106 protein-coding genes, 2 tRNA genes and 1 riboswitch (1 of these 109 only partly in view) are annotated in these 115,343 nt (G+C 53.7%); of the genes, 51 read left to right on the top strand and 57 right to left on the bottom strand.

The window, feature by feature from the left end; all coding sequences use genetic code 11:
* Both TH19_RS12495 and TH19_RS12490 read left to right on the top strand, forming a co-directional pair.
* Positions 1–130, top strand: the final stretch of a protein-coding gene (locus TH19_RS12495) for an SAM hydrolase/SAM-dependent halogenase family protein (protein WP_114102672.1). Its footprint begins 617 nt before the window's first position; only the last 130 of its 747 coding nucleotides appear in the window; the start codon falls outside the window, past its left edge; its stop codon occupies positions 128–130.
* A gap of 88 nt (positions 131–218) precedes the next feature.
* Positions 219–1,043, top strand: coding sequence for an MBL fold metallo-hydrolase (locus tag TH19_RS12490; RefSeq protein ID WP_114102671.1), 825 nt, complete (start codon positions 219–221; stop codon positions 1,041–1,043).
* 23 nt (positions 1,044–1,066) lie between these two features.
* Here the strand turns inward: TH19_RS12490 and TH19_RS12485 are convergent, their stop codons facing one another.
* The 5 genes from TH19_RS12485 to TH19_RS12465 all read right to left on the bottom strand — a co-directional run bounded on the left by TH19_RS12485 (position 1,067) and on the right by TH19_RS12465 (position 6,256).
* Entirely contained in the window at positions 1,067–1,759 is a 693-nt protein-coding gene (locus TH19_RS12485) for an OmpA/MotB family protein (protein ID WP_114102670.1), read from the bottom strand.
* A gap of 11 nt (positions 1,760–1,770) precedes the next feature.
* A complete protein-coding gene (locus tag TH19_RS12480; RefSeq protein WP_114102669.1) occupies positions 1,771–2,565 on the bottom strand; it encodes a motility protein A in 795 nt (264 codons plus the stop codon).
* Positions 2,566–2,682: 117 nt separating this feature from the next.
* A complete protein-coding gene (locus TH19_RS12475) occupies positions 2,683–3,492 on the bottom strand; it encodes a substrate-binding periplasmic protein (RefSeq protein ID WP_181846402.1) in 810 nt (269 codons plus the stop codon).
* 93 nt (positions 3,493–3,585) lie between these two features.
* Positions 3,586–4,353, bottom strand: a complete 768-nt coding sequence (locus TH19_RS12470) for a substrate-binding periplasmic protein (protein WP_181846401.1) — start codon at positions 4,351–4,353, stop codon at positions 3,586–3,588.
* A 190-nt stretch (positions 4,354–4,543) separates the two neighbouring features.
* On the bottom strand, positions 4,544–6,256 hold the full coding sequence (locus TH19_RS12465) for a methyl-accepting chemotaxis protein (protein ID WP_114102666.1): 1,713 nt from the start codon (positions 6,254–6,256) through the stop codon (positions 4,544–4,546).
* 245 nt (positions 6,257–6,501) lie between these two features.
* Here TH19_RS12465 and TH19_RS12460 point away from each other — a divergent pair, with 245 nt between their 5' ends.
* The 5 genes from TH19_RS12460 to TH19_RS12440 all read left to right on the top strand — a co-directional run bounded on the left by TH19_RS12460 (position 6,502) and on the right by TH19_RS12440 (position 9,221).
* Complete coding sequence (locus tag TH19_RS12460) at positions 6,502–6,783, top strand: hypothetical protein (RefSeq protein ID WP_258547944.1); 282 nt, start codon at positions 6,502–6,504, stop codon at positions 6,781–6,783.
* Between the two features lie 243 nt (positions 6,784–7,026).
* Positions 7,027–7,260, top strand: coding sequence for a hypothetical protein (locus TH19_RS12455; RefSeq protein WP_114102744.1), 234 nt, complete (start codon positions 7,027–7,029; stop codon positions 7,258–7,260).
* 168 nt (positions 7,261–7,428) lie between these two features.
* A complete protein-coding gene (locus tag TH19_RS12450; RefSeq protein ID WP_114102665.1) occupies positions 7,429–7,956 on the top strand; it encodes an adenine phosphoribosyltransferase in 528 nt (175 codons plus the stop codon).
* 140 nt (positions 7,957–8,096) lie between these two features.
* The gene (locus TH19_RS12445) at positions 8,097–8,543 is read left to right on the top strand and encodes a hypothetical protein (protein ID WP_114102664.1); all 447 of its coding nucleotides are present in this window, start codon (positions 8,097–8,099) and stop codon (positions 8,541–8,543) included.
* 135 nt (positions 8,544–8,678) lie between these two features.
* The gene (locus tag TH19_RS12440) at positions 8,679–9,221 is read left to right on the top strand and encodes a Panacea domain-containing protein (RefSeq protein ID WP_114102663.1); all 543 of its coding nucleotides are present in this window, start codon (positions 8,679–8,681) and stop codon (positions 9,219–9,221) included.
* An 11-nt stretch (positions 9,222–9,232) separates the two neighbouring features.
* On the opposite strand, the gene TH19_RS12435 is transcribed toward TH19_RS12440, so the two are convergent.
* The gene (locus TH19_RS12435; protein ID WP_114102662.1) at positions 9,233–10,276 is read right to left on the bottom strand and encodes a ChaN family lipoprotein; all 1,044 of its coding nucleotides are present in this window, start codon (positions 10,274–10,276) and stop codon (positions 9,233–9,235) included.
* A 34-nt stretch (positions 10,277–10,310) separates the two neighbouring features.
* A complete protein-coding gene (locus TH19_RS12430) occupies positions 10,311–11,465 on the bottom strand; it encodes a trans-sulfuration enzyme family protein (RefSeq protein WP_114102743.1) in 1,155 nt (384 codons plus the stop codon).
* A gap of 94 nt (positions 11,466–11,559) precedes the next feature.
* On the opposite strand from TH19_RS12430, the gene TH19_RS12425 reads away from it, so the two are divergent.
* Entirely contained in the window at positions 11,560–12,873 is a 1,314-nt protein-coding gene (locus tag TH19_RS12425; RefSeq protein ID WP_114102661.1) for an NAD(P)/FAD-dependent oxidoreductase, read from the top strand.
* A gap of 217 nt (positions 12,874–13,090) precedes the next feature.
* Here TH19_RS12425 and TH19_RS12420 read toward each other — a convergent pair whose 3' ends face one another.
* The 4 genes from TH19_RS12420 to TH19_RS12405 all read right to left on the bottom strand — a co-directional run bounded on the left by TH19_RS12420 (position 13,091) and on the right by TH19_RS12405 (position 16,957).
* Entirely contained in the window at positions 13,091–14,137 is a 1,047-nt protein-coding gene (locus TH19_RS12420) for an MBL fold metallo-hydrolase (RefSeq protein ID WP_258547943.1), read from the bottom strand.
* A gap of 182 nt (positions 14,138–14,319) precedes the next feature.
* Positions 14,320–15,273 carry an ABC transporter substrate-binding protein gene (locus TH19_RS12415; RefSeq protein WP_114102659.1) on the bottom strand — a complete coding sequence of 318 codons (954 nt, stop codon included), beginning with the start codon at positions 15,271–15,273 and terminating at the stop codon, positions 14,320–14,322.
* A gap of 77 nt (positions 15,274–15,350) precedes the next feature.
* Positions 15,351–16,163, bottom strand: coding sequence for an ABC transporter permease (locus tag TH19_RS12410; protein WP_114102658.1), 813 nt, complete (start codon positions 16,161–16,163; stop codon positions 15,351–15,353).
* Complete coding sequence (locus TH19_RS12405; RefSeq protein WP_114102657.1) at positions 16,160–16,957, bottom strand: ABC transporter ATP-binding protein; 798 nt, start codon at positions 16,955–16,957, stop codon at positions 16,160–16,162. The genes TH19_RS12410 and TH19_RS12405 overlap by 4 nt, the downstream gene beginning before the upstream one ends.
* Positions 16,948–17,059, bottom strand: a riboswitch (TPP riboswitch). (Overlaps the previous gene by 10 nt.)
* A 173-nt stretch (positions 17,060–17,232) precedes the next feature.
* Between TH19_RS12405 and TH19_RS12400 the strand changes: the two genes are divergently transcribed.
* On the top strand, positions 17,233–17,841 hold the full coding sequence (locus tag TH19_RS12400; protein WP_114102742.1) for a GNAT family N-acetyltransferase: 609 nt from the start codon (positions 17,233–17,235) through the stop codon (positions 17,839–17,841).
* Here the strand turns inward: TH19_RS12400 and TH19_RS12395 are convergent.
* The 3 genes from TH19_RS12395 to TH19_RS12385 form a co-directional block, all read right to left on the bottom strand.
* Positions 17,823–20,786, bottom strand: coding sequence for a PAS domain S-box protein (locus TH19_RS12395; protein WP_114102656.1), 2,964 nt, complete (start codon positions 20,784–20,786; stop codon positions 17,823–17,825). The genes TH19_RS12400 and TH19_RS12395 overlap by 19 nt on opposite strands.
* A 65-nt stretch (positions 20,787–20,851) precedes the next feature.
* Positions 20,852–22,021, bottom strand: coding sequence for a GGDEF/EAL domain-containing response regulator (locus TH19_RS12390; RefSeq protein WP_114102655.1), 1,170 nt, complete (start codon positions 22,019–22,021; stop codon positions 20,852–20,854).
* Between the two features lie 198 nt (positions 22,022–22,219).
* Entirely contained in the window at positions 22,220–23,305 is a 1,086-nt protein-coding gene (locus TH19_RS12385) for an alpha/beta hydrolase family protein (RefSeq protein ID WP_258547942.1), read from the bottom strand.
* Between the two features lie 111 nt (positions 23,306–23,416).
* On the opposite strand from TH19_RS12385, the gene TH19_RS12380 reads away from it, so the two are divergent.
* The 5 genes from TH19_RS12380 to TH19_RS12360 all read left to right on the top strand — a co-directional run bounded on the left by TH19_RS12380 (position 23,417) and on the right by TH19_RS12360 (position 25,910).
* Positions 23,417–24,562 carry an acetoin utilization protein AcuC gene (locus TH19_RS12380; RefSeq protein ID WP_114102654.1) on the top strand — a complete coding sequence of 382 codons (1,146 nt, stop codon included), beginning with the start codon at positions 23,417–23,419 and terminating at the stop codon, positions 24,560–24,562.
* Positions 24,559–25,005, top strand: coding sequence for a DUF192 domain-containing protein (locus TH19_RS12375; protein WP_114102653.1), 447 nt, complete (start codon positions 24,559–24,561; stop codon positions 25,003–25,005). Before TH19_RS12380 ends, TH19_RS12375 begins: the two co-directional genes overlap by 4 nt.
* Before the next feature lie 166 nt (positions 25,006–25,171).
* Positions 25,172–25,248: transfer RNA gene (locus TH19_RS12370), tRNA-Pro, on the top strand.
* Between the two features lie 144 nt (positions 25,249–25,392).
* Entirely contained in the window at positions 25,393–25,686 is a 294-nt protein-coding gene (locus TH19_RS12365) for an ETC complex I subunit (RefSeq protein ID WP_114102652.1), read from the top strand.
* A 147-nt stretch (positions 25,687–25,833) separates the two neighbouring features.
* A tRNA-Arg gene (locus TH19_RS12360) sits at positions 25,834–25,910 on the top strand.
* A gap of 34 nt (positions 25,911–25,944) precedes the next feature.
* On the opposite strand, the gene TH19_RS12355 is transcribed toward TH19_RS12360, so the two are convergent.
* The 5 genes from TH19_RS12355 to hisI all read right to left on the bottom strand — a co-directional run bounded on the left by TH19_RS12355 (position 25,945) and on the right by hisI (position 30,308).
* Positions 25,945–26,589 (bottom strand): hypothetical protein, encoded by a 645-nt coding sequence (locus TH19_RS12355; RefSeq protein WP_114102651.1) that lies wholly within the window; start codon positions 26,587–26,589, stop codon positions 25,945–25,947.
* A 98-nt stretch (positions 26,590–26,687) separates the two neighbouring features.
* Positions 26,688–27,368: a YitT family protein gene (locus tag TH19_RS12350; protein WP_258547941.1), complete on the bottom strand. Its 681-nt coding sequence runs from the start codon at positions 27,366–27,368 to the stop codon at positions 26,688–26,690.
* Between the two features lie 214 nt (positions 27,369–27,582).
* On the bottom strand, positions 27,583–28,413 hold the full coding sequence (locus tag TH19_RS12345; RefSeq protein WP_114102650.1) for an aldo/keto reductase: 831 nt from the start codon (positions 28,411–28,413) through the stop codon (positions 27,583–27,585).
* Positions 28,414–28,745: 332 nt separating this feature from the next.
* Positions 28,746–29,897: a CobW family GTP-binding protein gene (locus TH19_RS12340; protein ID WP_114102649.1), complete on the bottom strand. Its 1,152-nt coding sequence runs from the start codon at positions 29,895–29,897 to the stop codon at positions 28,746–28,748.
* 12 nt (positions 29,898–29,909) lie between these two features.
* Positions 29,910–30,308, bottom strand: coding sequence for a phosphoribosyl-AMP cyclohydrolase (hisI, locus tag TH19_RS12335; protein ID WP_114102648.1), 399 nt, complete (start codon positions 30,306–30,308; stop codon positions 29,910–29,912).
* Positions 30,309–30,461: 153 nt separating this feature from the next.
* Here hisI and TH19_RS12330 point away from each other — a divergent pair, with 153 nt between their 5' ends.
* Genes TH19_RS12330 through TH19_RS12320 form a run of 3 tightly spaced genes read left to right on the top strand, consistent with a single transcriptional unit; the run spans position 30,462 to position 32,579 of the window.
* Positions 30,462–30,938, top strand: coding sequence for a Fur family transcriptional regulator (locus TH19_RS12330; protein WP_114102647.1), 477 nt, complete (start codon positions 30,462–30,464; stop codon positions 30,936–30,938).
* Entirely contained in the window at positions 30,919–31,785 is an 867-nt protein-coding gene (gene znuC, locus TH19_RS12325; RefSeq protein WP_114102646.1) for a zinc ABC transporter ATP-binding protein ZnuC, read from the top strand. Before TH19_RS12330 ends, znuC begins: the two co-directional genes overlap by 20 nt.
* Positions 31,782–32,579 (top strand): metal ABC transporter permease, encoded by a 798-nt coding sequence (locus TH19_RS12320; RefSeq protein WP_181846400.1) that lies wholly within the window; start codon positions 31,782–31,784, stop codon positions 32,577–32,579. The genes znuC and TH19_RS12320 overlap by 4 nt, the downstream gene beginning before the upstream one ends.
* Here TH19_RS12320 and TH19_RS12315 read toward each other — a convergent pair whose 3' ends face one another.
* Positions 32,580–33,479: a LysR family transcriptional regulator gene (locus tag TH19_RS12315; RefSeq protein WP_114102645.1), complete on the bottom strand. Its 900-nt coding sequence runs from the start codon at positions 33,477–33,479 to the stop codon at positions 32,580–32,582.
* A 213-nt stretch (positions 33,480–33,692) separates the two neighbouring features.
* Between TH19_RS12315 and TH19_RS12310 the strand changes: the two genes are divergently transcribed.
* Positions 33,693–34,793: an alkene reductase gene (locus TH19_RS12310; protein ID WP_114102644.1), complete on the top strand. Its 1,101-nt coding sequence runs from the start codon at positions 33,693–33,695 to the stop codon at positions 34,791–34,793.
* On the top strand, positions 34,771–35,157 hold the full coding sequence (locus tag TH19_RS12305) for a cupin domain-containing protein (RefSeq protein ID WP_258547940.1): 387 nt from the start codon (positions 34,771–34,773) through the stop codon (positions 35,155–35,157). The genes TH19_RS12310 and TH19_RS12305 overlap by 23 nt, the downstream gene beginning before the upstream one ends.
* A 68-nt stretch (positions 35,158–35,225) precedes the next feature.
* Here TH19_RS12305 and TH19_RS12300 read toward each other — a convergent pair whose 3' ends face one another.
* The gene (locus tag TH19_RS12300) at positions 35,226–37,508 is read right to left on the bottom strand and encodes an SLC26A/SulP transporter family protein (RefSeq protein ID WP_114102643.1); all 2,283 of its coding nucleotides are present in this window, start codon (positions 37,506–37,508) and stop codon (positions 35,226–35,228) included.
* Between the two features lie 295 nt (positions 37,509–37,803).
* A complete protein-coding gene (gene metC / locus TH19_RS12295; RefSeq protein WP_114102642.1) occupies positions 37,804–38,988 on the bottom strand; it encodes a cystathionine beta-lyase in 1,185 nt (394 codons plus the stop codon).
* Positions 38,989–39,193: 205 nt separating this feature from the next.
* On the opposite strand from metC, the gene TH19_RS12290 reads away from it, so the two are divergent.
* Positions 39,194–40,150, top strand: coding sequence for a threonine ammonia-lyase (locus tag TH19_RS12290; protein ID WP_114102641.1), 957 nt, complete (start codon positions 39,194–39,196; stop codon positions 40,148–40,150).
* 197 nt (positions 40,151–40,347) lie between these two features.
* Here TH19_RS12290 and rpmF read toward each other — a convergent pair whose 3' ends face one another.
* From rpmF to TH19_RS12265, 5 genes are all read right to left on the bottom strand, one after another.
* Positions 40,348–40,527: a 50S ribosomal protein L32 gene (gene rpmF / locus TH19_RS12285; protein WP_007090029.1), complete on the bottom strand. Its 180-nt coding sequence runs from the start codon at positions 40,525–40,527 to the stop codon at positions 40,348–40,350.
* A 41-nt stretch (positions 40,528–40,568) separates the two neighbouring features.
* Entirely contained in the window at positions 40,569–41,255 is a 687-nt protein-coding gene (locus TH19_RS12280; RefSeq protein WP_114102640.1) for a GNAT family N-acetyltransferase, read from the bottom strand.
* Positions 41,252–41,782: a GNAT family N-acetyltransferase gene (locus TH19_RS12275; RefSeq protein WP_114102639.1), complete on the bottom strand. Its 531-nt coding sequence runs from the start codon at positions 41,780–41,782 to the stop codon at positions 41,252–41,254. Before TH19_RS12275 ends, TH19_RS12280 begins: the two co-directional genes overlap by 4 nt.
* A 28-nt stretch (positions 41,783–41,810) precedes the next feature.
* Positions 41,811–42,680: a sulfurtransferase gene (locus TH19_RS12270; protein WP_114102638.1), complete on the bottom strand. Its 870-nt coding sequence runs from the start codon at positions 42,678–42,680 to the stop codon at positions 41,811–41,813.
* A 221-nt stretch (positions 42,681–42,901) separates the two neighbouring features.
* The gene (locus tag TH19_RS12265) at positions 42,902–43,609 is read right to left on the bottom strand and encodes an alanyl-tRNA editing protein (protein ID WP_114102637.1); all 708 of its coding nucleotides are present in this window, start codon (positions 43,607–43,609) and stop codon (positions 42,902–42,904) included.
* 281 nt (positions 43,610–43,890) lie between these two features.
* On the opposite strand from TH19_RS12265, the gene TH19_RS12260 reads away from it, so the two are divergent.
* The 3 genes from TH19_RS12260 (at position 43,891) to tyrS (ending at position 47,207) form a co-directional block, all read left to right on the top strand.
* Entirely contained in the window at positions 43,891–44,694 is an 804-nt protein-coding gene (locus TH19_RS12260; RefSeq protein ID WP_147250761.1) for a hypothetical protein, read from the top strand.
* A gap of 141 nt (positions 44,695–44,835) precedes the next feature.
* The gene (locus TH19_RS12255) at positions 44,836–45,318 is read left to right on the top strand and encodes a hypothetical protein (RefSeq protein ID WP_258547939.1); all 483 of its coding nucleotides are present in this window, start codon (positions 44,836–44,838) and stop codon (positions 45,316–45,318) included.
* 569 nt (positions 45,319–45,887) lie between these two features.
* Positions 45,888–47,207: a tyrosine--tRNA ligase gene (gene tyrS, locus TH19_RS12245; RefSeq protein WP_114102633.1), complete on the top strand. Its 1,320-nt coding sequence runs from the start codon at positions 45,888–45,890 to the stop codon at positions 47,205–47,207.
* Positions 47,208–47,246: 39 nt separating this feature from the next.
* Here the strand turns inward: tyrS and TH19_RS12240 are convergent, their stop codons facing one another.
* Entirely contained in the window at positions 47,247–48,407 is a 1,161-nt protein-coding gene (locus tag TH19_RS12240) for a PA0069 family radical SAM protein (RefSeq protein WP_114102632.1), read from the bottom strand.
* Between the two features lie 221 nt (positions 48,408–48,628).
* On the opposite strand from TH19_RS12240, the gene TH19_RS12235 reads away from it, so the two are divergent.
* Positions 48,629–49,261 carry a LysE family translocator gene (locus tag TH19_RS12235; RefSeq protein WP_114102631.1) on the top strand — a complete coding sequence of 211 codons (633 nt, stop codon included), beginning with the start codon at positions 48,629–48,631 and terminating at the stop codon, positions 49,259–49,261.
* Positions 49,262–49,319: 58 nt separating this feature from the next.
* Here TH19_RS12235 and TH19_RS22760 read toward each other — a convergent pair whose 3' ends face one another.
* The 3 genes from TH19_RS22760 to TH19_RS12225 form a co-directional block, all read right to left on the bottom strand.
* On the bottom strand, positions 49,320–49,478 hold the full coding sequence (locus tag TH19_RS22760; RefSeq protein WP_181846399.1) for a hypothetical protein: 159 nt from the start codon (positions 49,476–49,478) through the stop codon (positions 49,320–49,322).
* 1 nt (position 49,479) lies between these two features.
* Positions 49,480–51,054 carry an L-lactate permease gene (locus TH19_RS12230; RefSeq protein ID WP_114102630.1) on the bottom strand — a complete coding sequence of 525 codons (1,575 nt, stop codon included), beginning with the start codon at positions 51,052–51,054 and terminating at the stop codon, positions 49,480–49,482.
* A 189-nt stretch (positions 51,055–51,243) separates the two neighbouring features.
* The gene (locus TH19_RS12225; RefSeq protein ID WP_437128970.1) at positions 51,244–52,326 is read right to left on the bottom strand and encodes an LLM class flavin-dependent oxidoreductase; all 1,083 of its coding nucleotides are present in this window, start codon (positions 52,324–52,326) and stop codon (positions 51,244–51,246) included.
* 87 nt (positions 52,327–52,413) lie between these two features.
* On the opposite strand from TH19_RS12225, the gene TH19_RS12220 reads away from it, so the two are divergent.
* Positions 52,414–52,932, top strand: a complete 519-nt coding sequence (locus TH19_RS12220) for a P-loop nucleotide/nucleoside kinase family protein (RefSeq protein ID WP_114102629.1) — start codon at positions 52,414–52,416, stop codon at positions 52,930–52,932.
* A gap of 20 nt (positions 52,933–52,952) precedes the next feature.
* On the opposite strand, the gene TH19_RS12215 is transcribed toward TH19_RS12220, so the two are convergent.
* Positions 52,953–53,858: a LysR family transcriptional regulator gene (locus TH19_RS12215; RefSeq protein WP_114102628.1), complete on the bottom strand. Its 906-nt coding sequence runs from the start codon at positions 53,856–53,858 to the stop codon at positions 52,953–52,955.
* Between the two features lie 110 nt (positions 53,859–53,968).
* On the opposite strand from TH19_RS12215, the gene TH19_RS12210 reads away from it, so the two are divergent.
* Positions 53,969–55,354 carry an MFS transporter gene (locus TH19_RS12210; RefSeq protein WP_114102627.1) on the top strand — a complete coding sequence of 462 codons (1,386 nt, stop codon included), beginning with the start codon at positions 53,969–53,971 and terminating at the stop codon, positions 55,352–55,354.
* 78 nt (positions 55,355–55,432) lie between these two features.
* Here TH19_RS12210 and TH19_RS12205 read toward each other — a convergent pair whose 3' ends face one another.
* Together TH19_RS12205 and TH19_RS12200 are read right to left on the bottom strand one after the other, a co-directional pair.
* Positions 55,433–56,431 carry a cysteine synthase A gene (locus TH19_RS12205; protein ID WP_114102626.1) on the bottom strand — a complete coding sequence of 333 codons (999 nt, stop codon included), beginning with the start codon at positions 56,429–56,431 and terminating at the stop codon, positions 55,433–55,435.
* 142 nt (positions 56,432–56,573) lie between these two features.
* Positions 56,574–57,194: an NUDIX domain-containing protein gene (locus TH19_RS12200; RefSeq protein WP_114102625.1), complete on the bottom strand. Its 621-nt coding sequence runs from the start codon at positions 57,192–57,194 to the stop codon at positions 56,574–56,576.
* Between the two features lie 285 nt (positions 57,195–57,479).
* Here TH19_RS12200 and TH19_RS12195 point away from each other — a divergent pair, with 285 nt between their 5' ends.
* From TH19_RS12195 to TH19_RS12185, 3 genes are all read left to right on the top strand, one after another.
* Positions 57,480–59,111 carry a sensor domain-containing diguanylate cyclase gene (locus TH19_RS12195; protein ID WP_114102736.1) on the top strand — a complete coding sequence of 544 codons (1,632 nt, stop codon included), beginning with the start codon at positions 57,480–57,482 and terminating at the stop codon, positions 59,109–59,111.
* Positions 59,112–59,187: 76 nt separating this feature from the next.
* A complete protein-coding gene (locus tag TH19_RS12190) occupies positions 59,188–59,697 on the top strand; it encodes a GNAT family N-acetyltransferase (RefSeq protein WP_114102624.1) in 510 nt (169 codons plus the stop codon).
* Between the two features lie 214 nt (positions 59,698–59,911).
* Positions 59,912–61,372, top strand: coding sequence for an aminoacyl-histidine dipeptidase (locus TH19_RS12185; protein ID WP_114102735.1), 1,461 nt, complete (start codon positions 59,912–59,914; stop codon positions 61,370–61,372).
* Positions 61,373–61,440: 68 nt separating this feature from the next.
* On the opposite strand, the gene TH19_RS12180 is transcribed toward TH19_RS12185, so the two are convergent.
* Positions 61,441–62,811 (bottom strand): DnaJ domain-containing protein, encoded by a 1,371-nt coding sequence (locus TH19_RS12180; RefSeq protein ID WP_114102623.1) that lies wholly within the window; start codon positions 62,809–62,811, stop codon positions 61,441–61,443.
* A 184-nt stretch (positions 62,812–62,995) separates the two neighbouring features.
* Here TH19_RS12180 and TH19_RS12175 point away from each other — a divergent pair, with 184 nt between their 5' ends.
* The gene (locus TH19_RS12175) at positions 62,996–64,033 is read left to right on the top strand and encodes a phosphoethanolamine methyltransferase (RefSeq protein ID WP_114102622.1); all 1,038 of its coding nucleotides are present in this window, start codon (positions 62,996–62,998) and stop codon (positions 64,031–64,033) included.
* Positions 64,034–64,181: 148 nt separating this feature from the next.
* Complete coding sequence (gene ykgO / locus TH19_RS12170; protein WP_007090004.1) at positions 64,182–64,307, top strand: type B 50S ribosomal protein L36; 126 nt, start codon at positions 64,182–64,184, stop codon at positions 64,305–64,307.
* A 101-nt stretch (positions 64,308–64,408) separates the two neighbouring features.
* Here ykgO and TH19_RS12165 read toward each other — a convergent pair whose 3' ends face one another.
* From TH19_RS12165 to TH19_RS12155, 3 genes are all read right to left on the bottom strand, one after another.
* Positions 64,409–66,265: an adenylate/guanylate cyclase domain-containing protein gene (locus tag TH19_RS12165; protein ID WP_147250760.1), complete on the bottom strand. Its 1,857-nt coding sequence runs from the start codon at positions 66,263–66,265 to the stop codon at positions 64,409–64,411.
* A gap of 130 nt (positions 66,266–66,395) precedes the next feature.
* Positions 66,396–68,246, bottom strand: a complete 1,851-nt coding sequence (locus TH19_RS12160; RefSeq protein ID WP_114102620.1) for an adenylate/guanylate cyclase domain-containing protein — start codon at positions 68,244–68,246, stop codon at positions 66,396–66,398.
* Positions 68,247–68,291: 45 nt separating this feature from the next.
* Positions 68,292–68,729, bottom strand: a complete 438-nt coding sequence (locus TH19_RS12155) for an Lrp/AsnC family transcriptional regulator (protein WP_114102619.1) — start codon at positions 68,727–68,729, stop codon at positions 68,292–68,294.
* Positions 68,730–68,894: 165 nt separating this feature from the next.
* On the opposite strand from TH19_RS12155, the gene TH19_RS12150 reads away from it, so the two are divergent.
* From TH19_RS12150 to TH19_RS12135, 4 genes are all read left to right on the top strand, one after another.
* The gene (locus TH19_RS12150) at positions 68,895–69,974 is read left to right on the top strand and encodes a saccharopine dehydrogenase family protein (protein ID WP_114102618.1); all 1,080 of its coding nucleotides are present in this window, start codon (positions 68,895–68,897) and stop codon (positions 69,972–69,974) included.
* 261 nt (positions 69,975–70,235) lie between these two features.
* Positions 70,236–72,674 carry a tetratricopeptide repeat protein gene (locus tag TH19_RS12145; protein WP_258547938.1) on the top strand — a complete coding sequence of 813 codons (2,439 nt, stop codon included), beginning with the start codon at positions 70,236–70,238 and terminating at the stop codon, positions 72,672–72,674.
* Between the two features lie 94 nt (positions 72,675–72,768).
* Positions 72,769–73,992 carry an HlyD family secretion protein gene (locus tag TH19_RS12140; protein WP_114102616.1) on the top strand — a complete coding sequence of 408 codons (1,224 nt, stop codon included), beginning with the start codon at positions 72,769–72,771 and terminating at the stop codon, positions 73,990–73,992.
* Positions 73,992–75,923, top strand: a complete 1,932-nt coding sequence (locus TH19_RS12135) for a glycosyltransferase family 2 protein (RefSeq protein ID WP_114102615.1) — start codon at positions 73,992–73,994, stop codon at positions 75,921–75,923. The genes TH19_RS12140 and TH19_RS12135 overlap by 1 nt, the downstream gene beginning before the upstream one ends.
* A 39-nt stretch (positions 75,924–75,962) precedes the next feature.
* On the opposite strand, the gene TH19_RS12130 is transcribed toward TH19_RS12135, so the two are convergent.
* From TH19_RS12130 to TH19_RS12120, 3 genes are all read right to left on the bottom strand, one after another.
* A complete protein-coding gene (locus TH19_RS12130; RefSeq protein ID WP_114102614.1) occupies positions 75,963–76,466 on the bottom strand; it encodes a universal stress protein in 504 nt (167 codons plus the stop codon).
* Positions 76,467–76,708: 242 nt separating this feature from the next.
* On the bottom strand, positions 76,709–77,473 hold the full coding sequence (locus TH19_RS12125; protein WP_114102613.1) for a TIGR02186 family protein: 765 nt from the start codon (positions 77,471–77,473) through the stop codon (positions 76,709–76,711).
* A complete protein-coding gene (locus TH19_RS12120) occupies positions 77,473–78,396 on the bottom strand; it encodes a sulfite exporter TauE/SafE family protein (RefSeq protein ID WP_114102734.1) in 924 nt (307 codons plus the stop codon). The genes TH19_RS12125 and TH19_RS12120 overlap by 1 nt, the downstream gene beginning before the upstream one ends.
* 121 nt (positions 78,397–78,517) lie before the next feature.
* Here TH19_RS12120 and TH19_RS12115 point away from each other — a divergent pair, with 121 nt between their 5' ends.
* Positions 78,518–78,769, top strand: a complete 252-nt coding sequence (locus TH19_RS12115) for a sulfurtransferase TusA family protein (protein ID WP_114102612.1) — start codon at positions 78,518–78,520, stop codon at positions 78,767–78,769.
* A 60-nt stretch (positions 78,770–78,829) separates the two neighbouring features.
* Entirely contained in the window at positions 78,830–79,324 is a 495-nt protein-coding gene (locus tag TH19_RS12110; protein WP_114102611.1) for a GNAT family N-acetyltransferase, read from the top strand.
* 41 nt (positions 79,325–79,365) lie between these two features.
* Here the strand turns inward: TH19_RS12110 and TH19_RS12105 are convergent, their stop codons facing one another.
* The 5 genes from TH19_RS12105 to TH19_RS12080 all read right to left on the bottom strand — a co-directional run bounded on the left by TH19_RS12105 (position 79,366) and on the right by TH19_RS12080 (position 86,262).
* The gene (locus tag TH19_RS12105) at positions 79,366–80,745 is read right to left on the bottom strand and encodes a DUF2336 domain-containing protein (protein WP_114102610.1); all 1,380 of its coding nucleotides are present in this window, start codon (positions 80,743–80,745) and stop codon (positions 79,366–79,368) included.
* 12 nt (positions 80,746–80,757) lie between these two features.
* The gene (locus TH19_RS12100) at positions 80,758–82,455 is read right to left on the bottom strand and encodes a sensor domain-containing diguanylate cyclase (RefSeq protein WP_258547937.1); all 1,698 of its coding nucleotides are present in this window, start codon (positions 82,453–82,455) and stop codon (positions 80,758–80,760) included.
* A 35-nt stretch (positions 82,456–82,490) separates the two neighbouring features.
* A complete protein-coding gene (locus tag TH19_RS12095) occupies positions 82,491–84,374 on the bottom strand; it encodes an EAL domain-containing protein (protein WP_114102608.1) in 1,884 nt (627 codons plus the stop codon).
* 172 nt (positions 84,375–84,546) lie between these two features.
* The gene (locus TH19_RS12090; protein ID WP_147250759.1) at positions 84,547–85,230 is read right to left on the bottom strand and encodes a GGDEF domain-containing protein; all 684 of its coding nucleotides are present in this window, start codon (positions 85,228–85,230) and stop codon (positions 84,547–84,549) included.
* A 336-nt stretch (positions 85,231–85,566) separates the two neighbouring features.
* Positions 85,567–86,262 (bottom strand): GGDEF domain-containing protein, encoded by a 696-nt coding sequence (locus tag TH19_RS12080; protein WP_114102605.1) that lies wholly within the window; start codon positions 86,260–86,262, stop codon positions 85,567–85,569.
* A gap of 144 nt (positions 86,263–86,406) precedes the next feature.
* Here TH19_RS12080 and TH19_RS12075 point away from each other — a divergent pair, with 144 nt between their 5' ends.
* Positions 86,407–86,715, top strand: a complete 309-nt coding sequence (locus tag TH19_RS12075) for a DUF5818 domain-containing protein (protein WP_114102604.1) — start codon at positions 86,407–86,409, stop codon at positions 86,713–86,715.
* Between the two features lie 31 nt (positions 86,716–86,746).
* On the opposite strand, the gene TH19_RS12070 is transcribed toward TH19_RS12075, so the two are convergent.
* From TH19_RS12070 to TH19_RS12060, 3 genes are all read right to left on the bottom strand, one after another.
* Positions 86,747–87,508, bottom strand: a complete 762-nt coding sequence (locus TH19_RS12070; protein ID WP_114102603.1) for an SPOR domain-containing protein — start codon at positions 87,506–87,508, stop codon at positions 86,747–86,749.
* A gap of 2 nt (positions 87,509–87,510) precedes the next feature.
* Positions 87,511–89,895: a Lon protease family protein gene (locus tag TH19_RS12065; RefSeq protein ID WP_114102733.1), complete on the bottom strand. Its 2,385-nt coding sequence runs from the start codon at positions 89,893–89,895 to the stop codon at positions 87,511–87,513.
* A 179-nt stretch (positions 89,896–90,074) separates the two neighbouring features.
* Complete coding sequence (locus TH19_RS12060; RefSeq protein ID WP_114102602.1) at positions 90,075–91,535, bottom strand: aminotransferase-like domain-containing protein; 1,461 nt, start codon at positions 91,533–91,535, stop codon at positions 90,075–90,077.
* Positions 91,536–91,614: 79 nt separating this feature from the next.
* On the opposite strand from TH19_RS12060, the gene TH19_RS12055 reads away from it, so the two are divergent.
* The 10 genes from TH19_RS12055 (at position 91,615) to TH19_RS12005 (ending at position 104,343) form a co-directional block, all read left to right on the top strand.
* Complete coding sequence (locus tag TH19_RS12055; protein ID WP_114102732.1) at positions 91,615–91,899, top strand: DUF1127 domain-containing protein; 285 nt, start codon at positions 91,615–91,617, stop codon at positions 91,897–91,899.
* A gap of 109 nt (positions 91,900–92,008) precedes the next feature.
* Positions 92,009–92,971, top strand: coding sequence for a threonine dehydratase (locus tag TH19_RS12050; protein ID WP_114102601.1), 963 nt, complete (start codon positions 92,009–92,011; stop codon positions 92,969–92,971).
* Positions 92,968–94,398 (top strand): pyridoxal phosphate-dependent decarboxylase family protein, encoded by a 1,431-nt coding sequence (locus tag TH19_RS12045; protein WP_114102600.1) that lies wholly within the window; start codon positions 92,968–92,970, stop codon positions 94,396–94,398. The genes TH19_RS12050 and TH19_RS12045 overlap by 4 nt, the downstream gene beginning before the upstream one ends.
* A gap of 65 nt (positions 94,399–94,463) precedes the next feature.
* Positions 94,464–95,300 (top strand): PhzF family phenazine biosynthesis protein, encoded by an 837-nt coding sequence (locus tag TH19_RS12040; protein ID WP_114102599.1) that lies wholly within the window; start codon positions 94,464–94,466, stop codon positions 95,298–95,300.
* A gap of 272 nt (positions 95,301–95,572) precedes the next feature.
* Positions 95,573–97,444 carry an SLC13 family permease gene (locus tag TH19_RS12035; RefSeq protein WP_114102731.1) on the top strand — a complete coding sequence of 624 codons (1,872 nt, stop codon included), beginning with the start codon at positions 95,573–95,575 and terminating at the stop codon, positions 97,442–97,444.
* 175 nt (positions 97,445–97,619) lie between these two features.
* Positions 97,620–98,810, top strand: a complete 1,191-nt coding sequence (locus tag TH19_RS12030) for a phosphoserine transaminase (RefSeq protein WP_114102730.1) — start codon at positions 97,620–97,622, stop codon at positions 98,808–98,810.
* Between the two features lie 162 nt (positions 98,811–98,972).
* On the top strand, positions 98,973–100,139 hold the full coding sequence (locus TH19_RS12025; protein WP_114102598.1) for an ATP phosphoribosyltransferase regulatory subunit: 1,167 nt from the start codon (positions 98,973–98,975) through the stop codon (positions 100,137–100,139).
* A 35-nt stretch (positions 100,140–100,174) separates the two neighbouring features.
* Positions 100,175–101,470 carry an adenylosuccinate synthase gene (locus TH19_RS12020; protein WP_114102597.1) on the top strand — a complete coding sequence of 432 codons (1,296 nt, stop codon included), beginning with the start codon at positions 100,175–100,177 and terminating at the stop codon, positions 101,468–101,470.
* Between the two features lie 248 nt (positions 101,471–101,718).
* On the top strand, positions 101,719–103,860 hold the full coding sequence (locus tag TH19_RS12010; RefSeq protein ID WP_114102595.1) for a protein kinase family protein: 2,142 nt from the start codon (positions 101,719–101,721) through the stop codon (positions 103,858–103,860).
* Positions 103,861–103,869: 9 nt separating this feature from the next.
* Positions 103,870–104,343 (top strand): hypothetical protein, encoded by a 474-nt coding sequence (locus TH19_RS12005; protein ID WP_114102594.1) that lies wholly within the window; start codon positions 103,870–103,872, stop codon positions 104,341–104,343.
* 124 nt (positions 104,344–104,467) lie between these two features.
* Here TH19_RS12005 and rpoH read toward each other — a convergent pair whose 3' ends face one another.
* Entirely contained in the window at positions 104,468–105,334 is an 867-nt protein-coding gene (rpoH, locus tag TH19_RS12000) for an RNA polymerase sigma factor RpoH (protein ID WP_114102593.1), read from the bottom strand.
* 109 nt (positions 105,335–105,443) lie between these two features.
* Positions 105,444–106,442, bottom strand: a complete 999-nt coding sequence (locus TH19_RS11995; protein WP_258547936.1) for an RluA family pseudouridine synthase — start codon at positions 106,440–106,442, stop codon at positions 105,444–105,446.
* 208 nt (positions 106,443–106,650) lie between these two features.
* Between TH19_RS11995 and TH19_RS22420 the strand changes: the two genes are divergently transcribed.
* Both TH19_RS22420 and TH19_RS11985 read left to right on the top strand, forming a co-directional pair.
* A complete protein-coding gene (locus TH19_RS22420) occupies positions 106,651–107,034 on the top strand; it encodes a hypothetical protein (protein WP_147250758.1) in 384 nt (127 codons plus the stop codon).
* 39 nt (positions 107,035–107,073) lie between these two features.
* A complete protein-coding gene (locus tag TH19_RS11985; RefSeq protein ID WP_114102591.1) occupies positions 107,074–107,592 on the top strand; it encodes a M67 family metallopeptidase in 519 nt (172 codons plus the stop codon).
* Here TH19_RS11985 and TH19_RS11980 read toward each other — a convergent pair.
* From TH19_RS11980 to proV, 5 genes are all read right to left on the bottom strand, one after another.
* Positions 107,576–108,625 (bottom strand): quaternary amine ABC transporter ATP-binding protein, encoded by a 1,050-nt coding sequence (locus TH19_RS11980; protein WP_114102590.1) that lies wholly within the window; start codon positions 108,623–108,625, stop codon positions 107,576–107,578. The two genes, TH19_RS11985 and TH19_RS11980, sit on opposite strands and share 17 nt — an antisense overlap.
* Positions 108,622–109,488: an ABC transporter permease gene (locus tag TH19_RS11975; protein WP_114102589.1), complete on the bottom strand. Its 867-nt coding sequence runs from the start codon at positions 109,486–109,488 to the stop codon at positions 108,622–108,624. The genes TH19_RS11980 and TH19_RS11975 overlap by 4 nt, the downstream gene beginning before the upstream one ends.
* A gap of 206 nt (positions 109,489–109,694) precedes the next feature.
* Entirely contained in the window at positions 109,695–110,711 is a 1,017-nt protein-coding gene (proX, locus tag TH19_RS11970; protein ID WP_114102588.1) for a glycine betaine/L-proline ABC transporter substrate-binding protein ProX, read from the bottom strand.
* Positions 110,712–110,812: 101 nt separating this feature from the next.
* On the bottom strand, positions 110,813–111,931 hold the full coding sequence (gene proW / locus TH19_RS11965; RefSeq protein ID WP_114102587.1) for a glycine betaine/L-proline ABC transporter permease ProW: 1,119 nt from the start codon (positions 111,929–111,931) through the stop codon (positions 110,813–110,815).
* A complete protein-coding gene (proV, locus tag TH19_RS11960) occupies positions 111,924–113,129 on the bottom strand; it encodes a glycine betaine/L-proline ABC transporter ATP-binding protein ProV (RefSeq protein WP_114102586.1) in 1,206 nt (401 codons plus the stop codon). Before proV ends, proW begins: the two co-directional genes overlap by 8 nt.
* Positions 113,130–113,380: 251 nt before the next feature.
* Here proV and TH19_RS11955 point away from each other — a divergent pair, with 251 nt between their 5' ends.
* Positions 113,381–113,929, top strand: coding sequence for a MarR family winged helix-turn-helix transcriptional regulator (locus TH19_RS11955; protein ID WP_114102585.1), 549 nt, complete (start codon positions 113,381–113,383; stop codon positions 113,927–113,929).
* Between the two features lie 79 nt (positions 113,930–114,008).
* On the opposite strand, the gene TH19_RS11950 is transcribed toward TH19_RS11955, so the two are convergent.
* Positions 114,009–115,010, bottom strand: coding sequence for an ABC transporter substrate-binding protein (locus TH19_RS11950; RefSeq protein ID WP_258547935.1), 1,002 nt, complete (start codon positions 115,008–115,010; stop codon positions 114,009–114,011).
* Positions 115,011–115,343: the final 333 nt, after the last annotated feature.

Genomic DNA, 115,343 nt, shown 5'->3' with positions numbered 1-115,343 from the left:
GGCATTTCATTACGGCAATTCGGTTGATCTGTGCGAAATTGCGGTTAATTGTGGACGGGCAGATCAAATGTTTGATGCAAAAATTGGGACGCAGGTTCGAGTGCGGGCGACAAAAATGCACAATCCTTGATTGGTTTGTGTGAATAAAATGCTATCTTTTAATGATGTAGCAGCAATGATCCGTATCGAACTGTCAACGGGTGGACGGGGTCTATTGAATGTCGATTGAGGTTAAGTTCTGGGGGGTGCGCGGCAGCATTGCCTGCCCATCGCCAGATCATGTGGTTTATGGTGGGAATACCAGCTGTCTGGAAATGCGGGTTGCGGACAAGGTTCTGATCTTTGATGCCGGAACAGGTATCCGCAATTTGGGCAAGGATCTGATCCGCCGTCAGGTGACAGAAGCGACGATCTTTTTGACCCATACCCATTGGGACCATATCAACGGGTTCCCGTTCTTTGTGCCTGCCTATAATCCAAAGGCCTCCTTTCATGTGATGGCCGGACATTTGACCGATCAGGGCGGGGTTGAACGCGTATTTTCCGCACAGATGGCAAACCCGACATTTCCGGTGCCGTTATCGGCAATGAAGTCAAAACTGACTTTTGAGGATTTCAATGTTGGTGATGAATTGAAGCCGGGTGAGGGGATTGTGATCAAGACAGCCCCGCTGCGTCATCCCAACGGGGCGACGGCCTTTCGGGTCGAGCATGACGGACTTGCCGTTTGCTTTGTAACCGATACCGAACACCAACCGGGCAAGCCTGATGAAATCATTCTGGATTTCATACAGGATGCCGATCTTGTCATTTATGACAGCACCTACACCGACGAACAGTTTGAGCAGAAGATCGGCTGGGGACATTCGACGTGGCAGGAAGGCATTCGTTTGTGCAAGGCGGCCAATGCCAAGCGTCTGGCGCTGTTCCATCACGACCCGGACCATAATGATGCGGACATGACTGTCATCGAACAACAGGCCAGATCAACCTGGTCCGGGGCCTTTGCCGCGCGCGATGAAATGGTGCTGCGGATCGAATAGATGCGCGCCCTGGACTGATAAGGTCAAAAGACGCGTGAGTATTTCGGAAATACGCGGATTTCAATGCGGCGGTTTGCGTCGCGGTTTTCTTCTATCGGGTTGCCCGAATCATCGCGATTGGGCAATTTCGGTTTGGTGTCGCCATATGAAATGGCGCGCATCCGGTTCTGATTGGGATCAACACCAAGGGCGGCAAAAAAGCGAACGACAGCAATGGACCGACCGGCTGCCAGTTCCCAGTTGGACGGGAAGCGCGGCGAACTGATCGGGCTATCGTCTGTATGGCCCGTGACTTCGATCTGGAAACCAAGATAGCGCGGTTCTTTCAAAAGATCGGCGATGTCTTTGAGAAACAAAACCGCATCCTTGGTCAGATTGGCTGATCCCGGCTGGAAGAATGAACCGCTGCCCATTTCCATCAGGATGCCTTCATCATCGGTCGATACATTGACCGCACTGTCCATCGCCATGTTGAACACGACATCTTTCAGGTCAGTTTCCAGAACCTGGGTCGGGCGAACAACATCACGTTTGCCGATCTGTTCGGCAATACCGGCCTGAACCTTTTCAAAGATCGGGATTTCGATTTTAGAGAAGCTGACCAGCATGACAAAGAACGCCATGAGGAGGGTGATGGCATCGGCATATGTGGCAAGCCAATCCTCGTTGACTTCTTCCTCTGCGACGGGCTGCATTCCTTTTCTGCGACGTGCCATGATGCTGATCCTTACTTCGCAGATTTATCGATATTGAAATGGATGGCCGGATCAAGGAACGAATTCATTCGGTCCTGAATGGCACGCGGGCCTTTGCGGTCGGCCAGCATGATCAGGCCTTCGGCAATCAGGTAATTGCGAAACCGCATGATTTCTTCGCGCTGCTGGATTTTGCTGGCGGCAGGCATAAAGAAGAAGCGGGCGGCAACGATGCCATAAAGTGTTGTGATCAACGCGATTGCAAGTCCGGCGCCAAGCGACGTCGGATCATCGGCCATTTTATCAAGCATAATGACAAGACCGACCAGCGTTCCGATCATGCCAAAGGCCGGGGCCGCAGCCGCCATGCTTTTAAGGATGGCGACAGGGACAAGGTTGCGGCTAAAGGCATTATCAATGGCGTTGTGAAGCATCTCGGCGACTTCATCGCCGTTATAACCGGTAATGACAACTTCCATGGCCCAGCCCAGAAACGGTTCGTCCTTGCCGACCCGTTCGGCTTCCTGTTCCAGGGCATTGATGCCCTTTTTCTGAAGCAGATAGCCCCATTTAACAACACGGCCAACTTCACCGGTCAGCTGCCCGCGACCCATTTGCGGGGCGCGAAAAATCTTGAAAATCAGTTTCAGAGCCAAAAGAACATAACGTGCTTCATAGGCGATAAAGGTCGCGGCAAGAGTACCGCCAACCACCATCAGCGCACTCGAAAGGCTAATGAATACAAGGTAGTTATCGGTCGAGATAAAGATCGATCCGATAAATAGCCCGAGGCCAACCATGATGCCTAGAATTGTCGTAAACGACATTAATCCCCCAATCCCCCTGTGTCGTCTTCAAGCTTCTGGTTTGAAAGCTGTAATTATTTTAGACGAGTTTACGTAAGAATAGGTCCGAAATTCGTTGAGGTCTGGTTAATTTCGCATTTAATAACCTGCTAATGCTGCGTATTTCGCCATCAGGTCGGTAACGGTGCCGTCGGCAATCCTCTTTTCAATTTCGGCATTAATTGCCGGAATCCAACCCGTGCATGGTGATGTTCGCGCAAAGGCAAAACACATCTTGGCCGCATTGATCGGCACATCGGTGATCCAGATTTTCTTGGTGATGCTTGTGTGGCGTTCGGCCTTTTTCAGGGAGTACAAGCCTTGCAAGCCATAATCGGCGCGCCCCTGATCAAGCATATGTATGATTTGTTCGATGCTGTTGACGGTCATGATGTTCAGTGAACTGGCCATAAAGCGATCAAACTCTTCACCGCGACTTTCGCCGCGGGTCGTCAATCCGTCCAGATTGATCAGGTCGGTATGTTCGTGCAGGTCGGGTGCGTCATCGCCAACCGTAAAGACAACAATCGGGTCTTCGATATAGGGGCGGGTATAGGCCAGATCACCAAGCCGTTCCGGCACCAGATACACCGTGGTCAGCATATCAATTCCGCCTTTACGCAACGTGGTCAGTGCACGCATCCAGGGGCCGATATTCTGAATGTCGATATTGACACCGATATCTTTACCAATCACCCGGATCAGATCAATGGCAGCCCCTTTCAAAACCCCGTCTTCCAGAAAGCTGTAAGGGGGATAGTTGCTATGACTGGATACGGTGATGGTTTCGCAGGCAGCTGTCTGGGCCGGTGCAGAATATGCATCTGCGTAGCCGCCAAAAACGGCACCCGCAAGGCCAAGCATCATGGCCATGCAATACCGGCGGCTATGACGTTTAACAAAGATCATTTTTAATTTCATTCATCGAAGTGATTGAATTTTTTACATAATGACATGAATTAGGATTGCCTGAAACAGTTCATGAAACCGTCGGCATTTTGATCAGGAACCATTGGATTTCACGTAGCTTGCAATCAGTTTTGTGATTGTGCCGTCCTGTTCAAATTCCTCGATCGCCAGATTGATCTTGTCGATCAGGTCGCGGCAAGGGGACTGGCGGGACAGTGCCATATACATCTGTTCGGATTTGATCGGCGTGCTGGAAATGGCGATGTCATTTGCCATGTCTATTCGACGTTCCGAACGTTCAAGGGTGTAAAGCCCCTGAATGCCATAATCAGCCCGCTTCTGGGAAAGCATGTCGATCATCTGATCTGTGGTATTGACCCGCATCATTGTCAGATGTTGTTCAATGAACTGATCAAAATCCGCACCCCAGCTATCACCGCGGGTCGTCACGCCAACCTTGCCAGCCAGATCGTACCAGTCCTTGAAGGGGAACGCCGATCTGGCCATGCTGAACATGACAATCGGGTCTTGGGCATAGGGGCGGGTGAACAAATATTGCGATTGCCGTTCCGGCGTAATGTAAAGCGCAACCAAAAGATCGATATCACCATCCGTCAGGTTTTTTACCGCCCGTATCCATGGACCAACATTGCGGATTTCAACACGGATCCCGATCTTGCGGGCGATCAGGCGGATCAGATCAATCGACGCCCCGCGAAAGGTTTCATGATCGGTATAGTTAAACGGGGGATAATCAGTATGACCCGAAACAATCAGTTGATCACAGCTGTTTCGGACCGTTTTGTCATCAGCATGCAGGTCGGACGCCGAAAACAATATGGTCGCCCATATCGCCAGCATGATGCCCCATGACAGGCAAGGCTTTATCCGAAATATGACACTGGAAACCGGAACATTTTGCATAATTCATCATTTTTGCCCGCATGGAGCAAAATACAAGACTGGCGACAAAACAACCTGAAACGGTCATCTTGTCGCCAGTTGAGCGGAGAATTATGCCAATCTCCCGATCCGGGCCAATCCGTTCAGATCAGGTCGCACGAATGTCGGTCAGGAACCGGTCAACTTCAGACCGCAGATCATCGGAAAGCGCACCCAGCTCGCGGGCAACATCAAGAACCTGATGAGCCGCATGGTCGGTGTCGGCAACTGTGTTGCTGACCTGTTCGATATTGCTGCTGACTTCCTGGGTGCCGATTGCGGCCTGTTCGACATTTCGGGCAATTTCGTCGGTGGCGTCGGCCTGTTCGCCGACGGCCGAGGAAATGGTGTGTGCCATTTCGGTGATCCGGGAAATCACATTGGAAATATCGGCCATGGAACTGACTGTCTTGCCGGTTTCTTCCTGAATGGCGGTGATTTGATCCGAAATCTCGCTGGTTGCCCGGGCGGTTTGATTGGCAAGGTTTTTAACCTCGGCGGCTACCACGGCAAAGCCTTTGCCTGCTTCACCGGCACGGGCCGCTTCAATCGTGGCATTAAGGGCCAGCAGGTTGGTTTGACCGGCAATGTCGCTGATCAGGGCAACGATTTCGCCAATGCGGTTGGCAACTTCGGAAAGGCCCTGAACGGTATCGGATGATTGTTCGGCTTCGCGTGATGCTTCGGCGGCGACGCGGGTTGATGCATCGGCCTGTTCGCCAATCTTGGAGATGGACGAAGACAGATGATCGGCGGCGTCGGCAACCGTGCGGACATTGACGGTGGCCTGTTCGGACGCGGCGGCAACCGTTGTTGCGCTTTTGCTGGCGCGATCAGCGGTTTCAACAAGCCCGTTTGCCGTGGTTTGCATCTTGCCAGCCGAGTTTGAAACCGCGCCGACAATCTTGGCAATCACGCCTTCGAAATTGCCGATATGCCGTTCAAGGTTTTTCATCCGTTCTTCGCGGCGCTGTGATGCGGCTTGTTGTTCGGATTCCATCTGTTTCTTGGCAATCGCGTTGGTGCGGAATACCTCGACCGATTGGGCCATGCGACCGATTTCATCGCGCCGGGACAGGGCGTTGATATCAAACTCGGTATTACCCTGGGCCAACTCGGTCATATCCCGACCCAGATCGGATAGTGGGGCGGTCACAATTCGGGTCAACAGCACGCGCATGCCGATGATGGTTGCAATCGCAATTGCCAGACCGCCAATAACAATCCCGATCAGGATGTTATTGGTTTTTGCCTGTTCCGGAGCAACAGACAGGCTTGATGACAGAACCGCAATGATATCGCCTTTTTCCGCTTCCATCGCACCATGGCAGCTAAAACAGACTTCGCGATCAGCACCCTTGGTGACACCAAGAACAATCGGCATCGACATGCGATAGGTGCCATTTTCCGTATAGCGCCCGATCAGTTCGCCGGTTTCGATGGCTTCGATATCGATGTCATCGCGTGGCGTTTTTATCGGTTTGTCGCCGTATTCTTCCATATATGCCTGGGTCGTTGGTCCCCAGACAGACCAGAGTTCGCCGGGATAATCCTGGTTGCGGCTGTCAAACCAGTTGTTGAAAACCTGAATGCCGATGTCATCGCCATCTTCGGGGCGGGCGGCCATGACATTGACGATCAATGCATGCAACGATGTCAGTTCATTTTCGCTAAGCTGGCGCAACTTGCTGTCCATTGCCTTTTCTTCGACCATCGTCATCATCAAAAGCGAGATGATCACAGTCGAAGTCACGCCGAATGCGGATGCCCACATAAAGCGTTTGCGAATGCCCATGGCATTGAAAGCCGACAGAATTTTCATTTTTAATCCCCGGTGCGATGACGTAAACCGGCCCTCGGGGCCCAGTTTTGAATTGTCCTCAATCTTTGAAACAATGCATGATCGTCAAACTTCCGCCTTGATATGACTCAAGTCAGTGATGTTATCGGGGGTGGAAACGTGTCTGTCTGTTTGTGCTTTGGGTGGAAGTTGGAGTGATGACAACCCGCACGGGACTTGTTTCCCGGTGATGGAACGGGCATAACCACGCCAATCGTGAAATTTGAATGAAACAGGATAGTCTGATGACGATTTCCTATAGCGACACCCGCAAGAAGCTTGATCAGATCACCACCGAGATGCTTGAGCTGATCCGTAAATATGATCTGGATGCAGCAAGCCCGTTTGATGTGATCGAAGTGGCACGTACCAAGATCACTGATCAGAACGACTATATCCGCTTTCTGGAGCTGTCGCTGGAAGGCCGGATTTACGGCGAGTATGGCGACGCTCTGCAAAAGCAGATTGACGAAGAAGCCAAATCGCACGCGGCAAAGACGATTAACTGATCAATCATCTGTCCGCCATCTGCGTTGCCAGCATCAAAAAAAGCGGCCTGCTTTCAACAGTGAAAGCGGGCCGTTTTTCAATTGGGGCACCTTGTCACAAAATCTTCCTGATCTTGTCACCGTAGTGCGGTTGAGAGGTCATGAAGTTCGGACTATATCGCTGCTGTAAATGATGCATCGAAAACGGTGCCATTCTTTCGCAGATCAATATGCGAAAGCCCAACGAGCAACAGGATGGCTGACATGAAAAAGAGTTATGTCCAAACTCTGATGGAAGTCGAAAAAGTATTCGGTCAGATCAATGACCATGATTTCCGCCTGTATCGGGCGGTATGGGGCAATCGTCAGGCTGCCCAGACCGGATTGCCGCGCGGAACACGCGCAGAAATCAGCAAGAAGCTGGCAAATGATTTTGTCGCGGTCAGCAATTCCAATCACCGCACACAGCTTCGGGCATCAACCCCGCACGCGGCCTGAACGCAAACGTGCGTTCAGGGGCGGGGTAGTGTCCCCGTATTATCCCCGATGAGACTTGCCAATCCGGTCACTTTCAGGCATCAAGTGTCGCCGCATACGCACGGGCAACTGATATAAGTTTGCTGTGTAAAACCGCGTTATCCACCTGAAAGCTGGCCGGAGTACCCCATGTCGATTAAGTCGTTGATCCGTACCATTCCTGATTACCCGAAAAAGGGGATCATGTTCCGCGACATCACGACCCTGTTCGAAGATGCAGACGGCCTGCGCGAAGTGATCGACAGCTTCGCGGCCGAGTTTCAGGACAAGAAAATCGACATGATCGCCGGGATCGAAGCCCGCGGTTTCGTGATTGGCCCGGCAGTTGCCCTTGCACTGGGTGTTGGTTTCGTCACCATCCGCAAACAGGGCAAATTGCCGGCCGAAACCATCGGCGTTGAATATGAACTGGAATACGGTTCGGACGTGATTGAAATCCATAAGGACGCGATTAAGCCGGGCAGCCGCGTTTTAGTGATGGATGACCTGATTGCAACCGGTGGTACGGCAATGGCCGCTATCGAGCTGATTGAAAAGGTCGGTGCCGAAGTCGCGGCCTGTGCCTTTATCATTGATCTGCCTGATCTTGGCGGGGCGCAGAAAATCCGTGATCGCGGTGTCGAAGAATTCCATCTGGTCGAATTCGAAGGCGATTAACCGGCATCGAATTACACCGCCAATTTGCGGTTTTTCGAAAATCCTGCCTTTTTCCACTGGCTTGATGTATAATGTCTGGGTTGAACCGGGGAGTTGCCCCGGTTTTGATCCGTTGCCGATAATCGGCAGGAACGTGGAAAATGATCACACCGGTCCAAACAGCACAGACAGTCTCGCAGGTCAGCCAGTATGGCCGACTTCCTGCCGCCGGTGCGCGCGGTGTTTCGACCGTGGACCGCAGCACCCAGATCGAAGAATCTTCCCAGCATTACAGCTATAACCCCGACGATGACGGGATTTTGTTCAACGCCTATATCGATGGCAAGAACAAGCGTCAGCCGGGGCAGGGCAATCCGGGGGAGCAAAAAGATCAGCGTGCAGAGCAACGCACACTTTCTGCGGCCCGCCGTTCCAGTGATCGTGAAGGTGCGGTCGAGGCAACATCGGATCTGGATTTTGCCGCCATGCTTGATCCATCCATTCCGTTTGATTTGTCGGCCAATAGTGGCACGTCATTTTATGCGCTGGTCAATGCGGTGGCCCACGGGGTTGGGATGCGCGGTACGCGTCTTGACGCGACGGTCTGATCAGCCCGAAGCTTTCCGGATCATCCCCAACATCGTTCCGTTTCAAAAATTCCTGATTACCCGGTGCAGATGCTTGTTGGCATATGGCATTGGTCTTATGATAGGCGATCTTTACGTCAGATCATCAGGCCGTCCATGAAGAACAAGCCGGTTCTTAATACAGTTTTCGAAGCCGCATTCCGATTTATCGATCTTGCGCTGAACGATAACGAATATTTGCAGCCGCAAAAACTGCATCGGTTGCTGTATCTGGCACAGGCCTATTACGGGGCGAACTATCACGGCAATATGTTGATGCCCGCAATCTTTGTCGCCGAAGAATTCGGGCCAATTGAACCCAATCTTTATGCGGTGATGGAAGAAAGTCGACCTGACGTGCGCCTTAAGGCGATTGATCCGAAGACCACACATTTCCTTGAAAGCATCTGGTCGCAGTTTGGCCATCACACGGTCGAACATCTTAGTATGACCGTGCGCAATCATCCGCCCTTTACCAAGGCGTACAAGGAAGGGGTCGGTACAATCATCCCCTATGCGGAGCTGGTGGAATTTTATGCCTCGGTCCGCAAATCGGCAACCACGCCAGAGGCCAAGGAAGTTGTCCGTCCGCGCGTAATGCGTTCGCATAAAGGAAAACCGGTGGCGACCACCGACTGGCTGCCGCGCCGGATCAAGTAACGCGGCTTGGCTTATTGGCCGATTGTTAAATTGGCGCAGGGATCGGCACGGACGATGTCGTTGGTAAACCACAAGAAATCGATGTCGGCGGCATCGCCAAATCGTTCGGCATAGTCTGGTGCCTTGGGCGGGTTATCACTTGGATCGTCAACTTCGATCAGGCTGACAACCGCGATTTCCTGTTCATCAAGGTCGGGCTCGAACCGGGAAAGATGCCAGGGAACCGCGAGCGTGTGGCGCACATGCATGGCACCCGCAATCAGGAAAGCCCCGTCAACATCATCTGCGGATGCACCATCTCTCATGGCGCGCGCCAGCGACGCATCGCGGGCAAACTGAACCAGTGAAAATCCGCCCAGCATACTTTCCGGCAGGGCATTGCAATGGCTTTGTGCCATTTCGACACGGAACCGGGCCAGAATATCGTCGGGAATTTCGGGCAGTGCCAGTTTCGCCGCAAGATCGGAGGGCAAGGCATCTTTGCCATTGGCAATGATCGGACGCAAAAGGTCATCGGGAAGATTGCCCGCAATCATCGCAAGATTGTTGTCTTTGGCGGTTTGGGCAATCGGGGCATAATCATGCCATGACGGCCAACCACGTTCTTCCCAGCCAAATTCCGGGCCAAGATCGGATATCTCAATTTCCTGCCATTTCTGATCAAGGTCGGTCTGTTGATCACGTGTCAGCATTTCCCAGACAACGGCGCGGTTGCGGCGATCTGATTGGGTCAGGCTGTTGATCAGATGGGCCTGATGATGATGGTGAATGGGATTGTCATGCTTTTCACCGATCAGAACATATTTCCGATCCGAAAGACGGCGTACCAGTTCATCAAACAGGATGTATTCCCCGGCCTGCATATCAAAAATCAATCCCGGTGCCGGGGGCAGGGCATTGACGTCTGTTTCATGTTGATGCGGTTTGCCACCGGCATCATGGGCAATTGATTGGCCGGGAAACAGGAAAGTCAGGACGCCCGATGCCACAACACAGAAACCGGCATTGCGCAGCAATGTGATCGTCTGGGACCTTTGCGGGGTTTGTTGTGTCATCGGGCCGAAATTCCGGATTGAAAAATCTTTATGCTTACTTGCTTAACGCCAAGGCCGTTTCCAGGTCGTTAACAAGGTCGTCGGCATCTTCAATCCCGACCGAAAGGCGCAGCAAATCACCCGGAACCGGGCTGGTCGGGCCTTCGACCGATGAACGATGTTCGATCAGGCTTTCGACGCCACCAAGCGACGTTGCGCGTTTGAAAAGTTTGCACTGATTATGGAAATCAACCGCGCGCTTTTCACCGCCTTTAACCCGGATCGACAGCATACCGCCAAATCCGCCTGTCATCTGCTTGGCGGCGATGTCGTGCCCGGCGTGGCTTGCAAGGCCCGGATATTGGACCTGTTCGACTTCCGGGTGGTTTTCGAAATGCTTGGCAATTGCCATGGCATTGGCCGATGCCCGTTCAACGCGGATCGCAAGGGTGCGCATGCCACGCAGCAAAAGCCATGTTTCAAACACGCCGAGAACTGCACCACCTGACGCATGCTGTTTACAGACACGCTGCCAGTATTCGCTGTTGGATGCGGTGGTCAGGCTGCCTGCCAGAACGTCACTGTGACCGTTCAGGTATTTGGTTGCCGAATGCATGACGATATCCGCACCCAGTTCAATCGGGCGGGTCAAAAGCGGGGTGGCAACCGTGTTGTCGACAACCACCTGTGCGCCGGCCTTGTGCGCCAGTTCGGCAACAGCGGCAATGTCGGTGATCTGCCAATCCGGGTTGGCCGGGGTTTCAAGCCAGACCATCTTGGTCTTGCCCGCAACAATGTGTTTGTTCCATTCCGCAATATCGGCGTTATCGACAAAGTCAAACGACAGACCGGCACGCACACCACTATCAAGCATGAAGCTGCGCAATGCCCAATACATCACCTTGGGGGCAACAACATGATCGCCCGGGCTCAGTGCATGAATACAGGCAACCGCGGCTGCCATACCCGATGCAAACAGGCGGGTTTCAATACCGCCTTCGAGGGTATTTAAAACCTCGCAGGCCTGATCATAGGTCGGGTTATCAGCACGGGTATAACAGCGCCCGTCGTGATAGCTGAGATCAGTGTTGCGCTCGAACGTGGTCGAGGGATAAAGCGGTGGTGTGACTGATTTGGTTGCTTCATCAACCCAGCCCAGTGCCTGGGCGGTGATGGTGGCCGGTTTTTGTTTTTTTGCGTGATCAGACATGGTGGCTACCTGATTTAGTTGTGATTTATTGCCGCGCAACATAACGTGGTTCGCGCCACACACCAAACTGTAATCCTTTTTTGAAGGTCCCCACATGACGAATTATCCCGATATTGAATTGCCAAAGGAATGCGACGTCGTTGTTATCGGCGGTGGAATCCACGGTTCTTCGAGCGCTTATTACCTGACCAAGGCGGGCATGAAGGTCGTTCTTTTGGAAAAGGACACCATTGCATCCCACCAGTCGGGACGGGCATGGGGATTTGTTCGTCAACAGGGGCGCGATCCGGTCGAGCTGCCCTTGATGATCGAATGTAACCGCATCTGGCAGGGACTGGAAAAGGAACTGAATGCCGATCTTGAATGGCGTCAGGGCGGGGTTCTGTTCGTGGCACGCGATGATGCCGAAATGGCGGATTACGAACAATGGATCGAAGACGCCAAGGGCTTTGATATCGAAACCCAAGTGCTGTCACCAAAGGGTGTCGAGAAAATCACACCGGGCATCACAACGCCCGGTGTCGGTGGCATCTATACGCCATCGGATGGACAGGCCGAACCGAAAAAGGCCGCACCAGCCATTGCCAAACGTGCCAGTGAAATGGGCGCGGTGATTGCCGAGGGATGCGGTGCACTTTCCATTGAAACAACCGCGGGTGCCATCAGTTCGGTCATATCGGAAAAGGGCGAGATCAAATGCAAATATGTGATCTGCGCCGCCGGTGCCGCCAGCCATAAATTCGTTGCCAAGTTTGGCCGTCGTCTGCCGCAGCAAACCACGCGTGGCACCGTGATCCGTACAACGCCGGTGCCCGATATCTCGGCCGCCGGGACGCTTGCCGCCGGTCTGGCATTTCGTCAGCGTGCCGACGGTTCAATGAATATTGCCGATGAATTCATGACGGACCTTGATCTGACACTTGGCCGTTTCAAATATGCCAAGGCCTTTGCGCCGGGGCTTTTTGATAACTGGGCGACTTTCAAGTTCCACTTTAACAAGCGGTTCTTTGATGATCTGGTCGACCGTCTGCCGGGATCAGAAGCATCGAAACAACCGATGATCGGACGTCGCACCAATCAGGCGGAACCCTATAAGGTGCGTGTCAGCAACGCGATGGCAAATCTGCAAAAGGTTTTCCCGCAAATCAAACAGGTCGGCATCGTTGATAAATGGGCCGGTGACATTGATGTCACCCCGGATGCCGTGCCGGTCATTGATCAGTTCGATAATCCCAAACACTTCTTTGTTGCTACCGGATTTTCGGGCCACGGGTTTGCCATGGGGCCGGTTGTGGGCAAGGTTCTGGCGGACTGGATCACCACCGGACAGCCATCGATTACCTTGGCGGGGATGGAGCTTTCGCGGTTTGAAGACGGTTCGGTCCGTCGTCCGCGCACGCGGGTCTAAATCGGGAAACTGAAAGTTTTGAAGGGGTGTGGTTGCGACAAGGCAGCATCCCTTCAGAATTTCCTTGCATAGAAAATGTAACGTTATAACATATCTTTTGCGACGTGCAGGAAGGCGTTTCCTTGCGCGTCAGAACCGATACGGATTTCCCGTCTCCCAATGGGGGATCGTAATCGGGCAAAACCGGCAGTGCCTGAGCGCTGCCGGTTTTTGTTTGTCATTGCGCGCAGGCGGGCATGATATCGGGTTGGGATATGGTCTTGGCGTCCTTTCCGGCAAAGAACCGGGTCGCACCAATGGGCGGGGCGATAAAATCATCATCGCCAAGTCCCGCATCCTTGCGCGCCGATGCAAGGCGCACGGGTGGTTCATCAACCGGCTCTGCCGTCAGAACAAAGGTGCCCCAATGGATGGCAAGCGCCTGTTTGACGCCCATGACCTGCATGATCTGAACGGCTTCTTCGGGATTGCAGTGGGAATTGCGCATGAAATCGCGCGGGTCATAGGCCCCGATGGGGATCAGGCCAAAATCAATCCCGCCATGCTTTTCGCCCAGTTCGGTAAACAGGGCCTCGTTCCAGCCGGTATCACCAACAAAATAGAACCGGTAGCCATCCCCGAATTCAAGGATATATCCACCCCACAGCATTTCCTTGCGGTCCTTGGTCGTGCGGCTTGACCAATGGTTGGATGGCACATGGGTGATTTTGACATCCCCGTGATGGTGGCTTTCATCCCAATCAAGTTCAACATAGCGATCAGGAGTGACGCCTGCCTTTTCCAGCAACGGCCCGTTTTTCAGCGGCAAGACATAGCGCGGCGCATTGCCAAGCACGGCAAGGCTGGCCAGATCGAAATGGTCATAGTGATTGTGGGACAGCAAGACCAGATCAAGCTTGGGCAATTGATCTAGGCTAAGGCCCGGCTGGCTATATCGTTTCGGACCCAGTCGCTTGAACGGCGATGCCCGGTCTGAAAATACCGGATCGGTCAGGATATTAAGCCCGCCATATTGCACCAGAACAGTCGCATGACCGACCCAGGTGACCTGTAACCGTGTCGGATCGGGATTCTGGATCGCATCATGATCGGGTGTTTCGGTTGCGATCTTGCCGATCTGATGCTTTGCCTTTGGCCAGTTATCCTGCCCAAAAAACCGCCGGCGCAGGAACCGCCAGAATGACCGTTTGACCGGATCGGGCAGGGGATGGCGGTTTTCAAAGCCGGTTTCGGTATGGTGATCGGGTCTGGATGTGGTCTGCACGTGCGGGTTCCTGACATCATAATGTATTCGCAATTATGTCTGTCACATCCCCCGGTGACCAGAAGGTAAACACCCGGTTTGGCAAGCAGACAAAAAGAAAGGCCGGAACGTGGGGCATGTTCCGGCCTTTCAGCCCTGTTTCGCATTCACCGGGAAAGCGCTGCGAAGGCAGGGGGATTTTGCTATTCGATTACGGTGGCGTAGGTTTCAAGCGCCGGGCTTTCTTTGATCAGGCCCTGTTTGACCATGTAATCGGCAAAGCGGTTATAGCGTGCCTTATCAAGGGCTGCCGGACGCAGGGCAAAGCGCGGCAAGGTATCGGCCCAAGCCTTGATATTGAGTTCATCATCAAGGTTCGGATAGGCAGCAATGAAGGCTTTCCAGCTATCATCGGGATGGTTGATCAGGTATTGCACGCCTTCTTCAAGGGCGGCGAGCATACGGGCGTAACGCGGATCATCGACCTTGTCGTTGCGCACGGTCATGATCAGTTCGTCATAGGGCGGAACGGCTTCTTCCTCGACATAGAATGCCTTGCCCGGTTTGCCTTCGATTTCCATCTGGTTAAGTTCAAAGTTGCGGTAACCGCCAATGATCGCGTCAACCTGACCGGAATAAAGTGATGGCGACAGCGAGAAGTTCACATTGATCAACTCGACATCATCCATCGATACCCCGTGATTGGCCAGCATGGTGCCCAGAATGGCGTCTTCAAATCCGGCAAGCGAATAACCGATTTTCTTGCCCTTAAGGTCGGCGATTTCCTTGATCGGACCGTCTTCAAGAACGATCAGGCTGTTAAGCGGGGTGGCAACCAGCGTCCCGATACGGGTCAACGGCAATCCTTGTGCGGCCTGCACATGAAGCTGGGGCTGATAATTGACGGCAACATCGCCCTGACCGGCGGCAACAAGGCGCGGCGGGGCGGACGGATCAGACGGTTCGATCAGTTCGACATCAAGATCATGCTTGGCAAAGAACCCTTTTTCCTTGGCAACGATCAGCGGTGCGTGATCCGGGTTCACAAACCAGTCCAGAAGAATAACCAGCTTGTCGGCGGCAAAAGCCGTTGAAGACGTTCCAAGAACCATTGCGCCCAGTGCGGTCGCGGTGATCATGGATTTAAGGCGTGACATGGATGAACCTCCGTAAGATGCGCCAAATTATAAGTATGAGGATTTAATCCGCGGCCAATCTGGCGGCGGGAATTGTATTACCGAACCGGTTTCAGGCTGTCGGGTTGCCAGGGCAGGGCAGCGCGCAGGATGCGATCGACAATGAAATATTGCGTGATCGAAAAAGCGCACAGGATCAGAAGACAGGCAAAAACCATATCAATCTGAACCCGGGCATTGGCATGCAACATCAGATAGCCAAGTCCGTGACTGGACCCCACCCATTCACCGATCACCGCGCCAATCGGGGCAACGGCGGTGGCAACCCGGAAGCCCGATGCAAAGGCCGGAAGGGCAGCGGGCAGGCGGATATGGGTCAAAAGCCGCCAGCGACTTGCGCCCATGGTCCGGGCCAGATCAAGCCATCCGGTTTCGGTGCGAGCCAATCCGTCAAAGAAGGCCACAGTCACCGGGAAGAAAATGATCAGGGCGGCCATGGCAATCTTGGATGCCAGGCCAAAGCCCAGCCAAAGGACGAGAAGCGGCGCCAGGGCAAAGAACGGAATGGCCTGCGATACCAGAAGGATCGGCATCAACCAGAACCGGACAGGCGAAAACAGCGCCATCGGAATGGCGGCCAGTGTGCCAAGGGCGGCCCCGGCAAACAGGCCAATCACCGTTTCGGCAATGGTATATTGCGCGTGATCAAACAGCACATCATGGCGGGCAATCAGGGTGGTCCAGACATCTGCCGGGGTTGGCAGCATGTATTTCGGCGCCCCGGTAATCAGAACCAGCGCCTGCCATGTTGCAATCAGTGCAACCACAATGATCAGAGGCCGCGCAAGCATCAGCCAGCGGCGTTCTGTCAGCGGTTTTTTATTGGTATGAGGATTGTTTTGAAGGCTCATGACACAGCCTCCGCACCATAACCCGTGCCGATATCTGCACCGAGTTGACGCAGCAATTCGGCCTGTTGGGCCAGAATGGCCGGATCGGTGATGTTGCGCGGGCTTTGGCCATCTGGCGTGATCGCATCGGCAAGGGTTGCCGGGGCGCCCGACAGGACATGAACATTATCGCCAAGACGCAGCGCCTCGAGCGGGTCGTGGGTTACCAGCAACACTGTCTTGCCGCGCAATACCCGTGCGGCCAGTTCCTGCAAACGTAATCGATTGACCGGATCAAGGGCCGAAAACGGTTCATCCATCAGGACAACCGGGCGGTCCTCCATCAGGGTGCGGGCAAGGGCGGCACGTTGCTTCATCCCGCCCGAAAGTTTGGCCGGGCGCAGATGGGCGGCATCGGTTAAACCGACTTCGGCGATCAGTTGTTCGGCACGCGCATGATCAGGGCGTTCGCCGCGCAGGACCGCACCAAGCTCGACATTTTCGCGCACCGTGCGCCAGGGCAAAAGCAAATCCTGCTGCGCCATATAGGCGATGCGATTTTTAAGGATACCACCGTCCGAACAGGTGATGTTACCGCTAACATCGCCTTCGACCAGACCGGCAAGGAAGCGCAAAAGCGTGCTTTTGCCAACGCCACTGGGGCCCAGCAAACAGGTAAAGCTTCCAGCCCGAAGGGTCAGGTCAAGATCATGGAAAATATCACTTCCGGCAAATGCCACGCTGGCACCGGACAGGTGAATATCAAACTTGGTTGGATTGTGCGCCATCTGGGGCGCAAATTCTGTGTCGCGCATTCGATCCTTCCTACGCCGGTCTTAACCGGTTCAGGTTCAAAGGGTCGTTCGGCAACACCGAACCTCTCAGCCAATTCACGATCGGCCCCCCCGGAGATGACGGGACTATGCGCAGTCAAAACGCGTCCGTCAAGTTTTGTGACAGTTTGTTTCCTGTTTTCAAAACAGTCAGATCCGTTTTTGACCCTGAACAGGTGACTTTGATCACAGGCCAAGCTTGCCGTTCGGGTGCGGTTATCTATTTCTTTGGCAGGGAAACGGACCGGAACAACAACATGACAAATCAGGGATTTACCATTCAGCCCGGCATTCAGGATGCCCATCGTGATGCCGCCTGCACGCTGTTCTGGGAAGCCTTTCGCCAGAAACTATCCAAGGTGATGCATCCTGAATACAAGGCACTGAAATTCATCGGCCAGGCAATGAATGACCGTCATGCGATCAGTGCGATTGCCGATGATGGACGGTTGCTGGGGATTGCCGGATTTAAAACCGCATCGGGCGCCTTTATCGGCGGCGGGCTTTCCGAAATTTCCGCGGTCTATGGCCGTTGGGGTGGTTTGTGGCGGGGAATGCTGTTGGAACTTCTTGAACGCGATCTTGAAGACGATGTTTTGTTGATGGACGGGATATTTGTTGATCCGGTGGCCCGCGGGCGTGGTGTCGGGACTGCGTTGCTTGATGCGGTTGCAATAACGGCACGTGATCGCGGGCTTGGCAAGGTGCGGCTTGACGTCATTGATATCAACCCGCGCGCCCGTGCACTGTATGAGCGGTGCGGTTTTAGCGCGGTTGAAACCAGTGATATCGGGCCGTTGCGCCATTTGTTCGGCTTTCAGGCGGCAACGACAATGCATCTTGATCTTCAGGACAAAACAGCCTGATCAAGTGTATTGCGAATGGCAATGGCCAGTTCCTTGTTGTTGTAGGGTTTGCTGATCAGTGGATAGACCGGTTTGTCAGCAGCACGTTTTTGCAGCACATCGGCGGTAAAGCCCGAGCAGGTTAAAACCGCAAGATCAGGGCGCATTTCGCGTGCCTTGTCGCCCAGTTCCATACCATTCATGCCACCGGGCATAATGACATCCGTGAACAGAATGGTGGTTTCCGGATGGTTTTCAAGCAGTTCAAGGGCCTGCTTGCCGCTGTTGGCAAGCAGGGTGCTATAGCCATATTCGGCAAGAACTTCTGCCGCGATTTCAGCAAGTTCCGGTTCGTCATCGACAATCAGGACGGTTTCTGTCCCGTGGGATGGTTCTGCTTCTATGTTTGCAATCTGTTCGAGGAGGGTTTCATTCTCGTCCTTTGCGACCGGTAAGTAGATGCGGAAAGTCGTGCCGATCCCGATTTCGGAATAGACCGAAATATAGCCGCCCGCACGTTTGACAAATCCATAGACCATGGCAAGTCCAAGGCCGGTTCCCTTGCCACGCTCCTTGGTGGTAAAGAACGGCTGAAAAATCTGATCGCCGATGTCTGATGACATCCCAATGCCATTGTCACTGATCGCAAGTTCGACATAGGTGCCAGGCGGGACGCGTTGCACAACGTTCTGCAATCCGTCGATGACCGTGATCAGTTTGGTCGCGATGGTCAATTGTCCGCCATCAGGCATGGCATCGCGGGCATTGACCGCAAGATTGATCATCGCATCTTCAAAGTCCCCCTGGTTCAGGTGCACCGGCAGGATATCTTCCGCTAATTCAAGATGGACCGCGATGCTTGATGTGATGGATTTGCCAATAAGTTCCTGAAGATCGCACAAAACGTCATTGACGATAATCGCAGCGTTTTCTTCCGGGGCCTGACGTGAAAAATTGAGCAACCGTCGGGTTAGGATGGCCCCGCGGTCAGCGGCCGTCATCGCCTTGCCAATGAACTTTGTAACAGGTGATATATCGTCAATCTGGCGACGGGCCAGATCAAGGTTTCCGATAATAATACCAAGCAAGTTATTGAAATCATGCGCAACGCCGCCGGTCAGTTGACCAATGGCCTCCATCTTTTGCGAACGGCGCAATTGATGTTCAAGGGCGTGTTCAACCGTCAAATCCGTGATGGATGCAATGAAATGACGGCGTCCCTGAACATTCATTTCAGCAATGCCAAGGTTCATCGGAAAGATATTGCCATCCTTGCGCTTGCCTTTGACTTCACGCCCGATGCCGATGATTTGCGGATCTCGCCCACCCAAATAGTTTTTGATATAGCGATCATGATTGGTGTGGTCAGGGTCCGGCATCAGAATTGAGACATTTTGCCCCGAGATTTCGTCGGCTTGGTACCCGAATATCTTCTCGGCTTCGGGGTTGAAGCCTTCAATCATACCGTTTTCATCTGCAAAAATGATGCCGACTGTCACACTTTCAAAGGCAACCCGGAAACGTTCGCGGTTCTCGATGAAATCAGTGATGTCGCGACCAGTGCCGCGATACCCCAGAAAGGTGCCATAATCGTCAAAGATCGGCACTCCGGAAACGGCAAGGGTGCGGATCGCATTATCTTCCATCGCAACCTGATACTGGAAGTTCTTGAACGGCTCATGATCATCAAGTGTTTGATAATGCTTGCGCCATTTGGCTGTGTCGATGTCCTCGGCCGTGAATTCATCGCGCCGTCTGCCAATCAGGGTGCTTAGATCAAGGTTTACTTCTTCGATCTTTTGCATGTTGGTATAGGCAATCCGGTGCTGTGTATCGGTTTCCCAAACCCAGTCCGACGCCGTCACCGTAAAGTCGCGGAATTTCTTTTCGCTGTCGCGCAGTTCGCGTTCCTTGCGTTTAAGCTCGGTGATGTCCGTTCGAACGCCAACAGTTCCGCCATCCTTGGTGCGCTGTTCAGAAATCAGAAGCCAGCGATCACCAACCTGTTGTTCAAGTTTGCTGCGGTCCTGACGATGGGCTTCCATCCGGTCAGCCAGCCAGATTTCTTCAACCCCGATGGCATCGGGAAAGGCCTGGCGGGATAATCCGACTCGAAGAATTTCCTCAAGTGTGGCGCCCGGTACAATGGCATCAGCATGGCTTTTGTATATCTGTCGGTAGACGTCATTACAGATCACAAGTCGGTCTTCGCGATCAAACAGGGCAAAACCCTCGCTTGTTGAATTTAGGGCATGTTCAAGCATGCTTCGGGCTTTGCTGACTTCTTCAAGGGCCTGTTTGAGATTTTGCCGGGAATTGATGGCGTTATTAATGACAAACGCCGTCTGGCTATAGGTAAAGGCTGTTGCGATACCAATGGCAGTCGCGCCGATCACGATCAGCGCAATACTGGTTGAAACAAACGGGGCAAGAAGACTGTTTTTGGGGATTTCGACCAGCACCGCCACCCCAAGGTTCGGGGATGGCGCAAACGCCATCAAGACCTCGTGGCCATGAATATCCTTGACCCAGTTTGTGTCCGAACGTCCGGCCAGTCCTGCCAGCATTGGCTGTGCATAGGGGTGAGTAACCGCAATTCGTTCCGGATGTTCTTCGGATTTCATCTTGGTTTCTTGATGGACCAGAATATTGATGTAATCGCCTTCACGACGAACAATCAAAAGTTCGCCAGCTGCCTCAAGCGTAGAGATATTGTTAAAGGCGGCATGTACTTGCGACAGGGTTGCCTCGAACGCCGTTTCCTTATTGTGTGACGGGTCGTTCTTGAAATTGTATTGGGCAACAGAATCAATTAGCTCGGCATTGGTTGCAGCAAGTCGCAAGATTGACAGACGTTGATCGTCCACGAATTCCTTATAAAGAACTTGAAGGGCCCCAAAGCCGATCACCAGTGCGACCAAAACAAGCGGGCCGAGAATCTTGGCAAGAAGAACGGGCTTTTTCATGTGTGTCACCCTTTGATCTGATCGGCCAGCTGATGTGTTTTCGCTATGAAACGGCGATGGTTGCGTCAGGACAAGTAAAGTTCTTCAATCTCGTGGGCAGGTGCCGGGCGTGCCATGTGGAAACCCTGACCGAATTCACAACCAAGCTCCTTGAGCCAGTCAAAGGTTTCCTGATCCTCGATCCCCTCGGCAACGACCTGCATATTCAGGCCATGGGCCAGGGAAACCGACATCTGCGCGACCGCGCGGCATTCCTCATCTTTTATGAGCTGACGGACAAAGGATTGATCGATTTTAAGCTCGTTAAACGGCACCCGAACCAGTTGCTGCATGGATGAGTAGCCGGTGCCGAAATCATCAATCGACAGATTGAAACGTTTCATCCGAAGGCGGGTCAGTATGTCCATATAAAGGCTGACATTTTCCATCAGGGCGGTTTCGGTCAGTTCAATGACGATTTTCTCCGGGGCGATTTCAAGTGCGGCAGTCATCGCATCGAGCTTTTCAGGCATATCAAGATCAACGACAGTGGTCGGTGATACGTTGATGGACATCGTGATGTCCTTGTCGCGCCACTTGGCCATTTGCCCAAGTGCCTGTTCCAGCACCAACTCGGTCAGTTGATTTATCAAACCGGATTTCTCGGCCAGCGGAATGAAAAGTGACGGGTGGATCAGGCCACGGGTTGGATGCTGCCACCGCAAAAGGGCCTCGACACCAATGACTTTGCCAGTCGCGAGTTCAAATTGCGGCTGGTATACCAGAAAGAATTCATGATTGGCGATGCCGCGCCTCATCCCGCTTTCGGTTGGCGCTATACTTGGTGTTTCAACCGTCTTCTGACGGGGGAGAGCGAATTTATCCAGTAGTTGTTCGAGGCGATCGATCGTGAACGGCTTTTCCAGCACGCCAAGAACCTCGATATTGCGTTCGGTTGCGAGTTCGGAGGCCGCGTGCAGAATTGACTTGTCCTTGCCACTCATCAGGATCAGAGATGCTGGCGACCTGTTTTCATGCAGGAAACGGATGATTTCGATGCCATCAAGTTTGGGCATGAACAGATCAAGAATGATCACGTCAAAGGCGGTGGAATAGGCCCGTACGAAATCGTCGGCATCAGATACCGCAATCGCAATATTGCCAAGGGCATTGGTCGCATCGGCAACGAATTCACCCATATCGGCTTCATCATCGATGATCAGGACATTTAGCGGGCGTGCTCTTGAAATGATCACAGGCTTTTCTCTTCATGTTGGTGGCAGGTCCCGTGGCCGGGTCACTTTTCATGAATAGGATATTAGTTGTTTGTATAGGTTCTGATATCCCCATATGGGGACGCGTCACGCGGTGTCATTTTATTGGAGGCAAAAATTCTTTCATCATCTGCCACATTGTTAAAAGCGATGCGGGAAATTCTTGCTGGTGATGCGGGGCTAGTTGGCTTTGCCGGTAACGTTCCCGATCCATGCCGACAGCTTGTTGATCACACCCGGGGCATAGGCATCCCGACCCATCACGGTAAACAGCAATTGTGTGGTCGCAGGCATGTCAGCGGCGAGTTGATAGTTAAACAGACCACTGCGCAAAAGCCCGTGGGTCGCATCGGCAAACAGGACGATTTCGTTATATGCGTTCCGGCCGGTCAGGATGGACTGATAGGTCGCAAAATCGGTTTTGGCATCAACATTCAGATCATCTGCGCCAAACAGGGCCAATATCGGTGATGTGACACGGGCAAGGTCATTTTTGGCGTCTGCTGTGATGTTGCGTTTGACGAAGTTAAACCGGTCTTCGGTCATCGGGGCAGGGGCGTCTTGCCCAACCGTTTCAAGATATGTGCTGTATGTGGCATCCGGGGCAAAAATCACGGCATCACGGGTTTGTTTTCTGGCGATCTCGTCGCTGATTTCAGGTTCGGTCTTCCCTTCGGCCAAAAGCCGCATGCGGGTATAAAAGGCCCCTTGATCCTGCCAGTTAACAGCCCCGCCGATAACGACGCCAAATGCATTGTCGGGGGTAAGGTTTGCGGCCTTTGGAATGACCCAGCCGGCTTGCGAGAAACCAAGGAAGCCGATTTTTCCAGCACTTTGCGGGCGCTTTGACGCGATCATGTCAAGGGCCGCAACGGCCTCGGTCGCACGGTCTTTCATCGATTGATCAAGCCAGTTGCCCGAACTGTAGCCGATGCCGGCCTTATCCCAGCTATAGATGCCGATATTCTGATCCAGAAGCGCATTGAAGAGTGGCAAATATCCATCACCCGAAAACCGGTCCTGCGGGCCATCACCATGAATGATCAGGGCAATCGGGCCGTCATGATGCTGGTTCGGAAGGATCAGGGATCCCGACAGGTGATCCGGGCCGTGGTCAAAGCCGATCTCGGTCACGGAGCGTTCAGAAAGATCAAAATCCATCATGCCGTTCATGAAATAGATGGCGGGCAAAATGATCAATGCTGCTATCAGAAGGGCAGTCGTGTTGAACTTGCTGGCAGGGCTGCTTTGGCGGGGCGATGGCACGGCGGGACCTTTTGGCTGGGTATTGGGGCGGGGCTGGTGAAACAGAGCTTGCGTGAACAGGGGGGACGCGTCAATTCTTTGCGTTGTGCTGATCCTTCAAACACCAGATGAATGCGTATTGTGACCCCGCCTGATTTCCGACATCCCGATAAAACACCGCGCATGATCGCGGCCGAAATTTACCGTGGTTCAAGCTATGGCCCGAAACATCCGCTGGCGATCCCGCGGGTGTCGCTTGTGGTTGATATGGTCCATGCACTGGGCTGGGTTGACGGGGAAACCTATTTGACCGGGCCGGTGGCAACACCCGATCAATTGGCACGTTTTCACGACCCGGAATATGTATCTGCAGTCATGCAGGCCGAACGCGATCAGGCCCTGCCCGAAGATATGATGGTCCGGTTCGGTCTGGGCAAAAACGGCAATCCGATTTACCCGGAAATTTTCCGGCGTCCGGCCACTGCCGCCGGATCATCGATTATGGCGGCACAGATGATTGCCGATGGCGGGATCATCCATCATCCGGCCGGGGGAACCCACCACGGATTGCGCGACCGGGCATCGGGATTTTGTTACTTCAATGACCCGGTTTTGGGGATTTATGCGCTTCTCGATTCGGGTCTGGACCGGGTGCTTTATGTCGATATTGATGCCCATCACGGGGACGGGGTGCAGTATGCCTTTGCCGATGATGACCGGGTTCTGACCGTATCGATGCATCAGGAAGATTTATGGCCAAAGACCGGGGCAATTGATGATGTGGCCGGGGGCATGGCGCGCAACCTTCCGATGCCCGGTGGCATGCATGATGATGAAATGCGCTTTGTCCTGCATGAATATCTGGTTCCTCTTGCATTAAGTTTTGCGCCGCAAGCTATTGTTTTACAATGCGGTTGTGATACGCTCGCCGAGGATCCGCTTTCAAGGCAGCTTTTGGGGAACCAGTCGATATGGGAAGTTGTGGGGACGATGACCAAATTGGCACCCCGAAGTCTTGTTTTGGGCGGCGGAGGATATAGTCCATATGGGGTTGCTCGCTGTTGGTCCGGGGTTTGGGCGACCATTAACGGGATCGAAATACCCTCTGTGTTACCCATCACAGCGGAAAATATCCTGCGTGTCATAAAATGGTCGCATAGTCGTGGGAGACAGCCGGCCGAGGATTTGTTTACAACCTTGGCGGATCCATGGCGGGGCGGCGCTATCCGGGATGATGTTCGGGAACGCGTCAAAAGACTAAGAGGATATGGGGTATGAAGTCGTTTTTTCAGATGACTTTGGTGGTGTGCTTTATCAGCGCAGCAGTGGTTGCCGGGCTTAATGCCAAGGCAACGGGATTTGAACGATCACGCATTCTGGTGGATGGCGAGGTCTATAATGTCGAAATGGCCGTCACGCCCGAGGAACGATCACGCGGTTTGATGTATCGGACCGAAATGGCAAAAGATGCCGGAATGCTTTTTGATTTCGGATCGGCGCGCAATATTTCGATGTGGATGAAGAACACCTTTATCTCGCTTGATATGCTGTTCATTGATGGCAATGGCACGATTGTCGGCATTGAAAAACGCACGGTGCCGCAATCGGAAACCATCATTCCGTCACCAAAGCCGGTGCGCTTTGTTCTCGAACTGAATGGTGGCTCTGCCGACAAGATGGGATTTGAAGTGGGCGAAAAGGTCGAAGGCCTGCCGCGCTAGGTGTTCGGGCCCGGTTTTCCTGCACATTCAACGTCAAAAGATCAATCAGCAATAGCAAGGCCGCAGACGATATCTGCGGCCTTTGGTTTTTGATCACTTTTTTCCATAAAAATGCATAATGCGGTCTTGCCCACCCGGCAGGATGGTGCTAAATCCACATCCGCGTCGGGGAGTAGCGCAGTCTGGTAGCGTACCTGCTTTGGGAGCAGGGGGTCGCGAGTTCGAATCTCGCCTTCCCGACCATTTCCCCTTTTGTTGTTTGACGGTGATCCAACAGGATTTCCAATTCGCGACAAAAGGTGTAAAAGATGAAGTATTGGCAGGGGTTAGAGAGACCCGTCAAACTGCCATCACCATCTTATCCCGACGGTCAAGACGAGGGTCCCGATGAAGGTCCGTGTTTACAAACCTGCCAAAAACGCCATGCAGTCCGGTCAGGCTGCGACCAAGCACTGGGTCATGGAATTTGAACCGGGTGCGAAAAAAGTCGCTGATCAGCTTGTGGGCTGGATCGGTTCGACAGACACCCGTGGCCAGGTCCGCATGTATTTCGAAACCCTTGAAGAAGCCCAGGCCTTTGCAACCAAGCACAAGCTGATCGCTGATATCGAACAGCCCAAGCCGCGCAAGTTGCAGATCAAGTCCTATGCTGAAAACTTCGCCTTCAAGCGCGTTGTCTGATTGCAGGCTGGCTGATACCGGCTTTTGACCATACCATCGGGGCGGACATCCGCCCCGTTTCGTCTGACAGGGGACGTTAAATCCTGAAATCATATCGGGCAGGCGACCGATGCCATGCCCCGGGGTCAGCAAACCACCCCACCCAGCGGTCCCTTAGCTCAACTGGATAGAGCAACAGACTTCTAATCTGTAGGTTGCAGGTTCGAGTCCTGCAGGGATCGCCATTTTTTCTTCCGAAGTCATAGTGCGTTAGTAGTATCAGCGCCTCATCAGGAAATCTGAGTATTTGCACCGCTCAAACTTCAGTTCATCTAGTGGCTCAAATGCCTTCTGCGCCCACTCATCTAAGCCTTGCTGCGTTGAGGTTACAATTGTGTAGTCCATTTTGCCTTTCGTAACGCCAAAGCGATAACTCGTAACTAGAAGTGTATTCTCGTGAGCATATCGGGCGGCTCGGCGCAGGGAAGCCGGAAATCGATGGTTTTTATCAATCTCGAAAAGTAAACCGGTCTCTATTTTGTTCGCGGCCTCCTTTATATCCATGTTCGCTTTTCCTGCACATTCAGCGTCATCAAACTGAACATTTTCAGATGCTTGTCTAGTGACTTCAATTAATTTCGTCAGCCCTTTGGATAGCTCGCTGATAAACGAGTCTATATCAAGCAATTCAAGATCAACTGCAGCTTTTCGTTGTGAAGCGATTTGTGTTCGCGTTGCCCACAGAACGGCTAAGCCTCCAGCTAAGCCAAAAAAGCCTGCAGTAAGAGTTTCCCACTCAAGTGATCTGATGCTGTTGCACAGAGCACTTGTGCAGGTTGGAACGTATGCTTGACCATTAATACCAATCCAGGCGATTGCTAGGGCGCAGAAAATTGTAAAAAAGAATGGTACTTTGTAAACCACTGCTAACCTCCACGTGAGTAGCGGAACAATAACTAATCGCCTTGTTAAAAGCTACGTGCAGGGGGCTAGCTTACTGACTACGATTCTTCGGCAAGTAATCATCTCGCAGCCAAATACCGCCCCGGACGGTGGTTCAGGGCGATGATCAGGTTGAGTACAACTGCGCCAAGGATTGAGAGCAGGACCTTGTCAAAGGGCAGGGTCAGGAAGGCGATGACGAGGATTACCATGTCGACGGCAAGCTGGAAGTAACCCGCGCGGATGCCGAAATGTTCCTGAAGATAAAGGGCGAGGATATTGATCCCGCCAAGGCCTGCACGGTGGCGAAACAGCATGAGCAAGCCGATGCCCATCAATGCGCCGCCGGAAATTGCGGCATAGACCGGATTGAGCATCTGGAAATCAACCATCATCGGGGTGAGCTTTGAAAAGCCCGATACCAGACCGACTGCGATAAAGGTCTTGATCGTAAACGCCTTGCCCATGCGCTTAAACGCCAGCCAATAGAAGGGCAGGTTGATCACAAAGAAGATCAGGCCAAAGGATAGCCCCGTGGCATGTTCGATCAAAAGGGCCGCGCCGGCCGTGCTGCCGGTGACCAGAACGCTTTCGCTATAAAGCGTCACGCCAAGCGACACCACCATTGTGCCAAGCAGCAAAGCCAGCACGTCTTCGTAAAGGCGATGGGAAATATCGTCCTTTTTTGACGGTGCCTGTGTGGCAGTTGTTGCTGTCGTCGTTGCGGCTGGTTCGGTGATGGTTGCGCTGGTTTGGGCCATTTCGGGCGGTGGTCCTTTGTCGGATCAATGCGATATGCGGTATCCAGATTACGCTTTTCGCATGTGCGAAACAAGTTGGTGAAAAAGGCCGCGGTTAATTCGCCCGTTTTTGATATCGCCGGGTTCGCCAACGCAAAAGACCGGCCCAAAGGAGGCCGGTCTTGGTAAAATCGTGCGCGATGATCAATGTGTCATGTTTGCGCAACTATGTGTATCAGGCGGCTTCGTCCCATTTCGGGGCAAAGGACGGGTCGACCATACGGCCGTCCGGTTTGGACAGGTTGTTGATTGCGGCCATGTCGTCGTCAGACAGCGCGAAATCAAAGATATCGAGATTGGCCGCCGCATTTTTCGGGGAGCCGGATTTCGGGATTGCCATGACGCTGTCTTGTTGCATCAACCAGCGCAGCGTGACCTGAATGCCTGACTTGCCGTATTTGGCGCCAATTTCCTTAAGAACCGGGTCATGCAGAACCGAGCCACGGGCAATCGGGCAATAGGCAGTCAAAAGCATGTCATGCGAACGCAGGCTTTCAAGCACCTTGGACTGATCAAGATAAGGATGATATTCGACCTGGTTGACCGTAAGTGGAATGGCGCTGTTGGCAACCGCCTTGTCAATTAATGCGGTCGGGAAGTTTGAAACCCCGATCATGCGCGTCATGCCAAGGTTTTTGACTTCGTTAAGGGCGGCCAGCGTTTCGGCAAGCGGTACTTCATCGGTCGGCCAGTGCAAAAGCAGAAGGTCGACATGGTCAAGATCAAGCTTGCGCAGGCTTTCGACGACCGAGGTCTGCAAATCACCGCTTTGGAATTTGTCGTACCAAACCTTGGTGGTCAGGAAGTAGTCGTCGCGTGCAAGGCCCGATGCCTTAAGGCCGCGGCCAACGCCTTCTTCGTTAAGATACATCTGGGCGGTGTCAAAATGGCGATAGCCGATTTTGGCAGCCTCGACGACCATATGGGCCGCTTCATCATTATTAAGTTCGTAAGTCCCAAACCCGAGGGCCGGAATTTCAGTACCCTGCCAGTTCCGGTAAATCATGATGTCTTACCCCCTGTGAATTGATTGTTTTGATTTTGGCGGCTGTCACCGTCATGTGCAAATGACGATCAGGTGTCAATTTGCCCGATATGCGCCAGATTTAGTGCAATGCCACATTTGTGCAACCTGTACGGTTGGATGGGGCGGGCTGTTCAATGGGGAAGGGCGTTCGCCCGAAATCCTTGTGGCAAAGGTCTTTGCCAAAGAAAAGGGGCGACCGGGTATGCAGGTCGCCCGAAGTTCAGGACTTAGAGTGAGGCTGTATCAAGCCAAGCCCTAATCTGCGCCAATTCGCGCAAGTGATCCTTGATATGCCTCAAACGGCTGTAAAATTAGGATGGCTGGCCTTGTTCGGCAGTTTCACTGATCGCGGCATTGAGGTGATAAAGGGAATCCCGAATAACCTGCGGCCCCAGATCCTTGGTGATGAAAACGATCCGTGATCGATGATCATCACTTGGCCATGCCGAAAGCGATGCCGGCGGGTGGAAGATGTGCTGAACCGCGTGAATGGCGACCGGGGCATCTTCGCCGACCAGGTTCAGGATGCCTTTGACACGCAAAAGGTTTTCGCCGCGCATCTGGGTAAAAATCTCGGCCCAGGTGACAAAGGCATCCCAATGCAACGGTTCATCAAACGTGATGCAGAAGGATTGAATGTGATCGTCATGGCGGTTTACGTCATGGCTGTGACCGTGATGATCATGGTCGTCATGCCCGTGTTCGTGATCGTGTTCATGATCGTGGCTGTGATCATGGTTATGGCCGTGGTCATGCGGATCATCGCCATGCTGGTCATAGGCCTCGTCACGCAACCATTTTTGCACATCCATGCTTTTGGTTTCGGGATCATAAAGCCCGGCATTAAACAGCCTGGATACCGCGATATCACCATTCACCACCGGATAGATCGGGGCGGCGGGATTAAGCGCACGCAGGCGTGCGGAAAGGGCATCACGGGTTGCGTCATCGGCCAGATCGGATTTGGTCATCAGGATGCGGTCGGCGACCGCGGCCTGTTTGACGCTTTCGGGATGCTGGTCAAGCTGCCCTGAACCGTGAAGGGCATCAACCGTGGTCACGACACTATCAAGGCGGAATTTGGTGGTCAGCAACGGGTCGGTCATAAGCGTGTGAAGGATCGGTGCCGGATCGGCAAGCCCTGTGGTTTCAATGATCACCCGGTCAAAGGCCGGTATTTCGCCACGCGTGCGTTTGACAAACAGATCGCGCAAACCCGAAATCAGATCGCCACGCACCGAACAGCAAATGCACCCGGAATTGAGCAACACCACGTCTTCGGAGACTTCGCGCACCAAAAGGTGATCAAGCCCGATATCGCCAAATTCATTGATCAGAACGGCGGTGTTTTCCATGCCGTCCTGGGTCAGAAGGGCGTTTAAAAGCGTGGTTTTACCACTGCCCAGAAAGCCGGTAATGACGGTGGTTGCGATGCGTTCAAACTGTTCGTCGGAAATGGCCATGGTATTTGCGTCTTATTTCTTGCCGTACAATTCATCGACCGAGACTTCCGGTTCGGAAATCACGACTTCCTGCCCGTCGCGGGCCGCGAAATAGAAACAGTTGCGACGTCCGGTGTGGCAGGCAACGCCAAGCTGATCGACCTGCACCAGAATGGTGTCCTGATCGCAATCATAGCGGAAATCGACAAGTTTCTGTATCTGGCCGGAGCTTTCACCCTTGCGCCAGAGCTTCCCGCGTGAGCGCGAGAAATAACACACCCGGCCGGTTTCAAGCGTTTCAAGCACCGCATCACGGTTCATCCAGGCCATCATCAGGACTTCGCCCGTGTCATGTTGCTGGGCGATTGCCGGGATCAGGCCGTTTTCGTTGAATTTAAGTTTATCGGCAATTTGCTGATTGGCGGCCGTCATGGCAGGGCTCCGGTCGATGATGGTTGACTTTTTACGTTCGGCAGGTCAGAAAATGATATATTATAACATTTCATCAGATGCCACGGCTTTTTGGGGCTTATCGGCAATGATGTTGATCATAAGCAACAAGCCGCCAAGACGAGATATCCAGTTATGAGCGATCTTTTCCCGAAAAAGGGCCACGATCACGACAGATGTGTGCATAGCGCACTTGCGCAGGCAGAGAAAGTCTGTGACGCGGAAAATGCGCGCTTTACCGATATGCGCCGCAAGGTTTTTACGCTGATCTGGCAATCGCACAAGGCGGTTACAGCCTATGAGCTGCTTGATGCCCTGACCGCCGAGGGGCAGCGCGTGCAGCCGCCCACGGTTTATCGGGCGCTGGAATTCCTGACCGAACTTGGTCTGGTGCATCGGATTGAATCGCTTAATGCCTATTTTGGCTGTGACCGGCCAGATTGCGAACATCTGGGGCAGTATTTCATCTGTACCGATTGTGGGCGTGTCGCCGAGGCGGTGAACGAGGAAATGAGCAACGCGGTGCGCAAAGCCGCAATGGGTGTCGGTTTTACCATTCAGGCGACCACGGTCGAGATCAAGGGGCTTTGCCATGACTGCGCCACTCATTGAGGGGCGGGGGCTTACCCTGTCATTCGGGGGCGAGCGTGTTCTTGATCAGGTTTCCCTTTCGATCCGCGCCGGTGAGATCATTACCCTGATCGGTCCGAACGGGGCAGGGAAATCGACACTGGTCAAAACGTTGCTTGGCCTGCAAAAGCCCGATAGCGGCGATGTCATCCGCAAATCCGGCCTTCGTGTTGGCTATGTTCCGCAAAAACTTGCCATCGATCAGGTGTTGCCGCTGACCGTGAAAAGGTTTCTGACCCTGACGCGTTCGGCCAGCAGGGCCGATTGCCAAAAGGTTCTGGCACAGGTTGGCGCGGCCCATGTGATCGACGCACAAATGAGCAGCCTTTCAGGCGGCGAGGCGCAGCGCGTGATGCTTGCCCGGACCCTTTTGCTGCGTCCTGAATTGCTGGTGCTTGATGAACCGACCCAGGGCGTTGATGTCAGCGGACAGGCAGAGCTTTACCGGCTGATTGATGAAATCCGGCGCGAACTTGATTGCGCGGTTCTGATGATTTCCCATGATCTGCATCTTGTGATGGCCAAGACCGATCAGGTGGTGTGCTTTAACCGTCATGTGTGCTGTTCGGGGCAACCTGAAACCGTGCGCCAGCACCCGGAATATCGATCATTATTTGGCGTGCGCGAGGCGGATGCGATTGGCATCTATACCCACGAACATGACCATGAACATGATCTTTCGGGGCATGTTGTTGGCGGATGCGGGCATGACCACTCGCACGATCATTCCCATGATCAGGGACACCACCATCACAACGATCACCATCACGCCCATGATCACCATCATGGCGACGCACATGCGCACAAAGAGGCAGGCACAGCAAAATGATCGATGATTTCCTTTTGCGTGCCATTGTTGGCGGTGTGTTGCTGGCCTGTGTCTGTGGTCCGTTCGGGGCCTTTATCGTTTGGCGGCGCATGGCGTTTTTTGGCGATATGCTGGCCCATTCGGCGTTGCTGGGGGTGGCACTTGGTCTTTTGATCGGGATTGATGTGCGGTTGGGCATGGTTGCCACCTGTCTTGCCAGTGCGTTGCTTCTGGCCTATGGGCAGCGGCAATCAAAGATTGGCAGTGACACGGTGCTTGGGATGCTGGCCCATTCGACACTGGCACTTGGCATGGTCGCCCTTGCATTCGTGCAGGGGGTGGCGGTTGATGTCATGGCCTATCTGTTTGGGGACATCCTTGCCATTACCATGGGCGATATCTGGATTCTTGCCGGTGGCGGGGCCTTTGCCATTGTCGGGCTGGTCTGGATGTGGCGGCCGTTACTGGCATTGACCGTCAGCCCGGAAATTGCCGCGGCCGAAAGTGTTCCGGTCGAACGGTTGCGCCTGATTTTCATGTTGTTGATGGCGCTTGTGATTGGCTTGGCAATCAAGATTGTCGGGGTTCTGTTGATCACGGCGCTTTTGATTGTGCCGGCGGCCAGTGCGCGTTTCTTTGCCAAAACACCCGAACAGATGGCGCTTGGTGCGGCAATCTTTGGCGCGGCATCGGTTCTGGTTGGCATTGCCATGTCATGGCATGTCGATACACCGGCCGGGCCAAGCATTGTGATTTCCGCAGCCGGGCTGTTTATTGTCAGTTCAATCGTGATGATGGGATTGCGCAAACGCTGATCAGGTGGGGCTCGTTCTGGAAAAATGGGGCAACAGGTAATCGATCAGATATCTGACCCGTTTCGACACGGCACGTCCGGCCGGATAAACAAGTTGAAGATCATTTGATGGCGGGGTGAAGGAGCCAAGGATTGGGACCAGCCGCCCGGTATCTATATCATTTCTGACGTCCCAGTTTGCTTTCAGGCAAATACCATATCCGGCCACGGCCCATTGCCTGATCAGGGACCCGTCGTTGGCTGTGCGGTTGCCTTTGACAAGGATCAGTTTGCGTTTTCCGTCAATGGTAAAGGGCCATTCCTGTTCCGGTTGATTGCCAAAACGCATGACAAGGCAATTGTGTTTGGCAAGGTCAGATGGCGTCGTTGGAGTTCCATGCTTGGCCAGATATTCGGGTGAAGCACAGGCCCGGCGATGAACAGGGGCTAGTTTTTTTCGGATAAGGCTGCTGTCTGTAAGGTTGCCATAACGCACAGCAATATCAATGCCCTGACCAACAAGATCAACATATCCATCAGACAATATCAGATCGATAGAGATGTCAGGATGTTGTTCGATGAACTGATCCAGAAGCGGAGAGATGATATTGCGTCCAAGATCAAATGTAACACTGACACGGATCAGGCCGGATAGATGATCGACCCCATGTCGGATTTGCGATCTTAAATCCGATGCTTCACCTACCAGTCTGCGACCACCGTCAAGAAGTGTTCGTCCCTCATCTGTCAGGCTAATCGCACGTGTGGTGCGGTTCAACAGTCGGGCGCCAAAATGATCTTCAAGCGCATTTACCCGTTCCGAAACAGTGGCCGGTGAAAGACCGAAATCGCGCCCGGCCGCAGCAAGACCGCCTTTTTCGACGATACGAATGAACAGGGACAGGTTGGTTAAAAGATCCATTGTTCGGATTTTCCAAAAATATACTGCGATAAATTGCCAATTATTCTAATAAACCGCAAGAAATATGATCCGGGTATTGCAGACGACTACCCCGAATATGGGCTTGAATGTCAGCCAGGACGATGGATCGTTTTGGAAGCTTGGCCCCCAAGCCAGTTGCGTTCACTTGCACATATTCCGGATGTCATAACTCACAGAAACAGGATCGAATTCATGACCAATTCTCTGTTTGCTTCTTATGATCTTAATGGGATCAAGTTACCCAACCGGATGGTGATGGCGCCAATGACACGGTGTCGCACAAATCAACCGGGCAACATTCCAAATGATCTTATGGCGACCTATTACGCGCAGCGTGCGTCATCCGGACTGATCATCAGCGAGGCAACGCAAATTTCGTCAACCGGACAGGGATATTCCTTTACGCCCGGTATTCACAGCGATGAACAGATTGCCGGATGGAGAAAAGTGACCAAGGCGGTTCACGATGCCGGTGGGCGGATTTTTCTTCAACTCTGGCATGTCGGGCGAATGAGTCATGAAAGTTTCCATGCGGATGGCAAACCGATTGCTCCATCTGCACTTTCGCCGGATGCCCAGGTCTGGGTCGTTGATCCACAAACCGGGCAGGGCGGTATGGTGGACTGCACATTGCCGCGTGCTATGACCCTTAGTGATATCGCGCAGGTTATCGGCGAATTTCGTCAAGGGGCTGCCAATGCCATCGCCGCAGGATTTGATGGTGTTGAAATACACGGGGCCAACGGATATTTGGTGGACCAGTTTTTGCGGTCAACATCTAATCACCGCGATGATGCATATGGCGGAAGCCCGGAAAAACGTGTGCGTTTCCTTAAGGAAGTATGCGAAGCCGTTGCCGACGAAATTGGGGCGGAACGCACTGGTATTCGCCTGGCGCCTTTTATTACCCAACGCAATATGAATGACCCGGCAATCATTGACACCATTTTGCTTGCGGCGAGGGAGATTGAGAATATCGGGCTCGCCTATATCCATCTTTCCGAGGCGGATTGGGATGATGCGCCGGTTATTCCCGATCAGTTTCGTAAGGATTTACGTACAGTGTATTCAGGTGCCATTATCGTGGCAGGCAAATACACCAAACAACGTGGTGAGACCATATTGAGTGCCGGTGGGGCAGATTTGGTGGCCTACGGCCGTCCGTTCATTGCAAACCCGGATTTGGTCGATCGTTTCCAGAATGATTTGCCACTTGATGATCTGGATGGTGCGACCCTCTTTGGCGGGGATGGTAAGGGGTATATTGATTATGAACCTGCCCGTACCCTCTGAAACCGGCGCTGTATGCGATAGAATCCCGGAAAGCTTGCAGCGGGAGTTTAATCGCGCCGCGAATAATCACGACATCGGTACGCAAATGGTGTCGAAAACTGATGCCATGACGGTTTGGCACATTCTGCTGGCACCCGGACAAAGAATTGCAGCCCATTGTCACGACAAGCCGTATTTCTGGACAGTTATGACCGATGGGAAAGGGCGATCAAGGTTCGGTGACGGGCGGGTTATCGATATTGAATACCGTGCAGGTGATACCCGGTTTTTCGATCTGAACTCCGATACGGCCTTTATCCATGATTTGGAAAATACAGGTCCGAGCGACCTTATCTTTGTGACAGTCGAATTTCCTTCGACCTGATTGTGTGTTGATCAAACCGGGCGGCAGGTTCTGTCACCCGGTTTGAGTTCTGATCCGGCCAATGAAATTCAACGTTCGAGTTCGGAAATCATCACATTGGCCTGACGCAGGCGGCTTGCGAAAATACGGTTAAGGTTCAGCAGCAATCTGGTGACGATGTCTTGGCGATCCTGTCGGAGGCTTGCGAAGTCATTTGCGTCAATCGACAGACAAAGCGCATCCGACGCGGCAATGATCGTGGCCGAACGCGGTGCGCCATCAAGAAGGGCGACCTCGCCAAACAGGGTGCCTTCGGTGATGGTATTAACGCGTTTGTGCCGACCTGCGCCGGGTACGTCGATGACCACATCCATATGTCCATAGACCAGAAAATAGGCGCGGCTGCATGTGTCGCCCTGATGGAAGGCAATGTCGCCTTTTTTGAAACGCTGACGGTGGGCCTTGCGACCAAGTACGGTGATCTGATCGCGTGTCATGCCCTTAAGAAGCAGGCTGTTGGCAAAGACATTGCGAATGCCGGTGACAGATTTGTCGCCAAAGCGATGCAGCAAAAGATCTTCGCAGTGACCAAGGGCGGTATCGGTTTCGGCAAAGAAGTTTTCCTTGCCGATGGCCTTGATTACCCCGTTGGCTTCTAGGTTAAGCCACATCCAGCGCGGCGGACTTGTGCGACTTCGTTTGTTGCTTGACGGTGCGGGGGCCGCATTCGTGGTTTGTTTCCTGGCGGGCAGGCGGCGTTCGCGCGGGATGTAGCTTAGATATAGCTGCTTGCCTGCTTCGACGCATTGCTGGTGAATGGCGCGAAGGGCGGCTGATCCGGTGCTGTCGAGTGAAGTAACATGGCGGAAATCAAGGATCAGGTAATCGATCCCGGTTTCAAGCATGTTGCTGACCGCACTGCGTAGCCGTGAACAGGACCCGAAGAACAGCGCACCTTGAAGCTCGATAACCGCGATGCGATGGCCTTCCTGTTCAAGACATTGCACCAGTGCCACCTTGCGCTGGCGATGGGCATGCACACGCGATCCCAGATAGGTGCGCCGAACGGGGTTGCGGCTCATTCCCAGAACAAACAGCAAGACAGATACCAAGACACCAACGCAGACCGCCGTTGCAAGGTCGAACAAAACCGCAATGGTGACGACAAACAGGCTGATCAATACATCGCCAATCACCACCCTGGGATAGGGTAGCTTGCGGGTAACCAGTTTCCAGATTTTGGCGCAGGTTGGCTGATCAACGGCCTGAATGGCAATGGCGATGACCATGCCCGCCGTTGCCCAGATCGGAAGGGCCGCGACCAGCGGGGCAAAGATCAAAAGACTAAGCGCAAGGGCAACGCTGCTTGCCCAGTTGGCGATGCGTGATTTTGCCCCGGCATCAAGAATGGCGACCGAACGGCTCATGGTGCCGGAACCGGGGAGAAACCCGATAAAGCCCATGGTGACGTTTAAAAGACCATGCAGGCGCAGTTCGGCATTCACGTCATTATGCTGGGCGGTTCTGGTATCAATGGCCCGACTTGAAATCACCGTATCAAAGGATGACAGCAGTCCGATGGTCACGGCACTGGCAAGGGCAATATCAATATTGGGGCCAAGCGTCCCCCAAGCCGGTGGCGTTTCGATCAGGATCGGCACACGCCAGATTTCTGAAAGCTCGATCGTGCCGATCAGGGGCGCACTTGCAAGTGGCAGGAATTCCAGACCGATATAATAAACGGCTGTCCCACCCACCAGTCCGATGATGGCGGCAGGTACAAACCGGATGGTGCGGGCGGCAATGAACTGAATGGCAACGGTGGTCAGGCTGACCGTGATCGCAAAATAAAGGATGCTGTCGGCACCGATGGCGGTGATGTCGGGATTAAGGCTGCCAAGGGCGGTCGGGATTGTGTTGATCAGAACCAGCAAGGCCGAGGCATTCACAAAACCCGACAAAACCGGATCGGGGACATAGGACGCGGCATTACCCAGACGAAACAACCCGGCCAGCAATTGAAAAATGCCCGCGCCCAGAACGGCGACAAAGGCAATCAGAATTGCGTCGCTGGCGGTGCTGCCGCGGCTCATCGCGACCTGAATGGCGGATGCGAGAACAAGTGCGGTAACAGCGCGTGGGCCGGATACCAGAAACGGGTTGGCCCCGAACAGGCCGCTGATCAGGCCAAAAAGAATGGCGCTTCCGATGCTGGCGCTGATGCCAAAGGATGCCCATTGCGGGCCAAGCGGGTAAAAGGCAATCAGGCCATAGGCAACCGCCTGGGGCAGGGTGGCAAGCATCCCGACACAGGCAGCCCCGACATCAAAATGTGTCGTTTTCCAAGCCGGGTTATGGATGCCTTTGATCATAAGATGCCCTGACGGGGTGTCTTCACCATCTTGTCTGGCGCAACAATATCAGTTGTTCTGCGCGACAAAATGCAAGATGCCCCGATATCGAGGCTGTGACTGACGGGGCAGGTGTCCCTGCCATCCCCTAATTGTCTGTTTGATTTGATTGTTTATGAGATAAAGACGCAAAAGTGCGCATTTAGATGTGACACTTTTGTGAAAATAAATCCACCCGCGACTTGGGGCAGACCGAAATAACAGGGGCGGCACAGTGTGATCTGTGCCGCCCCTGTCTGGGACTGTGAAATTGCGATCAGGCAGATTTCAGCCGCTTGAAACCGGCGGCAAGATCGGCAATCAGATCGTCTGCATCTTCAAGGCCGATATGAAGGCGGATCAACTGGCCTTCTTCGTCCCATTTGGTTGCGGTGCGGATGCTTTTCGGATCGGATGGCAGGATCAGACTTTCAAACCCGCCCCAGCTAAAGCCCATGCCAAACAGCTCCATATTATCGACCATATTGGCAAGCTGCGGCTTCGATACCGGATCCATGACAAAGGAAAACAGACCACTGGCACCGGAAAAATCACGCTTCCAGATCGCATGGCCCGGATCATCGGGCAGGGCCGGGTGCAGAACACGTTTTACTTCCGGGCAACCGAGCAGCCAATTGGCAACCTTAAGGCCGCTTTCATGATGCTGTTTCAAGCGCACGCCAAGGGTACGCAACCCGCGTTGCGCCAGATAGCAATCGTCAGGACCAATCGCATCACCGGAAATGATGATCTGTTTTTTGATGGTCAGAAGGTCTTCTTCGGTCGCGGTTGTGATGGTGCCCATCATGACATCGGAATGGCCGACGATATATTTGGTTCCGGCCTGAACCGACACATCAACACCCAGTTCGAACGGGCGGCACAGGATCGGTGATGCCCAGGTGTTATCAAGCAGCACCTTGACGCCGCGTGCATGGGCGGCATCGGCAATCGCCGGGATATCCTGCATTTCAAAGGTCAGGGAACCGGGGCTTTCACACCAGACAAGGGCGGTGTTATCGCGGATCAGTCCGGCGATATCCGCGCCAATGGTCGGGTCATAATATTCGGTTTCAACACCAAACTTCTTAAGGAAGGTATTGCACAGATTACGAGTCGGATAATAGGTGCTGTCGGTGACCAGAATGTGATCGCCCGGCTTTACAAAGGCCAGAATGGTATTGGTGATGGCCGCAACACCCGAGGATACGCAAAGCGTGCCATAACCGCCTTCAAGCTCGGCGACGGCTTCTTCAAGCAGAAAGCGGGTCGGTGTGCCGTGGCGGCCATAGGTGATTTTACCCGGCGCAGAGGCACCGGCCTTTTCAAGTTCGGCGAGGCTGTCAAACAGGATGGTTGAGGCATGCAGAACCGGCGGGTTGACCACGCCATGATACTGGCTTGACCGGCGACCGGCATGAACAAGCTGGGTAGCTGTCTTTTTGGGGCTTTGGGCAGACATTGGTGGTGCATCTCCTTGATGGGCGATTTTTGCGCAAGGCCATTTTTATTGTGCATAAGAGAAACCACCTTGGGCCGCTGCCTTCAAGGTTTTTTGCGCAAAAGTCATTGTGAAATCAGCGATCCGGGTTATTTCTGAACATCGGGCCGCAAGGCCGCCACCCCACTTTCCGAAATACGAACAAGCCAATCCCCAAGGAGGCCCCGTGATCGAACTTCAGGATTTCCGTGCAGCCCGTCGCGCAATTTCATCCCATATGCGCTTAACCCCGGTATTTGCGGCCAGAAATTTCACCGACAATGTGGCCTTTGGGGGCGTGAAACGTATTCCGGAAATATTCCTGAAGCTTGAAAACATGCAGGTTAGTGGATCGTTCAAGGCGCGTGGTGCGATGAATGCCGCATTGGCGCTTGATGATGACAAACGATCCATGGGGCTTTGCACCGCATCGGGTGGCAATCATGGCATGGGCGTGATTTACGCCGCCCGGACACTTGGTGTGCCGGTCAAAATCTTTTTGCCGACCAATACCCCAAAGCCGAAAGTTGAAAAACTGCGTGCGCAGGGTGTTGATGTGGCCCTGATCGGGGCCGTTTGGGATGATGCCAACCGGGCGGCGATGGAACATGCGCGTGAAACCGGCATGGCCTATATCCACCCCTTTGCCGATCCCAAGGTGATAGCTGGTCAGGGCACCATCGCGCTGGAACTGTTCGAACAGCAACCTGATCTCGATACGCTTGTTGTCGCGATTGGCGGTGGCGGGCTGATTTCTGGGGTGGCAACGGCCGCACGCCTTTTGCGACCATCCATCCGGGTGATCGGGGTTGAACCCACCGGGGCGGCGACCCTGTTTGAAAGTATCAAGGCAAACGAAGTCGTGACATTGCCAAGTGTGAATACCGCAGCCACCAGTCTGGCCCCGCGTCAGTCGTCTGCACTTAATGTCGACCTGATTGGCAAGAATGTCGATCGCATCGCCCTTGTCAGTGACGAGGAAATGCAAAAGGCGGCAAGCTGGCTTTGGAAGGATTTGGGGATCGCAGTCGAACTTTCGGCGGCTGCCGGGATTGCGGCGATCATGACAGATCGTCTGGGCGTGGATGATCCGGGCCGGGTTGGTGTGATTGTCTGTGGTACCGGGACCGATGGCATCAAATAAGGCTTTTAGTACCCTATGCCGATAATGAGGCGGGCAGGGAATTTCCTTGCCCGTTTTTGTTTATGCTTTGGGCAAATAAAAAGGGATGAAACCGTTAGGTTTCATCCCTTTTTAAACCAGACGCAATCTGAAATCAGAAGGCGCGGAATTTTGTAGCGTCGCAAACCGCCAAAGAGCAAAAGCTCTCCGGGACGGAATTACATCTTCGGCTCGACCACCTGACGACCACGGTACATACCGGTGTTCGGGTCAATGTGGTGCGGGCGATGCAGTTCGCCGGTCTCTTTGTCTTCGCGGTACGAGCCCTTGGCGAGCTTGTCATGCGAGCGACGCATGCCCTGACGGGACTTGGTCACTTTTTTCTTTGGCACTGCCATGGGTCATCATCCTCTGGCTTGGGTAAACTCAGGCGCGCTTGTTACCTTGCGCGGTCGGGAAAGTCAACGACCAAAGTGCCGGAATCTGCATTATTTGCATTTTCCTGCCCACTTTCGGTATCAGGCGCGTCACCACGAGATTGTCCACCACGATCAACGTGATGATCAATATGCGGGATCAGCCCGACATCGCGCGGATCGTCAACAATATCCGTTCGCTGGTCGTATACAACAAAGCCAGCCTTTTGGTAAGCCCCCAATGCACTTGGGTGATCAAGTGTGCAGGTATTTACTGTAACCCGCGCTGGCTTTAGGCTCCAGGCCGTATCAATCGCCCAGTTCAACAGATATTTGCCAAATCCCTTGCCGATAAATTCCGGGATCAATCCCATATAGTGCAGATCAATCGTCCGTTCTTTTTCAAGTTCGGTCAGGTCCAGTTCACAATATCCGGCAGGGACGCCAGCAACATACAGAACATAGACATGGGTCAGAGGATTGGCGATCAGCGGGGCAAGCTCGTCATCGCTCATCAGGCGGCGTTGCCACCACAGCCACGGTTCGCCGACCGTATTATATAAGTAGCGATAAAAAGACAGGGTGGGGTCTTCGGCCCGGATGATGGCGACCTTGCCCGGCGGGATGATTGCCGGCGGACGGTCAGGCGGACTTTGCATTTCAAGGAAGCTGACAACAACTTCCAGCTTGCGCGGATCGGATGGGGTCATTGGTCTAAACTCTTGCGCATGATCATGTTTTGACTGCGTTCAGGCGGGGTCTTGTCGGTGACGCTGTCGATCCAGTCATAGCCGAGTTTGGCGTAAAAATCACCTGCTGCGGGATTTTCTATGGTGATTCGGACTTCGGACAGGCCGCTGGCGCGCAGGATATCCTCGGCCAGTGTCACCAATTCCCGCCCGATCCCAAGATTCTGGGCATCGGGATTGATTGCAAGATAATGTATCCAGCCATGAAAACTGTCATGGCCGGTCATCATGGTGGCGATGATCTGATTATTTTGCGGGTGCCGTGCGATGATCAGGCAGCCGTGATCGGCATTGATGCAGTTTTCGATATCTTGCCTGGTATCGCGGATGGCCGGGATCAGACCGGTTGCAATCCACAATGATGTGATGGCGGCGATATCGTTGTCATTCGGGGATTTAAGCTGTTCAAGAATGATGCCTGCATCGTCGCGGGCTGCTTCCTGATCGGGATCAGGGATGTTCAGACCAAATTGCGACGAAGCAGGCATATCAAACTCTCGAACTTTTTACGGTCGATCAGGCCGGGCCGGTTTCAACCGGACTGTCTTCGGTGGTGGCCCACTGGGCCCAGGACCCGTCAAACACGGCGACTTGTTTGTGGCCGGCAATATAGGCGCCCATGGCAAGAACGCAGGCGGTAACGCCTGATCCGCAACTTGCGACCACCGGCTTATCAAGATCAACACCGGCTGCTTCAAATGCACCCTTGATTTCGGCGGCCCCCTTAAAGGTGCCATCGGCATTCAAAAGAACATTGAAGGGCACGTTATAGGAGCCCGGAACATGGCCGGATTTGCCCCACGGATCGGCAACTTCGCCACGGAAACGTTCGCCTGCACGTGCATCAACAAGCTGTTCGCGACCGGTTTTGACGTTTGACATGACCTGGTCGATTTCACGCAGCAGGAAGCTGTTGGCGCGCGCGGTGAAATGGCGTTCGCGCGGTGGCGTCGGTGCGTCGGTGACCGGGCGGTTTTCGGCAAGCCATTTGGGCAGGCCGCCATCCAGAACAACCACATCGCTATGGCCGAAATGACGCAGCATCCACCAGGCGCGGCACGCGGCAAGGGCCGAGCCGGTCTGGCCATAGACAACAATGCGAACCCCGTCGCCAAGGCCAAGTTTACGGACCTTGGCGGAAAATTTGATCGCGTCGGGCATCATATGGGGCAGCGGGGCGCTGTCATCAGCGGCGATATCGTCGATATCGAAGAACACGGCACCTGGAATGTGCTGTGCGTCATAAATTTCGCGGCCGCTTTTATTGTCGGCTGGCATATACCAGCTTGCATCGACAACGCGAACATCCGGCGCGTCGAGGTGATCCGCCAGCCACTGGGTGGAAACCAGTGCGTCGGCCAAGGGGGCCGAAAGTGGGTTGGTCATGGACAAGCTCCGATTAGCAATGGTGGGTATTGCGCAATCCCGGTTGGGCCCGGGATCATTCTGTTATGTGGTCCTGATGGTCTTTGATGACTTCTTGTTGATGTTCAAATTTGTAATGGTACTTGCGCAGGCTGGCAACCGGCAGTCACGCAGGCAGCCTTGAATTTTGATGTTAGGTAGGCGGCATGTCTGTGGGGTTGATGCCTGTTATGCCATTGTCTCTAGGCAAAAACGATGTTGATACGGCGGTTCAGGCGGCCTTTCTTTTCGATTTTTGTCACGCTGACCTGACCTATTTCGCCTGTATTGCGGACATGGGTGCCGCCACAGGGCTGAAAATCAATTCCCTCGATGGTGACTGTGCGAATTGAATTGCCATCCATGGGCGGCTGTACCGACATGGTGCGTACCAGTTCCGGGTTGGCTTTCAGTTCGGCAACGCTGATTTCGCCGTCATATACACCGGCATTGCGTGCAATCAGCTCGTTCAACTTGGCGGTGATTTCTTCCTTTTCCATCGCCATTTCCGGCAGGTTGAAATCAAGGCGTGCCTTGTGGGCCGCGATGTTGCCGCCGGTGACATCGCCTTCGATCACCGCGCAAAGCAAATGCAGGCAGGTGTGAAAACGCATCATTTTATGACGGTTGTCCCAATCAAGTTCCGCGGTGACGATATCGCCGATTTCGGGCAGGGAATGGTCATCGGCAATGATGTGCAGGATGCGGCCGCTGTCGCGATCCTTGATGGTTGTCGCAACCGGAAGGGCCGCGCCCGATGCGGTTTTCAAAACGCCGATGTCACCGGCCTGTCCGCCAGCGGTGGCATAAAAAACTGTCTGATCAAGTTCGATCCCGCGTTCGGAAATGCTTTTGACCGTCGCCTCGCAGCTTTTGGCATAGGCATCTTCGCGAAACAAAAGGCGTGTCATCACATAAATCCTTCCCTGTTGGTGGCGTGTCTTTGTTACCGGCCTACGATGCGTGCGTGTTGTGGGGCAGGAAGCCCGGGCATCAGCCGAGCTGCGGGTAAGGACACCGCATCCTGTTTGGTGCCGTCATGGTGTGGTGTGTGTCGCCCGGTTGTCGAGGGCAAAATTGTCTGCCTACAAAATCGAGAATGTATAAATATGTACGTAAAGTTAATAATGATGTTGAATTAAATACATAATGTATGTTATTGCGGTTGTGTAAATCAGGAGTGATGGCAACCTTGGCAGCAATAATTCACGTCAAACTGACCGGAGAGGGCGATTTTGGTCCGGTGGATCTCGAATGTGCGATTCCGCCTGCCCGCCTGCCTGTGGTGATGGCGGCCCTGTTTGGTCAGCCGGTTTCGGCCATGGGGGCGATGGGGCCTCTGGGGGCTGTACCCGGCCAGGGTGCGAACCACTCAATGATGCGTTCTGCGTCCCGGTCCGGTTTTGCCGGGCAGGGTGACGGGGGTGTTTCCGCCGGGCGGTTTTCTGATGGTGGCAACGGAGGCGATGTGGGCACTCGTGCGTCTTCAAATGACACTGATTCTTCTGATGCGTATGGTGCGGGTGCCACTCGGCATGCGTCTGTATCAAGCCCCGCACAGGATAGCCCATTGGGGCGGTCGCATGATTCTGCAATGGGTTCAGCACCGGGCATCGGGCAAGGTGGAATGCCCGATGGCATTTCTGATATTGGCTATTTCCTGACCCCGCTAAACGGGATCGAGACCGGCGCATTTATCACCGGCTTTATGGGGGCGCTTGGTGATCTGATTGCCCGGATGCAGCCCCGCGGCTTTGCCGAGACGATCCTGATTGCGGCGATCTGGCTGCATTACCGGGATGGCCGGGGATTTGTGACCCGCGATGACATCCGTCGCATCCTGCGCCGTCAGGAACATCTTCGAATGCCAAGGAATTTCAGTCGTGATTTCCAGGTGGCATTGACGCGTGGCTACCTTGATCCGGTTGAAAGCGAAGATGGATATGCCGTGTCGCGTATCGGGTATCAATGGTTTCAATCCGAATGTCTAAAATGATACAAAATGTATAATTATATGTTGACTGTATGTATGGTTGATGTATCGTTTCTACATTGGGACACATAAAAAAAGCGGGCGGGACCAACAATGAAAGAATGGGAAGTCAGAACAAGTTGTCGAGTATGGCGTGGGCGTTATGTGATCCGTGGGGACGTTGATCGTATCGCCAACGATATCGTTGAACTTCAGCAAAACCGTTTTCCGGGTCTTGAAACCAGCAAGGTATCCTTGCGGGTTGTCACCATGGCTGTGATGTCGGTTCTGGCCGAGGAATGCTGTGAAGATGGCGTAACAGCGGCCGAACTTTCATTTCTTTTGACCACCTGCCTTGGTATGCCGATTTCACCGGCCCGCATTGAAAGCGAAATGGACGATCTTTCAGGTCTGGTCTGGAAAGGTGAATGGGGTGGCGAAACCCTTTATGTCATGGAAAAGCGGGGCCTTCGTTTCTTTGAAAGCGCGCGCGATCTGGCACTGGCCGATGGTGGCAATTTCAATCTTGAAAACGAAGAAGCAAAACAGCCACGCATTTCAGCCAAACACGTGAACGAAGCCGGTCTGATTGATCCGGCCGTGGTCAATGGTCCGGCCATGCATGCGCGATATCGCGTCGTCAGCTGAGATCTGGTTTTCCCTTTTTGGGCAACCTTGTGACACGCACCCGCCAATATTTGGCGGGTGTTTTGGTTTTGGGGATGTTTAGAGTAATTTCCGTTTAGATTGCATCGTTTTTTTCGTGTTTGGCGAATTGTTTGGCAACACACAGCGCGCAAGGACGATGCGGGGCATCGTTCAAGCGGTGTAACGCAGCAAAACATCGCCAAACCAAACCCTGCGGGCCGGGACATTCTTCTGCCCCGCAGCGTCAAGGTTCTTGGCCCTAGCACCGCTACGCTCGACGATCCTTTCCTTGCTGGACAGAAGAATGACTCCGGCAAAACGATGCAATCTAAACAGAAGCTACTCTAAGGCATGTCAAAGAAACAGGCTTGACCGATCAGGAATTGCGACATATCCATTTGGGCATGGAAAACGTATTTGCACAGTTCAACTCGTATTATCCGCTGCACACATAGTGCGGCGCCTGTTGACGTGTTTTTATAAAACCAAGACCGGCTGCCCCAGGGCGGCCTTTGTTTTTTCCATAAACCGGTTTGCCCGAGGTGGCCCCACCATCAAGGAAAACCGAAATGACAATATCCCAACCTGTTGACCAACCAGCTTCGCCGCAAAATGCCAGCGAGGTAACCCAGAACGGTTTTGCGTCCGATGCGTTGCTTGCGCTGCATGCACGGGGCCTTATCCATCAATGCACATCCTTTGTCGGGCTGGATCGTATTCTTGCCGGTGAAGAGGCCGTGCCGGTTTACATCGGGTTTGATGCCACGGCCGACAGCCTGCATGTCGGGCATCTGTTGCCGATCATGACGCTGCGCTGGTTGCAGCGCCACGGGCACAAGCCGATTGTTCTGGTCGGCGGCGGTACGACACGTATCGGCGATCCAAGTTTCCGGTCCGAAGCGCGCCCGATCCTGACCGACGAGCAGATTGCGGCAAACATCAATGGTATTCGCAAGGTGTTTGGACGGTTCCTGCGTTTCGGGGATGGTCCGACTGATGCGGTTCTGGTCAATAATGCCGATTGGCTTGATCAGCTTGGCTATGTCGATCTTTTGCGTGATATCGGGCGGCATTTCTCGGTCAACCGGATGCTGTCCTTTGATTCGGTGAAATCAAGGCTCGAACGTCAGGAAAGCCTCAGCTTCCTTGAATTCAACTACATGATCTTGCAGGCGTTCGATTTCCTTGAACTGTCGCGCCGTTTCGGATGCCGGGCCCAGATGGGCGGGGGCGATCAATGGGCCAATATCATCAATGGTGTTGATCTGGTGCGCCGGGTTGATGGCAATGAGGTGTTTGGCATGACGGCACCGCTTTTGACCACATCATCGGGTGTAAAGATGGGCAAAACTGCCGCCGGTGCCGTGTGGCTGAATGCGGATCGTCTGAGTGCCTTTGATTACTGGCAGTTCTGGCGCAATTGCGAAGATGGCGATGTCGGGCGGTTCCTGCGCCTGTTCACCGATTTGCCACTGCTTGATATCGAGCAGCTTGAACAGCTTTCAGGGGCTGCGATCAACGAAGCCAAGATCGTGCTGGCCGACGAAGCGACCAGGCTTGCCCATGGCGAGTTTGAACTTGAAGCCGTCAAATCCGCCGCCAATGGTGTGTTTGGGACCAATGGTGATCTGAACGGTCTGCCGACACTGGAATTTACGGCGCACGCGCTTAAGGACGGGATCGGGATTTTGGCCCTGATCGTGATGGCCGGTTTCGCCAAAACCAACAGCGAAGCCCGCCGTCTGGTCGAAGGCGGGGCCGTGCGGATTGATGACAAGCAAATCACCGACCCCGAACATCACGTCCTTAATTACGCGTTTGATGATTGGGAACTGTTGCAGCTTTCCGTTGGCAAAAAGCGCCATGCCGCAATCAAACGGGTTGGATAATGGTCTTGTCATGAAAGTGCGATATATCGCGGGCAGGTGTCAGAACAGCGACATCTGCCCGTCCGCACTGGGGCGTTTGAAGCCGCCGCAATCAAGGTCAAGTGACCGGCCGGTAAGCCCATATTTTTTGCGGGCCAGGGCAAAGCGGCGGGCAATCAAATCTGCGACCGCGCCGGTGCCGCGCATGCGATTGCCAAATTCCGACTGATATCGTTCACCGCCGCGCATCTGGCGGATTAGCGACATGACCTTGTCCTTGCGGTTCGGGTAATGGGCGGTCAGCCATTCTTCAAACAGATCGGCAATTTCAAGCGGCAGGCGCAGGACGATATGGCTGATTGATGTTGCGCCCGCATCAGCACAGGCCGCGGCAATCTTTTCGATTTCCATGTCATTAAGCCCGGGAATGATCGGGGCGGCCAGAACGGTGACGGGAATACCGGCATCAGACAGCTTGCGGATGGCCTCAAGACGGCGATGCGGGGCCGATGCACGCGGTTCGAGTAAATTGGAAAGCCGGTGATCAAGGCTTGTGACCGATACCGCAACCGAGGCACGGTTAAGGGTCGCCATCGGCGCAATCAGATCAATGTCGCGTGTGACCAATGCGCTTTTGGTGATCAGGGAAAAGGGATGCTGGCAATCGGCCAATACCTTGATGATGTCGCGGGTCAGCTTCTTGTCGCGATCAACCGGCTGATAGGGATCGGTACTGGTGCCAATGACGATGGGGGCGGGGCTGTAGGCCCGGCTTGAAAGCTGTTTGCGCAGCAACGTCGGGGCGTCGGGTTTCCAGAACAGTCTGGTTTCAAAATCCAGCCCCGGTGACAGACCAAGATAGGCATGGGTTGGTCTGGCAAAGCAATAGATACAGCCATGTTCACACCCGCGATAGGGATTGATCGAGCGGTCAAAGGGCACATCGGGGCTTTGGTTTTTGGTGATGACACTGCGTGCGCCATCAATGCCAAGGGTGGTTTTGTTGCGTGGCGGCGCGTCTTCCATCAATTGATCCAGCCATCCATCATCAACCGCCTGATGAATGTGGCGTTCAAATCGCCCGTCAATATTCGATATCGCCCCGCGTCCTTTTTGCCCGCGCGCGGCAAGCAGTGACGGATCAGACGACGGATCGCACCAGCCGTCACCGGGCGGGGTGGGAAAGGGGGCATTCGGGGTTGGGACGATGCTGTTTTTCATTCCTTCACGTTAAAGAACAAAATAGGAACATTCAAGGTGAATTTGGGACCATGTGCGTTCGAAATGCCCCTGATGGCGTGATGCTTGGTTGTGTTGGACGCGTTTAGCGTGAAAGTCTGGTCGGAAATGTCACCATGACAATCGATTGATTGTCGGACGTAAGAAAGGGTCTATAGTCGCAAAATTCGCAAGATGCTTGCCCCTGATCAAGGATCGCCCAGATGGATTGGACACAGTTTTTAAGCTTTGCGCTTGTTACTTCATTGCTTGTGATGTCACCCGGACCGAACGGGGTGCTGATTGCCAAAACCGTCCCGACATCCGGTCGCGCGGCGGGTGTTGCCAATATTGCCGGTTTTGTGACGGCCTTTTACCTGCACGGGACGTTATCGATCCTTGGCATTTCGGTGATCCTTGTACAATCGGCACAGGCCTTCATGGTCGTGAAATTACTGGGGGCGGCGTATCTGTGCTGGGTCGGATTCAAGGCGTTGCGTGATGCCTGGCGCGGAGTGCAGACTGTGCGTGCCGTGACACCGGCCAAGCGCAAGCGCACCCTGATCATGGCCTATGGCGAAGGGTTCCTGACCAACGCCCTTAATCCCAAGGTATCGATTTTCTATCTGGCTGCTTTTCCGCAATTCATCCCGGTGGGCGAGGGTGCGGTCACATCGGCCTTCATGCTGGTCTGTGTGCATGCATCGATCAATGTTATCTGGTTCGGATCGATTGTTTTGTTGCTGTCGCGATTGACGCGTTTTGCAGGTAGTGGCCGTTTCCAGCGTGCGCTGAAGGCAACCACGGGGGCGGTGTTTATTGCCTTTGGCCTTAAACTTGCGACGTTCCGTCCCTAGGCGGGAACTACAAGTCGGCTTTGAAAACCCGCCGGTTATGGTAACCGGCGGGTTTTTTTTATTTCCGTACAATGATCAGCGCCATGACCGCACAAAACATCGCAAGCAGGATGTCACTTGCAGCGGAGCTTCCCATGACAAGGGCCTCAAAGCTTGCAATCGGCAGGATGATTGATGCCAGAACCAGAAAGACCGGATTTAACAGTTTCTGTTTCATCTCATGCGCCTCCGTTCATTGTGGCAATCAACAGGATACCAAGTGCCATAAACCCGCAAAGTGCGGTCAGGAACACGCCGGTTTTCAAAACAACCGACAATACCGGACCTTCCTTGCCCGACAGGCCCACAGTCGAACAGCCGACAAGGATTTTTGACGGGGCCAGCATGCTGCCAAGGGATGCGCCGGTTGCCTGTGCTGCTAGAACAAGGGCGGTTGAAATGCCCGACAGTTCGGCGGTATGGCGCTGGAACATGCCAAAGACGACATTGGAATTATTGGTGCTGCCGGTCATGAAGGCCCCCAATGCGCCAATCGCCGGGGCGATCACCGGATAGGCAATGGCAAAGGTGCCGGAAAAGATCGCGGCACCACCTTCGGCAAGGGCATAGGTCATGCCTGCATGGTCCATGATGATGGCAAGTCCGATCACCGGCACCATGCCAATGCTGGTCGGAAGGCCACTTTTTAGTGTGCGCTGCCAGATGCGTTTGCCAATGCCGTTGTCATAGCGACCACGCAGCTTGAAGAAGGCAAAGCTTATGGCGGCGGTATAAATCAAAAGCGCGCCCGGATGGCCGAAAATGGCAATTGCCTTGGCACTTTCAGCATTGATCACCCAGCCAAGTGACGTCGCGGTTTCCGGGAAATCAAGCGTGAAGCGGACCTTGCCCAAAAAGGCTTCGACGCCCGGTGCAAAGGTTGCAAGACCGACAATCAGGATAAAGACCAGATAAGGTGTCAGCGCCTCGATCAGCGGCATGTGTGCATGGTCATCATCGATCTGTTCGGCGACGTCATCGGGATGGGATTTCCAGAACCGGGTCACGATGATCGAGGTAACAAGCCCGGCAATGCCTGCCGTCAGGCCGCCCAATGTCCAGACGCCGTAATTGGCCATGCAATATTGAACAACGCCCATGACGCCGGAAATCAGGACCAGCGGCACAATCCGGCGGCGAATGGTTTGAAAACCGCCATCAAGCCACAAAACAGCCGCCCCGCAACTGAATCCCGAAAGGCCAAGCAGAATGGCCGAATAGTGGGTCAATTCGGTGCCCGGAATGCCGGTCACACCAATCAATGCTTCAAACGATGTTGCCATATTGCCAAACAGAACGGACCAGCTATGCCCGATCATCGGGGCGGCAACGGCGAGAACCGGCGAAAAGCCCATGCCCAAAAGCAGCGGCGCAACCACGGCGATCGGAACACCAAACCCGGCAACACCTTGCAGGAAGGTCGCGAAGACATATCCAAGGATCAAAAGCTGCAAGGGGCGGTCATCGGTCAGCGATCGGATGGCGCGCCCGATGGTTTTGATCGCACCGGCTTCTTCGGCAGCGAAATAAAGGATCAGCGCCGCCCAGACGATATAAAGGATGTAAAGCGCCAGCATCACGCCCTTGGCTTGGGCAATGATCAGCATTTCGGTTGGTGCGCCAAAAATGAAAACGGCAATCAGGGCGGTGACAAACCACGCAGCCGCACCGGCACGTGCAGCCCCCCAATTCATCTTGATCATTAAAAACAGGATGGTTGCGATCGGCAACGCGGCCAGCAAAAAGTCGCTCATGGGTGGGGCACCATAACCATTTGAAATATGGGGGCACCCGTCAAACAGGTGACGGGACGCGCATATTGTCCGAGCTGCGATGCAAGCGCAAGTAGCGTAAGTTGGTATTTCGTATGATGAAATGACAAAGCCGGGTTCGGAAGGAACCCGGCTTTGTTAATCGACTGGCATGACAGTGAAAATTCAGGATCACGCGCAGTCTTTGCTGTCGCTGCGATCACTGTTTGCATTCATCTCGCCAAACAGCTCGGCGGCAATCGAAAATGATTTCTGGCGCGCCGTTTGGTCAAAGATGTTGGCCGTAACCATGATTTCATCGGCATTGGTCATATAGGCAAATTCGCGGAGTTTCTTGCGCACTGTGTCACGTCCGCCAATTGCTGCGTAACGCATGGCATGATCAACACCGGCCTTTTCAACCCGGTTCCAGATTTCACTCATATCCTTGACCGGTTTGGGCAACTGGCCCGGTGTGCCGCGCCGCAGATTCAGGAATTGTTGCTGCATCGAGGTTGCCAGATATTCGCCTTCCTCGTCGGTGTCCGCCGCAAAGAATCCCATGGCGGCAATCGCATAGGGCTTATCAAGCTGTTCGCTTGGTTCAAACCGGTGACGATAAAGCGAAAGCGCATCCATCAGCATGTCAGGGGCAAAATGCGACGCAAATGCAAAGGGCAAGCCAAGGCGTGCCGCCAGATCGGCCGAAAACAGGCTGCTTCCCAAAAGCCACATCGGGACCTGTGACCCATAGCCCGGAACGGCGCGAATTGGAGGATTGCCTTCAAGCGGGCCAAGGAATGCCTGTACCTGCAAAACATCCTGAATAAAGCGTTCTTCGGACCCGTGCATGTCACGGCGAAGGGCCGCAGCAGTACGTTGATCTGTGCCCGGTGCGCGTCCGATGCCAAGGTCAATACGGCCCGGATGAAGCGCATCAAGCGTGCCGAACTGTTCGGCAATCACCAGCGGCGCATGGTTGGGTAGCATCACGCCACCCGAACCGACGCGGATTGTTTTGGTGCCTGCCGCAACATGGGCCATGACGACCGAGGTCGCGGCACTGGCGATGCCGGGCATATTGTGATGCTCGGCCAGCCAGTAACGATGATAGCCAAGCGTTTCGGCATGCTGGGCAAGATCAAGCGTGTTGCGAAGCGCATCAGAGGGATGCTCGCCCGCATTCACCGGGCAAAGATCAAGAAGGGAATATCGTAGCATAAGCCAGACTTTCGGTTTGGCGCGCAGGCCGCAATGCGGGGCGCCTGATTTCACAGTTGGGATTAATCTAGCCTGAATTCACTGTCTTGCCAGTCCCAAACCGGAATGTTCATATGTGGGCCTGTTCAGGAGACATTGAAAATGCTGATTATTCTTGGTGGATTGCCCGGTGTTGGTAAAACATCGATTGCCAGACTGGCGGCCCGTGAACTTGGTGCGATCCATCTGCGCATTGATACGATTGAGCAGGCGATCATTGATTGTGGCGTTGTGCCATCCGATGACATGGGGCCGGTCGGCTATGTCGTTGCCAACCGGATTGCCACGGATAATCTTCGCCTTGGACATCTCGTGATCGGGGATTCGGTCAATCCGATTGAATTATCCCGGGCTGCCTGGCGAGATTCTGCTAAACTTGCTGGCAAACCCTTTGTGCAAATTGAACTGGTGTGTTCTGACCGCGATAAGCATCGACACCGGATTGAAACCCGAAAATGTGATATCGAGAACCTTAAAATGCCGGACTGGCAAAAGGTCTGTGATCGGGAATATCACCCTTGGCAGGATGCTGATCTGGTGATCGATACGGCCTTGCAGTCACTTGATGCATCCTCTGAAATCCTTGTCGGATTTGTTCGGGAACGGATCGCAAGTATCTGAAATAAAATATGTATTGTCGTCTATTCATCAATTTCGGGTTTGCGGTGGGCGGCAAGGGTGCGACTGACGAAATTGCGAAGGGCGATCGATATATCATTGCTGCGATAGGCCAGTGACAGTTCGGCAATCGGGACTTCACCATCAATTTCGCGATAGACAACGCCATTGGCCTGAAGCTGTGTCATGGGCTTGGGAACCAGTGAAAAACCCAGTTCGGCGGCCACAAAGTTGATCACCGATCCAAGCTGCGGGGCGATCTGACCCATCTGGGGTTCGAACCCGGCATTGCGGCAGGCACTGACCACTTTGTCATAATGGGTCGGGCCGACAGCACGCGGGGTCAGGATCAGGGAATCGTCGCGCAATTGAGAAAGTGAGACTTTATCATGTTTTGCTGCCGGGTGCCCGGCAGGCAGGACAACAACCATCGGCCCGGACGATATTACGTGGAGCCGAATACCATCATCGGCAATGGCATCCTGACGCAAGAAAACAGCATCAAGCTGTTCTTCCTTAAGGCGGGTGACAAGCTGGGCGGAGTTGCTTTCTTCCAATGTCATTTCAACGGCGGGGAAGGCGCGTCTGAAATCGCGAAACACACCGGGCACAGACGGGCTGAAGGCGGCCGATGCAGTAAAGCCAACCCGGATGGTGCCGGTTTCACCGCGCCCGGCACGTCGGGCGGCGCGAATGGCACGTTCGGCCAGATCTGGGAATTGGGCGACGACTTCAAGAAATGCCGTTCCGGCCTCGGTCAGTTCGGCACCGTGCGGTACACGGTGAAACAGGGCGGTGCCGATTTCGGTTTCAAGGTCACGGATTTGCTGACTAAGCGGGGGCTGTCCGATCCCGATGCGCGCAGCCGCACGGGTGAAATTGCCTTCGCGGGCAACGGCCAGAAAGTAGCGGATATGGCGCAGTTCCATGGTTGATATACCCAAAACATATCAAGAATAACTGTATGATATATTGGACGGATGATGATGTGAATGCAATCATATGCACACCCCACGAACATTTCTAAACGAGGTCGTAAATGTCTGTTTCTCGGGACCAAGACCCTGAGCCACATTCAAACGGTGCTGCTGATACGGCACATTCTGATGGCGCGTCTCCCCAATGCGCTGACAGCCCGCTCGCGTCCACCAACACGCTTGTGCCTTCCGAACCAGTCGGGATCAGCCCGGGGTCGGCGGCATTTCGCCGTATCAGCGTTGCGCTTTTCCTTGCAGGGTATGCGACCTTTTCCCTGATTTATTGTGTGCAGCCACTGTTGCCGGAACTGGCCAATCATTTTGGCGTCGGACCGGCGGAAAGCTCGCTTGCGCTGTCATTGACCACCGGGTTGCTGGCTTTTGCCATTTTGCTGGCCGGGGCAGTGTCCGAAGCCACCGGGCGCAAACAATTGATGCTGGTGTCGATGTGTGTGGCATCGATCCTGAATGTTATCGCGCCGTTCCTTTCCGACTGGCACGCATTTCTGGTCTTGCGTGCGGTCGAAGGGCTTGTCCTTGGTGGTGTGCCTGCCGTTGCCATGGCTTATCTTGCTGAGGAAATCGATCCCAAGGGATTGGGCATGGCGATGGGCATCTATATCAGCGGGACCGCGATTGGCGGGCTGAGTGGCCGTGTCGTGATCGGCTTCCTGACCGATCTGTTTGGCTGGCATACAGCACTTGGTGCGATGGGGGCACTTGGATTGCTGGCCGCCCTTGGCTTTGCCGTTTTGTTGCCGGCATCGCAAAACTTTGTCCGGCGTCCGGGCTTTCAGGTGCGATATCACCTGCGCGCCTGGGGCGGGCATCTGAAACATCCGGGATTGCCGTTCGTGTTTCTGATCGGTGCCTTTGCGATGGGGTGCTTTGTTACGGTGTTTAACTATGTCGGTTTCAGGCTTTCTGATGCGCCCTATGGCCTAAGTCAAAGTCAGATCGGTTTGATCTTTGTGGTTTATCTGTGCGGTTCGGTGATGTCATCGATTGCCGGTGCGCTTTCCGACAAACTGGGGCGCGGGCCGGTTCTTGTCGTCGGGATTTTGTTGGCCGGGCTTGGTGTTGCCCTGACCATGCTTGAAAGTCTTGGTGGGATCATCGGGGGCATTGTTGTCCTGACCAGCGGCTTTTTTGTTGCCCATTCGATTGCCAGTGGCTGGGTCGGGCGGCTTGCCGAAACATCCAAGGGACATGCATCGTCGCTTTATCTTCTGGCCTATTATCTTGGTGCCAGCACGATGGGGTCGATTGGTGGCTGGTTCTGGTCACATGGTGGCTGGAACGCGGTGGCGGGCTTTGCGGGCGCGTTACTGGTGGGTGCATTGCTGTGCGGGATCTATCTGTGGCGTCTTGCATCAAAGGCGGTACAGGCAGCCCCCAAGGAAAAGGGCAATGCTTCACTTTCGGGTGAGCTGGCTGACGCGACCTGATACTGTGATGCCGTTTCATAGAAAAACAAAACCCCGCCAGATGCACTGGCGGGGTTTTGTTTTAGGTTGGTAAAGGGCTTAGAGCCAATCGGGGCTCGGAAGGCCTTTTTCCTTAAGGAATTCGGGGTTCCAAAGTTTGCTCTGGTAGCGGGTGCCAAGGTCACACAGAACGGTGACAATGGTTTTGCCCGGACCGAGTTCACGGGCAAGGCGAACCGCACCGGCAATGTTGATGCCGGTTGAACCGCCCATGCACAGCCCTTCTTCTTTCAGCAGGTCAAAAACGATCGGCAGCATTTCTTCGTCAGAAATCTGGAACGGGTGATCGATTTCAACGCCTTCGAGGTTGGCGGTGATACGGCCCTGACCGATGCCTTCGGAGATCGAGCTGCCTTCGGATTTCAGTTCACCGAATTTGTAGTGGCTGTAAAGAGCGGCACCCATCGGATCGGCAAGGCCGATCTGGATGTTTTTGTTGCGCTCTTTCAAAGCCAGGGACACACCGGCAAGCGTGCCGCCGGTACCAACCGCGCAGATGAAGCCATCAATCTTGCCATCGGTCTGTTCCCAGATTTCGGGTGCGGTGGTGTCGATATGGCCCTGACGGTTGGCGACGTTGTCAAACTGGTTGGCCCAGATTGCGCCATTAGGCTCGGTCTTTGCCAGTTCTTCGGCCAGACGACGCGATACGTGAACATAGTTGTTCTGATCGCGATAAGGCACAGCCGGAACTTCGCGCAGGTCTGCGCCCAAAAGACGCAGAAGGTCTTTCTTTTCCTGGCTTTGGGTTTCCGGGATAACGATCACGGTACGATAGCCAAGCGCGTTGCCGACAACGGCAAGGCCAATGCCGGTATTGCCAGCTGTGCCTTCAACAATGACACCGCCCGGCTTCAGAAGGCCGCGGGCCTCGGCATCACGAATGATGGCAAGGGCAGCACGGTCTTTGACCGATCCGCCCGGGTTTGCGTATTCTGCTTTGCCCAGAATGGTGCAGCCCGTCAGCTCGGAAACCTTTTTCAGCTTCACAAGCGGGGTGCGGCCAATGGCTTCGATAGTGCCATTGCGAATGTCCATGACAGACTCCAAACGTGGTTGGGTTTAAAATTTGATTGTTTGTTGATTGGGCCTTTATTACACAAAAGTCAAGACAGTTTGAAAATTACAACGTGAAAATGGTGTTAAATATCACAGTTGCCGGAAATGCCGCAAAACCAGCCTAAAGGCCCGCATTCCTGCGGATACGGTCCCGATTGATCATCAGCCACTGGACCGCAATGGTCGTGGTTGCATTGCAGAGTTGTCCATTCTGCAACATGGCAAAGCATTCTTCGGCCGGTACAGAAAAGACCCGGATATCTTCGCCTTCCTCAGCGACGCCGTAAATGCCGCTGGCCGCCGATGCATCGACCTGACCGTAATACATGGTCACTGTCTCGCTTGAGCAGCCGGGTGTCACATAATATTGCGATATCTGTTCAAGCGGGCCGAGAATTTTGCACCCGGCTTCTTCAAGGGTTTCCCGGCGGGCGACGTTTTCGGGCGTTTCGCCGTCTTCAATGATCCCGGCGACAATTTCAATCAGCCAAACCGGCATGTCGGGATCGCGCTGATGGACTGAAATAGCGCCAGGACGGAATTGCTCGATCAGGATGACTTCATCACGTATCGGGTCATAGGGCAGGACCGCGACTGCGTGGCCGCGCTCCAGAACTTCCCGTCTTAGAACGTCACTTTTGCCACCGTCAAACTTGTCATGTTCAACGTGATAGATGTCGAGTTTGAAATACCCGTCCCAGCCACGGTCATGTTGAATAATGTTGAAGGTCTTTTTGGGCATAAGCTTTTCCAGATCATGAGGTGCGAATTGGGCGAAGTCCGATCTCCAGGGGTGATCAATGTATGGTTTACTTAAATTAACAATAATATTTTACTGTTCTTATGTATGGGCTTGCGGGAATTGTTACCGGACCATAGGGTAATAGAACTTCGCTGTTGGGATAGGTCAGGCATCCCTTTGTTTTAATTATAATTGAACTGATGTAGTATAAAAGGCGTCATTATTGCTGCGTGAATGGAAATCATGCGGCTGCGCACTTCTGGTTTCGGGGGAAACAGGACGTTGATGCGGTTCGAGCCAACAGAAATCGCACGTCTGTATGGGCGGTCTCGCGTAGGTGTTGTCGTACACAAGGACTTGCAAGCTGTGTATGTCAATGACGCCTATGCCAAGATGCTCGGGCGCCGGGATGTCAAGGACTTCATGAGCGAGCCTGACATGCGGCAATATATCCCGCCAAGTTTTCATCACGAAGCAGCCAAACTTTCCGAAGGCTTTCAGGAAAGCAGTGGTTTTCACGGCTGGAAGAAGGTTTACAATATCCGTACCGACGGAACGCCGGTCTGGATGGAAATCAGTGATGAAACCGTGGAATGGGAAGGCGGCAGTGCCGTCCTGACCACAGCACAGATGATCGACAATGGCACAACCGCGATGCAGGTTGATCATATGTTGGGTCGATCCTTTATCGGCGTCATGGTTCATCGCAATATGACTGCCCTTTATGTAAATGATGCCTTCGCCCATTTGATGGGGGCGGAAAATGCCAGCACATTTATGGAAAAGCCCAATGTTCTGCGTTTTATCCCTGAAGATAACCGTCCGCGCGCGTTAAAGCATGTTGCCGCGATCCTGAATGGTGAACGTCGCGGGGACCGTCATCGTGTGCGTGATGTCCTGGATGACGGCAGAGCGGTTTGGCGGGATCTGACCGATGAACGCATTTTGTGGCATGACGGCAAGCCCGCCATTTTGACAACGGCGCACGATGTTCGTGAAGAAGTCGAGATGAATGCGGAACTGATCCGCGCCAAAGCAAGCCTGGAAGAGGCCGTAACCGAGGTCATCAGGCTGGTGCCATCGGCGGTGGCGATGCTTGATGGGGACCTTAAGGTTGCCCACTTCAATTATGAATTTGCGCGCTTGTTTGGTTTGTCCAAACAGGAAGGCGAAGATCAGAGTTTCGAGATTTCAGCCCTTCATGAATGCTGCGCGAAGATGAAATTGAACGGGCATGGTCATTCCACCTTTGATGAAATGGTCACGCCGTCCGGTCGTTTGGCCGATATCCGCATGAATATGATGGAAGGTGGCGGCGTTATGGTGTCGGCAACCGACATCACCGATCACAAGCGCAAGGAACAGATGCTCGATACCCTTGCATCGACCGATCCGCTGACCCGTGCGCTTAATCGTCGCGGCTTTGAAATTGCGGTCAGCCGTTTGCGCGAAATCCGCCATCTCAAGGATAAAAGCTGGGTCTTTGGGCTGATCGTTCTTGATCTTGATTACTTCAAAAACATCAACGACACCCATGGTCATGCAGTCGGGGACAGAGTTCTGGAAAAGGTTGCGGAAACCCTGCGTCAGGCCTTGCGCGATGATGACCTTGTCGTGCGTCTGGGCGGCGAGGAATTTGCTGTTCTTTTGCCCTCGGCGACGGCCGCGGTCACCAAGCGCATTGGCGAACGTCTGGCCAATATGATCCGCGCCATTGATGTGCCGATCGACAAGGATGGAAACGAAGTCGCCAAGGTGACTGCAAGTTTCGGGGCGACGGTTGGTGGCGAAGGTCGCCAGAAATTTGTCGATCTTTCCGATGCGATGAAACTGGCCGACGAAGCAATGTATGAAGCCAAGCAGAACGGCCGCGATTGTATGATTTTCAAATCGTTTGAGCGTGATACTGATAGCTAGGCCCTGTTTTTGAGGGGGTCGTTTCCCCCATACATAGAAGTTGCAGGGTGCCTGTAAGCAGGCCAAAGGAAGGCGAATGATCATTCGTGCAATGACCCCGAACGACGGGGATGCGGTGATTGATATTTATGGACGCGCGATTGCGGGCGGAAACGCAACGTTTCAGGAAAATGCCGGGTCTTGGGAAAGCTGGGATCAAGGGCACCTGGACGACTGCCGGTTTGTTGCCTGCAACGCGCTAGGTCGCGTGATTGGCTGGGCCGGGTTGTCCGGCGTTTCAAATCGCTGTGTGTATCGTGGTGTCGCCGAGATTTCGGTTTATGTAGATCCGGACGCACAGGGGCAGGGGATCGGCAAGGCGTTGCTTGCGGCCCTGATCGCGGAAAGCGAGGCGCAAGACATTTGGTCCCTTGAAGCCGGTATCTTTCCGGAGAATACGGCAAGCGTCGCGTTGCATCGCAGTTTGGGGTTCCAGGATGTTGGCCTTCGGCGGGGGCTTGGTCGGATGACATATGGTCCCTTTGCCGGAAAATGGCGCGATGTGCTTCTGATGCAGCGGCGCAGTTCTGTTGTCGGTGTTGAATAAGGTCGCAGCAATTTGCGCGCTTGGTCCGTTTTAAGCGTTTTTCTGCCGGGAAAATGCGTGTTTTATCGCTTTGTTTGCGGGTTGCGCAAAAATACGTAGATGCGCTTTGATTCCGGGCGATGATAGGGTAATCAACAAAGAGAACCCGCGAAAAACGCATATTCCAGATATACAGTCAAAAATGACTGATCAGACCAAACAGGAGAGCGCCACCGTGAACGAAATCAGCAAAATTGCCCCGGTCGCAATTTGGGAAAACTTCCAGAAACTTTGCGATACCCCGCGCCCGTCGACCAAAGAAGAAGCCGTTCTTCAGCTTCTTGAAAAAATGGCGGATGACAAAGGCTTTGCGCATTTCCGTGATAGTGGTCAGAACCTTGTTGTCTCTATCCCGGCCACGCCGGGCTATGAAGACCGGAAGATGACCATTCTGCAGTCGCACGTTGATATGGTGACCCAGGCCAATTCCGGTTCGACCCACAATTTCGATACCGATCCGATCCGTATGCTGATCGATGGCGAATGGATCACTGCCGATAACACCACCCTTGGCGCAGACAACGGTATTGGTGCTGCTGCCATGATGGGTTTCATGACCGAAGAGGGGCTGGAGCACGGCGCGCTTGAACTTCTGTTCACGGTTGACGAGGAACGCGGCCTGACCGGTGCGATGAACCTTGAACCGGGCCGTCTTAAGGGTGAGATCCTTCTGAACCTTGATACCGAAGACGAGTACGAGCTTTGCGTTGGCTGTGCGGGTGGTGGCGATCTTGTCGCGACCTTTGAATACACCCCCGAAGCCGTCGCCACCGGTTATGTTGCGCGTGAAGTTGCCTTGACCGGTCTTAAGGGCGGCCATTCGGGGATCGACATCATTCTGGGTCTTGGCAATGCCAATAAGCTGATGGCACGTTTCCTGCGCACAGCAATCCGTGATTTTGCTGCGCAGATCGTTACGATCAATGCCGGTACGGCGCGTAACGCCATCCCGCGTGAGTCTTTCGCGACTGTTGTACTGCCCGAAGGCAAGGTTGCAGAATTCGATGCGGCACTTTCGGCGTTTGCCGATGAAGTGCGCGATGAAATCGGCGCGCTTGAACCGAACTTTGCCGTTGCTTCCAAACAGGCAGATCTTCCGGCCACTGCCATGACGGCGGCCGATTCCAAGCGTTTTAATAATGCGTGTGTTGGGGTACCCAATGGTGTTCAGGCCATGAGCACGTCGGTCGAAGGCGTTGTTGAAACGTCGATCAACCTTGCCATCGTCAAGGTCGCGGACGGCACGGCAAAGGCAACCCTGTCGGCACGCAGTTCGATCAATTCGGCACGTGATGCCATTCGCGAAGCAGCAACCGCCGTCTTTGAAATGATTGGTGCGACGGTCGTGTGGGGGGATGCCTATCCGGGCTGGAAACCCAATGCAAACAGCGAAGTGGTCGAGATGATGAAATCTGTTCATCGCGACATGTTTGGCAAGGACCCGGAAATCCGTGTGATCCATGCCGGTCTTGAATGCGGTGTGCTTGGTTCGAAATATCCGCATTGGGATATGGTTTCGTTTGGCCCGACCATCAAACGTGCACATAGCCCGGATGAATGTGTCCATGTGCCAAGCGTTCTGCGTTTCTGGGATTATCTGCTGGCGGCTTTGAAAGCGATCCCGACCAAGGGATAATTGCCCGCTGGGGTAATTCGGGGCCTACAGATTAGAAGTCTTTGCTGCGACTGACCGGAATTATTCGGTCAGTCGCATTTGTTTGTGGCACACCATGTGTCGCGCGCAATTGATCCGTTGCCCGGAACAAGGGCATCAAGATTAACAAAGCCACTTTCGCCAATTGTGGTTTCAACTTCGATCCAGAAGCCCTGACTGTCGCCAGAGATATAGACGGTTTCAAAGCGGGTAAGGCGGCGGATGATCTTGTGATTTACGCTTGGCCCGTCGCGCATGTTCAAAAGTTCGCGGTCAACGTAATAAGGGTCGCGATCTTCGCCAATCAGCTGTTTGACCTGTTTGGTGATCTGGCTGCCTTGCTTGGCGACCAATTCCGGGATTTCGCGGGTGACAAAACCCTGACCCGGGCCAAAGGCGATCAAACCGGCAAAAATCAGGAAGAAAAGCGGGCTTAAATGCAAAAGAGCATCGCCCATACCCGCGCGTTTCCACTCATCGCGAACACGACGGGTTGGTTGACCATCTTCCAGACGGCGCAAATTGGCGCGCACTTGTTCGGCCAAGGCGGATCGGTTGGTGCCGATGAAATCAAGGGCCTGCATTAACACCGCACGGGCAAGCGGTTTGTTTCCGGCACGTTCAAATGCGGTCGCATGGGCAAACAGCATCTTGGCATTGCCTTCGGGCGGGAAGGTGCCGCCACGCATATTGCCAAGAATGGCCTTCCAGGCAGGAACGAAGCTTCGCCATCCCCAGAATCCGCGCAGCCAGGTAATGAAGCTGGCCTTAAGCGCCATCTTTTTTGCGCCTTTGGGGGCCAGATTGGCCGTCACGGTTTCAATTTTACAGGAATGAAGGAAGCCCCGGACAATTTTGAATTCGACCTGTCGCGGCTGGGCTGAAACAACGCCGGTTGCAGCACAGGCAATGAAGCCCTGCGCGTTATTGTCCGTCTTTTTGGTTTTGTGGCGGCGTGCGCCGGGATGAATATTGGTTTTGCGTGCGCCGGATTTGGCCTGTTGTTCACGATAGGCCTGATTGGCGCGTGCGGTTTTTTCATCCGCGCCCTGCTTCGGGCTATCCTGTTTACGGCCGCTACCGGCAAAGCCCTGTTTGGTGCGGTTGGCATTCTGCGGGCCTGCGGCATTCGGACCATAGCCAGATGCGGTTGAATTGCCCGACGGGGATGATTTGGATTGCGTGGCGCTGTCTGTGTGGCCCGCTTTGTTGGCAGCTTGCGCAGGTGGTTTGCGTTCACCGGTCAGGATTTCATAGGCCTCGGTGATATCTTTGAATTTTTCTTCCGAGTCCGGGTCTGTATTGCGGTCCGGATGGTATTGAAAGGCCAGTTTGCGATAGGCGAGTTTGATTTCCTTTGCGCTCGCGCCCGGCGCAATGTTCAGCATTGTGTAATAGATGCCAAGACGATCTGTATTCATCTCTTATCTGACTTCCTGTCCTGACAAACCTTTTGGCGCACGCAATCGGTCGACGCAAATCACTTCGCCGACACCGGATGGCGCAATCATATGATCGAAATCTTAATACGTTGTCACTTTTGCCTATTTGTCATATTTTGCAAAAATCACGTGAACGCGTATTGCGACGAAACAGGTAGGCGTCTTGAAACTCAAATTTTGGAAGCGCAAGGCCGACGATGACGGCGATCTGTCCGAAGACGGGCAGGGTGGAGCGTCCGAATTCGAGATGCCGCCCGGTCATCATCTGGGGCTTGGCACTCGTCTGCGTGCCAAGTGGGAAGGATATGACGATCCTGTCGAATATTACCTGCTTCAGCTTGAAATAGATGTCTATGCCGACTGGCTGCGCAAGATGCGTGTCTGGCTGTCGCGCCCGGTCGAGCCGGAGCTTGGCGAGCTTGATCTTGATGACGAGATCGGTCGTTGGCCACCCGAACGTATCAGGCTGTATGACAAGCTGTTTGATCACGGGATCATGATCCCCGGAGGGCACGAATACGCGCTGGAGCTGGCAAAGCCGCTGGCTCTTGATGAAACGCTAAGCTGCCTTGAAATCGGGGCAAAGCTTGGTGGTGTGGCGCGTTTGCTGGCCGACCGTCTTGGCGTGTGGGTGACTGCCTTTGAGCAGGACGGCGAGCTTGCCTTGCTTGGTATGGAGCGTTCCGTTCATGCCGGTGCCCAGAAAAAAGTCCCGGTCCAGACATTCGATCCATCCACGCCGGAATTGCGCAAAGGATATTTCAACGTCGTCTATTCACTGGGCGAGTTGTTCAAGGTCCCCAGCAAAGAGACTTTCCTGCCGGAAGTGGCGGGTACCTTGCGTGAACAGGGGCAGATTCTTTTTACCGATTACGTTTTGACTCGTGATCTTGATGAAAATGACATCGCGAAATGGTCGAAACTTGAAGATTGCGAATTGTTCCCCTGGACCGCGCAGGAATATAAATCGCGTCTCGGACAGCTTAAATTTGATATCCGCATCGCCAAGGATGAGTCTGATACCCATCTGGTGCATATCAAAAAGGCATGGATGACGTTACTTTCGGACATCCAAAAGTCCGGTTTGGACCCTGATATGATGGATTATATGGTTCCAGAGATGGAAATGTGGATGAATCGCGTAAAAATGCTTGAAAATGGGACGCTGGCCTTTTATCGGTTCTACGCAACGATCAACTGATCGCTCAGGTTTCAGACTGCTGCTGGCGACTTTGACGAGATTTGATCCAATTTCTGTCGCCGCAACCTGTTTTAGGTGTTGACAGGGGCATGTCGTACTTCTATTTTCCGGCTTCCTCGAAGGGGCCAAGTTTCTAAGGTTTAAGATTATGAAGATCCGGAACTCATTGAAATCCGCGAAGCTGCGGGAAAAAGGCTGCCGTATCGTGCGCCGCCGTGGCCGCGTATACGTGATCAATAAAAAGAACCCGCGTTTCAAGGCTCGCCAGGGTTAATTCCCGGTACCTTGTTCTCAAAGGTTTTACAGAACGCCGCACCGGTTTATCCAGTGCGGCGTTTTGTTTATCTGCGTTATGCGTTGAAAAGCAGACCGCGACTATTCAAGTCCATCAATTTGGATCGTGTAAACGGCGGAGGTTTCGCTTCTGCCGCGCAGCAGGACTTCTTTGGCCATAATGGCCCGGGACGGGTCACTGAGCTGATTTCGGGTGGTTTCCCCCATCAGGATTTTTGTGCCCAGTTCCTTGTTCATGACCTCAAGCCGGGCGGCACTGTTTACAGAATCGCCATTGACGGTGAATGAAAGCCGGTCAGGTGCGCCAACACTTCCCGCCACCAACTCACCCGTATTGATGCCGCAACGGCAACGCAGCGTCGTGCCTTTGAACTGTTTGCTGTGAACCAGCTTTTGCAGGGCAATGGCGGTATCAAGGGCTGCGTCGGCGTGATCAGGGTCTTCGCCAACCGCATTATAGACCGCAAGAATCGCATCGCCCTGAAACTGGGTAATGATCCCGTTGCGGGATTCGATGATTTCCGTGGCGTCGGCGAAATAGGCATTGAGGATATCAACAACGTCCTGCGGGTCTGCCTTTTCACTCATACTGGTAAAGCCCTGCAAATCGACAAACAGGGTGGTGGCAATGCACTTGCGTGACGGAACGGTGCCAGCGTCGCTTTGGGATTGCAAAAGCGACTGGGCGATTGCCGGTGGGACGAATTTACCAAAGAGTCGTTCAATCCGGGCCCGGTCATGCAGTGTATGGACCATGTGGTTGAACGAACTCGCCGCGTCGTTGAATTCCTTGATCGAACTGGGCGCCAGTTGCGGAACTTCTGCAAGGTTTCCGTCCTCGAACTGGCGTGTCGCAACGGAAAACCGTTTAAGTGGACGGGAAAAGAAGTGTGCAATGATGGCTGCAATAATTAGCGCGCCCAGCAAAACAGCAGCCCCGATCAGGAAGAGCCGGTTGATACGCTGGCCCTGTGCGGCAAAGACAGACGGTTCAAAATGCATTCCGAACGTGATCGGGCTTGAAGTTTCACCCTGTTCCGCGCGGGTGACGATGAATTGATGCTGTCCGTTAATAACAATCTGCGAGGCCTCGATCCGTTGATCAAGTGCGTATGTCAGACTGTCACCAAGTGCGAAAGGCTGCCATCTGGCGCGTTGGGACAGAACCGGATCGCCGATTTCGTCGATTCTGGGCAGGACACTGGTTGCTTCTTCGATGGATTTCGGGATGAAGTCCGAGTTTTCGGACCGCATATTCACCTTTTGCCAGTTCGATAGGCGTGGATGGGCAATAATATGATCGCCAACCGTGATAAAGGCCGTGCGACCGTCTTCCTGATTGCGCATTTGCAAATCGCGCGACAGGCCGGGCAGGGTCAAATACTGGATCAGAACACCAAGATACTGGCCGTTATGAAACAGCGGGATGGCTTCGCCCAGAACCGCCTGTTTAAGCATGCTTTGCCAATAGGGGAAAAGTGTCTGACTTTGGCCGGGTCCCATTTGCAGCAACTGCTTGCTGATCATCATGTCATATAGATCAGCCTTGGATTCTGTGACCTTCTGTGTTTGCTGATCATAACCGATGAACGACCCATCGGCCGTCGTCAGGCCAATTGCGCCAATTGCGGTTTCGCTTGCAATCAGTACAGGCGCTTGTTCTGTCCAGAAGGCGGGGGCAAGTGGATCAATTGCGCCTTCTGCGACCTTGGCCGCAATCCAGTTGTTGCGGTCTGCTGTTCGTGCAAACCGGTCTGCGACCACACGTTCGGCATCGGCGATGTCTGCGCTGGTCATTGTGATCCATAGATCACGGGTGTTTTGAATGGCGGTTTGAAGACCGAAATAAAGCGATAATCCAACGCCGGTGCCGCTGCTTAGAAGCAAGCCGGCCAACAAGACAGCAAAAATGGAAAATCGTCCGTGACGCTTAGCCAAAGTAGTCTCCCATGCATGAAGACGATGCGGTGGTGGTGATTAAACGAGACTATGGGCTTTTGACGTGCATGGAAAGGGCCGCAATGCGAAACTGTGATGCGGCCCCTTTGATTTTTGCTTTTGGTCTGAGTTACTTGGCGGGTTTTTCGGGAACTGTGTATAGCTCGGTCGTGCTATGACGGCCGCGCAAGAGCACTTCGCCCGCTTTTACAACCCGTTGCGGATCAGCAAGCAAAACACGGGTGGTTTCGGAAATCAGAACCCTGGTGCCCAGCACCTTGTTTTCCTGTTCCAGACGCGACGCGGTATTAACGGCGTCGCCATGCACGGTAAAGGACAGGCGCGCCTTCGCACCGACATTCCCGGCAACCATCGGGCCGGTATTCACCCCGCATCGAACCTGAATTTCCAGCCCCTCGAAGGTGCGGTTGGAAACCTCGGTTTGCAGGGCGATTGCACTATCAAGTGCGGCATCTGCATGGTGTTTCAGATCGTCAAAGACGTTGAAGACTGCAAGTATGGCATCGCCCTGAAACTGGGTGATGATGCCGCCATGGGACTCGATGATCTGGGTCGCACAATCGAAATAGTCATTGAGCATCGCGATAATCTGGTTTGGATGCAGGCTTTCGCACATTGATGTGAAATGCGCGATATCAACGAACAGAACGGTTGCTTCGGATTGTTGCGGTGGCAAAACACCAGAATCGTTACCCGATGCCAGAAGCTTTTTGGCAATCGATTGCGGCACGAACTTACCAAACAGGCTGGTGATCCGTTCACGATCATGAACAGCTGCCATCATGTGGTTAAATGATCGTGCTGCATCGTCATATTCACGAATGCGGCTTCCTGAAAGTTGCGGGACATCACTTGATGCAATGTCGTCATCTTCAAAGGCACGGGCCGCAGCGGCAAAGCGCCGGATCGGTTTGGTGAATTGTTTGGAAAGTACGATTGCCACGATGACGGCGATCACAAGGACAGAACCACCAAGGACTGATGCCAGAACCAGCCGGTTCCATTCATCATCAAACAGTTCTTCTGTGAAATGCATGCCGATGATCACGGGGGAAATCGGGGCATTCAACACCTGACGGGTGACAATCAAATGATAGCTGCCATCGACATCCAGCCCGGCGAGACGAAGATTGCTATCCCGTTTTTCATCCTTGTCACCAGTTTTGATGCGTTCGGACTTGCCGATATTGGCAAGAACCGGATCGCCGATATCATGAATGGTCGGCAGGGGAATCGGGCTGCGCGCGATATCGGCACCGTTTATCAATTTGTTGGCAGTGTTTTGGCCCCAGTCACGCAGATCGGGGTGCGCCATGACACGATTGCCGCCAATCAGAATAAACGGGGTCCCCGGAAGGTCTTCGCGCCCGCGAATCAGGCTGTCTGACAGATTGGAAAGCGACAGATACTGAATAAAAGTACCCAGATAGTGCCCGTCATAAAATAACGGCACCCAGCTGGTCAGGACCGTGCGATTGAAATAGGGGTCCCAGCGCGGGAACCCGGTGCGGTTGGGCACCGGACCACGGATATGCGCCAGTTCGGAAAACAGCATGTCATCTTGGGGCAGGGTGCGGCGAATCTCTGTCATATCTTCGGGGTTGAACCCGATAAACTGCCGGTCACCTGTCACCAGCCCATAGGCCATCACATCCATGTCTGCGGCCGCAAGGGCGCGCATCGCATTGGTCCAGCCATATTGAAAGCTGGGGTCAAGGGTGCCTTCTTCAACCTGCTGCGCGACCCATTCGGATCGTTCGTCAACCTCGTTCATGCGTTCATGCATGGTCCGTTGAACAGATGTCAGATCGATATCGGCCAGCATGACCCATAGATTGCGGGTGTTTTCATATGCGGTGCCAAGACCGACATAAAGAGCAAGACCGACGCCCAAAACACTGGTGGCGATGAAACTGGAAAGAAGGACAGAAAGGACAGAATATCTGCGTTTTGGTGTCACTCGGTTTTCTTCCTGAAAGGAGGTTCCCCAACCTCGGAGGGCATCTTAGCGGCGATCGAACTTGGTTGAAAGGATGATTGAGCTCGATGTTCGTTTTATCCCGGCAAGTTCGCCGATCCGGTCCAGCACACCATCCAGTTCTTCGGGGGTGTCGGCGGCGACTTCGGCAATCAGATCATATTCCCCCGAAATCGCCAGGCATCGAATGCAATGCGGGATTTTTTGTAATGCGCCGACCACCCCGGCAGATTGTTTTTGTTCAAGCTGGATCATGACTTCTGCCAGCAGGACTGGGCGGGCTGTGTCACCAAGCTGAACCGTATAGCCCGTAATGGTTTGTGATTTTTCCAGCCGTTCCAACCGTTCCTGAACGGCACTGCGCGACAGGCCGACATCGCGTGCAAGGGCCGCAGTCGGAATACGGGCATTTTCCTGCAATCGTGCGATCAGGCGGCGGTCAGTTTCATCAATCCGGCGTTTCATCGGTTTAAACCATAATAATGACGGGCTATTCAATTGTTTTGACAGTATTGCCGGGTTGCAAGCGTTAGTCCAGCGGCGGAGCATAAAGGGGTAAACAACAAAACGTTATCAGGGCAGTTACAGCATCGTTTTCGATGATGTCTGTTCCGTCGGGAGTTAGAGAAAATGAAAAAGATTTTGATCCTTGGTGCGGGTAAAATCGGCCGTATGGCCGCAGTCATGCTTAAAGAAAGTGGCGACTATGCGGTGACATTGGCAGATGCCAATGGCGCGATGCTGGAATTCTGCGCACAGGATGATGCCGCAACCCTCGTTAAGGTCGATGTTACCGACGAAGTGGCCTTGACCGAGGTGGCGACCGGCCATGATGCGATCCTCTCGACATGCCCGTTTTATCTTAATGTTGCGATTGCCCGCGTGGCGCGCGCGGTTGGGGCATCCTATTTCGATGTTACCGAAGACGTCGAAACCACCCGCGCGATCCGCGAGATTTCCAAGGGCGCGACAGGTGCCTTTGTCCCGCAATGTGGTCTGGCGCCGGGTTTCATTTCGATTGCAGCCCATGATCTTTTCAAACGCTTTGATACGGTTAAAAAGCTTCGTCTTCGTGTCGGTGCCTTGCCGCAAAACCCGACCAACCGTTTGAAATATAACCTGACCTGGTCCACGGATGGCTTGATCAACGAATATCTTAATCCGTGCGAAGCCATTCTGAATGGCAAACGGGTCGAGGTGTTGCCGCTTGAAGGGTATGAACGTTTCACCATCGATGGCACGGAATACGAAGCCTTTAATACGTCGGGCGGTGTTGGCGCGCTTTGTGACATGCTTGAAGGCAAGGTTGATAACCTTGATTACAAAACTGTCCGGTATCCGGGGCATCAGGAAATTCTCAAAATCCTGATCGAAGACCTGCGTCTGGGCGAGCGTCCCGACATGATGAAGGAAATCTTTGAAAATGCCCTTCCGATCACCCAGCAGGATGTGATCGTGATCTTTGCCGACGCGGTTGGAACGCGGAATGGCGAACTGTGCGAAGAAAACTTTATTCGCAAGGTTCACGGCACGGAAATTGGAGGCAAAAACTGGTCGGCTATTCAAATCACGACATCAGCTGGCCTGTGTGCGGTGATGGATATGGTTCTGACCGGCAAATTGCCGGGTACCGGTTATGTCCGTCAGGAAGAAATCAAACTTGATGATCTTCTGGTAAACCGCTTTGGCCGTTATTACGGCGGAAATTAACAAGACTTTCCAAGTTGCAGTCCTGAAATACGTACTGAAAATCCCCCGGCAGTATGTCGGGGGATTTTTGTTTGTTTTGAATGTGTTGAGATTGATGTTTGCAGGCTTTGATCAGGAAATGTCCAATAGCGCGGATCGTCAATGCAGCAATGCGACCAGACGGCATGGTCAGAGCCATTTATTTGTGGCAAAGACGTGGTTTGTTAACGCTTGGCCCTTATGGTTGCCGATCATCACGTTCTTTACGGTTACAGGTATTCCTTGTCTGATTTCGATGCCACTTACCATTCTGCTTTGGGCTTGTATGAAACGGGCCTGTTTGCGGAGGCCGAAGAAGCCTGTCGCACGCTGATCCGCGCATATCCGCAAGCAGCAGAAGCCATGCATCTTGCTGGGCTGGTGGCAGCGCGACAGGGAAATAATGCCTTGGCCGCCGAACGGATGGGGCGGGCGGCGATTGCAGACGCCAACAGTGCCGAAATCCAGCATGATCACGCCCAGTCACTTAAGGCGATTGGCAAGTTGCGTGATGCTGTTGGTGCGTTCAAGCGTGCCATTCGGCTATGTCCGGATGCGCCAGCCCTGTATTGCAATATTGCAAATACCTACCGCCAGCTTGATGATCTGAAGGACGCACGCGAGAATTACGAGCACGCGTTGGCATTGGCACCCGATATTGCCGAAATTCACGCCAATTATGCGGCATGTCTTTATGCGATGGGGGATGTGGCTGCGGCCGAGGCATCCTGTATGACCGCGCTTAAAATGCGGGATGACATCGTCAATGCGCTGGTCCTGATCGGACAAATTCGCCTGGATCAGGGGCGTACGGTATCGGCAAGCGAACCTTTGCGCCGGGCATTGACGCTTGAACCCGGTCATCAGCGCGCATTAACCGCCTATGGCGATGCCCTGTTCCGTTTGGGCCAGTTTGCAGGGGCGCAGCATTGCCTTCGTCAGGTGCTTGCCCTTGATCCATCCGATGCAAAAGCACGTCGCACCTTGGCGCGTCTTAATCTGCGCGTCGGGCAGGGCGGGGAGGCGATTGGGGCGCTTGAACCGCTTCTGGATGCAAATCCGCAAGACCCGCAATTGCTTTTGATGATGGGCGAGGCACTTAGTCTTGTCGGACGCCACAGCGAGGCGGTCGAACGGTTTGGCGCGGCCATCGGGGCCGGCGGCGGTGATGATGCGGTATTCCGTCTGGCTGTCGAACTGGCCGAGGACGGTGATACAGCATCGGCACAATCGGTTTTGCAAAATGGCATTGATCGCAAAATTGCCGCGGGTGAAAGCACAGTGCTTTTCAGAACCGCACGCCGTTTGCTGTTTGCGCCGGTGCCGACCAATCTTGCCGCCCAGAACGACGAAGTTATCCGTGATTTGTTGGATGATGGCCCGGACGATGATGCGTTTGAACCGGATCTGTCATTTGTTGCGTCTGATCGTATTGATCCGACCATTTTGACCCGTTTCCCGCCCGTCTGGCGTGCTGCATTACGCCCCGAAGGTGACACGCAGCTTCGGGCGGTTGGTCATTATTGGGAACGTCTTGTTTCCGGCTATGACGTGCCGAAAATCAATCAGGTCAAGGCGGCGCGTGGCGGGAAAATCCGGCTTGGGATCGTGTCGGCCAATATGTGCGATAACGGTATTGGGCGCTGGATTCTTGGCTTAGTGGATGCAATTGACCGGGACCGGTTTGATGTCACCGTGATCCGTCCACCGATTGGCGAGGATGACATAACATCGCGCATTGATGCGCATGCGGATCTGGTCGTGCCCTTGCCACTTGATCCCTTGCATTCGGCACGGGTGATCTCGGGGCTTGATCTTGATGTGTTGCATTATGCTGATCCGCAGGCCGATGCCTATACCATGCTGCTCGCAAGCTGGCGTCTGGCGCCGATCCAGATTTCCGGCGGCGGCATTGCGGCTACCAGCGGCTTGTCAAACATCGACTATCACCTGATCGCCGAGGACTGGGAAACAGCGGGCGGTGAAAAGCGGTTCAGTGAAAAACTGATCCGGTTGCCGGGCTTGTTTGTAAACGCAACGCCGCCTGAAAATGTAGATATGACCGCGACCGAGTTGCAGCGGCTTTGGCGCTTGGCGCAAGATCGCAATACCTATTTGTGTCCGCAGCCTCTTGATGTTCTGACCGCCGAATTTGATCCGTTGATTGCCGAAATCCTGCGACTGGATGAAACCGCGGAATTGCTGTTGATTGCGCCGGAACGTGATAGTTGGGACGCAGCATGGGGGCGGCGCTTTGCCGTGAACTACGCCGATGTGGCGGGGCGGATGCGGTTTGTGAATGTGCGCAGCCGTGCCGATTTGCTGTCGCTTCTTTGTGCGGTCGATGTAGTGCTTGAAAGTCCGGCCTGGAATGATGCCATGCTGGCATTTGATTGCCTTGGACTTGGCGTGCCACTGGTGACATTGCCCGGAAGTGCCGCACGGTCACGTCGCAGCCATACCTGTTACCGTCAGATTTCCGTGTTTGACTGTGTGGCCTATCATTCGGCGGATTATGTTGATACGGCCCTGACCCTTGCGACAGACAAGCGTCGTCGTTCCGTGGTGTCCCATGCGATCAAAAGCAGGTCGCATATTCTATTCGGGCAAAAGTCATCGTTTGACGCCTATATGCAGTTCCTCGAAGAATGCATATCGGTTCCGGTCGAAAATGTGATGTAATTTCCAATAGATAACCTTGAAATTTCTGAAACTGCCTCCAAACTGTATTGCACGTTTGCATTGCAAAAATGCCCAAAAAGTTTGAGGTAGGTTTATGGCCCTGCGGTTTTCCCGAGGACAAATCGTCCGACTGGTTGTTGCTGTCGTTATTGTTGTCATTGCTGTTTGGCAACTTGCGCCACTGACGGTATCGGATATCCGGCCAAATGGCGTTGTGAACGCCAAGCTGGTGACCATTCAGGCACCGATCAGTGGACAGCTTGTTCGGGCCATTCCCGATGTCGGTGAACCGGTTTCGACCGGAACGATTGTGACCCGCATTACCGATGATACCGAACCGCAGGCATTGCTTGCGCAGCTTGATGGCGAAAACCAGCTTTTGCGATCCCGGCAAACCGCGCTGGTCGAAAAGCTTGCGACCCTTAATACCTTGCGCGACGAGCTTTCAGGGCGGGTACGCGAAATGATCAGCGGTTCCAAGGAAAGCCTGCGTTACAAGCTTCTCGAAGCAGAAGCACGGCAAAAAAGCTGGAACTCGGTCGTCAAGGAACGCGAAATGAGCCTGCGTCGTCAGAAAACACTTCTTGCGGATGGGCACGTGGCCCAGGTCCGCGTTGACGAGGCGGAAAGCCTTTTGGAACAAGCCCGTCAGGAATTTGAACGCGCAAGCGCGGATCGGGAACGTTACAGCAAAGAGGCGGGATCTCTTGATAAGGGCATTTTTGTTGGCGATGGCCAGAATGACGTCCCTTATTCGCAACAGCGACTTGATGAAGTGGTTTTGGCCATTGCCGATCTGAATGTTCAATTGGCTGAAACGCGCGGACGGATGTCATCGATTGAACGGCAATTGCGCGAAGAAACCATGCGGGCAGGACGCCGTGAATCCATGCTGGTGCGCAGCCCGATTGATGGCCTTGTCTGGCGTCGCATGGCGACCGAACTTGCAACCGTGACCAAGAATAATGATCTGGCCAAGCTGCTTGACTGTTCGGAGATCAGGGTGGAAGTGCCGGTTGACGAAAGTCTTTCCGATACGATTGCAACCGGAACCCAGGTTACTGTGCGTTTACAAGGATCGCCCGAAACATACAAAGGTGTCGTCAGTGGCGTGCGCGGAACCCGCTCGGTTGCACCGGAACTCGAATACGCAGCATTGCCGCCGCTTCTGAAAAAGGACGAGGTCCTGTTGGTCGTTGATCTTCCGGATGTCGGGTTTAACGAACGTCCGGAGACCTTCTGCAATGTCGGACGCCGCGCCGAAGTCAGTATTCCGGGCCGGTTTGACAGCTGGTTCGGGGCAAGCAGTCAGTCCTGATGAATATATTCGCGCAATTGGCCCCCATGGCGCTGGTGATTGGCGTCATGATGCTGGCATCGCCGTTCTTGCAGCGTGATCGTCTGTGGGCGCGTTGGGTTGTTGTATTCTTTTTGATTGCACTGATTGCGCGCTATCTTCCTTGGCGCATTACCGAAACGGTGATGCCCGCCGATCTTGCGACATTTCAGGGATGGTGGATTGTATTCCTGTTTGTGATCGAGATCGTCTTCCTCTGCGACATGTTGCGCCAGTCGCTTGTGCATTGCCGGATCGTCAATCGCAGTGCCGAGGCCGATCAGGCCTATGCCCGCTTGTCCGCACGACCGGTCGAAAGCTGGCCAAGTGTTGATGTTTTCATTCCCAGTTACAACGAGCCGCTTGATGTGCTTGAACGCAGCATTGTCGGAGCCTTGGCACTTGATTACCCCAACAAAACCATCTGGGTACTTGATGACGGCAAACGTGATTGGCTCCGCGATTTCTGCAAGGAAAAGGGGGCGAACTATGTTGCGCGCCCGGACGGCAAGCACGCCAAGGCCGGTAATGTGAATAACGGCTTGCTGCAATCAAGCGGTGATCTGGTGTGTATCTTTGATGCCGACTTTGTTGCTTATCGCCAGTTTCTGAAACGTGTTGTGGGCTTCTTTGAAGATCCCGGTATCGGGATTGTTCAGACGCCGCAGCACTTCTTTAACAAGGACCCGATGCAACGCAATTTGTGGATTGCGGACCGTTGGCCCGATGAACAGCGTCTGTTTTTTGATCATATCGCACCGTCACTTGACGCATGGGATTCAATGTTCTGTTGTGGGTCCTGCATGGTGATGCGGCGTAAGGCCCTTGATGCAATTGGTGGTGTGCCGACGGCCTCAATCACCGAAGATATTCTGACCTCGCTTGAAATGCTGCGTAAAGGATACCGGACGCGCTATCTGAACGAGAAGCTGTCGATCGGTCTTGCCGCCGAAAGCTTGCTTGCATTCCATACGCAACGCGAACGCTGGTGTCAGGGCGGTATTCAGACCCTGTTTCTAAAGGCGGGGCCATTGGGGCCGGGACTGTCATTGTGGCAGCGTATCTTGCTGTTTCCGATTTACTGGGTGTTTCATGTGCCGGCGCGCTTGCTGGTGATCATGATCCCGATCTTTTATTTCTGGTTCGGGTTGCAACCGCTTGAAAACGCGCGCAGTTGGGAAATCTTTTACTGGCAGTTGCCGGTTCTGGTCGCAGGCTGGGGAACGGCTATGTGGCACAATGGCAGACAGGCCTATCCGATTGTGAATGAAGGACCAGCTGTTCTGGTGTCCTTGCGGCTATTCCCGATTGTGGTGTCGTCATTGATCCGGCCGTTTGGCCGACCGTTCAAGGTTACGCCCAAAGGATCGCAGTCCGGGTCCGGGCATTCAATGAATGAGGCAATCATTCTGGCCATCCTGTTTGTCCTGACGATTGGCGGGTTTTTCTACAACGTCAATACCGATGTCAGAATCATCGATAATGCCGATTTTCTGGCGGTCGGCGGTCTTTGGGCGGCGATCAATGCGCTGACCTTGCTGGTTGCATTGCTGATCTGCTTTGAAAGTCCGGTGCAACGTCAACAGGAACGCTTTCCGATCACCTTGCCGGCGCGAATCAAGGTCGACAGTTCAATTGATCAACTTGAGATGACCATTACCGATATGTCGCTTGGCGGTGCACGGGCCAAATGTGACGCGGCGGGGATTGATCGGACCGCCTTTGTGAATGATCGGGATGAACTGGTCTTTACGCTTGATTTCACCCCGGAGCCGGTGGGCGAGGTGCGCGATGCCCTGATCCGCACGCTTTATACCAGCGGGATTGATAATGCATCGAAACCGGCAGGAAGTGTCGCGCTATGGGGGGCAATCCTGCGCCGGATTTTCGGGCGTGGACCGGTAAGAAGCTGACAAAGACGATGAATTCGAACGAGAAAGCGACGGCGCTGATCAGCTCAGCGCGTCAATATCTGCTTCGGAAAGGGCGGCAGGCACGATGGTCAGTGGCAGGCGAAGCTGACCGACTGTGTCGCTTTTGGTCAGTGCTGTGATCAGCGGGCCAGGGCCCTCGGACGTGGTGCCGGCGGCAAGAACAAGAATGGAAATCTGTTCTTCCTCATCAAGAAGTTTAAGCAACTCGTCCTTCAAGCGGCCTTCACGGATGAACAGCAACGGCATGCAGCCGGTTTGTTCATGAACATAGGCCGCCAGTTCGTTTACGCGTTCTTCGGCTTCTTCGCGGGCCTCTTCCTTCATCAGGTCACCAACCGCCATCCAGTGCTGGAATTCAGCGGGTTCAATGACGCTTAGCAGGGCAACGCGACCACCGGTATGTTGTGCGCGGCGGCACGCATAACGCAGTGCCTTTGTCATTTCATCGCTGTCGTCAATGACAACAAGAAATGTACGGTTGGACGTGGCGCGAAGTTCCTGATCAGCATCGAATGACGACATATGGGTTCTCTGAATTGTGAATTGGCGTCGAACCGGATGTGCGTATTGGTGGGGCCACACATTAGTCGAACCTGCAAAGTGTGCCGTAAATACTGCCCTGTTTCCAAGATGTTTTTGACATGATGGCGAAAGTTTCATGATGTGCGAGTGCAAAATTTTCTATGCTGCATGTGCGTCGTCATGAAGCCTGAAACACATTCTTTTCAGGCGATCAATGTCATGCGGAAAGGTTTGGAACAGATTTACCGTTTGCGGAACGCAACACTGGCAATCCAGCCTGCCACCACGGCGATGATCACCGCGACAATCCCGTAAAGTGCCGAATAGCGATGGGCAAATTCGTATACCTCGGCGCTGACGCCGGTTTTCGAAACGACCAATGGCGTTGTCTTGACGCTGGCGATCCGACCATTTTGGATCAGATAGACATTGATCGTGTAAGTGCCGGTCGGGGTGTTGGCCGGGAAGTGGATGTCGGTTCGAAACAGCTGATTGGAAAGGAAGCTGATCTTGGCTGGCCGTTCATTGAAAAGACCGGCATTTTGCATGTTGCGCACCAGCGCATCACGATAAACCTTCTGATCGGTCTCTGGATTGTCGCTTATGGCAATAAAACGCTGATGCTCCAGACCGATACGGTAATCCTGCAGGATGCTTTTGGGCGCGATGATGTCCATCGGGCGGTTGGACGCGCTGGCGTAATAGGCGGGCACATTTTTATAACGTGCGCTTTCACTGTTTACCCAGATGCCAATTTTGCGTTCCTTGCGACGAACAACCATGTCCTGATCCGGGCCGCGGACCGTTACAATGATGTCGCCTTCATGCTGAACCGCACCAAACAGAAGAACATCTGTCCCGGTAAAGCCGGTCGTGATCGCCACCAGATGGTTGGAAAGATCGACAACAAGCGGTTCGGCGCTGGCACGTTTGGCGGTGCCGGTCGTCGTGACCAATGCCAACATTGTCACGCAAAGAACAGCAAGGGTCCGTGTCGACCTTGTCATCACAGGTTCCCCGGCATGATCGAATAAAGTTCACTGGGTTCAATCACCAGATCGAACAGAAGTTTCAGGCAAACCGAAAGTACCAGCAAACCAAGCAGGGCGCGAAGATGTTCGGCCTTAAGGCGTGCGCCGAATTGCGCACCGAACTGCGCACCGATCACACCACCAATCAAAAGCAGAATGGCAAGGGCGACATCCACAGTCTGGGTCTGCACCGATTGCAGGAAGGTGACGTTGGCCGTGACGAAGATGATCTGGAAAAGGGACGTGCCGATAACCACACCGGTTGGCATGCCCAGCAGGTAAATCATTGCCGGGACCATCACAAATCCGCCACCAACCCCCATCAGGGCGGTCAGCATGCCGACAAAGAACCCGACAGCAAGCGGCAAAAGCGCGCTGATATAAAGACCCGAACGGTAAAAGCGGACCTTGAAGGGCAGGCCGTGGATAAAGCTGTGTTGATGTTTCTTGGATCGACGGATCGATCCGCCTTTGCGACGCGTGCGGAAAATGGCCCGGGTTGCTTCAAGCAGCATCATGCCGCCAATGATGCCAAGGAAAATGACATAGCAAAGCGAAATGACGAGATCGATTTGCCCCAAGGATCGCAGCCAGGCGAAAAGCCAGACGCCAACAGTTGACCCGACGATACCGCCAGCCAACAGAACAAGGCCCATCTTCAGATCGACATTGCCACGACGCCAATGGGCGAAAACACCCGACACCGACGACGCAACAATCTGGTTTGCAGCCGTAGCAACCGAAACAGCAGGGGGAATACCATAAAAAATCAAAAGCGGGGTAATCAGGAACCCGCCACCAACGCCGAACAGACCAGACAAAAAGCCCACTCCGCCGCCCAGACCCAAAATCAGAAAAATATTTACCGATATTTCGGCAATAGGGAGATAGATTTGCATTGCGGGCAGGCTAACAGCGTTTGATTGATTGTTATTATTCAGTCTAACATATTGTGCAAATGCAACAATCGCCAATTGCCGCTATATCAGACGGAATTCCGATTTTTTTATAAGGTTGTTCATGTCGTTATCTTCAAGTGATGAATTTGATATCCTTCTCGACGCACAGGGTTTGATTTGCCCGATGCCGGTGCTGCGTGCCAAAAAATCGCTGCGCGATGTGCCAGACGGCGGTGTCCTTAAGGTTCTTGCTACTGATCCGGGATCTGTTGCCGATATGAAATCTTTTTGCGAGATGACCGGAAACCGTTTGATTTCGTCATCGCAGGAAGAGGGTGTTTTCATCTATTTCATTGAAAAGACAGCACCTTAAACACCCGCCAGCCACCACTGGTGTTACAGCGCCTGACCACCTTTGTGAAAGTCCCTTTGAATGTCTGAACCTTCTTGTGATCTGGAATGGCAGTTTTGCCGTTTCGATGAAATGACGCCCCATCAGGTCCACAGTCTTTTGAAATTGCGCCAACAGATTTTCATCATCGAACAGGAATGTATTTTCCCCGAGATTGATGGGCTTGATCCATCGTGCCTGCATTTGCTGGCAATTGATAAGGGCAGCAACGGGCGCGAAGTTCTTGCCGCCGTGCGTATTGTTGCGCCGGGTGTTGATCCCGATCACGTCGAACAAGGTGATCGTCCGGCAATCGGACGGGTGGTAACCAGTGCGCGTCTGCGCGGGCAGGGTATCGGGCGCGAAATGATGGTGCGGGCAATTGATATCTGCGGACAGGAATTCGCCGGAAAGCCGATCTATCTGAATGCGCAGCTTTACCTCAAGACCTTTTACCAAGGGCTTGGATTTATTCAATTTGGCGATGAATACGAAGAAGACGGTATTGCGCATATCAGCATGGAACGCCCGGCATAAAGCCGGGCAAATTCATGAGATGACAAAGGTACGTAGAAGGCTTAGCGCAGACCGGTCGTTGCCATGCCGGTAAAGAATTCCAGCTGCCAGTTCATGTCATCTTCGCTAAGCGGGTATTGATTGCCGCCACGCGGATTAAGGGTCTGGCTTGGTGGTACATGGCCGAGCTTAACCTGAATTTTTACCGCAAGATCGGCGGGCAGTCCGGCTTTCCAGGCCAGTGAAACCACGCCCTTGGCCGAATGGGTGTTCAGAACCTTGGTCACGGCTTCGGGCGAAATTCCGGCCAGTACAGCAAGGGCCGCACGGGCGAATTTCACATCATTGGCAGCCAATGCCTTGGCCACTTCCTTGTCGGTAAGCTTTTTCTTGGCGTGCAGGGCCAGTGCCTTTTCAAAGGCGGGTTCCTCTTCGTCGCCTTCTGCCGGTTCGGCTGCCGTCGCACCGCCCTTTGCGGCTGGCTGTGCTTTGTCGGCTTTTGCATTTTTGAGGCTCGGTGCGTTCTGAGCCGCGTCTTCGCGTTTTTCAAACTCACCTGACGAAATGCGTCGCTGAACAACCTCGCGGACAGCATCAAGCTGATCTTTTTTCAAATCCTTGCGGCGTTCAAGAACACTGATCAGGTTTTCGGCGACAAAGCGTGCCAGTTTACCGGCCGCAGTCGGCGGCAGGGTCGGGCGATCCACCAGAGGCTGATGCCATTCCGGATAATCCGGCGCACGATCAATAAGCTGATCCAGGGTTTCTTCGCGAATTTGCGCGGATTTGTTGCCAAGGAGATGCGAAATCGCATCCTTGTCGCTGCTGGCGGCAATTGCATCTGCCAGCTTTTCACCGACATTGCGACGACGCGACACAAAGCTGAGCGTGCCGCGCCCCGAAGTGCCTTCGATGATTTCAAGCAGGTCATCTTCGGTCAGGACCGGTGAATATTGAAGAACCGGACCACAAACCACACTTTCGGTATCGCGTGCCAATTGCTGAATGATCGGCTGCGGCGCATCTGCGATGTCTTTAAGAGTCTCGGAAATGACTTGCCGGACATGAACGGCCTGATCGCGTGCGAGTTTATCAAGCGCGTCATAAGTCATGCGCCGCAGTTTATCGGTTTCATTTGCCGTCAGACCAGCCGACAGGTGCGCAATCTTTTCGGCAAGGCTGCCGCGCACACTGTCATCCACGTCATCGGTCAGAAGAACGTCGGCCTGAACCGGGGTTGCTTCGTTAGCTGCGATATGACGGCGAACCGAAGAATCATTGTCCGAAGCAAGGTAATACAGAATTTCCGGGCGGGTATCATGGCGTTGCGCCAATACACCACGGACATTTGCATCCGGGCTTGCCGCCATTTCCTTGGCTTCGTCATAGGTAATCGGGGTTTCGCGCCGTTTGGTGAATACCCGCTGTAAAAATCCCTTCATCGGGCATTCCTCCTAATCTTCGATCTTTGCCGGTGCGTCTGATCCGGGGGCGCCTGCGATGCCAAAGCGACCCTTACCCCGTTTCTTGACCTGATACATGGTCTGATCTGCGCGCTGCACAAGTTGTTCCAGGCTTTCTTTTGAGCCCGGTTCATGAACTGCGATACCAACTGATATGCCCAGTGGATGGTCTTTGTCACCGGAATATTGACCAAGCACCGCGCTTTCTTTCATCAGCAGGCGGGCACGTCCGGACGCGGCAACAACATCGGCCCCTTCAAGCCACAAGACAAACTCGTCACCCCCCAGACGCGCAATCAGGTCCGCCGGGCGCACATTGTCCTGAAGGACCCGTGTCAGGGCCAGAATGGCTTCGTCACCTGTTTGATGCCCATGGATGTCGTTGACCATTTTGAAATTGTCCATATCGACATACATCAATGCCGCCGGATCACGTTCGCGCTGCAGCCTGCTGTGACGACGTTTGAGTTCGTCAAAGAAGGCGCGACGGTTCAGAAGGCCGGTCATGCCATCTGTCCGCGACAAGGTCAGGATGCGTTCATGCTGGATCGCCTGTTCGATGGCGATCCCGACCTGATCGGCAACTTCGGTCATGATGGCGCGTTCGCCATCTGTCGGTTCCGGATGGTCCGCCGAAAACATAAAGATCACTGCACCATTGTTGCGCTGGTGATAATGGCATCGCAACGCGACGATCCGGTAATCACCAATATGGGCGTCAAAGGTATCACCGGCATTTTGAAGCTGCCCCAAAGCCTGCTGCGCGATGTTGCTGGTATCTGTGCTGTCATCACCGGCAGCAATTTCCAGCGCGTCTGTTTCATCGTTGCGTTTGAATATCACGCAGTTTGAACAGGCAAGGGCACGTGTGCTGGCCTCGGATGCGCCCTTTAAGACCAGAAGCGGATCAATTTCATCACGCATGGTCCGCACGATATAGGTCATCAGGCGGTCACGGTTTCGGGCGGTTGCAACTTCGCTTTCGCGTCGGCGCTGTTCGGTAATGTCATGGGCCAGTCCGCGTGTGCCGATCCAGCGGCCATCGCGCGAATAAACCGGCGTGGAAGACACTGAAAGACAGGCATCCTTGCCATTGGAACGCCGGAACCAGACGGGGACATCACGTACTGCCGTTTGGCTGCGGAATACGTGTTCACTGTCCTGATCGGCAGTATCAAGCAGGAAGTTGTGCGGGAAGCGCCCGACAATGTCATCGGCGCGATATCCCAGTGCACCGCGCGGTGAAACAAAGACGAACTTGCCACTTTCATCGGTTTCCCAGGCAAAGGCCGATGAAACTTCTACGATATCACGATAACGCTGACGCGAATCAATCAGGGCTTCGCGCAGGTTGCGATCCATACTGACATCGCGTGGCAGGATCATGACCTGATTATTTGCCGTCGGCAGGGCCGTCAGTTCAAGCGTTGCGGTTCCGCGCTGAACTTCAAAGGTCATCATTTCAACGACACCGCCCGGTGTGGACAGTGTGCGACGGATCAGTTGATAAATTTCGGGGAAAAGGCCTTCGCGGATGCCACGTGCAAAGCCGATTGCATTCTTGTTGGCAAATAGCGGCACGCCATGCGAGTCCATGACGATGACTGGTGCTTCGGCCTGTGCCATGACCTTGGGGTCAAGGGCGAAAACATCTGCATCATAGTTGGTCAGATCATCTGATGAATTCAAATCGTGATCCTTTGCTCCAACAGGATGGTGGGGCGTCATAGGCTTCCTCCTGTGGCGGTCGAGACGATAGTGTCCGTCTCTTCCGCGCCGACATTTGAAATGCCGGAATTCAATTTATCAAAGCATTCTGCACTGCTGATCGTAACAGGTGGACCAAGGTGATATCCTTGGCCGAAATCAATTCCCAGATCGCGCACCATTTCATAGCTGGCCTGATCGTGAATCATTTCAGCAATGGTATGGATACCAAGGTCATTACAAAGTAGGGCCGTCGCCTTCAGGAATGCGCGCCCCTTTTGTGTGGCAAGGGCAGTGCGCATGGCACCGCCGTCAAACTTGATAATGTCGACATCAAGGGCGCTTAGATATTCGAAATTGGCGGCACCTGCGCCGAAATCATCCAGGCAGATTTCATGCCCGCGTTCACGAAGCACCTGCAATCCTTTGTTGACGTCATCAAGTGCACGAATGCGCGATGTTTCCGTTACTTCAAACAGAATGCGATGCGGCGCGATGTCATAGCGATCCAGCAATCTGGCAAGTGCGGGAAGGAAGTCCGCCTGTTCAAGCGAATGCCCCGAAAGGTTGACCGCAACAGGGTGAGGGATGCTTTGCGCATTGTCGCGCAAATGATCGAGAACCTTTTCACACATTGCCAGGTCAAACTCGGTAATCAGGCCTGTCCCCTCGGCAAAGTGAATGATCTGATCAACCGCAAGCGGACTGTCACCGATATTAAAGCGTGCCAAAGCTTCGAAATGGTGCATTTCCTGACTGCGCAAATGAACGATCGGTTGCAGGGCAACCGCGAACGAGCCGTTTTCGACAATTTCACGAAAGGCCCGAACGGACTTCAATGTCTCGTTGATCAGGTGCGGCAGGCTGGCAGACAATCTGGCAGCAGTAACTTCGTTCTGGGCTTTGCGCTGCATACGGTTCAGCGCATAGGCAACAGCACGGGTGAGGTTGGTGTCACGGTCGTTTTCGTCATTATCCGCATCGAAATGATGGATTTTGCGGGCAATGTCGTAATCGCGTCCAAACGGATCGCAGTTTTCCTTTTGATCTGCTTTCTTGGGCAGCGTGTTGGCACTATTGGTCAGTGACGCCAGACCCTCGTGACCAAGCGGGGCAGGGTCAGACAGAATTTCATCCTTGATCGGATCTTCAAGTTCTGCCCGCAGGGCACTGGCATAGGCCACAATGCGTCGTTCCAGCTCGATCATCGGTTCATCAACCGGATGGATTTGGGTCGATCTGCCAGAACTCAGAATGTCTGATGCGCTAAACGATGACAGACGCTTGGCACCAATGCCGATCAGGCGTGCCAATTCGTTGGTCGCGGCGGTTTCGGCCTGTGAACGTGACGCGGCAAGGTTTTCGAGAACGACCAATGCTTCACTGTGATAGCAAGTGACCTCTTTGGTGTTCAGCAACTTGCTTTGACGTGTTTCTGCCTTCTGATTTTGCTGAATGACGGCATTTTGCAGAATGATCCGGTCAATGCCCGATCTGGCACGTGGGCGAATGGCGCGATGGCGTGCCGCGATATAATAGCGGCTCGACGGATCGGCGATTACATAGCCGCTAAGTGAAAGTGGTACTGCGTCCTTTAGCGGGCTGTCATCAGATTCGCACAGTTGAAAATCGAGATCGAGTTCTTCAAGGCGTTTCAGTCCGTTGCTGGTGTGCAGATATGCGCGCAGCAACGGGCGTTCAGATTTTACGACAAGTTTTTCAAGGGCTTCGCCAATCAGACGATCCGGTGCGCATCCCAAAAGGCTTTCAGTTGCGCCTGCGACAAACAGGATATAACCGTTCTCGTCGACCTCCAGAAGCATGTCTGCCCAGCAGAATGCCATAGCAGCCAAAAGGTCCTGATCATTTGTTTCCGCAGAATAGCCTATGCTGTCTGTCATTCGTGAACCGTCATCAAAAGCCGCCTGATCTGAATTTGTGGCAGTATTTACCGCCTTTATTAGATGGCGATCTTACTAAGGAAATGAAGGATTTGCACTGGATAAGCCAAAAAAAACAGCGCGAATGCCAATCAAGGTTTCCGCGGCTGTTCAAATTGGCAATTTCCGGGGCTTAAACGACGTCCGAGACCAGCTTTAAGGCGGGCTTTTGGCGTGCCTTGTTCTGATACATTTCTTCGTCTGCCGCCTTCAGAAGATTTTGCAGGTCACTGTCGCCATCAAAAGGGGCAAAGCCAAAACTTGCGGACAGTTTCATGGATAAACGCCGCCCCATCAACGGAAAGGATTTCAGGGCGAATTCAAGATCGGAAACGCGGGTGCTTGCCTTGTCCTGGTCTGCTTCGCACAGTAGAATGGCAAATTCATCGCCCCCAATGCGCGCTACATAGTCATCAGCACGGACATGAGACTTCATCACTTTTACAAAGTGGCAAATGGCGGCGTCACCAAGCTGGTGCCCGAAAGTGTCGTTTATTTTCTTAAGATCATTAATGTCTGCAATGATCAGAATGCCATGACGTCCGGTGCGTTTTGATCGTGCCAATGTTTCACGAAACCGGCGCAGAAATCCCCGCCGGTTATAGGCACCTGTAAGTTCATCAGCCTCGACCAGCTTTTCAAGCTGATCAATGCGGGAACGTTGATGATCCAGTTTGTTCTGCAAGGATCGTGTGTGCTGAATAAGTGACGTTACTGAATTGGCAAGTGTCGGACTTGCGTCTTTTTTCGTAATGGTTAAAAGCGCGCTTCCCATCGAGCGCAATTCACGCAAATCTTCGTCTGTAATGAAAAACATGTCGTCCCCCGACAGTAAAATTGTCTGACTGTTGTCGAAGGGGAATTTGCCAAAGGTTGCTGACACAAAACTGAACAATGTCAGTAGGTTGTTGTTTAACCTTTAAAAGATACAATAAGGGCCGCGATGCCTTTCGAATTCAATATTTCACGCAACATGCGCATGTTTGAATATTGCGACATGTGCGGCCTGATCATTTGCCCAAAGTGAAAATGCTGCAGCGATTTTAACCGACGCGGCAAGCGATTGACGCAGATGCGCGGTCAGGATTCGAAACGGGCGATTCCGGATCAGGCGATTGCATATCGGAATTTCAGGAAAAATCATGCGGCAATATCAGGCCGCGTCAGAGCCTTCTTCGCCCGCTTCCGGTTTGCTGCGCGATGCATGTTTTTGGCCATACATGTCATGGTCGGCGACACGAATCAGATCGGAAATATCGCTTTTGGCATCGTAAACCGTATAGCCAAAGCTTGCCCTGATCGCGAGAGGTGTGCCTTGCCAGATCAACGGGAAGCGCGCTGTGGCCTGTTTAAGCTGATTGATGCGTTTTTGTGCGGCATCCGGGCTGCTGCCGGTCATGAGAATTGCAAACTCGTCACCGCCAAATCGGGCGACATAATCGTCGGATCGTGTATGGGTGCGCAAGTTTTGACCGAAATGCCGAAGCACCGCGTCACCGGCCGCATGGCCGTGCTGGTCATTTATTTCCTTAAAACCGTCAAGATCGGCAATCACCATCAATCCGCGTTCGCCGGTACGTCCCGCACGGGCCAATGCTTCGCGGGTGCGGCGCATGAAACCACGGCGATTGTAAAGACCGGTAAGTTCGTCGGTCTCGACCATTAATTCGAGTTGGCGGATTCTGTTTTGCTGTTGATCAAGGCGGTTTTGCATGTCACGTGCAAGATCAACCAGGGTAGACAGAGCATTACGTTGTTCGGTTTGCTCGCTGGCGCGATTGTTAATGGCCGTTTGCTGCTGAAAATCAGCGGCAAGTTCCATGAGCAATTCTATCTGCGTCTTTTCCATGGGCTGTCTTGTAATCAATGACATTGGATGTTGTAACCATTAAAAGGTAGCTACCGTTGTATCGTTGATGGCGTTACAAGAACCTTAACGCGATACGAAAGAATTCGTGTCCAAACAAAACGTTCACGCACAGGAGAACGACCGATGAAAAACCGGTTGATGGTTGGGATTGCTGGGAAAATTGCGGTGTTGGGCGTTGCTGTTGCGCTATCGGCCTGTTCGGTTCTGCAAAAGGATAACTTTACGGTTGCCGGTGAAATTACCGATCAGGGCAGGGAATGCGTGACCTTCCGCGCAGAGGATGGAACCCTTTATGCACTGGCCAACAAGGCAAGCCGATTCCGTCCGGGCGACAAGGTGCGCGTTACCGGTCACACCGCCCTGATGACGACCTGCACAGAAGCAACGACATTGATCGTCGACAAGATCGTGATGCTGTCTTCGGGAAGCTGATCATTGCGGCCCGAACGGGCATGCGTTGGACCTAGTGATGGGTTGCGAAGCAATCGGTGCCGTCGGTTTTAAGCCGGCGGCATTGTTGTTTGGCGGATTCGAAATCGCCAAACCCGGTTAACTGCAACCGATGGAAAATCCCCTTGGTCCCCAAATCGGCAGCGACGATTTGTTTGTCATGGGATTTGGAAAGATCGGGGTATCGCACCATAAAACTCGCCCAATAGCTTTCGGCCGTGATGGTGTCGTGAAATGCGCCAAGCTGGATCAGATATTTGCCATCTGGATCAGCGGGCAGTGTTGCGGGCATATATGTTGCCGTTTCTGTCCGGGCAACTGTGGCTGCGTTCTTCGTTGATATCTCGGAAGTGGGCGGGGCTGGCAGCTTTTGGGGAGCTGCAGGCTTTACTGCGGCCGGTGCCTTGCGCTGGGCCGCTTTCGGAACCGATCCTGTCAGAGTTTGATAATACTGTGTCGCCAGCGACGGCAGTTCGTCGTCACCTTCGATTGTGTCATCTATCGGGATCGTGCCGGGAAGAAGACTGCGTGGGCGGTTTGATGAAACCGGCTCGGATGCGTGCGCAGGAAGATCGGTCGGGATGATATCAACGCCGGTCGGGATAGCTGTGCTTCCCGCTGCTTGTGCCTGGGCCGTGCCGGTTATCGCCAGACTGATTGATAGCGAAACTACAAAACCTGTCAAAAAAGAAAGACCACCCCGAAAAGCAGACATACCGACTTTGCGCGGCAACGATGCCGAGTAGTCCGGATTGTCTTGGGGTGGTCTTGTCATTCTTACATCTCCGCGCGCGGCGGATAAGCATAACGGTCGCGCAAAATCTGGTCGTTTCGGCGCAACCGTTCCATGGCTTTGCCATAGACGCTTTCGGGCGGGTATTGGGTGTCAGCGCGGTCGCCAGACGGCATGCCGGTCAAAAGCTCAATCGCGTCATTGATATGTTCAACTGTCCAGATGTTGAACTTACCCTGGCGGATGGCCTGAACGACTTCTTCGCGCAGGACAACGTTTTCGGCGTTGGCTTGCGGGATGATAACGCCCTGATCACCGGTAAAGCCCTGATCTGCGCAAATGCGATAGAACCCTTCGATCTTGTGCGAAACACCGCCAACCGGCTGGGCTTCGCCAAACTGGTTCATTGATCCGGTAATGCCAATATTCTGGCGCATCGGGATGTTTGAAATCGCCGATATGATGGCGCAAAGTTCCGCCATCGATGCTGAATCCCCTTCGATCCCGCCATAGTTCTGTTCAAACGTGACGTTGCAGGCAAATGAAAGCGGGAAGTCCTGGGCAAAGCGTGATTTCAGGAATCCTTCAATCGTCATGACCGACTTTTGTTGCAGCGGGCCTGACATATCGACCATGCGTTCGATGTTCAAAACCCCTAGGCTTCCGACATAGGACCGTGCCGAAACGCGTGCCGGAAGGCCAAATGCATGATCGCCGTAGTCAAGCACGGTCAACGCATTGACCTGACCGACAACCGCGCCATAGCTATCAATCAGGATTTCGCGGCGTTGAACCCGTTCATGCGATTTGTCTTCAAGGCGTGAATTGCGATGACGGCGTTCTTCAATCGCACGCCTGACATCGGCCGCCCGGATGCTTTCGCGGCCATCGGATTTGGCAAGGGCGCTGGCCTCGATCGCGACATCTTCGACCCGTTCGATCTGGGCAGTCAGTTTGTCGCGTTCACCAGCCCAGCGTGCGGCCTGTCCAAGAAGTTGCCGGATCGCACCGTTATCAACCGGAATACCGGACCGTGCGAGGGCTGATTCACGCAGAAGGCCGGTATAGATCGAAATATTGCGACCGGCGGCAGGCATATCGGCATCAATGTCAGCCTTGACGCGGAAATGGTTTCTGAAATCCACATCCAGCGAGAAGAAGGTGTAATAGAATTTCGGCGCGCCAACGATCACGACCTTAAGATCAAGCGGGATCGGACGCGGTTCCGGCGCGCCAGCCGTCGGTGCGCCGCCCTTGTGGGTTTCTTCAATACGGATTTCACGGTCGCGCAGGGCTGCCTTCAGGAAACCCCAGCATTCTTCATGTTCAAGCAGGCTTTCCGCACGCAGAACCAGAACCCCGCCATTGGCGCGATGAAGCGCACCCGGCTTGATCAGGCTGAAATGCGGATGCATGCCGCCCCCCATCGGGCGGTACTGAATTTGCCCGAAAAGATTGTCATAGCTGGGGCTTGGTTCCAGAACGACATCGGGATGCTTGTCACGTGAATGATCAATCAAAAGATTGACGGCATAACGATCATCAACGGTTTCCGGGATTTTGCCGTCGCCGCTTTCGATGGCGGGCTGATCGCTGGCTTCCTCGAACGCATCGATATTATCAAGGATGTCCTTTTCAAGCGCCTCGAACCATGCCTTAAGGCCCGGGCTTGTGAATTTGTCGCGCAGTTTCTTGATGCGCGGTTTCAGGACAACCTTGGCAGCACCGCGGCGCAGACTATCAAGGGTATCGGCAATCTGTTCTTCAAGGTCGCGGGTCGACAGAAGGGTTTTACGGGCTTCTTCGGCGACTTCTTCAAAGGCGTCTTCTGCTTCGTTACGGCGTTCCTTGGGGATTTCATCAAGGGAAACCGGTTCGCCTTCTTCGTTCAGCGCGACAATCATCACGCCTTTTTCATTTTCCTGAACGTCCAGACCGCGTTCGCGGGCATATTCGCGAAGGGCATCAAACTTTTCGCGCAACTGGGTGCGTGCTTCTTCGGTCTGGGTCTGGGTTTCGGTCAGGTGGGCCGGCGCGTTAAAGGCCGAAACGAAAGCTTCGCGCAGATGGGAAATCAGGGTTTCCATCGCAGATAAAAGCTTGCGGCCTTCGCCAGCGGGCAGGGCATAGGGGCGCGGCCGGTTGGTGCGCGAGAAATTGTTCAGATAAACCCAGTCATCGGGGGCTGAACGTTCTTCCATTGCCTTGTTCAGATAATCAAGTGTCGCCGTCATGCGCCCGGCGCGATCCAGGCCAAGAACAAAGATGTTGAAACCCGGTTCGGACATCGAAAGCCCGAATTTAAGGGCCTCGGCGGCGCGATAATGCGACGAGAAATCGAAAATTTTCGGCTGTTGGTCTTTATGAGGGCTGCGAATACGGAAATGCGGAAAACCGCAATCTTCTGCGTCAAGGCGGGAAACTGGCATTTGCTGACTTTCTGCTGCCCAAGATAACAATTCATCGGGGATTTTGCGCCCCGCAGCATATCTTGGAAGCAACGCAATCACGCGGTCAAGCGTTGCTTGCGGAAATTATTGAAATGCCGACAGGAAATCGATTTCCTGCCTTGGCCTTCGGGTGATCTGCCCTGTCGGTGACTGTATTGTCAGATCACTGCTGCATTGCCAAATTCGCTGCCTTTCAGAAGGCGATCAACGATTTGAACCCCGCGACGCAACCGCTCAGTCGAACGTTCCGCCCCAAAACAGAGTCGCAAGCCGCGCGGCACCGGGCCGACCGAAAACTGCTGTGCGGCTGTTAAAAGAACCCCGCTATTGGCGGCATTCATGACCAGTTCGGCCGGATCGATGTGATCAGGCAGTTCAAGCCACAGGTGATAGTTGGTCGGATGGAACCGGACATCATAGCCCTTAAGTGTGCCAAGAATGACGGCAAGGCGTTGGGCGGCTTCGTCACGGTGCCATGCCTCGTACTGGCCAAGGCTGCCATCCATGATCATGCGTGTGACAAGTTCCAGATTGATGGTCGATACCATCCAGCAGGTGGATCGAATGGCACTGGCCAGTTTACCAATCATTTCGCCCGGCGCATGGATATAGCCAACGCGCAAGCCGCCACCGATGCTTTTGGATACACCATCCAGATAGATGCTGCGTTCCGGTGCGAAACACGACAATGGTGGCGGGGCGTCCGGGTCAAGGAAATGATAAATGCCGTCTTCAATCAGGGTCAGATCATATTTGCGCAGGATTTCGGCAATCTCGATGCGGCGTTGCTGATCCATGGTGCTGCAAAGCGGATTGTGCAGGGTCGGCATCAGGTAGATGGCACGCGGGCTTTGTGTGCGACAGATATTTTCAAGGGCTTCGGGGATGATTCCCTGATCATCCATGGCAACGCCCCGCAGACGGAATTGCAACAAATTGGCAAGGCTGCGCAGATTGGGATAGGTCAGTTCTTCACACAGAACAAGATCGCCGGGACGAACAGTTGCCAAAAGCGACACTGTCATGCCGTGTTGCACGCCCGCCGTTGGCAAAACACGTTCGGGATTATCATCAAGTCCGACGCGACCAGCAGCATGTGCAAGGGCTTCGCGTTGATGGGAAACCCCGTATTCCGATTTATAGGACACCATATCGTCAATCGGCATGGTGCTGGCGATTTCCAGTAATGTCTGGCGAATGTGACCTTCCTGTGGGGGCAGGGGGCAATTCATGCGGAAATTGATCGGCCCGGTATCTTCGCTGTCATCTTCTGACGCGCCATGCACAAAGACCGGCCTGCGGCCCATCTGGGCCAGATTATTGGTAAAGGCAAGCGGGATCGGTGCCGTCGCCGCCATATCCAGTTCGGACTGAATGTTATCAAGAACATAAGTCCCGCGCCCAACTTCGCCGGCAACAAGCCCCAATCGTTCTGCTTCGCGATATGACCGCGTGATTGTGCCGACTGTAACGCCCAGATGATAGGCGAGGTCACGGTGGGTTGGCAGTCGGTCACCCGGCTTCAAAGAGCCGTCTTTAACTGCTGCGCGAATGGCTTGTGCGATCTGTCGATAAACAGGGCCGCCGGCCTCGGATATGTTTGGGAGCCATATTGTCATGGTGACAATGTTTAAATTGACACTATGACAATGTCAATGACAAAACAATATCGAGACAATTAACCGATAGGAGATGGAAATGGTAAATTGTAACGATACAATCCAGCTTCCCGACATTCATGTCAGCGATCGCGCAATGGTGACGGGCAAGCAGGGTGTTAAACCTGCGACCTGGCGTGCGGCGATGGCTGGTGTGGTCATCTCTGCGGTTGACTTTCTTGCGCGTTTGCAATCCCGTGCTAGGGATCGTCATGCGATACAATTGCTTGATGATCATATGCTTAAGGATGTCGGTCTGTCGCGTGCGGATGTTGAAGAAGAACTGTCAAAACCGTTCTGGATCGGGTTGCCACCACGCGGTTAGCCACGCCGCGTATGACGGAGGCACGTGCTCCCATCGTGTCTCCGTCCGGTTCCGGTTGGTTTGTTTTGATTAATTGTCTTCATTTGTTTAATGCAGGGGTACAATCATAATGTTCAGTTTGACAGAGTTGCGCGATGCGGCCGATTTTGTGCATCAATATGTCGCGCCAACCCCGACGATCCAGTGGCCGTTGCTTGATCGTGCGACGGGATTGTCCCTGTATGTCAAACATGAAAATCATACGCGCCTTGGGGCCTTCAAAATTCGCGGGGGACTGACATTTTGTCGTCATATCGGCAAACATTCGGAACCCAACCGCGGCATTGTATCGGCGACCCGCGGGAATCACGGGCAAAGTCTTGCCCATGCCGCCAGTCGTTTTGGTATGGCTGCGACGATTGTGGTGCCGCACGGGAACTCTGTTGAAAAGAACGCGGCCATGCGTGCATGGGGTGCCGAGGTGATCGAGCATGGTGACGATTTTCAGGCCGCTGCCGAGTTCGCGCAATCTTATGCGATTAACGAAGGGGCGCTTATGGTGCCGCCGTTCCACCCCGAACTGGTCCGCGGTGTTGCGTCCTACGGGTTGGAGCTTTTTGACGATGTAAAGAATATCGACCGTGTTTATGTGCCGGTCGGAATGGGGTCGGGCATCTGTTCCTTGATCACGGCACGGGATGCGCTTGGTCTTGAGACCGAGATCGTCGGTGTTGTGGCGTCCGGCGCGGATGCTGTGCGCCAGTCATTTCTTGCCGGTAAGGTTATCCAGACATCAACTGCCGATACCTTTGCCGATGGTGTCGCCTGCCGCAGCCCGGATGCCAAGGTGATTGAAATCATCACCAAGGGGGCCGCTGATATTGTCGCGGTCAATGATGATCAGATTGCTGATGCCATGCGCCTTTATTTCAGTTCGTGCCATACCCTTGCCGAAGGTGCCGGTGCCGTGCCACTCGCGGCTGCGATTGCGGATCGCGACCGGAATATCGGCAAGAAAGTTGCCCTGATCCTGACCGGGGCGAATATCGACCGGGCAGACTTCGCCCACATCCTTTCAGGAGAGAAAAGATGAACCGCACTTCAAATCGTGCCTCTGTCAGCCCCACTGCGGATGCACGTCATCTGATGTTTGAAGACCTTGAAAAGCTTGGCCGCATCCTGGTTGAAACCGGTGATGTTGCCCATGGCTTTGTTCAGGGGGCGGATGACATGGATGTAACCTGCCGCGATTTCTCTGCTTTTGACCCCTCGCGCCCCTTGGCAGAGCAGGGAAGCGGCACGCTTGATGCGTTGCGGGCAGCCAAGGAAGAAATTCTGCCGCTGCTCGCCGCATCAATCGGACCAAGATATCTTGGATTTGTCACCGGCGGTACAACGCCTGCTGCGCTTGCCGGGGACTGGCTGGCATCGGCAATTGATCAGAATGCTACCGGTCCCGAAGGATCGGTCAATGCGGCGGTTGAGGAACAGGTCATTAACTGGCTGTGCGATATCGGCGGCTTGCCCCGTGATCGTTTTGACGGTGTCTTGACCACTGGCGCGACGGTTTCCAACCTTTTGGGACTGGTTGCTGCCCGTCAATGGTGTGGTAAACGCGTTGGCGTCAATGTTGATGCCGATGGCGCGTCCGTCTTACCTGATCTGGCAATTTTTGCTGCAAGCCCGCATGCCAGCATGGTCAAGGACCTGTCGATTACCGGCATTGGCCGGAACAGTTTCACCAAGGTCGCAACCCTTCCGGGATCGGAAGAAACCGATCTTGTCGACCTTAAGGCCAAGCTTGAGGCAAGCGATGCACGCGGGAAAATCGTGATCGCGTCGGCCGGCACGGTTAATGCCACCGATTTTGATAATCTGAATGCTATTGCCGATCTTTGTGCGGCGTTCGGGGCCTGGTTGCATGTGGATGCGGCATTTGGTTTGTTCGCGGCCCTTGATGATCGCCGGGCGCATTTTCTTGCCGGGATCGAACGGGCGGATTCCATCACATCAGACGGGCATAAATGGCTAAATGTGCCCTATGATTGCGGGATTTTCCTGACCCGTCATATTTCGGTGCTTGAAACCTGCTGTCGGGCGTTTGCGCCCTATCTTGATACCAAGGCCGATGGCAACAGCTATATCAATCGCGGGGTCGAAAATTCCCGGCGTTTTCGGGCCTTGCCGCTTTGGATGGCGATGAAGGCCTATGGACGGGAGGGTATGACAAGTATTGTTCGCGCAAACTGTGATCAGGCAGCCGATCTTGCGGCCTGGGTTCGGTCCCATGAAAAGCTTGAATTACTGCGCGAGCCCAAGCTCAATGTCACAATGTTCGCATCGCTTGGCAGTGATGATGACAATCGTGCCTTGCTTGACCGGATCAATGCCACGGGCAAAGTCTTTTTGACGCCGACAATTTATGGTGGCCGGTTCGGCTTCCGTGCAGCATTCTCCAACTGGCGCACCCAGGATCATGATCTTGCCATTATCAAGAACGCGATCGAGATGGTTCTTTAAAATATCCTTCATCAGGGCGGCGAAGTTCTGATGAAGGCCAGATTTTCCGGTTTCAGGATACCAAGATGACGACCCAGACCTTGCCGATCTATCAGATCGATGCTTTTACCGATCTTCTGTTCGCTGGAAATCCGGCCGCTGTTGTCCCGCTGGCGGATTGGCTGTCAGACGATGTTCTGCAAAAAATTGCAATGGAGAACAATCTGTCGGAAACGGCGTTCTTTGTGCCTTGCGATGCAGAGGATGAGGCGGACTTTCATATTCGCTGGTTTACGCCAACGGTTGAAGTTCCGCTTTGCGGTCATGCGACCCTTGCCAGTGCCTTTGTGATTTTCAATCAGCTTGGTTTTGCTGGTGACCTTGTCAAACTTGCAAGTCAAAGCGGAATTCTGACGGCCGCGCGTGATGGTGACGCCATTGTTCTGAATTTCCCCAAGCAGCCGGTCAAGCCTAATGCTATTCCCGATGCGGTTCTGACCGCACTTGGCAGCGTGAAACCGGTTGCTTCATATGTCGTCGCCAGCCGGGATACCGACATTGTTGCGGTGTATGACAATGCGTCGACGGTTCGTGACATGGAACCCGATATGTCGGTGCTGGCCAAGCCCCAGATGATGACCGGGCGTGGCGTGATTGTGACGGCACCGGGTGACAAGACCGGGCTTGATATGGTGTCGCGCTTTTTCGTGCCTGCAATCGGGATCAACGAGGACCCGGTGACAGGCTATATGCATTGCGTGGTCGCACCATACTGGGCCGAAAAACTTGGTCAGGCAGATGTTGTTGGCTATCAGGCATCAAAACGCGGCGGTGTTGTTGCCTGCAAAATTGACGGGGATCGCGTTCATCTTAAAGGTGAAGCGGTTTTGTATCTGAAGGGCGAGATATCCATTCCGGCCTAGTCCGGGATGGATTGAATAGAATTTCTGAAAACGGGCAGCAAATATGTTGCCCGTTTTTTATTGGTCTTTGCCCTGCAAAACAGGCGGTTTCTCGGGGGTATGTATCTACCGATTAATCCGCATTGACCAGGTTGGTCGCCGTTTTTTTATTGACCGGGCTATAGGGCTTTCGTCTAAGTAAATACAAAATACGACGAATGCGGGCAGGGTGCTGCGATCAAGAATGGCACCTGAAACCGCATAAAAGCTGGTTTTACTGGGGTAGATTTATCGTGATCGAAAGTGTTGTCGCCAGTTCTGCGACGCCGTTGCAGATGTGGGTGGTCCTTGCGCTTGTTGCCGGATCGCTTGTTCTGTATGGGCTGGAGCGCATTTCACTTGAACTGACCAGCATGGCGCTGATTGCCACCCTGTTGCTGTTTTTCGAGTTCTTCCCGCTGCTTGATGCGGATGGTGATAACCTGATGGGGGCTGACACCATCATGTCGGGCTTTGCCAACCCGGCATTGCTGACGGTTTTGTCGCTGCTGGTGGTCGGGCAGGGGATGGTGCTTACCGGCGGGGTCAGTTATATAGCCGGTCTGATTACCGAACATGGCGGCAAGAACGCGTCAATTGCGATTTTCGTCGGTTTGTTCGTAGTGATGCTGATGTCGGCATTCCTGAACAACACCCCGGTCGTTGTTATCTTTATTCCAATTATTCAGGCACTTGCGGAACGTATTGAACGTTCTCCCAGTGCGTTGATGATCCCGCTTTCCTATGCTGCGATCCTTGGCGGTATGACGACATTGATCGGTTCATCGACGAACCTTCTGGTGTCGAGTTCCCTGATCGAGCTGGGGATGCCGGGACTGGAATTCTTTGAATTCACCGCGGTTGGCGGCGTTCTTGCGATTACCGGTTTTGTCTATGTCCTGTTTATTGCGCCGCGCCTTTTGCCTGCGCTGGCATCAATGCGCAGCAAGCTTGCCAACCCTGACAGCAGCGGCAAACAATTCATCGCACAGATTACGGTTGGTCCGGCATCGCAGATGATCGGGACCCGTCCGGTCGCGGGCTTCTTTAAAAACCTGCCCAATATCACCATTCAGATGATCGTGCGCCGCGAACATGCCGAACTGCCGCCGTTTGAAAGCGATATGGAAATTCAGGCGGGTGACGTCCTTGTGGTGGCGGCCACGCGCAAGGCCCTGACCGAAGCCCTTCAGAAAGATCCGGGGTTACTGCATGCGGATGCCGCGGGTGTCAGTGGCGACAATGACGGAACACCACAGAAATCAACCCAGCTTCTGGCCGAGGTCATGTTGCCGCCGGGGTCGCGCCTGATCGGATTTAACCTTGAGCAGATCGGTTTCCGGTATCAGTACAAATGCCTTGTTCTGGGTATTCAGCGCCGTTCGCGCATGATCCGCACCCAGATGACCGAAATCCGTCTGGAAGCCGGTGACGTGTTGCTGGTGCAGGGGCGTTCCGAGGATGTCGAAGCCCTGCGCACCATCCGTGATGTGGTTTTGCTGGAATGGTCAACGCGTACCTTGCCGCGTCCCTTCCATGCCCGTCGTGCGGCGACCATTTTCCTTGGCGTTATCGCCTTGGCCGCGACGGGTGTCGTTCCGATCATGGTATCGAGTTTCATCGGTGCGGGGCTTATGATTGCGTCGGGTGCGCTTAATTTGCGTCAGGCATCGCGTGCGATTGATCGCAAGATTGTTCTTCTGGTGGCGGCGGCATTGGCATTGGGCAATGCGTTGCAATTGACTGGCGGTGCGGAATTCGTGGCTGATCAGTTATTGATGGTGACGCGTGGCGCGCCGGCACCTGTGATCCTGTCGATCTTCTTCCTGATTGTGGCGGGCTTTACCAATGTGCTGTCGAACAATGCCTGTGCCGTTTTGTTCACCCCGATCGGAATCGGCATGGCCCAGCAACTTGGCGTGGAACCCCATGTCTTTGCCATTGCGGTGGTGATGGCGGCGAACTGTTCGTTTGCGTCCCCGGTTGGGTATCAAACCAACCTGCTTGTCATGGGACCTGGCCATTACCGGTTTGTCGACTTCCTAAAAGCCGGCACGCCGCTGATTATCCTGCTTTGGATTGCGTTTAGCCTGTTTGCACCCTGGTATTACGAAATCCCGTTCTAGGGTGCTAACGACCTTAAATCAGCACGGACATTGATACACGGGCCAGCCATGCAAAATTGGCTGGCTTGTTTGTGTCGAAGGCGTTTGACTTTTGCCTTTGTCTCAATAGGATCAGCCCCCTAATTTGATCAGGAATGATCTTTGCGGATCGTTCCAACTGCTCAGGAATATGCCGATGGCCCAGAATGCCGAGAATACCGCTTTCGCCAAGCCCGCAACCCGTCCTGCAAGCCCGAACTTTTCATCGGGTCCGTGCAAGAAGCGCCCGGGCTGGTCTGCATCTGCACTTGAAACGGAAATTCTTGGTCGTTCCCATCGTTCCAAACTGGGCAAGCAGCGTCTTGAAGAGGTCATTGACCGTTCGCGCGCGATCCTGAACTTGCCGGATGATTATCTGCTGGGTGTTGTTCCGGCATCTGATACCGGCGCGGTCGAGATGGCCCTTTGGTCGATGTTGGGCGCACGTGGCGTTGATATGCTGGCATGGGAAAGCTTCGGCTCGACCTGGGTCAGTGATGTGATCAAGCAGCTTAAGCTTGATGATGTCCGCACTCTTGAAGCCGACTATGGCAAGTTGCCGGACCTCGGTTCGGTTGATTTTGATCGCGACGTTGTCTTTACCTGGAATGGTACGACCGCTGGTGTGCGTGTTCCGAACGGTGACTGGATTGCCGATGACCGCAAAGGTCTTACCATCTGTGATGCGACCTCGGCGATCTTTGCGATGGAACTGCCGTGGGACAAGCTTGATGTTGTTACCTACAGCTGGCAGAAAGTTCTGGGCGGCGAGGGCGGCCATGGCATCATTATTCTGAGCCCGCGTGCGGTCGAACGTCTTGAAAGCCATGTTCCGGCTTGGCCGATGCCGAAAATCTTCCGCATGACCAAGGGTGGCAAGCTGATTGACGGTATTTTCCGTGGCGAAACCATTAATACGCCGTCGATGCTTGTTGTCGAAGATGCGATTGATGCCCTGAAATGGGCAGAAGGTCTTGGCGGCTTGAACGGCCTTTTGGCCCGTACCCGCGAAAACCGTGCGCATCTTGATGCATGGCTTGCGACCAGTGACTGGGCTGCTGATCTTGCCGAAGACCCGGCATCGGCGTCCAACACGTCAATGTGCATCAAGATTGTCGATCCTTGGGCGCTTGCCTTGTCAGCCGATCAGCAGGCAGCATTGCCCAAAAAGATCTCCCAGCTTCTTGAAGCTGAAAATGTTGCACTTGATATCAATGGCTATCGCGATGCCCCGGCCGGACTCCGGATTTGGGGTGGGGCGACGGTGGAACCCAGTGATATCAAGGCGCTTTTGCCTTGGCTTGACTGGGCATATTCGGTGGTAAAAGCCGAATTTGCCGCTGGCTGATCGATATTTCGTACGTATTATTTGCGTTTTTGGGGTTTTCCCCGTTGCCCTGTGCGACACAACACGGTAGTAACCGCTACCGGATAGTTTGCCCTGAGTAATCCTCAGGATGGTTATCGAGCCTATTTGAATTTGCGCGCCTCGTCCGGGAAAGCACACAATATGACCGAACTCGCCAGGAAAGCACTTTTGCCCGCCGGCTTGCAGGATGTCCTGCCAGGAATAGCCGCACGGGAAGCCGAAATCCGCGAAAAGCTGATGGCCAGTCTGGCACATGCGGGCTATGACCGCGTAAAGACGCCGCTGGTCGAGTTTGAAGAAAGCCTGCTTGAAGGTGCCGCACCTGAACTGGCAACCCAGACCTTCCGTCTTATGGATCCGGAATCCCGTCGTATGATGGGTCTTCGTTCCGATATGACCCCGCAGGTTGGGCGCATTGCCGCGACCCGTCTTGGCGATGCGCCGCGTCCGTTGCGTTTGTCCTATTCCGGTGACGTTTTGCGAATCAAGGGATCGCATCTGCGCCCGGAACGTCAGTTCGCACAGGTTGGTGCCGAGCTGATCGGTGTTTCCAGTGCTGCTGCTGATACCGAAATTGTCCTTTTGGCGCTTGAGGCTCTTGAAAGCATCGGTCTTGCCGATGTTTCGGTTGATCTTAATCTGCCAACCTTGCCGGTGCGCCTGTTTGATGCGTTCGGGGTGTCGCGCGATGATCGCGAAGCACTGACCGAGGCGCTTGAACGTCGTGACGTTGCAGCCCTTCGTGCGCTTGATGGCAAGGTTACCGATGTGCTTGTCGCTTTGCTGGAGGCCGCAGGTCCGGCAACCACGGCATTGCCAAAGCTTAAAAAGCTTGAATTGCCGCTTGGTGCGTCCGAAGAACTGTATCGTCTGATTGACGTCGCTGAACGCGTTCTGACGTCCGGTCTTGAAGCCGCCCTGACAATCGATCCGGTTGAAATGGCAGGTTTCCGTTATCAGACGGGTGTCAGCTTTACGCTGTTTGCGCGCAATGTGCGCGGTGAGATCGGTCGTGGTGGCCGTTACCGTGCCGGTGGCGCATCGGGCGAAGCAGCGACGGGCATGTCGCTTTATATGGATAGTATTTTGCGTGGTCTTCCGGATGCGGAACCGCTTTCGCGTGTTTATCTGCCGCTTGGCACGCCACAACGCGAAGCACGTCAGTTGCGTGCTGAAGGCCATTACACGGTTGCAGCCCTTGAAGGGGCAGCCGAAGCAAAAACAGAAGATGCGGCCCGTGTCGAAGCACGCCGCATGGGCTGTGACTATATTTACCTTGGCGGCCAGGTCGTGCCGCTGAACGCCTAATCGAACGAAATTTTTATCGCGCAAGGAGTTTTGCGATGACCAATGTTGCCGTGATCGGTTCCCAGTGGGGGGACGAAGGTAAAGGCAAGATCGTCGACTGGCTGTCCGAACGGGCAGACGTCGTTGTGCGTTTCCAGGGTGGTCATAACGCCGGTCATACTTTGGTGATCGACGGCGTGACCTACAAGCTTAGCCTGCTGCCGTCCGGTATTGTTCGCCAGAACAAGCTTTCGGTCATCGGCAATGGTGTGGTCGTTGACCCGTGGGCATTGCTTGCAGAAATCGCACGTCTGAAAGAACAGGGCGTTGATATCACCCCGGACAATCTGCGTTTGGCTGAGAATGCCTGCCTGATCCTTCCGCTGCATGGCAACCTTGACCGTGCACGTGAAGCGGCTGCTTCGGGTGACAACAAGATCGGTACGACTGGTCGCGGCATTGGCCCGGCATATGAAGACCGCGTTGGTCGCCGTGCAATCCGTGTTGGTGATCTGGCCGATGCCGATCTGCTGGCAGCGAAGGTCGAAAACCTTCTGACGCACCACAATGCGCTTCTTCGTGGCCTTAGCCAGCCGGAAGTCGATGGTGCCGAACTGCTTGCACAGCTTAAAGAAATCGCACCGAAAATCCTGCCGTTCTCTGACACCGTCTGGAAGTCGCTGAACCAGTTCAAGGAAGCTGGCAAGCGTATCCTGTTTGAAGGTGCGCAGGGCACGATGCTTGACATCGACCATGGTACTTATCCGTTCGTAACCTCGTCAAACACCGTTTCCGGTCAGGCAGCAGCCGGTTCCGGCATGGGCCCGTCAGGCGTTGGTTATGTTCTGGGGATCACCAAGGCATACACCACCCGTGTTGGCGAAGGTCCGTTCCCGTCCGAACTTCTGGATGCCGATGGTGAACGTCTTGGCGAACGCGGCCGTGAATTCGGTGTCGTTACCGGTCGTAAACGTCGTTGTGGCTGGTTTGATGCTGCACTTGTCCGCCAGTCGGTCAAGGTTAACGGTATCACCGGTATTGCCCTGACCAAGCTTGACGTACTTGATGGCTTTGATGAAATCAAGATCTGCACCGGCTATGACATTGATGGCAAAATCTATGACCATCTGCCAGCAAACCAGCGCCTTCAGGCCAAGGCAAAGCCGGTCTATGAAACCATCGAAGGCTGGTCCGAGACCACCATGGGTGCGCGCAGCTGGGCCGATCTTCCGGCTGCGGCAATCAAATATGTACGCCGCGTTGAAGAACTGATCGAAGCACCGGTTGCGCTTCTGTCGACCAGCCCGGAACGTGATGACACCATTCTGGTTCATGACCCGTTCAGCGCCTGATCATTGATTTGTGCTTTGCACCGCAAAAGCCACCAGTTCCGACTGGTGGCTTTTTTCGTTCATTGTGAATGTGTTACGAAGAATGCGTACATTATCGCAATCGCATAACAGCTTGCCCGTATGACGTATCAGAAGTATCGTTTTATCAACCTTTTGACGGTAGTGTCGTGAATGTCGCGTCAGGATGACGTTCATTCAGATCATGCGCGTCACCTAAAAATGATAACGCGTAAAGAAATATCGGGATCATGGCAGAGCAAGCAGAAGACCAGGAACAGGAAGTTTCGAGCGGTGCTGCACGGGAACCAGTAATGGATGTGCCGGGTGGCGGTGCTGTGCCCGAGAATCCGGCCGATGAGGACGAAGGCAGTGGTGCCGAAGTTGGCGAGTTTTCGGCAAGCGGCAAAAGTGTTGAAGTCGGCAACTTCCGGATCTTTCTTGATTTGCGTATGCCGGAATTCGACATGGGTTCCTGCAAAGCCTATTCCGCGGATAATCTTCGACGCGATGAAGGTAATGCCTTTGCCGTTGTAACCGATCCAGTTGTGCCGACCCGGCAAAACCATATTACTTTCCTTTCCGGGATGCATATGGCCGGTCAAATTGACCTGCTGGACAGTGCAATTGCCTATTGGCCGCCGTTCGGTCGCAACACCATGATCCTGTTTTACGAAAAGCCGGGTGGTGGACGTGTGGTCGTTGGCGACACCAAAAAGCCGACGATTGATGAACATGACATTGCAACTGTGGTTGTGGAGCCCCTTATGGGGGTTTTGCATGCTTTTGGTGACAAAGGGATTACGCATCGGAACGTTCGGGCAAGCAACCTGTTCTTTGCAGATCCACTGCGTCAGAAAGTCGTTCTTGGCGATTGCGCCTCAACGCCGCCAGGTTTTGCGCAGCCACTTGTTTACGAGACCGCCGCCCGTATGAGTGCGGATGCCGCCGGTCGCGGTGTCGGGACAATTGCCGATGATCTTTATGCGTTGGGCATGACACTTGCGGAACTCGGTATTGGCCATAGGCCACTCAGCAAGTTGAACGATCAGGAAATTATGGACCTTAAGCTGTCCAAAGGATCGTTCCAGGCCATTGCGTCGCAGGAAAAACTGCCGCTTGTCCTGATCGAGCCGGTGCGTGGCTTGCTGTGTGATGATCCGGCCGAACGCTGGGGCTTTAACGAACTGAATGCCTGGCTCGATGGACGCAGGACCAAGCCGGTGCAATCCAATACGGAAAAGCGTGCCGCACGTTCGCAAAATATTTCCGGGCGCGATTATTATACCGTCCGTTCTTTGGCCCAGGGGATGGCTAAAAACTGGGTCAGTTCTTTGGCGCCATTGCGTGACGGAACAGTCGAGGTCTGGTTGCGGCGTGGTCTTGGCGACAATGATCGCGCCAAGGCATTGGCGGATGCGATGCGTCAGTTGCAATGGGCAGGGGCAGACAAACGTGCCGCTGAAGACATTCTTGTCGCGCGTGCCATTGTCATCATGGATCATGACGGACCAATACGGTTCAAGGGATTTGCGGCAATGGTCGATGGTCTTGGCTATATGCTGTCTTATGACGTGCAGCATGGCCGCGGTCCGCAACGATTTGCTGACGTGATTGTTCGTGACATTCCGTCCTATTGGTTTGGTCGTCAGGAAGGTTACAGTTCCGAAGTCCAAAAGCTTCAGCAGGTTTATAAAAACCTGCGCTATTACATTCAGCAACAAAGTGCCGGTTATGGCTATGAACGCTGCCTGTACGCATTGGTGCGCAACCAGCATTGCCTGAGCCAACTGGTCGAGCAGGAATATGTTGTCGAGATTTCGCAACTGTTGCCTGCTCTTGAAAAGGCTGCGGAATCCGCATCTGAAGACAGCTGGCCGGTGGATCGACATATCGCGGCCTTTATCGCTGAACGTCTGGAAGATGATATCGAAGGACAGCTTTTGGCGATGCAGAACCCCTCCGACGAGGTGGAATATAGTCGCGCGATCATCAGTATGCTGGCGATCGTGCAATGGCGACATGGGCCTGACAATTTGCAAAACCTCTCGCACTGGGTTGCCAGACTGATGGAACCGGCAATCAAGGTGTTCCATAGCAAGGCGCGCCGCGAAAGGGTTGAAACCGAAATTCCAAAACTGGCCAAGCGCGGTAACCTGGTCGAACTATACAACCTGATCAATGATGAACAGGAACGTCGGAAAGACCAGTCGGAGTTTGTCGAGGCCGTGGCGGAATATTCCGAAGCCGAAAGCGAGGTCTTTGATCTTGAATCATCCGGTCCGGCCCGGCTTGAGCTTGCGGAAAAAGTAGGACAGCAGGCAGCTGCCTTTGCATCGACGATGATTGCCTTGCTGACAGTATCAGCGCTGTTTTTGATGCACATCTTTTAAGGGATCGACATGGCAAAAGGTAAAAGCTCCAAGGGGCGTAGCGCATTTTCCGGTTTGTCGGTTGTTGCATCTGCTGTGCTTCTGTTCATCGTCGCATTGCCGACCTTTGTGACGCTGGTTGTCGGATTGCTGCCATCAATGGTGGCATTTATCTTTGATCGCAGTCCGGGGCGGACCATGGCGCGCTGTGTTTTTGGCATGAACTTTTCCGGGGTGGCGCCCTATATCCTCGAACTTTGGCAAGTCCCCTCGCAGACCGTCGGCGGTGCGACCCAACAAATTTTTCAGCCCATGGCATTGTCGATCATGTATGGAGCGGCCGGGCTTGGCTGGTTGCTGTATCTTGCGATGCCTCCGATTGTTGCCAATGTCCTGAACCTGTCTGCGCAGCGTCGGGTAGGGGAGCTTCGTAAAAAACAGCGTGCCCTGATCAAGACATGGGGTGACAGCCTGATCAAGGAAGTTGATCGTTCCGGTAATTGACAGCGCCCATACGGGACTTCTGATCAGATCGATTTCACCCGATTTATAAAAAAACGGCGGACAATTTGTCCGCCGTAGTTCGTTACAAGGGGGAAAAGAAGCAGATGATTTCTGCTGATCCTGTTTAGTGCGGCAGATCGGTATGGATCGATTTACGGACTTTTTCGAATGCCCGAACTTCGATCTGCCGGATGCGTTCACGAGAAATACCATAGGCAACGCTAAGATTTTCAAGTGTTACCGGGCTTTCAAGCAAGCGCCGTTGCGTCAGGATGTCGCGTTCACGATCATTAAGATGCGACATCGCACTTTTAAGCATATTCATACGCTGAAGGAATTCTTCGCGCTTGCCAAAGGTCGTTTCCTGATCCTCGTCGTCGCTTTCGATCCAATCCACCCACTCACCATCACCGTCAATACGAACCGGTGCATTGAGAGAATGATCAGGACCAGCCAGACGGCGGTTCATCATGATCACGTCGTCTTCCGAGACGTTCAGTTTGGTTGCGATCAGCTCAACCTGTTCTGGCTGCAAGTCACCTTCATCAATTGCCTGCATCTGGCTTTTGAGTTTGCGCAGATTAAAGAACAGCTTCTTTTGTGCTGCTGTGGTGCCCATTTTCACAAGCGACCAGGAATGCAGAATGTATTCCTGAATGGCTGCGCGGATCCACCACATGGCATAGGTTGCCAGTCGGAAACCCTTGTCAGGGTCGAAACGTTTGACGGATTGCAGCAATCCGACATTACCTTCGGAAATCAATTCATTCAAAGGCAGGCCATAGCCGCGATAGCTCATAGCGATCTTGGCGACCAGTCGAAGATGGCTGGTGATCAGTTTTTCCGCAGACATGTCACATTCTTTGTCACGGAAATTACAGGCGTACGTCGTTTCCTGTTCTGGGGTAAGCATCGGGTAACGGCGGATACGCTGTAGATAAACAGTCAGACCATCCTGAGAGATTACTGGAAGAGCATTTCCCTGTTTCATTGAAGCCTCCCGTTATGCTTCACACTGGTGCTGTTATCCCCTAGCACCATCTAAAGCTTATACGGGGGTATTAGAGGTCGTCAATATTTTTTCGACCATAAAGGTTAGGTCATGCTACCCCAAGGGATAGGTTTAGGCTTTCAATGAGGGCTTTCAGGTCGTCAGGAAGGGGGGCTGTTGTCGATATATATTCGCCGGTCCGAGGGTGGATAAACCCCAGTGTTCTGGCGTGTAGAGCCTGTTTGTTGAATGCGTTCAATAATTCTTGCGTCTTTTGGTTGCACTTCTGTGAAAATTTATTCCTGCCATAGACCGGATCACAAACAAGTGAGTGCCCGATATGGGTCATATGGACCCTGATCTGGTGGGTTCGACCGGTTGCGAGGCGGCACTCAACCAGAGATGCTAACGAGTCGTCGCGAATTTGGAGTGTTTTGTAGTGGGTTAGTGCGTACTTTCCCGTAGTTCTAAGGACTGCCATCTTCTTCCGGTTGCGCGGACTGCGGCCAATATTGCCTTCGATATCGCCTTCCAGAGGTCGTGGCACACCCCATACAACCGCAAGGTAGGCACGGTCGATATTTTCCTTGTCCTCGGAAAACAGGGTCGAAAGGGCGCGGTGTGCCGTATCGTTCTTCGCAACAACCATCGCGCCGCTGGTGTCCTTATCAAGCCGGTGGACAATACCCGGGCGTTTTACGCCGCCAATCCCCGACAAACTGTCACCGCAATGCGCCAGCAAGGCATTGACCAACGTTCCGCTTTCATTTCCGGCGGCCGGATGCACAACCATGCCTGCGGGTTTGTTGATCACCAGAAGGTCATCATCCTCGTACAGAATGTCGAGCTTGATGTCCTCGGCAATAGGGTCGGCTGGTTCTGCTGGCGGGATCACAAGATCAAATACATCACCGGATTTGACCTTGGCAGACATTTTGCGCGTGACTGTGCCATTGACACAAAGATGGCCGTCTTCGATCAAAGCTTTGATCCGCGAGCGGGACTGTTCCGGCCATGCCGTCGCCAGTACTTTATCCAGGCGCGCGCCTTCGTCATCATTCGTTGCGATATAGCTGAGTTCTTCTTGCATATGTTCGATGTCGGTCATGTCTGCTGGTCGGGGCGGTCTGCGTTTGTGGTGTATTGTGCAGCTTGTAGCCTTTTTGCGCCGGATTCCAATAAAATTAATTGGTTCCCAGCCGGGTGATCTTGCATTTGTCTTTACTTGTCGCTATGGCCTTGAAAGGTGTTTTGCATCATCCGGAACTGCTACCGGGATATGCAGCTTTCAAACAGTTTTGTCGGTTGGAAATACGATGCGTGTAGTAAAGGCCCTGGTTCTGTTCATGGGTGTGCTGATTGTGATCGGCATCGGACTTGTTGCCTATGGCTTGTCACTGGATAAAAAGGCCAAGGACCAGGATGGCGCTTCTGGTGTGCAAACCCCGTCCGTTCCCGTTGCCGGTTCAGAACCGACTTCAGAAGTCGCACCTAACCCGACCGCACTTTCCATTCCGGCCTTTGGGGATATCAAAATCAAGATCGAACCGGGCGAGCTTCTTGTTGGTTACACGCTTCAGGGAACGCAGGCGATCTTGCACATCGAGAACCCGGATGGCATGGGTGCACGTCTTGTTATTGTGTCACTGGTCGATAAAAAGGTCATCGGTCGCGTGCTTCTGGAAGCGACTGGTCAATAACAAAGGTCGATTGCGCGGGTAAAAGGGACTGGTCCGATCATGGGGGATTGTTCTAATATCACGGGTGGTAACGGGCAGGGGGCGGCCAGTGATTTGACCGTCTATTTGTCTAGTGTTCTGCACGATGCGCTTCGCGATCTTGCCGCCCTACAATGGCCCGAGGAATGCTGCGGACTTCTGATCGCGGCAAAGCAAAACCCCAATCGCATTGAGCGCGTTGTCGTTGCGCGTAATGTTGCGACCGATCCGCGCAAAACCTTTGAAATCGACCCTCAGGTCTTAATCGATACCTATCGCGCTGTGCGCAGTAGTGACGAGATGGTGGTCGGGTGTTTCCATTCCCATCCGAATGGAAATGTCCTACCATCAACAACGGATCGCGCGCGTGCGGATGTTGATGGTTTCCTGTGGTTGATCATCGCAACGGATCACAGCGGGGTGCTGAAAAGCGGCATGTATCGCGCCCGCCATCAGAAGTCGTCAAACCCCCGGGATGGTGAAACCATCCGTTATTTCCGTCGATGCAAATTGCTGTCTGAAGCTATCGGTCTGTACTGATTTCTTCGTCGCTCGGGGAAAGGGCCGCACCAATCTGTTGACGATCAATCAGGCCCACCGGTTGGTCATTGTGATCAACAACGACAATTGCCTGTTCTTGCTGCAAGGCAATGGGCAGGATGTCTTCAAGGCGGGCAGTATCACGCACATTGATGCGGCGGCTGTTATCTTCCAAAGCAACGTTTTGTTCTGACTGCATGATGCTTTTGGCCCGCAGGACTTTGGCGCGGTTTACATCACGGGTGAAGGTCCGGACATAGTCATCCGCCGGATGAAGGACGATTTCCTCGGGGCGTCCAACCTGCACAAGTTTGCCGTCCTTAAGGATTGCGATCCTGTCCCCGATTTTAAGGGCCTCGTCAAGATCGTGGGTGATAAAGACGATGGTTTTGTGAAGCTCTGCCTGAAGCTTCATCAGCTCGTCCTGCATGTCAGATCGGATCAGGGGGTCAAGAGCCGAAAAGGCCTCGTCCATCAACAGGACTTCGGGATCTGTTGCAAGGGCACGGGCAAGGCCGACGCGCTGCTGCATACCGCCTGACAGTTGATCGGGGAACTTGTCTTCGTATCGGCCAAGGCCGACACGATCAATCCACTTTCTGGCCGCTTCGTTGCGGGTTTTACGATCTGTTCCCTGTATTTCAAGCCCATAGGCAACATTATCAATCACGTTGCGATGGGGCAGTAACCCGAACCGTTGAAACACCATGCCAAGATATTTCCGCCGGAACGCATTCAGGGTCGGGATATCCATCGACAGAATATCCTGCCCATTGAATGAAATCGTGCCAGAGGTTGGATCGATCAGACGATTAAGGTGACGGATCAGGGTCGATTTACCCGATCCGGAAAGGCCCATCACAACAAATGTCTCCCCCTGTTCAATGGATAGGGAAACGTCATGCAGTCCCACAGTATGCCCGGTCTTGGCAAGGATTTCGTCCTTGTCTGAACCCGATTTTGCAAGTTCAAGTGCTGATTGCGGATCAGGGCCAAAGATTTTGAAAATATTGCGTATTTCGATATGGCTCATTGCGCATCCCCCGTGTTCGGGGTGCGTTGGGATCGCTTGCCATAGGCCTGACCAATTCGGTCAAACACGACGGCCAAAAGGACAATGGCGATACCGGCTTCCATGCCGGCACCAACATCAAGGCGCTGGATGCCCATCAAGACTTGCTCTCCCAGTCCGCGTGCCCCGATCATCGATGCAATCACCACCATGGAAATCGACATCATGGTGGTCTGATTGATGCCGGCCATGATGTTGGGAAGGGCAAGAGGCAGTTGCACGCCAAACAGGATTTGCTTGCGGCTGGCACCAAATGATCGCGATGCTTCAAGAACTTCCGGATCAACAAGACGAATACCCAGATCGGTCAGGCGAATGACCGGCGGGGCGGCATAGATCACAGTTGCAAGGATTGCCGGAACCTTGCCCAACCCGAACAGCATCAGGGCAGGGATCAAATACACAAAGCTTGGCATCGTCTGCATGGTATCCAGGATCGGCAACATGATGGCGCGCAGACGATTGGACATCGCCATTGCAATACCGACCGGAATACCGATCACGACCGAAAGAGACGTCGCAACGATCATCAGGGCAAGGGTCTGCATCGCCTTGTCCCAAAGCCCCAGCATGCCGATGATAAACATCGCAATCACAAGACCAAGGACCAACTTCCAGTTCTTGCTGGCATGCCAGGTGATGGCAGCAATAGCGATCAGAACCAGCCACCAGGGCGCACCGCGTAAAACCTGTTCAAGTGCGACAAGCAGGGTTAGCAAGCTGTCGGCAAAGGCCTCGAAAGCAGCACCATAATTGATCACCAGCCAATCAACGAACTGATTGACCCACTTGCCCAAAGGCACCTTCAATTGTTCTGGAAACATGGCGGTGACTGGCCCGTTCTGCGCAAAAAATCAATGAGCTGGAAGCCTAACAAGATCGTCAGGTGCATGCGACCGTAAATCGAAAAATGCCTGACATCTCCTGACAAATTTTGGTCTGCAAGAACAAAAAACACCCTGCCAGATTGCTTTGGCAGGGTGTTAAATTTCTGCTGATCAGATTGCGATCCGATCACGTGGCTTGCGAATTACTTCGCAGCCGCACGAGCCTGTTCAAGCCAGCCGTCAAAGGTCGCACGATGCCCTTTGATCCAGGCATCTGCATGACGGTCGATGTCTTCGGCAGATTTTTCACCGTCGCGCATACGCAGGTTCTGGGCCGAGATGTCGTTGGCCGAAACCTCCATGACTTCAAACAGCTTTGCGGCCGCCGGGTTGGCTTCTGCCCATGCCTTGTTGGCGATGATCTGCTGATTGTTGACCTGGAAGCCGAAATCCGAACCATCAGGAAGGGAGGTATCAGCTTCTTTACGTTCGCCCGGAAGCGACGAGAACGGAACCTGCAACCAGGTTACGTCTTTGCCCGGAACCAGAACACCCGAAACCCAATACGGGGTCCAGGTGTAATACAGGATCGATTCACCGGCTTTGTAACGGGTGATGGTGTCGGCGATAATGGCAGAATAAGAACCCTGATTGTGGGTGACGGTGTCACGCAGGCCATAGGCATCAAGGTGATGTTCGATCACACCTTCGCAGCCCCAACCCGGGTTGCAGCCCGAAAGATCGGCTTTGCCATCGCCATTGTTGTCAAACAGTTTGGCAATTTCAGGATCGGCAAGCTGGCTGACATTGGTGATGTTGTATTTGTCGGCGGTTTTCTTGTCGATCAGGTAACCCTGAAGGGCACCCGGCGAATAAACACCTTTGCGATAGATTTTCTCGTCACCGCCAGCAGCCGTGTAGAAATCGGCATGCAGCGGGTTCCAGTGATCGGCAAGGAAGGTCGCATCGCCGTTACCAATGGCAACGTGACCGGCTGCATATTCAATTTCTTGAATCGGTTTGACGTCATAGCCAAGTTCTTCAAGGGCCTTCATGACCAGAAGGGTCTGGAAGGTTTCTTCGGCAATCGAGCTTTTAAGCGGCTGTACTTCAACGCCTTTGCCCGGCACTGCGGCATCGGCAAAGGCCACGCCGGTCATCAGCATCGAGCCGGTAACAGCAATCGCAGCACCCGTTGTCAGTTTCTTGAGGATCGTCATAAGCTTCTCCTGAGTTTAATGAGCCATGGGCAGTTATCTGCCCCTGTTCTTCAAACTGACGGGGCCGGGAATGACCCCGTCAGTTATTCCGGTAATGGATGTTATTTTTTGCCAAGGACCGAACGGACCAGCGCTGCCGGGCCGCTTTCGTACCAGTGACGTGTCCCTTTGGATCGCTGATCACGGCCCAGTGCCTGGGTCATGCGATCCAGTACAATGGCAAGAAGGACAATGCCGATGCCGCCAATGGTGGCCAGTCCCATATCAAGACGGCCAATGCCGCGCAGAACCATCTGGCCAAGTCCGCCAACCGCAATCATCGAGGCGATCACCACCATCGAAAGTGCCAGCATCAGGGTCTGGTTCACCCCCGCCATAATAGTCGGCATCGCCAAGGGTAATTGAACGCGGAACAGAAGCTGTTTCGGGCTTGCACCAAACGAACGTGCTGCTTCGACCAGATCGCCGGGCACCTGACGGATACCAAGAATGGTCAGGCGGATCAGCGGCGGCAGGGCAAAGATAATCGTCACAACCACGCCCGGTACATTGCCGATGCCAAACAGCATCACAATCGGTACCAGATACACAAAGGCTGGTGTTGTCTGCATCGCATCAAGGATCGGGCGTACAGCATTGGCGGCACGTTCGTTGCGCGCCAGCCATATGCCGGTAGGAAGACCGATTACCACACAGAAAAATACCGACGTGATGACAAGCGACAGGGTAACCATCGCCTCGGACCAGGCGCCAATCAAGCCAACGGCAACCATCGAAATCAATGTGCCGATGGCCAGACGGCGACCGGCAAGCTGCCATGCGATCAGCGCCATGATAATTATGACGATGATGGCAGGCGTTGCCTGAAGGCCGGATTCAACACCGGTCAGGACCGCATCAATTGGCCAGCGAATGGCCTGAAATACGCTTCTGAAATGGGTGACAACCCATTCAAGGCCATCATTGACCCAGCCATCCAACGGGATGACTGCATCCTGAAACGGATGCAGGATGTCAAAATGCTTTTCCGGGGCGGGGGCCGCGTTTGACAACCAGTCCGTGGAAGAGGCAGCAGCGTCACCGCCCGCACTTCCGCCCGGGCCGCTGGCGGCGGTATCGGGGCTTGTGCTTCCCCACGGGTTGCTGTTTGCCGCAGGCGCGGAACTGTCGGCAGTGCCAGCATCAGTGCTTTGGCCCCATGGATTACTGTTATCAGCCATTGATGCCGTCTCCTTCCCGGTCAAGAGTTGCCAGAAGGTTGGCCTTCTTTATGACGCCCAGATATTTGCCGTTTTCTCCGATCACCGGAACGCCACACGGGGCATGCGCCACCGTGCCGATCAGGTCGGAGACCTGCGTGTCGCCGGAAATCGGTTCAACATCTGGAAGGAAAGCTTCGGACAGTTTGGTTTTTCCGGCCTTGATTGCCTCATCAAGACTGTCGATGGAAATCACACCGTGGAAATCGATTTTGTCGCCAACGACGTAGCCAAATTCCCGATCTTCCTTGTTCAGGCGGTTGATCGCGGTTTTAAGACCAACACCTTCGCGTTCGATGACAGTGACCTGACGTTTAACGGCAATGTCCTTGGCGCTGAGGATCGTGGATACATCCACGCCACGGAAGAACGATTTGACATAGTCGTTTGCCGGATTGTTCAGGATTTCTTCGGGGCTTCCGACCTGAACAACGATACCGCCTTGCATGATGGCGATGCGATCACCGATCCGCATTGCTTCGTCAAGGTCATGGGAAATGAAGATGATCGTGCGTTTATGTTCACGCTGCAGGGTCAAAAGTTCGTCCTGCATTTCGGTTCGGATCAAGGGGTCGAGCGCAGAGAACGCCTCGTCCATCAGCATGACAGCCGGATCATTGGCCAATGCACGGGCAAGTCCGACGCGCTGCTGCATGCCGCCCGAAAGTTCGTCGGGATATGAATTGGCATGTGCCTTTAGTCCGACCTGATCAAGGGCGGCAAGGGCGCGTTCATGGCGCTCTGCCTCGTCAACACCGGCAAGTTCGAGGCCAAAGGCCGCATTATCAATCACCGATAAATGCGGCATCAGGGCAAAGGACTGGAACACCATGGCCATGTCGCTACGACGCAGCGCACGCAGTTCTTCATCGGACATCGCGGCAATGTCGACGCCATCATAAAGAACCTGACCGGATGTCGGTTCGATCAAACGGTTCAGCAATCGAACCAGTGTGGATTTGCCAGAACCTGAAAGACCCATCACAACGAAAATTTCACCCTCATGGACGGTGAAATTGGCGCCACATACGCCCACAGTCTGTCCGGTTCTGTCAAAAATTTCGTCTTTGTCGATGCCGTCATTGATCATTTGCATGGCTTGATCAGGACGCTCGCCAAAGACTTTATACAGGTCTTTTACAACGATTTTTTCGGTCATGAGTCCTTGTCGATTTTGGGCGACAACAGCCCGATTCCCGCCGGTGAAAAAATATCGGCGAGGTCAGAATGCTTATCGGTTTTTTTTCAATGTGAAGCTCGTGCCGCGGTGGCGGGGATCCGCCGTTCCGACGCACGGTTTCACAAATCTCGTTATATTCACTAAAGTGATAGTTACAGTTCAAAACATTTGATGTCAAATGATAGTGGCGTTAAGTTGACCCGGCTGCGAATGATGAAAGGTGTGCGAATATGGCAACGAACAAGCCAAGACGTAAGGAGTTTCTTGATGTTTTGGTCGCTCTGCGACAGATCATTCGCGCAACAGACCTTCATTCAAAACATGTGATGAAGGTTTGTGGTCTTACTGTTCCGCAGCTTGTTGTGCTATTGGCGATCGAAGAATTGGGTGCGGTTACCGTGCGCGAGATTTCGCGCCACGTGTCGCTTAGTCAGGCGACGGTAACAACGATCCTGAACCGGCTTGAAGAACGCGGCTTTATCATTCGCACGCGTAATGCCAACGACAAACGTGTGGTCAATAGCCGTCTGACGGATAAGGGGCGGGAGGTGTTGATCAATACACCGCCGTTGCTTGATGATCATTTCATGCAGTCGTATGAAATGCTTGGCCAGCACGAACGCGGAAAAATCCTGTCGTCGCTGCAAAAAGTTGCCTGCCTGATGGCATCGGATGATGTCGACCCGCGTCCGCCGACCATGGGTCGGATTATCACCGCGGATGACGAACCATCAGAACAGCTTTACGAGTACGGACATCAATCGAATGAAGACGCATAGACATATCTGCACAAAGCAAGGCGCAGATATTTCACTGCGCCTTGCGTAAGCTGTTTCACTTTATAGAAATCTGATCGGTCTAAAGCGCGCTTTCAACCCGCTTGGCAACCGCATCCGGTACCCATGATTTCCAGATTTCCGGCTTCTGTTTCAGGAAGTAAAGAGCAGCCCCCTCTGGCTTTTCATCGTTTTCCTGCATGTAAGCCAGCATTTCCGAAACCAGTGCGTTACTGGTTTCGTAATGGGTCAGGAAGGTGACAAGGCTGGGCGCGGCCTTCATGAATGCGGTATTTACGCCGACCGTGACCGTGCTTTGCGGATAGGCGGTTGCCTTTTTCGGTTCAGGATCCGTTTTCAACGCGTCGAAAATAGCCGGATCGTAAGCCGGTTCTTTCAGACGGTAACTGTCATAAAGTCCCATCACCCATGTCGGTCCCCAGTAGTAGTAAAGGGCCGGTTTGCCACGTTTATGGGCCGATGCAATAGCCGCAGACAATGCGGCACCGGTTCCTGGGCGGAAATTGGTGTAGCTTTCATCAAGCCGATAGGCATGTAGCTTGGCCGAATTGACTTTTTCACAAACCCAACCCGATGGGCAGTTGTAAAAACGGCCTTTGCCGGGTTCTTCGGGATCGGAAAACAGATCAATATATTTTGAAAGATCAGAAACCGATTTCAGGTCCGGTGCCATCGGTTCGATCCCGCGCGCTGCATCGCCTTCGATCACATAGCGCGGCACAAACCATCCTTCGATGGCATCGTCAAAATTGACGCCGATCTGGCTGACTGTTCCGGCGGCTTCGGCCTTTTTCCAGGCATCGGCCACATTGTCGCGCCAGATTTCCATGACAACATCAACATCGCCTTTGCCAGCCCCGGTCAAAAGCGGAATGACATCGCCGGGCAGGGCATCCGTTTTGCACCCATATCCTTTTTCGATGATGAAGCGTGCCACGGCATTGTGAAACAGCGCGCTATCATAGTTAAGTCCGGCAAACATCACCGGCCGGTCTATTTCGCAAGACGCGGTGTCGGCCTTGGCGCTTGATATGAATGGGGAAAATGCGAGGCCAACGGCCATTAGCATTGCGGCTCCGGTAGGCAGGGTTTTCATCCTTCTGTCCCTTCGTGGTTGCGGTCCGGAATCGCATCAAATGCACTGTCTTTGCGGCGTTTGGCCCATGATCATCAGTGGCGGATTGCCCATTATGATCAGACGGTGCCCCTGATACAGGTATGGCAAGTTTAACCGTGGGTTTAAAATTGATGCAACCCCCGGTCAGTCAGGTAACCGTGACGTGATCACGATTGCATGTTGGCATTATTACCGATTGCTCCTGACAGGGATGGCAGGAGATGTCAGGTAGACTTGGATAAATGGATGCGGATATTTCCGTGAATTTCGCCGCGCATG

Origin of the sequence: Thalassospira profundimaris (genome assembly GCF_003326675.1) — a bacterium.
GTDB classification, from domain to species: Bacteria; Pseudomonadota; Alphaproteobacteria; order Rhodospirillales; family Thalassospiraceae; genus Thalassospira; species Thalassospira aquimaris.
This window is presented reverse-complemented; position numbering and strand designations above follow the sequence as displayed.

Excerpts from the sequence above, each read along its gene's own strand:
- TH19_RS12490 (WP_114102671.1), top strand. The coding sequence starts at position 219 with ATGTCGATTGAGGTTAAGTTCTGGGGGGTGCGCGGCAGCATTGCCTGC.
- TH19_RS12485 (WP_114102670.1), bottom strand. The coding sequence starts at position 1,759 with ATGGCACGTCGCAGAAAAGGAATGCAGCCCGTCGCAGAGGAAGAAGTC.
- TH19_RS12480 (WP_114102669.1), bottom strand. The coding sequence starts at position 2,565 with ATGTCGTTTACGACAATTCTAGGCATCATGGTTGGCCTCGGGCTATTT.
- TH19_RS12475 (WP_181846402.1), bottom strand. The coding sequence starts at position 3,492 with ATGATCTTTGTTAAACGTCATAGCCGCCGGTATTGCATGGCCATGATG.
- TH19_RS12470 (WP_181846401.1), bottom strand. The coding sequence starts at position 4,353 with ATGCTGGCGATATGGGCGACCATATTGTTTTCGGCGTCCGACCTGCAT.
- TH19_RS12465 (WP_114102666.1), bottom strand. The coding sequence starts at position 6,256 with ATGAAAATTCTGTCGGCTTTCAATGCCATGGGCATTCGCAAACGCTTT.
- TH19_RS12460 (WP_258547944.1), top strand. The coding sequence starts at position 6,502 with ATGAAACAGGATAGTCTGATGACGATTTCCTATAGCGACACCCGCAAG.
- TH19_RS12455 (WP_114102744.1), top strand. The coding sequence starts at position 7,027 with ATGAAAAAGAGTTATGTCCAAACTCTGATGGAAGTCGAAAAAGTATTC.
- TH19_RS12450 (WP_114102665.1), top strand. The coding sequence starts at position 7,429 with ATGTCGATTAAGTCGTTGATCCGTACCATTCCTGATTACCCGAAAAAG.
- TH19_RS12445 (WP_114102664.1), top strand. The coding sequence starts at position 8,097 with ATGATCACACCGGTCCAAACAGCACAGACAGTCTCGCAGGTCAGCCAG.
- TH19_RS12440 (WP_114102663.1), top strand. The coding sequence starts at position 8,679 with ATGAAGAACAAGCCGGTTCTTAATACAGTTTTCGAAGCCGCATTCCGA.
- TH19_RS12435 (WP_114102662.1), bottom strand. The coding sequence starts at position 10,276 with ATGACACAACAAACCCCGCAAAGGTCCCAGACGATCACATTGCTGCGC.
- TH19_RS12430 (WP_114102743.1), bottom strand. The coding sequence starts at position 11,465 with ATGTCTGATCACGCAAAAAAACAAAAACCGGCCACCATCACCGCCCAG.
- TH19_RS12425 (WP_114102661.1), top strand. The coding sequence starts at position 11,560 with ATGACGAATTATCCCGATATTGAATTGCCAAAGGAATGCGACGTCGTT.
- TH19_RS12415 (WP_114102659.1), bottom strand. The coding sequence starts at position 15,273 with ATGTCACGCCTTAAATCCATGATCACCGCGACCGCACTGGGCGCAATG.
- TH19_RS12410 (WP_114102658.1), bottom strand. The coding sequence starts at position 16,163 with ATGAGCCTTCAAAACAATCCTCATACCAATAAAAAACCGCTGACAGAA.
- TH19_RS12405 (WP_114102657.1), bottom strand. The coding sequence starts at position 16,957 with ATGCGCGACACAGAATTTGCGCCCCAGATGGCGCACAATCCAACCAAG.
- TH19_RS12400 (WP_114102742.1), top strand. The coding sequence starts at position 17,233 with ATGACAAATCAGGGATTTACCATTCAGCCCGGCATTCAGGATGCCCAT.
- TH19_RS12395 (WP_114102656.1), bottom strand. The coding sequence starts at position 20,786 with ATGAAAAAGCCCGTTCTTCTTGCCAAGATTCTCGGCCCGCTTGTTTTG.
- TH19_RS12380 (WP_114102654.1), top strand. The coding sequence starts at position 23,417 with ATGCGTATTGTGACCCCGCCTGATTTCCGACATCCCGATAAAACACCG.
- TH19_RS12375 (WP_114102653.1), top strand. The coding sequence starts at position 24,559 with ATGAAGTCGTTTTTTCAGATGACTTTGGTGGTGTGCTTTATCAGCGCA.
- TH19_RS12365 (WP_114102652.1), top strand. The coding sequence starts at position 25,393 with ATGAAGGTCCGTGTTTACAAACCTGCCAAAAACGCCATGCAGTCCGGT.
- TH19_RS12350 (WP_258547941.1), bottom strand. The coding sequence starts at position 27,368 with ATGGCCCAAACCAGCGCAACCATCACCGAACCAGCCGCAACGACGACA.
- TH19_RS12345 (WP_114102650.1), bottom strand. The coding sequence starts at position 28,413 with ATGATTTACCGGAACTGGCAGGGTACTGAAATTCCGGCCCTCGGGTTT.
- TH19_RS12340 (WP_114102649.1), bottom strand. The coding sequence starts at position 29,897 with ATGGCCATTTCCGACGAACAGTTTGAACGCATCGCAACCACCGTCATT.
- hisI (WP_114102648.1), bottom strand. The coding sequence starts at position 30,308 with ATGACGGCCGCCAATCAGCAAATTGCCGATAAACTTAAATTCAACGAA.
- TH19_RS12330 (WP_114102647.1), top strand. The coding sequence starts at position 30,462 with ATGAGCGATCTTTTCCCGAAAAAGGGCCACGATCACGACAGATGTGTG.
- znuC (WP_114102646.1), top strand. The coding sequence starts at position 30,919 with ATGACTGCGCCACTCATTGAGGGGCGGGGGCTTACCCTGTCATTCGGG.
- TH19_RS12320 (WP_181846400.1), top strand. The coding sequence starts at position 31,782 with ATGATCGATGATTTCCTTTTGCGTGCCATTGTTGGCGGTGTGTTGCTG.
- TH19_RS12315 (WP_114102645.1), bottom strand. The coding sequence starts at position 33,479 with ATGGATCTTTTAACCAACCTGTCCCTGTTCATTCGTATCGTCGAAAAA.
- TH19_RS12310 (WP_114102644.1), top strand. The coding sequence starts at position 33,693 with ATGACCAATTCTCTGTTTGCTTCTTATGATCTTAATGGGATCAAGTTA.
- TH19_RS12305 (WP_258547940.1), top strand. The coding sequence starts at position 34,771 with ATGAACCTGCCCGTACCCTCTGAAACCGGCGCTGTATGCGATAGAATC.
- TH19_RS12300 (WP_114102643.1), bottom strand. The coding sequence starts at position 37,508 with ATGATCAAAGGCATCCATAACCCGGCTTGGAAAACGACACATTTTGAT.
- metC (WP_114102642.1), bottom strand. The coding sequence starts at position 38,988 with ATGTCTGCCCAAAGCCCCAAAAAGACAGCTACCCAGCTTGTTCATGCC.
- rpmF (WP_007090029.1), bottom strand. The coding sequence starts at position 40,527 with ATGGCAGTGCCAAAGAAAAAAGTGACCAAGTCCCGTCAGGGCATGCGT.
- TH19_RS12280 (WP_114102640.1), bottom strand. The coding sequence starts at position 41,255 with ATGACCCCATCCGATCCGCGCAAGCTGGAAGTTGTTGTCAGCTTCCTT.
- TH19_RS12275 (WP_114102639.1), bottom strand. The coding sequence starts at position 41,782 with ATGCCTGCTTCGTCGCAATTTGGTCTGAACATCCCTGATCCCGATCAG.
- TH19_RS12270 (WP_114102638.1), bottom strand. The coding sequence starts at position 42,680 with ATGACCAACCCACTTTCGGCCCCCTTGGCCGACGCACTGGTTTCCACC.
- TH19_RS12265 (WP_114102637.1), bottom strand. The coding sequence starts at position 43,609 with ATGACACGCCTTTTGTTTCGCGAAGATGCCTATGCCAAAAGCTGCGAG.
- tyrS (WP_114102633.1), top strand. The coding sequence starts at position 45,888 with ATGACAATATCCCAACCTGTTGACCAACCAGCTTCGCCGCAAAATGCC.
- TH19_RS12240 (WP_114102632.1), bottom strand. The coding sequence starts at position 48,407 with ATGAAAAACAGCATCGTCCCAACCCCGAATGCCCCCTTTCCCACCCCG.
- TH19_RS12235 (WP_114102631.1), top strand. The coding sequence starts at position 48,629 with ATGGATTGGACACAGTTTTTAAGCTTTGCGCTTGTTACTTCATTGCTT.
- TH19_RS22760 (WP_181846399.1), bottom strand. The coding sequence starts at position 49,478 with ATGAAACAGAAACTGTTAAATCCGGTCTTTCTGGTTCTGGCATCAATC.
- TH19_RS12230 (WP_114102630.1), bottom strand. The coding sequence starts at position 51,054 with ATGAGCGACTTTTTGCTGGCCGCGTTGCCGATCGCAACCATCCTGTTT.
- TH19_RS12220 (WP_114102629.1), top strand. The coding sequence starts at position 52,414 with ATGCTGATTATTCTTGGTGGATTGCCCGGTGTTGGTAAAACATCGATT.
- TH19_RS12215 (WP_114102628.1), bottom strand. The coding sequence starts at position 53,858 with ATGGAACTGCGCCATATCCGCTACTTTCTGGCCGTTGCCCGCGAAGGC.
- TH19_RS12210 (WP_114102627.1), top strand. The coding sequence starts at position 53,969 with ATGTCTGTTTCTCGGGACCAAGACCCTGAGCCACATTCAAACGGTGCT.
- TH19_RS12205 (WP_114102626.1), bottom strand. The coding sequence starts at position 56,431 with ATGGACATTCGCAATGGCACTATCGAAGCCATTGGCCGCACCCCGCTT.
- TH19_RS12200 (WP_114102625.1), bottom strand. The coding sequence starts at position 57,194 with ATGCCCAAAAAGACCTTCAACATTATTCAACATGACCGTGGCTGGGAC.
- TH19_RS12195 (WP_114102736.1), top strand. The coding sequence starts at position 57,480 with ATGCGGTTCGAGCCAACAGAAATCGCACGTCTGTATGGGCGGTCTCGC.
- TH19_RS12190 (WP_114102624.1), top strand. The coding sequence starts at position 59,188 with ATGATCATTCGTGCAATGACCCCGAACGACGGGGATGCGGTGATTGAT.
- TH19_RS12180 (WP_114102623.1), bottom strand. The coding sequence starts at position 62,811 with ATGAATACAGATCGTCTTGGCATCTATTACACAATGCTGAACATTGCG.
- ykgO (WP_007090004.1), top strand. The coding sequence starts at position 64,182 with ATGAAGATCCGGAACTCATTGAAATCCGCGAAGCTGCGGGAAAAAGGC.
- TH19_RS12155 (WP_114102619.1), bottom strand. The coding sequence starts at position 68,729 with ATGAAACGCCGGATTGATGAAACTGACCGCCGCCTGATCGCACGATTG.
- TH19_RS12150 (WP_114102618.1), top strand. The coding sequence starts at position 68,895 with ATGAAAAAGATTTTGATCCTTGGTGCGGGTAAAATCGGCCGTATGGCC.
- TH19_RS12140 (WP_114102616.1), top strand. The coding sequence starts at position 72,769 with ATGGCCCTGCGGTTTTCCCGAGGACAAATCGTCCGACTGGTTGTTGCT.
- TH19_RS12135 (WP_114102615.1), top strand. The coding sequence starts at position 73,992 with ATGAATATATTCGCGCAATTGGCCCCCATGGCGCTGGTGATTGGCGTC.
- TH19_RS12130 (WP_114102614.1), bottom strand. The coding sequence starts at position 76,466 with ATGTCGTCATTCGATGCTGATCAGGAACTTCGCGCCACGTCCAACCGT.
- TH19_RS12125 (WP_114102613.1), bottom strand. The coding sequence starts at position 77,473 with ATGACAAGGTCGACACGGACCCTTGCTGTTCTTTGCGTGACAATGTTG.
- TH19_RS12120 (WP_114102734.1), bottom strand. The coding sequence starts at position 78,396 with ATGCAAATCTATCTCCCTATTGCCGAAATATCGGTAAATATTTTTCTG.
- TH19_RS12115 (WP_114102612.1), top strand. The coding sequence starts at position 78,518 with ATGTCGTTATCTTCAAGTGATGAATTTGATATCCTTCTCGACGCACAG.
- TH19_RS12110 (WP_114102611.1), top strand. The coding sequence starts at position 78,830 with ATGTCTGAACCTTCTTGTGATCTGGAATGGCAGTTTTGCCGTTTCGAT.
- TH19_RS12105 (WP_114102610.1), bottom strand. The coding sequence starts at position 80,745 with ATGAAGGGATTTTTACAGCGGGTATTCACCAAACGGCGCGAAACCCCG.
- TH19_RS12095 (WP_114102608.1), bottom strand. The coding sequence starts at position 84,374 with ATGACAGACAGCATAGGCTATTCTGCGGAAACAAATGATCAGGACCTT.
- TH19_RS12090 (WP_147250759.1), bottom strand. The coding sequence starts at position 85,230 with ATGTTTTTCATTACAGACGAAGATTTGCGTGAATTGCGCTCGATGGGA.
- TH19_RS12080 (WP_114102605.1), bottom strand. The coding sequence starts at position 86,262 with ATGGAAAAGACGCAGATAGAATTGCTCATGGAACTTGCCGCTGATTTT.
- TH19_RS12075 (WP_114102604.1), top strand. The coding sequence starts at position 86,407 with ATGAAAAACCGGTTGATGGTTGGGATTGCTGGGAAAATTGCGGTGTTG.
- TH19_RS12070 (WP_114102603.1), bottom strand. The coding sequence starts at position 87,508 with ATGACAAGACCACCCCAAGACAATCCGGACTACTCGGCATCGTTGCCG.
- TH19_RS12065 (WP_114102733.1), bottom strand. The coding sequence starts at position 89,895 with ATGCCAGTTTCCCGCCTTGACGCAGAAGATTGCGGTTTTCCGCATTTC.
- TH19_RS12060 (WP_114102602.1), bottom strand. The coding sequence starts at position 91,535 with ATGACAATATGGCTCCCAAACATATCCGAGGCCGGCGGCCCTGTTTAT.
- TH19_RS12055 (WP_114102732.1), top strand. The coding sequence starts at position 91,615 with ATGGTAAATTGTAACGATACAATCCAGCTTCCCGACATTCATGTCAGC.
- TH19_RS12050 (WP_114102601.1), top strand. The coding sequence starts at position 92,009 with ATGTTCAGTTTGACAGAGTTGCGCGATGCGGCCGATTTTGTGCATCAA.
- TH19_RS12045 (WP_114102600.1), top strand. The coding sequence starts at position 92,968 with ATGAACCGCACTTCAAATCGTGCCTCTGTCAGCCCCACTGCGGATGCA.
- TH19_RS12040 (WP_114102599.1), top strand. The coding sequence starts at position 94,464 with ATGACGACCCAGACCTTGCCGATCTATCAGATCGATGCTTTTACCGAT.
- TH19_RS12030 (WP_114102730.1), top strand. The coding sequence starts at position 97,620 with ATGGCCCAGAATGCCGAGAATACCGCTTTCGCCAAGCCCGCAACCCGT.
- TH19_RS12025 (WP_114102598.1), top strand. The coding sequence starts at position 98,973 with ATGACCGAACTCGCCAGGAAAGCACTTTTGCCCGCCGGCTTGCAGGAT.
- TH19_RS12020 (WP_114102597.1), top strand. The coding sequence starts at position 100,175 with ATGACCAATGTTGCCGTGATCGGTTCCCAGTGGGGGGACGAAGGTAAA.
- TH19_RS12010 (WP_114102595.1), top strand. The coding sequence starts at position 101,719 with ATGGCAGAGCAAGCAGAAGACCAGGAACAGGAAGTTTCGAGCGGTGCT.
- TH19_RS12005 (WP_114102594.1), top strand. The coding sequence starts at position 103,870 with ATGGCAAAAGGTAAAAGCTCCAAGGGGCGTAGCGCATTTTCCGGTTTG.
- rpoH (WP_114102593.1), bottom strand. The coding sequence starts at position 105,334 with ATGAAACAGGGAAATGCTCTTCCAGTAATCTCTCAGGATGGTCTGACT.
- TH19_RS11995 (WP_258547936.1), bottom strand. The coding sequence starts at position 106,442 with ATGACCGACATCGAACATATGCAAGAAGAACTCAGCTATATCGCAACG.
- TH19_RS22420 (WP_147250758.1), top strand. The coding sequence starts at position 106,651 with ATGCGTGTAGTAAAGGCCCTGGTTCTGTTCATGGGTGTGCTGATTGTG.
- TH19_RS11985 (WP_114102591.1), top strand. The coding sequence starts at position 107,074 with ATGGGGGATTGTTCTAATATCACGGGTGGTAACGGGCAGGGGGCGGCC.
- TH19_RS11980 (WP_114102590.1), bottom strand. The coding sequence starts at position 108,625 with ATGAGCCATATCGAAATACGCAATATTTTCAAAATCTTTGGCCCTGAT.
- TH19_RS11975 (WP_114102589.1), bottom strand. The coding sequence starts at position 109,488 with ATGTTTCCAGAACAATTGAAGGTGCCTTTGGGCAAGTGGGTCAATCAG.
- proX (WP_114102588.1), bottom strand. The coding sequence starts at position 110,711 with ATGACGATCCTCAAGAAACTGACAACGGGTGCTGCGATTGCTGTTACC.
- proW (WP_114102587.1), bottom strand. The coding sequence starts at position 111,931 with ATGGCTGATAACAGTAATCCATGGGGCCAAAGCACTGATGCTGGCACT.
- proV (WP_114102586.1), bottom strand. The coding sequence starts at position 113,129 with ATGACCGAAAAAATCGTTGTAAAAGACCTGTATAAAGTCTTTGGCGAG.
- TH19_RS11955 (WP_114102585.1), top strand. The coding sequence starts at position 113,381 with ATGGCAACGAACAAGCCAAGACGTAAGGAGTTTCTTGATGTTTTGGTC.
- TH19_RS11950 (WP_258547935.1), bottom strand. The coding sequence starts at position 115,010 with ATGGCCGTTGGCCTCGCATTTTCCCCATTCATATCAAGCGCCAAGGCC.